This is a genomic window from Aminobacter sp. P9b, assembly GCF_045345995.1.
GTDB classification, from domain to species: domain Bacteria; phylum Pseudomonadota; class Alphaproteobacteria; order Rhizobiales; family Rhizobiaceae; genus Aminobacter; species Aminobacter niigataensis.
The window spans coordinates 1,935,031-2,045,569 of sequence record NZ_CP150082.1; the positions used below are offsets into that span (position 1 = coordinate 1,935,031).

Annotated in this window: 114 protein-coding genes and 1 tRNA gene (2 of these 115 running past the window's edge); 65 read left to right on the top strand and 50 right to left on the bottom strand. The window is 63.6% G+C overall.

What is annotated here, in order from left to right; translation table 11 throughout:
• A protein-coding gene (locus tag WHT83_RS09540; RefSeq protein ID WP_406873638.1) for a sulfite exporter TauE/SafE family protein crosses the window boundary here: on the bottom strand, positions 1-244 show its 5' portion. The gene continues 608 nt to the left of window position 1, outside the view; only the first 244 of its 852 coding nucleotides appear in the window; it begins with the start codon at positions 242-244; its stop codon lies beyond the left edge, outside the window.
• 275 nt (positions 245-519) lie between these two features.
• Here WHT83_RS09540 and modA point away from each other — a divergent pair, with 275 nt between their 5' ends.
• The 4 genes from modA (at position 520) to WHT83_RS09560 (ending at position 3,590) form a co-directional block, all read left to right on the top strand.
• Positions 520-1,326 (top strand): molybdate ABC transporter substrate-binding protein, encoded by an 807-nt coding sequence (gene modA, locus WHT83_RS09545; RefSeq protein WP_406873639.1) that lies wholly within the window; start codon positions 520-522, stop codon positions 1,324-1,326.
• A 102-nt stretch (positions 1,327-1,428) separates the two neighbouring features.
• Complete coding sequence (gene modB, locus WHT83_RS09550; RefSeq protein WP_406873640.1) at positions 1,429-2,124, top strand: molybdate ABC transporter permease subunit; 696 nt, start codon at positions 1,429-1,431, stop codon at positions 2,122-2,124.
• A complete protein-coding gene (gene modC, locus WHT83_RS09555; protein WP_183264597.1) occupies positions 2,121-3,233 on the top strand; it encodes a molybdenum ABC transporter ATP-binding protein in 1,113 nt (370 codons plus the stop codon). Before modB ends, modC begins: the two co-directional genes overlap by 4 nt.
• Positions 3,234-3,248: 15 nt before the next feature.
• Positions 3,249-3,590 carry a winged helix-turn-helix domain-containing protein gene (locus tag WHT83_RS09560; protein WP_183264596.1) on the top strand — a complete coding sequence of 114 codons (342 nt, stop codon included), beginning with the start codon at positions 3,249-3,251 and terminating at the stop codon, positions 3,588-3,590.
• Here the strand turns inward: WHT83_RS09560 and proC are convergent, their stop codons facing one another.
• The 4 genes from proC to WHT83_RS09580 form a co-directional block, all read right to left on the bottom strand.
• Complete coding sequence (proC, locus tag WHT83_RS09565) at positions 3,591-4,406, bottom strand: pyrroline-5-carboxylate reductase (RefSeq protein ID WP_318762396.1); 816 nt, start codon at positions 4,404-4,406, stop codon at positions 3,591-3,593.
• Between the two features lie 66 nt (positions 4,407-4,472).
• Positions 4,473-5,588 carry a metallophosphoesterase gene (locus WHT83_RS09570; protein ID WP_406873641.1) on the bottom strand — a complete coding sequence of 372 codons (1,116 nt, stop codon included), beginning with the start codon at positions 5,586-5,588 and terminating at the stop codon, positions 4,473-4,475.
• A gap of 45 nt (positions 5,589-5,633) precedes the next feature.
• The gene (locus WHT83_RS09575; RefSeq protein WP_406873642.1) at positions 5,634-6,941 is read right to left on the bottom strand and encodes an O-antigen ligase family protein; all 1,308 of its coding nucleotides are present in this window, start codon (positions 6,939-6,941) and stop codon (positions 5,634-5,636) included.
• Entirely contained in the window at positions 6,910-7,908 is a 999-nt protein-coding gene (locus WHT83_RS09580; RefSeq protein ID WP_108609168.1) for a glycosyltransferase family 2 protein, read from the bottom strand. Before WHT83_RS09580 ends, WHT83_RS09575 begins: the two co-directional genes overlap by 32 nt.
• 170 nt (positions 7,909-8,078) lie before the next feature.
• Between WHT83_RS09580 and WHT83_RS09585 the strand changes: the two genes are divergently transcribed.
• From WHT83_RS09585 to WHT83_RS09595, 3 genes are read left to right on the top strand one after another with little or no spacing between them, the layout of a single operon-like run.
• Complete coding sequence (locus WHT83_RS09585) at positions 8,079-9,254, top strand: glycosyltransferase (protein ID WP_406873643.1); 1,176 nt, start codon at positions 8,079-8,081, stop codon at positions 9,252-9,254.
• Positions 9,251-10,018, top strand: a complete 768-nt coding sequence (locus WHT83_RS09590; protein ID WP_406873644.1) for a WecB/TagA/CpsF family glycosyltransferase — start codon at positions 9,251-9,253, stop codon at positions 10,016-10,018. The genes WHT83_RS09585 and WHT83_RS09590 overlap by 4 nt, the downstream gene beginning before the upstream one ends.
• An 11-nt stretch (positions 10,019-10,029) precedes the next feature.
• Positions 10,030-10,905, top strand: a complete 876-nt coding sequence (locus tag WHT83_RS09595; RefSeq protein ID WP_406873951.1) for a DUF6492 family protein — start codon at positions 10,030-10,032, stop codon at positions 10,903-10,905.
• A 1-nt stretch (position 10,906) separates the two neighbouring features.
• Here the strand turns inward: WHT83_RS09595 and WHT83_RS09600 are convergent, their stop codons facing one another.
• Positions 10,907-12,202: a lipopolysaccharide biosynthesis protein gene (locus WHT83_RS09600; RefSeq protein WP_406873645.1), complete on the bottom strand. Its 1,296-nt coding sequence runs from the start codon at positions 12,200-12,202 to the stop codon at positions 10,907-10,909.
• Positions 12,203-12,364: 162 nt separating this feature from the next.
• Between WHT83_RS09600 and WHT83_RS09605 the strand changes: the two genes are divergently transcribed.
• The 6 genes from WHT83_RS09605 (at position 12,365) to WHT83_RS09630 (ending at position 20,718) form a co-directional block, all read left to right on the top strand.
• Positions 12,365-14,677 (top strand): GumC family protein, encoded by a 2,313-nt coding sequence (locus WHT83_RS09605; protein ID WP_406873646.1) that lies wholly within the window; start codon positions 12,365-12,367, stop codon positions 14,675-14,677.
• Between the two features lie 112 nt (positions 14,678-14,789).
• Complete coding sequence (gene folD / locus WHT83_RS09610) at positions 14,790-15,686, top strand: bifunctional methylenetetrahydrofolate dehydrogenase/methenyltetrahydrofolate cyclohydrolase FolD (RefSeq protein ID WP_406873647.1); 897 nt, start codon at positions 14,790-14,792, stop codon at positions 15,684-15,686.
• Positions 15,687-15,753: 67 nt separating this feature from the next.
• The gene (locus tag WHT83_RS09615) at positions 15,754-16,716 is read left to right on the top strand and encodes a GlxA family transcriptional regulator (protein ID WP_108609163.1); all 963 of its coding nucleotides are present in this window, start codon (positions 15,754-15,756) and stop codon (positions 16,714-16,716) included.
• Between the two features lie 75 nt (positions 16,717-16,791).
• Positions 16,792-18,441: a vWA domain-containing protein gene (locus WHT83_RS09620; RefSeq protein WP_406873648.1), complete on the top strand. Its 1,650-nt coding sequence runs from the start codon at positions 16,792-16,794 to the stop codon at positions 18,439-18,441.
• 304 nt (positions 18,442-18,745) lie between these two features.
• On the top strand, positions 18,746-20,275 hold the full coding sequence (locus WHT83_RS09625) for an ABC-F family ATP-binding cassette domain-containing protein (RefSeq protein ID WP_406873649.1): 1,530 nt from the start codon (positions 18,746-18,748) through the stop codon (positions 20,273-20,275).
• Between the two features lie 92 nt (positions 20,276-20,367).
• The gene (locus WHT83_RS09630; protein ID WP_406873650.1) at positions 20,368-20,718 is read left to right on the top strand and encodes an MliC family protein; all 351 of its coding nucleotides are present in this window, start codon (positions 20,368-20,370) and stop codon (positions 20,716-20,718) included.
• A gap of 25 nt (positions 20,719-20,743) precedes the next feature.
• On the opposite strand, the gene WHT83_RS09635 is transcribed toward WHT83_RS09630, so the two are convergent.
• The 5 genes from WHT83_RS09635 to zwf all read right to left on the bottom strand — a co-directional run bounded on the left by WHT83_RS09635 (position 20,744) and on the right by zwf (position 25,587).
• Complete coding sequence (locus WHT83_RS09635) at positions 20,744-21,151, bottom strand: type II toxin-antitoxin system VapC family toxin (RefSeq protein WP_406873651.1); 408 nt, start codon at positions 21,149-21,151, stop codon at positions 20,744-20,746.
• Positions 21,148-21,402: an AbrB/MazE/SpoVT family DNA-binding domain-containing protein gene (locus WHT83_RS09640; protein WP_108609159.1), complete on the bottom strand. Its 255-nt coding sequence runs from the start codon at positions 21,400-21,402 to the stop codon at positions 21,148-21,150. Before WHT83_RS09640 ends, WHT83_RS09635 begins: the two co-directional genes overlap by 4 nt.
• A 56-nt stretch (positions 21,403-21,458) precedes the next feature.
• Positions 21,459-23,282: a phosphogluconate dehydratase gene (gene edd / locus WHT83_RS09645; protein ID WP_406873652.1), complete on the bottom strand. Its 1,824-nt coding sequence runs from the start codon at positions 23,280-23,282 to the stop codon at positions 21,459-21,461.
• A 128-nt stretch (positions 23,283-23,410) separates the two neighbouring features.
• Positions 23,411-24,112 carry a 6-phosphogluconolactonase gene (pgl, locus tag WHT83_RS09650; protein WP_406873952.1) on the bottom strand — a complete coding sequence of 234 codons (702 nt, stop codon included), beginning with the start codon at positions 24,110-24,112 and terminating at the stop codon, positions 23,411-23,413.
• A 5-nt stretch (positions 24,113-24,117) separates the two neighbouring features.
• Positions 24,118-25,587 (bottom strand): glucose-6-phosphate dehydrogenase, encoded by a 1,470-nt coding sequence (gene zwf / locus WHT83_RS09655; RefSeq protein WP_108609156.1) that lies wholly within the window; start codon positions 25,585-25,587, stop codon positions 24,118-24,120.
• A gap of 259 nt (positions 25,588-25,846) precedes the next feature.
• On the opposite strand from zwf, the gene WHT83_RS09660 reads away from it, so the two are divergent.
• Positions 25,847-26,593, top strand: coding sequence for an SDR family oxidoreductase (locus tag WHT83_RS09660; protein ID WP_183264582.1), 747 nt, complete (start codon positions 25,847-25,849; stop codon positions 26,591-26,593).
• Positions 26,594-26,701: 108 nt separating this feature from the next.
• Positions 26,702-27,826, top strand: coding sequence for a beta-ketoacyl-ACP synthase III (locus tag WHT83_RS09665; protein WP_406873653.1), 1,125 nt, complete (start codon positions 26,702-26,704; stop codon positions 27,824-27,826).
• Here the strand turns inward: WHT83_RS09665 and WHT83_RS09670 are convergent.
• The 4 genes from WHT83_RS09670 to WHT83_RS09685 all read right to left on the bottom strand — a co-directional run bounded on the left by WHT83_RS09670 (position 27,823) and on the right by WHT83_RS09685 (position 31,990).
• Positions 27,823-28,524, bottom strand: coding sequence for an RNA polymerase sigma factor (locus WHT83_RS09670; protein ID WP_318762381.1), 702 nt, complete (start codon positions 28,522-28,524; stop codon positions 27,823-27,825). The two genes, WHT83_RS09665 and WHT83_RS09670, sit on opposite strands and share 4 nt — an antisense overlap.
• Positions 28,525-28,749: 225 nt before the next feature.
• Positions 28,750-30,036, bottom strand: a complete 1,287-nt coding sequence (locus tag WHT83_RS09675) for an NAD(P)/FAD-dependent oxidoreductase (protein ID WP_406873654.1) — start codon at positions 30,034-30,036, stop codon at positions 28,750-28,752.
• Between the two features lie 79 nt (positions 30,037-30,115).
• The gene (locus WHT83_RS09680) at positions 30,116-30,433 is read right to left on the bottom strand and encodes a four helix bundle protein (RefSeq protein WP_406873953.1); all 318 of its coding nucleotides are present in this window, start codon (positions 30,431-30,433) and stop codon (positions 30,116-30,118) included.
• A 123-nt stretch (positions 30,434-30,556) separates the two neighbouring features.
• Positions 30,557-31,990: a glutamine synthetase family protein gene (locus tag WHT83_RS09685; RefSeq protein WP_108609150.1), complete on the bottom strand. Its 1,434-nt coding sequence runs from the start codon at positions 31,988-31,990 to the stop codon at positions 30,557-30,559.
• A 149-nt stretch (positions 31,991-32,139) separates the two neighbouring features.
• Between WHT83_RS09685 and WHT83_RS09690 the strand changes: the two genes are divergently transcribed.
• Positions 32,140-32,841: an HAD family hydrolase gene (locus tag WHT83_RS09690; protein ID WP_108610030.1), complete on the top strand. Its 702-nt coding sequence runs from the start codon at positions 32,140-32,142 to the stop codon at positions 32,839-32,841.
• Between the two features lie 3 nt (positions 32,842-32,844).
• Here WHT83_RS09690 and WHT83_RS09695 read toward each other — a convergent pair whose 3' ends face one another.
• From WHT83_RS09695 to aceA, 3 genes are all read right to left on the bottom strand, one after another.
• Entirely contained in the window at positions 32,845-33,285 is a 441-nt protein-coding gene (locus WHT83_RS09695) for a response regulator (protein WP_108609149.1), read from the bottom strand.
• 235 nt (positions 33,286-33,520) lie between these two features.
• Positions 33,521-33,763, bottom strand: coding sequence for a hypothetical protein (locus tag WHT83_RS09700; RefSeq protein WP_018426579.1), 243 nt, complete (start codon positions 33,761-33,763; stop codon positions 33,521-33,523).
• Between the two features lie 95 nt (positions 33,764-33,858).
• The gene (gene aceA / locus WHT83_RS09705) at positions 33,859-35,148 is read right to left on the bottom strand and encodes an isocitrate lyase (protein ID WP_018426580.1); all 1,290 of its coding nucleotides are present in this window, start codon (positions 35,146-35,148) and stop codon (positions 33,859-33,861) included.
• A 244-nt stretch (positions 35,149-35,392) separates the two neighbouring features.
• Here aceA and WHT83_RS09710 point away from each other — a divergent pair, with 244 nt between their 5' ends.
• A complete protein-coding gene (locus WHT83_RS09710; RefSeq protein ID WP_108609148.1) occupies positions 35,393-36,835 on the top strand; it encodes a short-chain fatty acyl-CoA regulator family protein in 1,443 nt (480 codons plus the stop codon).
• Positions 36,836-36,838: 3 nt separating this feature from the next.
• On the opposite strand, the gene WHT83_RS09715 is transcribed toward WHT83_RS09710, so the two are convergent.
• A complete protein-coding gene (locus WHT83_RS09715) occupies positions 36,839-38,068 on the bottom strand; it encodes an MFS transporter (RefSeq protein ID WP_406873655.1) in 1,230 nt (409 codons plus the stop codon).
• The gene (locus tag WHT83_RS09720; protein ID WP_183264577.1) at positions 38,065-38,613 is read right to left on the bottom strand and encodes an NADPH-dependent FMN reductase; all 549 of its coding nucleotides are present in this window, start codon (positions 38,611-38,613) and stop codon (positions 38,065-38,067) included. Before WHT83_RS09720 ends, WHT83_RS09715 begins: the two co-directional genes overlap by 4 nt.
• 237 nt (positions 38,614-38,850) lie before the next feature.
• On the opposite strand from WHT83_RS09720, the gene WHT83_RS09725 reads away from it, so the two are divergent.
• The 5 genes from WHT83_RS09725 (at position 38,851) to WHT83_RS09745 (ending at position 44,090) form a co-directional block, all read left to right on the top strand.
• On the top strand, positions 38,851-39,801 hold the full coding sequence (locus tag WHT83_RS09725; protein ID WP_406873954.1) for a DMT family transporter: 951 nt from the start codon (positions 38,851-38,853) through the stop codon (positions 39,799-39,801).
• A gap of 241 nt (positions 39,802-40,042) precedes the next feature.
• Entirely contained in the window at positions 40,043-41,143 is a 1,101-nt protein-coding gene (locus WHT83_RS09730; RefSeq protein ID WP_183264576.1) for a polyamine ABC transporter substrate-binding protein, read from the top strand.
• A 67-nt stretch (positions 41,144-41,210) separates the two neighbouring features.
• Complete coding sequence (locus WHT83_RS09735; RefSeq protein ID WP_183264575.1) at positions 41,211-42,350, top strand: ABC transporter ATP-binding protein; 1,140 nt, start codon at positions 41,211-41,213, stop codon at positions 42,348-42,350.
• A gap of 8 nt (positions 42,351-42,358) precedes the next feature.
• A complete protein-coding gene (locus tag WHT83_RS09740) occupies positions 42,359-43,270 on the top strand; it encodes an ABC transporter permease subunit (RefSeq protein ID WP_183264574.1) in 912 nt (303 codons plus the stop codon).
• A 1-nt stretch (position 43,271) separates the two neighbouring features.
• Positions 43,272-44,090, top strand: coding sequence for an ABC transporter permease (locus WHT83_RS09745; RefSeq protein ID WP_183264573.1), 819 nt, complete (start codon positions 43,272-43,274; stop codon positions 44,088-44,090).
• A gap of 33 nt (positions 44,091-44,123) precedes the next feature.
• On the opposite strand, the gene WHT83_RS09750 is transcribed toward WHT83_RS09745, so the two are convergent.
• Positions 44,124-44,498 carry a hypothetical protein gene (locus tag WHT83_RS09750; RefSeq protein ID WP_406873656.1) on the bottom strand — a complete coding sequence of 125 codons (375 nt, stop codon included), beginning with the start codon at positions 44,496-44,498 and terminating at the stop codon, positions 44,124-44,126.
• A gap of 342 nt (positions 44,499-44,840) precedes the next feature.
• On the opposite strand from WHT83_RS09750, the gene WHT83_RS09755 reads away from it, so the two are divergent.
• Positions 44,841-45,152, top strand: coding sequence for a hypothetical protein (locus WHT83_RS09755; RefSeq protein WP_183264571.1), 312 nt, complete (start codon positions 44,841-44,843; stop codon positions 45,150-45,152).
• A 235-nt stretch (positions 45,153-45,387) separates the two neighbouring features.
• On the opposite strand, the gene WHT83_RS09760 is transcribed toward WHT83_RS09755, so the two are convergent.
• Both WHT83_RS09760 and WHT83_RS09765 read right to left on the bottom strand, forming a co-directional pair.
• Positions 45,388-45,464: transfer RNA gene (locus tag WHT83_RS09760), tRNA-His, on the bottom strand.
• A 259-nt stretch (positions 45,465-45,723) separates the two neighbouring features.
• Positions 45,724-46,182, bottom strand: a complete 459-nt coding sequence (locus WHT83_RS09765; protein ID WP_108609133.1) for a phasin — start codon at positions 46,180-46,182, stop codon at positions 45,724-45,726.
• Between the two features lie 242 nt (positions 46,183-46,424).
• Between WHT83_RS09765 and WHT83_RS09770 the strand changes: the two genes are divergently transcribed.
• The 3 genes from WHT83_RS09770 (at position 46,425) to WHT83_RS09780 (ending at position 53,015) form a co-directional block, all read left to right on the top strand.
• Positions 46,425-49,922 (top strand): PAS domain S-box protein, encoded by a 3,498-nt coding sequence (locus WHT83_RS09770; protein ID WP_406873657.1) that lies wholly within the window; start codon positions 46,425-46,427, stop codon positions 49,920-49,922.
• Between the two features lie 249 nt (positions 49,923-50,171).
• Positions 50,172-51,218 carry a Fe(3+) ABC transporter substrate-binding protein gene (locus WHT83_RS09775; protein ID WP_183264569.1) on the top strand — a complete coding sequence of 349 codons (1,047 nt, stop codon included), beginning with the start codon at positions 50,172-50,174 and terminating at the stop codon, positions 51,216-51,218.
• 81 nt (positions 51,219-51,299) lie between these two features.
• On the top strand, positions 51,300-53,015 hold the full coding sequence (locus WHT83_RS09780; protein WP_406873658.1) for an ABC transporter permease: 1,716 nt from the start codon (positions 51,300-51,302) through the stop codon (positions 53,013-53,015).
• Positions 53,016-53,265: 250 nt separating this feature from the next.
• Here the strand turns inward: WHT83_RS09780 and WHT83_RS09785 are convergent, their stop codons facing one another.
• On the bottom strand, positions 53,266-55,224 hold the full coding sequence (locus WHT83_RS09785) for an acetoacetate--CoA ligase (RefSeq protein WP_406873659.1): 1,959 nt from the start codon (positions 55,222-55,224) through the stop codon (positions 53,266-53,268).
• Positions 55,225-55,406: 182 nt separating this feature from the next.
• Here WHT83_RS09785 and WHT83_RS09790 point away from each other — a divergent pair, with 182 nt between their 5' ends.
• Positions 55,407-57,269, top strand: coding sequence for an AsmA-like C-terminal region-containing protein (locus tag WHT83_RS09790; RefSeq protein ID WP_406873660.1), 1,863 nt, complete (start codon positions 55,407-55,409; stop codon positions 57,267-57,269).
• Here the strand turns inward: WHT83_RS09790 and xseA are convergent.
• Together xseA and WHT83_RS09800 are read right to left on the bottom strand one after the other, a co-directional pair.
• A complete protein-coding gene (xseA, locus tag WHT83_RS09795) occupies positions 57,266-58,831 on the bottom strand; it encodes an exodeoxyribonuclease VII large subunit (protein WP_406873955.1) in 1,566 nt (521 codons plus the stop codon). The genes WHT83_RS09790 and xseA overlap by 4 nt on opposite strands.
• Positions 58,832-58,886: 55 nt before the next feature.
• A complete protein-coding gene (locus tag WHT83_RS09800) occupies positions 58,887-59,843 on the bottom strand; it encodes a LysR substrate-binding domain-containing protein (RefSeq protein ID WP_108610025.1) in 957 nt (318 codons plus the stop codon).
• 169 nt (positions 59,844-60,012) lie between these two features.
• Between WHT83_RS09800 and WHT83_RS09805 the strand changes: the two genes are divergently transcribed.
• The gene (locus WHT83_RS09805; protein WP_406873661.1) at positions 60,013-60,303 is read left to right on the top strand and encodes a DUF1127 domain-containing protein; all 291 of its coding nucleotides are present in this window, start codon (positions 60,013-60,015) and stop codon (positions 60,301-60,303) included.
• Positions 60,304-60,453: 150 nt separating this feature from the next.
• Here WHT83_RS09805 and WHT83_RS09810 read toward each other — a convergent pair whose 3' ends face one another.
• The 3 genes from WHT83_RS09810 to WHT83_RS09820 form a co-directional block, all read right to left on the bottom strand.
• On the bottom strand, positions 60,454-61,356 hold the full coding sequence (locus WHT83_RS09810) for a DUF937 domain-containing protein (RefSeq protein WP_406873662.1): 903 nt from the start codon (positions 61,354-61,356) through the stop codon (positions 60,454-60,456).
• Positions 61,357-61,432: 76 nt separating this feature from the next.
• Positions 61,433-62,806, bottom strand: a complete 1,374-nt coding sequence (locus tag WHT83_RS09815; protein ID WP_108610024.1) for a glutamate--cysteine ligase — start codon at positions 62,804-62,806, stop codon at positions 61,433-61,435.
• A gap of 145 nt (positions 62,807-62,951) precedes the next feature.
• Positions 62,952-63,533, bottom strand: a complete 582-nt coding sequence (locus WHT83_RS09820) for a TetR/AcrR family transcriptional regulator (RefSeq protein ID WP_406873663.1) — start codon at positions 63,531-63,533, stop codon at positions 62,952-62,954.
• Positions 63,534-63,617: 84 nt separating this feature from the next.
• Here WHT83_RS09820 and WHT83_RS09825 point away from each other — a divergent pair, with 84 nt between their 5' ends.
• Positions 63,618-64,529 (top strand): alpha/beta fold hydrolase, encoded by a 912-nt coding sequence (locus WHT83_RS09825; protein ID WP_406873664.1) that lies wholly within the window; start codon positions 63,618-63,620, stop codon positions 64,527-64,529.
• On the opposite strand, the gene WHT83_RS09830 is transcribed toward WHT83_RS09825, so the two are convergent.
• Positions 64,530-65,264: a 16S rRNA (uracil(1498)-N(3))-methyltransferase gene (locus WHT83_RS09830; protein WP_406873665.1), complete on the bottom strand. Its 735-nt coding sequence runs from the start codon at positions 65,262-65,264 to the stop codon at positions 64,530-64,532.
• A 9-nt stretch (positions 65,265-65,273) separates the two neighbouring features.
• Here WHT83_RS09830 and WHT83_RS09835 point away from each other — a divergent pair, with 9 nt between their 5' ends.
• Entirely contained in the window at positions 65,274-66,008 is a 735-nt protein-coding gene (locus WHT83_RS09835; RefSeq protein ID WP_406873666.1) for a hypothetical protein, read from the top strand.
• Here WHT83_RS09835 and WHT83_RS09840 read toward each other — a convergent pair.
• Positions 65,920-66,582, bottom strand: a complete 663-nt coding sequence (locus tag WHT83_RS09840; RefSeq protein ID WP_406873667.1) for a hypothetical protein — start codon at positions 66,580-66,582, stop codon at positions 65,920-65,922. The genes WHT83_RS09835 and WHT83_RS09840 overlap by 89 nt on opposite strands.
• Before the next feature lie 80 nt (positions 66,583-66,662).
• Here WHT83_RS09840 and WHT83_RS09845 point away from each other — a divergent pair, with 80 nt between their 5' ends.
• A complete protein-coding gene (locus WHT83_RS09845; protein WP_406873668.1) occupies positions 66,663-67,361 on the top strand; it encodes a type 1 glutamine amidotransferase in 699 nt (232 codons plus the stop codon).
• Between the two features lie 287 nt (positions 67,362-67,648).
• On the top strand, positions 67,649-67,786 hold the full coding sequence (locus WHT83_RS09850) for a hypothetical protein (RefSeq protein WP_162244938.1): 138 nt from the start codon (positions 67,649-67,651) through the stop codon (positions 67,784-67,786).
• Here the strand turns inward: WHT83_RS09850 and WHT83_RS09855 are convergent.
• Both WHT83_RS09855 and WHT83_RS09860 read right to left on the bottom strand, forming a co-directional pair.
• On the bottom strand, positions 67,770-68,528 hold the full coding sequence (locus WHT83_RS09855; RefSeq protein WP_108609122.1) for a metallophosphoesterase family protein: 759 nt from the start codon (positions 68,526-68,528) through the stop codon (positions 67,770-67,772). The genes WHT83_RS09850 and WHT83_RS09855 overlap by 17 nt on opposite strands.
• Positions 68,525-69,319: an FCD domain-containing protein gene (locus WHT83_RS09860; RefSeq protein ID WP_108609121.1), complete on the bottom strand. Its 795-nt coding sequence runs from the start codon at positions 69,317-69,319 to the stop codon at positions 68,525-68,527. The genes WHT83_RS09855 and WHT83_RS09860 overlap by 4 nt, the downstream gene beginning before the upstream one ends.
• Positions 69,320-69,513: 194 nt before the next feature.
• Here WHT83_RS09860 and WHT83_RS09865 point away from each other — a divergent pair, with 194 nt between their 5' ends.
• The 7 genes from WHT83_RS09865 to WHT83_RS09895 all read left to right on the top strand — a co-directional run bounded on the left by WHT83_RS09865 (position 69,514) and on the right by WHT83_RS09895 (position 77,256).
• On the top strand, positions 69,514-70,836 hold the full coding sequence (locus WHT83_RS09865) for a DUF3422 family protein (RefSeq protein ID WP_108609120.1): 1,323 nt from the start codon (positions 69,514-69,516) through the stop codon (positions 70,834-70,836).
• Positions 70,837-71,002: 166 nt separating this feature from the next.
• Positions 71,003-72,499 carry an FAD-linked oxidase C-terminal domain-containing protein gene (locus WHT83_RS09870; RefSeq protein ID WP_108609119.1) on the top strand — a complete coding sequence of 499 codons (1,497 nt, stop codon included), beginning with the start codon at positions 71,003-71,005 and terminating at the stop codon, positions 72,497-72,499.
• Positions 72,499-73,083 carry an ASCH domain-containing protein gene (locus tag WHT83_RS09875; RefSeq protein WP_406873669.1) on the top strand — a complete coding sequence of 195 codons (585 nt, stop codon included), beginning with the start codon at positions 72,499-72,501 and terminating at the stop codon, positions 73,081-73,083. Before WHT83_RS09870 ends, WHT83_RS09875 begins: the two co-directional genes overlap by 1 nt.
• A gap of 304 nt (positions 73,084-73,387) precedes the next feature.
• Positions 73,388-74,641, top strand: coding sequence for a glycolate oxidase subunit GlcE (gene glcE / locus WHT83_RS09880; protein ID WP_406873670.1), 1,254 nt, complete (start codon positions 73,388-73,390; stop codon positions 74,639-74,641).
• The gene (locus WHT83_RS09885; RefSeq protein ID WP_108609116.1) at positions 74,638-75,015 is read left to right on the top strand and encodes a DUF4870 domain-containing protein; all 378 of its coding nucleotides are present in this window, start codon (positions 74,638-74,640) and stop codon (positions 75,013-75,015) included. The genes glcE and WHT83_RS09885 overlap by 4 nt, the downstream gene beginning before the upstream one ends.
• A gap of 16 nt (positions 75,016-75,031) precedes the next feature.
• The gene (gene glcF, locus WHT83_RS09890; RefSeq protein ID WP_406873671.1) at positions 75,032-76,333 is read left to right on the top strand and encodes a glycolate oxidase subunit GlcF; all 1,302 of its coding nucleotides are present in this window, start codon (positions 75,032-75,034) and stop codon (positions 76,331-76,333) included.
• A gap of 128 nt (positions 76,334-76,461) precedes the next feature.
• A complete protein-coding gene (locus WHT83_RS09895) occupies positions 76,462-77,256 on the top strand; it encodes a L,D-transpeptidase (protein WP_406873672.1) in 795 nt (264 codons plus the stop codon).
• Positions 77,257-77,279: 23 nt separating this feature from the next.
• On the opposite strand, the gene WHT83_RS09900 is transcribed toward WHT83_RS09895, so the two are convergent.
• Together WHT83_RS09900 and WHT83_RS09905 are read right to left on the bottom strand one after the other, a co-directional pair.
• Positions 77,280-78,203: a bifunctional 5,10-methylenetetrahydrofolate dehydrogenase/5,10-methenyltetrahydrofolate cyclohydrolase gene (locus WHT83_RS09900; protein ID WP_318762358.1), complete on the bottom strand. Its 924-nt coding sequence runs from the start codon at positions 78,201-78,203 to the stop codon at positions 77,280-77,282.
• Positions 78,204-78,437: 234 nt separating this feature from the next.
• Positions 78,438-79,232 (bottom strand): L,D-transpeptidase, encoded by a 795-nt coding sequence (locus tag WHT83_RS09905; RefSeq protein WP_183263731.1) that lies wholly within the window; start codon positions 79,230-79,232, stop codon positions 78,438-78,440.
• Between the two features lie 212 nt (positions 79,233-79,444).
• Here WHT83_RS09905 and WHT83_RS09910 point away from each other — a divergent pair, with 212 nt between their 5' ends.
• Positions 79,445-80,083 carry a DNA-3-methyladenine glycosylase I gene (locus WHT83_RS09910; RefSeq protein WP_183263730.1) on the top strand — a complete coding sequence of 213 codons (639 nt, stop codon included), beginning with the start codon at positions 79,445-79,447 and terminating at the stop codon, positions 80,081-80,083.
• A 39-nt stretch (positions 80,084-80,122) separates the two neighbouring features.
• Here WHT83_RS09910 and WHT83_RS09915 read toward each other — a convergent pair whose 3' ends face one another.
• Both WHT83_RS09915 and WHT83_RS09920 read right to left on the bottom strand, forming a co-directional pair.
• Complete coding sequence (locus tag WHT83_RS09915; RefSeq protein WP_246389656.1) at positions 80,123-80,557, bottom strand: hypothetical protein; 435 nt, start codon at positions 80,555-80,557, stop codon at positions 80,123-80,125.
• Positions 80,557-80,946 carry a hypothetical protein gene (locus WHT83_RS09920; protein WP_406873673.1) on the bottom strand — a complete coding sequence of 130 codons (390 nt, stop codon included), beginning with the start codon at positions 80,944-80,946 and terminating at the stop codon, positions 80,557-80,559. Before WHT83_RS09920 ends, WHT83_RS09915 begins: the two co-directional genes overlap by 1 nt.
• Here WHT83_RS09920 and hisS point away from each other — a divergent pair.
• From hisS to hisG, 3 genes are read left to right on the top strand one after another with little or no spacing between them, the layout of a single operon-like run.
• On the top strand, positions 80,945-82,462 hold the full coding sequence (gene hisS / locus WHT83_RS09925) for a histidine--tRNA ligase (RefSeq protein ID WP_406873674.1): 1,518 nt from the start codon (positions 80,945-80,947) through the stop codon (positions 82,460-82,462). The genes WHT83_RS09920 and hisS overlap by 2 nt on opposite strands.
• Positions 82,463-82,466: 4 nt before the next feature.
• Positions 82,467-83,585: an ATP phosphoribosyltransferase regulatory subunit gene (locus WHT83_RS09930; RefSeq protein WP_406873675.1), complete on the top strand. Its 1,119-nt coding sequence runs from the start codon at positions 82,467-82,469 to the stop codon at positions 83,583-83,585.
• Positions 83,585-84,289, top strand: a complete 705-nt coding sequence (gene hisG, locus WHT83_RS09935; protein ID WP_406873676.1) for an ATP phosphoribosyltransferase — start codon at positions 83,585-83,587, stop codon at positions 84,287-84,289. Before WHT83_RS09930 ends, hisG begins: the two co-directional genes overlap by 1 nt.
• Here hisG and WHT83_RS09940 read toward each other — a convergent pair.
• A complete protein-coding gene (locus tag WHT83_RS09940) occupies positions 84,255-85,160 on the bottom strand; it encodes a hydrogen peroxide-inducible genes activator (RefSeq protein ID WP_108609107.1) in 906 nt (301 codons plus the stop codon). The genes hisG and WHT83_RS09940 overlap by 35 nt on opposite strands.
• Before the next feature lie 147 nt (positions 85,161-85,307).
• On the opposite strand from WHT83_RS09940, the gene WHT83_RS09945 reads away from it, so the two are divergent.
• The 7 genes from WHT83_RS09945 to WHT83_RS09975 all read left to right on the top strand — a co-directional run bounded on the left by WHT83_RS09945 (position 85,308) and on the right by WHT83_RS09975 (position 91,553).
• Entirely contained in the window at positions 85,308-85,403 is a 96-nt protein-coding gene (locus WHT83_RS09945; protein ID WP_245439504.1) for a catalase, read from the top strand.
• A gap of 69 nt (positions 85,404-85,472) precedes the next feature.
• On the top strand, positions 85,473-87,668 hold the full coding sequence (katG, locus tag WHT83_RS09950) for a catalase/peroxidase HPI (protein WP_406873677.1): 2,196 nt from the start codon (positions 85,473-85,475) through the stop codon (positions 87,666-87,668).
• 193 nt (positions 87,669-87,861) lie between these two features.
• Positions 87,862-89,148, top strand: a complete 1,287-nt coding sequence (locus tag WHT83_RS09955; RefSeq protein ID WP_406873678.1) for an RsmB/NOP family class I SAM-dependent RNA methyltransferase — start codon at positions 87,862-87,864, stop codon at positions 89,146-89,148.
• Between the two features lie 99 nt (positions 89,149-89,247).
• On the top strand, positions 89,248-89,700 hold the full coding sequence (locus WHT83_RS09960; protein WP_406873679.1) for a TspO/MBR family protein: 453 nt from the start codon (positions 89,248-89,250) through the stop codon (positions 89,698-89,700).
• A 74-nt stretch (positions 89,701-89,774) separates the two neighbouring features.
• Entirely contained in the window at positions 89,775-90,233 is a 459-nt protein-coding gene (locus WHT83_RS09965; RefSeq protein WP_108609103.1) for a PaaI family thioesterase, read from the top strand.
• A gap of 3 nt (positions 90,234-90,236) precedes the next feature.
• Positions 90,237-90,872, top strand: coding sequence for a 5'-methylthioadenosine/S-adenosylhomocysteine nucleosidase (locus WHT83_RS09970; protein ID WP_406873680.1), 636 nt, complete (start codon positions 90,237-90,239; stop codon positions 90,870-90,872).
• Positions 90,873-91,055: 183 nt separating this feature from the next.
• On the top strand, positions 91,056-91,553 hold the full coding sequence (locus WHT83_RS09975; RefSeq protein ID WP_108609101.1) for a DUF2165 family protein: 498 nt from the start codon (positions 91,056-91,058) through the stop codon (positions 91,551-91,553).
• Positions 91,554-91,592: 39 nt separating this feature from the next.
• Here WHT83_RS09975 and WHT83_RS09980 read toward each other — a convergent pair whose 3' ends face one another.
• Entirely contained in the window at positions 91,593-91,919 is a 327-nt protein-coding gene (locus WHT83_RS09980; RefSeq protein ID WP_183263723.1) for a hypothetical protein, read from the bottom strand.
• A gap of 60 nt (positions 91,920-91,979) precedes the next feature.
• On the opposite strand from WHT83_RS09980, the gene WHT83_RS09985 reads away from it, so the two are divergent.
• The 3 genes from WHT83_RS09985 to WHT83_RS09995 all read left to right on the top strand — a co-directional run bounded on the left by WHT83_RS09985 (position 91,980) and on the right by WHT83_RS09995 (position 95,646).
• A complete protein-coding gene (locus WHT83_RS09985) occupies positions 91,980-92,438 on the top strand; it encodes a MarR family winged helix-turn-helix transcriptional regulator (RefSeq protein WP_406873681.1) in 459 nt (152 codons plus the stop codon).
• Positions 92,439-92,534: 96 nt separating this feature from the next.
• Positions 92,535-94,097: a glutamine-hydrolyzing GMP synthase gene (guaA, locus tag WHT83_RS09990; protein ID WP_318762343.1), complete on the top strand. Its 1,563-nt coding sequence runs from the start codon at positions 92,535-92,537 to the stop codon at positions 94,095-94,097.
• A gap of 292 nt (positions 94,098-94,389) precedes the next feature.
• Complete coding sequence (locus WHT83_RS09995) at positions 94,390-95,646, top strand: tyrosine-type recombinase/integrase (RefSeq protein WP_406873682.1); 1,257 nt, start codon at positions 94,390-94,392, stop codon at positions 95,644-95,646.
• A 174-nt stretch (positions 95,647-95,820) separates the two neighbouring features.
• On the opposite strand, the gene WHT83_RS10000 is transcribed toward WHT83_RS09995, so the two are convergent.
• A complete protein-coding gene (locus tag WHT83_RS10000) occupies positions 95,821-96,072 on the bottom strand; it encodes a helix-turn-helix transcriptional regulator (protein WP_406873683.1) in 252 nt (83 codons plus the stop codon).
• 221 nt (positions 96,073-96,293) lie between these two features.
• On the opposite strand from WHT83_RS10000, the gene WHT83_RS10005 reads away from it, so the two are divergent.
• The 4 genes from WHT83_RS10005 (at position 96,294) to WHT83_RS10020 (ending at position 99,122) form a co-directional block, all read left to right on the top strand.
• Positions 96,294-97,358: a GSU2403 family nucleotidyltransferase fold protein gene (locus tag WHT83_RS10005; RefSeq protein ID WP_406873684.1), complete on the top strand. Its 1,065-nt coding sequence runs from the start codon at positions 96,294-96,296 to the stop codon at positions 97,356-97,358.
• Positions 97,359-97,388: 30 nt separating this feature from the next.
• Complete coding sequence (locus WHT83_RS10010; RefSeq protein WP_406873685.1) at positions 97,389-97,772, top strand: thermonuclease family protein; 384 nt, start codon at positions 97,389-97,391, stop codon at positions 97,770-97,772.
• Positions 97,773-98,258: 486 nt separating this feature from the next.
• On the top strand, positions 98,259-98,732 hold the full coding sequence (locus WHT83_RS10015; RefSeq protein WP_406873686.1) for a hypothetical protein: 474 nt from the start codon (positions 98,259-98,261) through the stop codon (positions 98,730-98,732).
• Between the two features lie 60 nt (positions 98,733-98,792).
• Positions 98,793-99,122 (top strand): hypothetical protein, encoded by a 330-nt coding sequence (locus WHT83_RS10020; protein WP_406873687.1) that lies wholly within the window; start codon positions 98,793-98,795, stop codon positions 99,120-99,122.
• A gap of 758 nt (positions 99,123-99,880) precedes the next feature.
• Here WHT83_RS10020 and WHT83_RS10025 read toward each other — a convergent pair.
• Both WHT83_RS10025 and WHT83_RS10030 read right to left on the bottom strand, forming a co-directional pair.
• Complete coding sequence (locus WHT83_RS10025) at positions 99,881-100,273, bottom strand: hypothetical protein (protein ID WP_406873688.1); 393 nt, start codon at positions 100,271-100,273, stop codon at positions 99,881-99,883.
• Positions 100,270-100,578: a hypothetical protein gene (locus WHT83_RS10030; protein ID WP_406873689.1), complete on the bottom strand. Its 309-nt coding sequence runs from the start codon at positions 100,576-100,578 to the stop codon at positions 100,270-100,272. Before WHT83_RS10030 ends, WHT83_RS10025 begins: the two co-directional genes overlap by 4 nt.
• A gap of 60 nt (positions 100,579-100,638) precedes the next feature.
• Between WHT83_RS10030 and WHT83_RS10035 the strand changes: the two genes are divergently transcribed.
• The 8 genes from WHT83_RS10035 (at position 100,639) to WHT83_RS10070 (ending at position 104,053) form a co-directional block, all read left to right on the top strand.
• Positions 100,639-100,842, top strand: coding sequence for a hypothetical protein (locus tag WHT83_RS10035; RefSeq protein ID WP_406873690.1), 204 nt, complete (start codon positions 100,639-100,641; stop codon positions 100,840-100,842).
• Positions 100,826-101,137 carry a hypothetical protein gene (locus WHT83_RS10040; protein WP_406873691.1) on the top strand — a complete coding sequence of 104 codons (312 nt, stop codon included), beginning with the start codon at positions 100,826-100,828 and terminating at the stop codon, positions 101,135-101,137. Before WHT83_RS10035 ends, WHT83_RS10040 begins: the two co-directional genes overlap by 17 nt.
• Positions 101,138-101,290: 153 nt before the next feature.
• Positions 101,291-101,932, top strand: a complete 642-nt coding sequence (locus tag WHT83_RS10045; protein ID WP_406873692.1) for an SOS response-associated peptidase family protein — start codon at positions 101,291-101,293, stop codon at positions 101,930-101,932.
• A gap of 11 nt (positions 101,933-101,943) precedes the next feature.
• The gene (locus WHT83_RS10050) at positions 101,944-102,213 is read left to right on the top strand and encodes a hypothetical protein (RefSeq protein ID WP_406873693.1); all 270 of its coding nucleotides are present in this window, start codon (positions 101,944-101,946) and stop codon (positions 102,211-102,213) included.
• 46 nt (positions 102,214-102,259) lie between these two features.
• A complete protein-coding gene (locus WHT83_RS10055; protein WP_406873694.1) occupies positions 102,260-102,502 on the top strand; it encodes a hypothetical protein in 243 nt (80 codons plus the stop codon).
• 30 nt (positions 102,503-102,532) lie between these two features.
• Complete coding sequence (locus WHT83_RS10060) at positions 102,533-102,823, top strand: CopG family transcriptional regulator (RefSeq protein WP_406873695.1); 291 nt, start codon at positions 102,533-102,535, stop codon at positions 102,821-102,823.
• Positions 102,824-102,989: 166 nt separating this feature from the next.
• Entirely contained in the window at positions 102,990-103,838 is an 849-nt protein-coding gene (locus WHT83_RS10065; RefSeq protein ID WP_406873696.1) for a hypothetical protein, read from the top strand.
• 11 nt (positions 103,839-103,849) lie between these two features.
• Positions 103,850-104,053 (top strand): hypothetical protein, encoded by a 204-nt coding sequence (locus tag WHT83_RS10070; RefSeq protein ID WP_406873697.1) that lies wholly within the window; start codon positions 103,850-103,852, stop codon positions 104,051-104,053.
• A gap of 161 nt (positions 104,054-104,214) precedes the next feature.
• On the opposite strand, the gene WHT83_RS10075 is transcribed toward WHT83_RS10070, so the two are convergent.
• The 8 genes in view from WHT83_RS10075 to trbE are tightly spaced (at most 18 nt apart) and all read right to left on the bottom strand, a layout consistent with a single transcriptional unit that may run on beyond the window.
• The gene (locus WHT83_RS10075; RefSeq protein WP_406873698.1) at positions 104,215-104,445 is read right to left on the bottom strand and encodes a DUF2274 domain-containing protein; all 231 of its coding nucleotides are present in this window, start codon (positions 104,443-104,445) and stop codon (positions 104,215-104,217) included.
• Complete coding sequence (locus tag WHT83_RS10080) at positions 104,442-105,590, bottom strand: TrbI/VirB10 family protein (RefSeq protein ID WP_406873699.1); 1,149 nt, start codon at positions 105,588-105,590, stop codon at positions 104,442-104,444. The genes WHT83_RS10075 and WHT83_RS10080 overlap by 4 nt, the downstream gene beginning before the upstream one ends.
• The gene (trbG, locus tag WHT83_RS10085) at positions 105,587-106,567 is read right to left on the bottom strand and encodes a P-type conjugative transfer protein TrbG (RefSeq protein ID WP_406873700.1); all 981 of its coding nucleotides are present in this window, start codon (positions 106,565-106,567) and stop codon (positions 105,587-105,589) included. Before trbG ends, WHT83_RS10080 begins: the two co-directional genes overlap by 4 nt.
• Positions 106,564-107,253: a conjugal transfer protein TrbF gene (gene trbF / locus WHT83_RS10090; RefSeq protein WP_406873701.1), complete on the bottom strand. Its 690-nt coding sequence runs from the start codon at positions 107,251-107,253 to the stop codon at positions 106,564-106,566. Before trbF ends, trbG begins: the two co-directional genes overlap by 4 nt.
• A complete protein-coding gene (gene trbL / locus WHT83_RS10095; protein ID WP_406873702.1) occupies positions 107,250-108,599 on the bottom strand; it encodes a P-type conjugative transfer protein TrbL in 1,350 nt (449 codons plus the stop codon). Before trbL ends, trbF begins: the two co-directional genes overlap by 4 nt.
• 3 nt (positions 108,600-108,602) lie before the next feature.
• Entirely contained in the window at positions 108,603-108,890 is a 288-nt protein-coding gene (trbK-alt, locus tag WHT83_RS10100) for a putative entry exclusion protein TrbK-alt (RefSeq protein ID WP_406873703.1), read from the bottom strand.
• 18 nt (positions 108,891-108,908) lie between these two features.
• Positions 108,909-109,682 (bottom strand): P-type conjugative transfer protein TrbJ, encoded by a 774-nt coding sequence (gene trbJ / locus WHT83_RS10105; RefSeq protein ID WP_406873704.1) that lies wholly within the window; start codon positions 109,680-109,682, stop codon positions 108,909-108,911.
• Positions 109,679-110,539, bottom strand: partial view of a conjugal transfer protein TrbE gene (gene trbE / locus WHT83_RS10110; protein WP_406873705.1) — the 3' end only. The gene runs 1,596 nt beyond the window's last position; only the last 861 of its 2,457 coding nucleotides appear in the window; the start codon falls outside the window, past its right edge — the gene reads right to left on this strand; its stop codon occupies positions 109,679-109,681. The genes trbJ and trbE overlap by 4 nt, the downstream gene beginning before the upstream one ends.

Sequence of the window (110,539 nt, forward strand, 5' to 3'; positions counted from 1 at the left end):
TGGCCTTGTGGGCGCTGAACGAGCGGATCGACGTCGGGATGATGATGGCGAGCGAGGTGCCGACGCACAGCGGCATGCGCACCTCTTCCGGCACGCCGACCGTTCGGAACAGTTCGTAGAGCACCGGCACGATGACGGCACCGCCGCCGACGCCGAACACACCGGCCAGAAGGCCCGTGACGGCGCCCGCTCCGAGCAGCGCGATGGCTAGCCAGATGATTTCGAACATGGTGATGCCGGACATTTCGGGGAACTCGTGTTGGCGTGGCTGGATGGACAGGGTGTCGCCGGACACAAGGTGCCACGTCTGCATGCCCCAAGATGAGAGCGAGACATATGCCATGAACGGACGGGCCAGTCTCCCCCGGACTGCAAGTCCAATCACGCAACCTCGAAACATCCGGCAACAGTTTTGCCGAAAACCACCCGGATGGGTGGTTGTGCGGCGAGTGCTATATTCGTATGAATATAACGAATCCGCAGCCGGGCTGCGGCTTGGTCAATCATGGAGGAATGACGATGTTCACGCGTAGGGGATTAGGGTTGCGGCTTGTGGCCGCTGCAGGCGGCCTGGCGGCCATGCTGTCATTCGGCCTGCCTTCGGCGCGCGCCGATGGCGACGTGGTCGTGTTCGCCGCTGCCAGCCTCAAGAACGCGCTCGATGCCGTCGACGCCGCCTGGAAGGCCGAGAGCGGCAAATCCGCGACCGCGTCCTACGCCGCGAGCTCGGCCCTCTCCAAGCAGATCGAGGAAGGCGCACCCGCCGACGTGTTCATCTCGGCCGATCTCGACTGGATGAAGTATCTCGCCGACAAGAAGCTGATCAAGGACGGCTCGGACGTCAAGCTGCTCGGCAACCGCATCGTGCTGGTCGCACCGAAGGATTCCGGCGCTAAGGCCGAGATCGCCCCGAATTTCGACCTTGCCGCTCTACTTGGCGACGGCCGCCTCGCCATGGGCGACGTCAAGGCAGTGCCCGCCGGCAAATATGGCAAGGCCGCGCTCGAGAAGCTCGGCGTCTGGTCGTCGGTCGAGGGCAAGATCGCCCAGGCCGAAAACGTGCGTGCCGCCCTCAAGCTCGTGTCGACGGGTGAAGCCCCGCTCGGCATCGTCTACCAGACCGACGCGACTGCAGAGCCCGGCGTCAAGGTCGTTGGTGTGTTCCCGGAAGACTCGCATCCTCCCATCGTCTATCCGGTCGGCGTGACGGCGGACTCGAAGAGCGCGGACGCTGCTGCGTACGTGAAATATCTTCAGTCCGCCAAGGCCAAGGAACTGTTCGAGGCCCAGGGCTTCACCATGCTTGCGCCGGTGGCGTCCAACTAGGGAGTGGTTTACCGCTCTCCGGTATTCTTGCCGCAACGACAATCTGTGTCCCATCCCGCACGGCGGGGTGGGACAGGCTTTTTGAGGGAATGCGACTAGGCAATGTTGGACCTCACTCCTGACGAATGGAATGCGGTCCGCCTGTCGATCAAGGTCGGGCTGTGGGCGATGGCTGCCAGCCTGCCTTTCGGCATCGCCATTGCTTTGTTGCTGGCGCGTGGGAAATTCTGGGGCAAGTCGCTGCTTAACGGCGTCGTCCATTTGCCGCTGATCCTGCCGCCTGTCGTCACCGGCTACCTGCTGCTGCTGAGCTTCGGTCGCCGCGGCCCGATCGGCTCGTTTCTCGAAGAGTATTTCGGCATCGTCTTCTCGTTCCGCTGGACGGGTGCCGCCCTTGCCTGCGCGGTCATGGGCTTTCCGCTGATGGTACGCGCCATAAGGCTCTCCATCGAGGCGGTCGACCGGCGGCTCGAAGCGGCTGCCGGCACGCTCGGGGCAAGCCCCTTGTGGGTGTTTCTGACCGTGACGCTGCCGCTGATCCTACCCGGCATCGTTGCCGGCATGATCCTCTCCTTCGCCAAGGCGATGGGCGAGTTCGGCGCCACCATCACCTTCGTCTCGAACATTCCCGGAGAAACCCAGACATTGCCGTCGGCGATCTACACCTTCACCCAGGTGCCGGGCGGCGATGCCGGAGCCATGCGGCTGACGCTGATCTCCATCGCCATCTCGATGGCAGCGCTTGTGGTGTCCGAGATGTTTGCTCGCCGCATTGGCCAACGCTTGGATATCGGATGACGCTCTCCGTCGCTGTCCACCACCGCCTCGGCGCGCTCGACCTCGAAACCAGCTTCGAGAGCGCCGGTCACCTGACGGCACTGTTTGGACCGTCGGGTTCGGGCAAGACCTCGCTCATCAACATCATCGCCGGGCTGATCCGCCCCGACGCCGGCCGCATCGTCATCGGCGACCGGACGCTGGTCGACACCGCAAACCGCCGTTTCGTGCCCGCGTACAGGCGCCGCGTCGGTTTCGTCTTCCAGGATGCCAGGCTGTTCCCGCATCTGACGGTACGCTCGAACCTGCGCTATGGCCGCTGGTTCACGCCGCAAGGCGAGCGCTACGCCGAATTCGACCGCGTGGTCGAGATGCTCGGCATCGGCCACCTGCTGGGCCGGCGTCCAGCTTTGTTGTCCGGTGGAGAAAAGCAGCGTGTCGCCATCGGCCGGGCGCTGCTGGCAAGCCCCCGGCTGCTGCTCATGGATGAGCCGCTGGCCTCGCTTGACGATGCCCGCAAGGCCGAGATCATGCCCTATCTCGAGCGGCTGCGCGACGAGACCAGGATCCCGATCGTCTATGTCAGCCATTCGATTGCCGAAGTCGCCCGCCTCGCCACCGACGTCGTCGTCATGGCCGAGGGCAAGGTCGCAGCTTCGGGTCCGACGACCGAGATCATGCAAAGGCTCGACCTGTTGCCACCGGAGGAAGTGGGCGAGGGCGGTGCCGTGCTCGACATGAAGGTGCTGCGTCACGACGAAGGCTTCGGCATGACCGTGCTTGGCGCGGCCGCCGGCGAAATGCGCGTGCCTCGTGTCGCCCTGCCTGAAGGCGCTGTCGTGCGTGTCCGGGTCCGGGCGCGCGACGTCATGATCGCCACCGAGCGACCCCAGGGCCTCAGTGCGCTCAACATCCTGCCGAGCAGGATCGTTGATATCGGCAAAGTCAACGGCGCGCAGGTCGACCTCCGCCTCGACTGCCATGGCGACATGCTCGTCTCGCGTATCACGCGCCAGTCGCTCGAAACGCTGCAGCTGACTGTCGGGCGCGACGTGTTCGCGGTCATCAAGACTGTTGCCTTCGATCGCGCCAATCTTTCTCCGGGGGCGCCGCTTGTGCTAACCAGCTGAAGACTGGAGTAGCCGATGCCGTCCCTGACCCTGCGCCTCTATCTCGATCCGAAGGGCCGTCTCGGTCCGGGCAAGATCGAACTTCTCGAACAGATAGCAGCCACCGGCTCGATCTCGGCGGCGGCGCGGGCCATGGAAATGTCCTACAAGCGCGCCTGGGATCTTGTCGAAGAGATGAAGGACATGTTCGGCAAACCGCTGGTCGCGGCCAAGACCGGCGGCAAGCACGGCGGCGGCGCCGAGCTCACGGAGGTCGGCGAGCAGGTCATCCGCCAGTTCCGCGACATGGAGCGCGCCGTCTACGAGGCGGCGGCGCCCCATATCAAGGCGCTGCAGGCCGAGGCCGACACGAAGTAGTTATTTCCCGAGTTCGACCGAACGCAGCCGGGCCGCCTCGACGGCTTCGGTGAGCAGGTTCTTGAGACGATCCTCGCCCATCAGCACACCGAGCGCTGCCGCCGTCGTACCGTTGGGGCTGGTCACCTGGCGCCGCAGCACGGCCGGATCCTCGCGGCTTTCGGCGGCAAGGCTGGCAGCGCCATAGACCGTCTGCATCGCCAGAAGCGACGCCGTCTTCGGCGCCAGCCCGGCATTCTCGGCCGCTGCCGTCAGGCATTCGATGAAGTGGAAGATGTAGGCCGGTCCGGAGCCGGAGACGGCGGTGACCGCGTCCATCAGGCCTTCGTCGGCGATCGTCGCGACTTCGCCGCTGGCCGACAGCAGGTCGGCGACCCGCGCCTTGGTGGCTTCCGTGACGTGGTCGTTGGAATAGACCACCATCATGCCCTTGCCGATGGCGGCGGGCGTGTTGGGCATGCAGCGCGCGATCGGCGTCCGTACACCGAGGATGTTGCTGAAGGTGGCGACCGACGTGCCTGCAGCGACACTGACGAAGGTCGCACGGCCGTTGCCGAAGCGGCGGTAGCCGGCAGTGACCTCGCGAATGACCTGCGGCTTGACCGCAATGACGATGATTTCGGGATCGGCATCGGCCGGGATGCCGCCGACTTCCGAGGCGACGCGGCTGCCGAGTTCGGCGGCGCGAGCGCGCAGTTCGGCGTTTGGTTCGACGACGAATGTCTCAGCCGGTGCGAGCTTGCCCGATTTCAACCAGCCCGTGAGCATGGCGTAGCCCATGTTGCCGCAACCTGCGAGGATCAGTCTGATGGTCATTCAAAGCCCTCCGAACATCCTGACATAGACCGTCTTGCAGCCATGCGGAAGGGCGGAAACGCCACTTCAGCGTGTGTCGTCCAGTCTCTTGCCGAAGGCGTTGGTGAAGGTGACGCTGCCGCGCGCCCCGGCTTCCGCCAGCACAACATCCATGAAGCCGTCGGTCACCCGGACGACCGCGAAGCCACCCATGAAACCGGCTTTCGGCTTGAAAAGGTCCAGCCCGTCGCGCCTGTAGATCATTGGCGTCTCATGCTGATGGCCATGGAAGACGGCGATCACGTTCGCTCCATTGATCGCATCCAGCAGCGCGCGCCGGTCGTCGTCGCTCCACCAGTGCGGCTTGCCGCTGCCGGTGTCGTCGAACTGGCGGGCACCGGGGTCCCATCTTTCGATCGAGAACGGATCCCAGCCATAGTGCTGGAACAGGATCACCGGCCTGCCGTCGCCGGCAAAGGTCTTGAGGTCCTGCTTCAGCCAGTCGAGCGCGCTCGGTGCACCCTTGGCCGTGTCGCCGGCAAACCTGTGCGTCTGGACGAGATGCAGCCCGCCCCAGTCCCAGGAATAGCAGTCCGACGGCGCGTCATAGTTGGTGGCCGGTACCGGTGGCTTGAAGAACACGCTCGGCCGGTGGTTGATCTCGACATAGTCGCGTAGTTCGCGCCGGTACCAGTCGACATGCGGCGGCGGCCCATCCTGGTCGAGGTCGTGATTGCCGAGCCCGACATAGACCGGCACATGCACGCGGTCGGGGCCGTTTCCTTCCTGGTAGCGATGGCTGAACTGCAAGAGCTGGGTGCCCTCGTGCGGCAGCGTCACCTGCCCACCGCCGTCGTCGGTCATGTCGCCGCCGATGACCAGGCCGAGCGGACGGCCGATCCGTGTGCCGGCGCTGGCAAGGCCCGACGACACGCCACTGATTTCGCTGGGCCACTCCAGTTTTGCGATCTCGTTCAAGGCCGCGATGTGCCGGCGCAGGTTCTCGTCCGTCTTGCCTTCGGCCTGGCAGTTCGGACTGAGCCCGCTTGCCATGCGGCAGGCATGGATGTCGGCAGCAAACAGGAAGGTCGCGTCGGTCTTCGGCAAGGCGGCACTTCGCACCGGCAAGGTCCGCAGCAGCGGCAAGATACCGATGCCGAGCGACCCGGCGAGCAGCTGGCGTCTGGAAACAGCGGTGGCCATGGCGTCAGAATGTCGTGGGTGCCTGGCGGGATCAAGAGCTCAGGATCAGGCTTTGCGGATCATCACGCGCGACACCAGCCGCAGCCCCAGCACGCCGAAGACGAAGAACAGCCACACCGGGTCGGCGCGGCGGAAGAAGAAGCTTTCGAGGAAGGCGTTGAGCGCGGTGAACAGCACCACCATCATGAACATGTCCCCCAGGAAGACATTCTCCTTGGTCAGCGGAATGCGCATGTAGTCGCGCAGCGGTGCGATCAGGAAAGCGTAGACCGCCGTGACAAGCGCTGGGATGCCCATCAGCACCGCGAGGTCGAGATAGCCGTTATGGCCGTGCACGATGGCGCGGATGTCCCAGTCCTGGTCGAAGGCGCGCTCGCTTTCGGTGAGCAGCGGCGTGCCCCAGAAGCTTTCGTAGCCGTAGCCGAACCAAGGGTGCCTGGCCAGCATCTCGCCGGCATAGGCCCACAGCGTGGTGCGGCCGGTGTAGGTGAGGTCGGGGACGAGGTAGGCGGCAAGGTCCTTGAGCGGATCGATGAAGACGATGCCCAGCGTGGCGAGCGCGGTGCCGATGATGGCCATTGCAAACAGCACCGGCGCACCGAGCCGCATGCCGATCAGGCCCGGCAGGATGACCACCATGATCGACAGCGGCACCAGGCCGGCCGTGGTCTTGGAGCCGGTATGGAACATGAAGAACATGGCGGCGGCGAACAAAATGGCGCCCGACCATTGCCAGCCGCGCCGGAAGAGATAGATGCCGGCGAAGCTGTAGCAGGCCATGACCGGGGCGGCGATGTTCTTGTGCGAGAACGCGCCGCGCCACAGCCCGGCATGCTGGGGCTCGACGCCGTCGGCGCCGTGGATCGCCACGCCGGGGTTGAGCACCACGCCGGCATAGCAGAGCCCGACGACGACCAGTCCCGATACGGCGAGCACCGTCGAGTAGGCATCGGCGTTGCGCGGCAGCGCCAGCACGGTCGCCATGGCCAGGATGCCGATCAGGGTGAAGGACGCAGCACGGAACGCAGATCCGGGATCGGTCGCGGTCACCACCGAAATCATGAAGAAGCAGAGCAGGATCGCCCAAGGCAGGCTCGCCAGCGCACGCAGCCGGTCGGGAGCGGCCAATGTCAGCAGGGCGAAGATCGACAGTCCGCCGAGCGAGCCGAAGCCAAGCTGGTTGACGATGTCGCCGCCGCCGGCGACATCGGCGCCTGCTGGCTGGAACGGGCGGAACGAGACGATCACCACGGTCAGCAGCACCGTCGCGATGGCGGTGGCGACACCCGAACGGGTGAACGCCACCGCCAGCGGCGCCGCCTCAGTTCTTCTCAGGCTGCCGATATTGCTCATTGGCATAACCGAAATCGGCGAGCACGCGGCCCAGCGCCACATGGATCGGATAGGCGGCGACCGATGGCGAACCGGTCCAGATCAGCCGCAACAGCGCGCGCAGGGGCGAGAAGATCAGCAGCGTCAGGCTCTTCAGGAACACCCGCGTATTGGCGAGCGGCGCCCCGGAGTATCGCTTCTTGGCGACCAGCGTCGAGATGACGCCGTTGCGCAGGCCGCGCGCCCGGATCCAGTCGGCCTCGACGCGCCGCGCCGGCACGTTCTCGAACAGCTTGGCCTCGGCACACCAGGCGAGCCTGAAGCCCCGCCGCGCGGCCCGGCTGAGGAAATCCGAATCGCCGCCGCCCATGAAGTTGAAGCGCAAATCGAGGAACGGAGGACCCATCGCCAGCAGCACGTTGCGGGTGAGGAGCAGATTGCCAGAGGAAAACAGCGCCCGGACGGGTCCGGTGGTGGAGTAGGGCGGCGCAAACACCGGGTGCGTTGCCCATGCCTGGTGAGCCGGGTCGGCAAACACCGGAAGCTGCGGCCCGCCGACGATGTCGGCGTCGAGGCGCAACTGCGCGCTGCATATCGTTTCCAGCCACAAGGGGTCGGCCAGTTCGTCGTCGTCGATCACCAGCAACTGGGTGAAATTCGGAAAGTGCAGAAGTGCGGTGTGCCAGCCGGCATTGTAGGCGCTGCAATTGCCACGTTCATGGGCGATGATCACCATGCCGGCCATCTTGCCGCTCTCAAACAGCGGCAGTGCCGCGTTCAAGCCCTCGCGGCCCTCGTCGTCATTCTCCATGACGATGATCGCAAAGCGGCGCGCCGTCTGTTGCCTGGCGAGCGAATCGAGCGTTGCCAGCAATTGCTGCGGCCTGCGGAAGGTCGGCAGCGTCACAACCACGTCCACGACGTCATTGGCCAGCGCAGGCGACTGGCCGGCGATGGTCACGGACTTAAGGGGTGGCAGGACGGTCATGGAAAAACGCCGATTCTTACGATGTCCTTGCCTAGCATCGGCACGATAACGGTGAGTTAAATAATGGCGCCTCGGAGGCTTCCCGCCAGTTGCGTTTGCACAACAACGGCCAGATTGCTTAATGAAGACTTCACCGCAGCCTGTTAGCCGTGGGTCAGGAATCTGTTGTGATGCATCTGCTGTTTGCTACATCGATCGTGCCCGACGGAGCACTTTCCTCGGGCTACGAGATCGCCAACCAGGCGATCATCGACGCGTTGCGCCGCAACGGCGTGCGCGTGACCGTGCTTGGTTTCGGCTGGCCGGGCAAGGCACCGTCCGATCCAGAAAATACCGTCCTGCTCGGTTCGCTCGACGTCCGCACCGACACTGCACCCTTGCCGCGCAAGCTTGCATGGCTGGCGAGCGCTGTTGCCTCCGGCCTGACATTCGCGTCGGCCAAGCTGCGCGTGGTCTCGGAGCAAGCGGTGCGCGATGCGATCCAGGCTGCAGGGCCGTTCGACGGCTATGTCCTCAATTCCGTTCAAATGGCGGCGGCTTTCGAAAAAGCCTTTCAGGACAAGCCGTCGATCTTCGTGGCGCACAATGTCGAGTTCCGTTCGGCGGCGGAGAATTCGCTGGCCGCCAAGGGCGCCTTCCAGCGCACCCTGTTCCGCCGCGAGGCGAGGCTTCTCGAGGTCATCGAGAAGCGGTTGTGCCGCAATGCGCGCTTCGTCTTCACGCTGGCCGAAGAGGACCGTGCCGAACTCGGCGTCGCCTCCGACAAACGCTCGGTGGCGCTGCCGTTGGTCACCCGTTCCGAACTTCCGTCCGCACCCGGCACGCGCCGAATTGATTGCGACGCAGCTCTCATCGGCACCTGGACCTGGGAGCCAAACCGCATCGGCCTCGACTGGTTCCTGGGCAAGGTGGTGCCGCATCTGCGCCCGGATTTCCGCATCCACATCGCCGGCAGCGTTCCGGCCGGCGTGTCTTCGCTGCATCCGGGCGTCAAGTTCGTTGGCCGCGTGCCCGATGCCCAGGCCTTTGTGGGCAGTGCCGCCGTCATCCCGCTGGTCAGCACCTCAGGCAGCGGCGTCCAGCTCAAAACCATCGAGACTTTTGAACTCGGCCTGCCGTCGGTGGCGACGGCGCATTCGTTGCGCGGCATTGCCCATAAGCCTCGGAACTGCATCATGACTGATGATCCCGCAGCCTTCGCCAGGGCGCTCGAACAAACTGTCGATCAGCGCGTGGCCGACGTCGACGGCACCGACTTCCACCGTCGCCAGATCGCGGCGCTGGATCGTGCGGTTGCGCTCGGTCTCGCCAGGCTTGGTGCCGGCACGCGCGAGGTTGTCGCTTGAGCCTGACGATCTCCAACCCGACCGCAACCTTCCGGCGCATCCTCGGGATTCGAGTTGCCAGCCTGGGGCGCGACGAGGCGGTCTCGCTGTTGTCCGATTTCATCCGGGAAAAGACCTTTACCAAGGTCGGGTTCCTCAATGCCCACAATGCCAACGTGGCCTGTTCCAACAAGGAATTTGCTGCCGCACTGGACGATTTCCTGGTCTTGGCCGACGGCATCGGCGTCGACATTGCCGCGCGCTGGCTTTACGGGGCACCGTTTCCAGCCAATCTCAACGGCACCGATTTCGTGCCGGCCCTGCTCCTGGCGGCCGACAAGCCGCTGACCGTCGGCCTGCTCGGCGCCACGCGCGAAAATGCCGAACGGGCAGCCCAGCGCCTGGGCGAGATTGCGCCGCAGCACCGGTTTGTGGTCGTCCACGACGGGTTCTTCACTGCACAGGAAGAGCCCGCGGTCATCGCCTCTCTGGCCGCCTTGCGGCCGGACATATTGCTCGTCGCCATGGGCGTGCCGCGCCAGGAATTCTGGATCGCACGCAACCTGGGATCGGAGCACTGCACCTTGCCGATCGCCGTTGGAGCGCTGCTCGACTTCCTCAGCGGTTCGGTGCCGCGCGCGCCGGAATGGATGCGCCGGCTACGCCTCGAATGGTTGTTCCGGCTGGTCATCGAGCCTGGGCGGCTGTGGCGGCGCTATATCGTCGGCAATCCGCTTTTCCTCTTGCGCGTGCTGCGCCAAAAGCTGGCTGGGGATCGTTCTTGAACGCAAGCAGCATGCCTGCTGTTGCCGACGCGGCTCTGGTGACGGCCAGCTACGCTGCCGATTTCGAGCGCTGCCGCCTGTTGTGCGAGACAGTCGACCGCCATGTCACTGGTGCGTCGCACCACTATCTGCTGGTCGAGCATCGCGATGTGGCGCTGTTCCGCCAACTGGAGAGCAGACAGCGTACCGTCATAGACGAGCGCGACCTGCTGCCGTCCTGGCTGCGTGACCTGCCGGACCCGACAAGCCTGTTCAAGCGCCGTATCTGGCTGAGCCTCAAGGCGCCGCCGCTGCGTGGCTGGCATGTGCAGCAACTGCGCCGCATCGCTATCGCCGAGCGGATCAAGCAGCAAACCCTCGTCTATGTTGATTCCGACGTCGCTTTCCTCAGGCCGTTCGACTGCGCCCGGTTCTGGCGCGACGGCAAGTTGCGGCTGTTCATCCGCGAAAACGCCTTGCTTCGCCCGGGTCACGAAAATCACCATGTCTGGTCGCGCAACGCCGCCGCCGTGCTTGGCATCGAGGCGCCGGAGGTCTCGCCGCACGACTACATCTCGACTCTGATCGCCTGGCGCCGTTCGAGCGTGCGCGACATGCTTGCCCGCATCGAGCAGGTGAGCGGCCGGCACTGGGTCGAGGCGGTGTGTGCGCGGCGCAGATTTTCCGAATGCATGATCTACGGCCGCTTCGTCGACGAAGTCGCCGGCGGGGCCGGGCATTTCCACGGCTCCGAGGAATTCTGCCGCGTCCACTGGACCGGCACGCCGCTGTCGGATGCGCAGTTCGAGGCATTCGTGGCCGGCATGTCGCCGGAGCAGGTGGCGATCGGCATGCAATCCTTCATCGGCACCGATCTGGGCCGTATCAGGAAGCTTGTCGGCGCCTGACCTAGATCGCCTTGGCGGGCCGGCGCAGTGCCGTATAGGTCACCGCCGCTGACGCCATGTAGAGCAGTGCGAACATCCCGTTGAGCGACCACACCAAGGTTTCCGTGTCGGCGACCTGAATCAGCAGGGTCGACAGCAATGCGGCCTTGAGGCCGGCGAGCAAGGCCAGATTGCCGGCGCGGATCAGCGTCTGCCCGCGCGCGAACAGCAGCTCGGCGTGATATTCGACGAGGTTGCGCAAGGCCGGCACGAACAGGGCCAGGCCGACGAGCGGCGCGGCCTCGGAAACATTCCGGCCGAGGAAATTGGGATAGAAATGCAGCACCACGGCGAGGAACAGCAGCGCCGAGGTCGAGACGAGCAGGATTCCGGCTTCGATGCCGAGCTTGACCTTGAGCCGCTCCAGCATCTGCGGCGCGCGCATCATGCGCTGCACCAGCATCATCGAGAATGTCCGGATCGGGATGGCGGTGAGGTCGACCAGCCGCATGACGATGGCATAGATGCCGGCGAGGTGCGGCCCGCCCATGGCCAGGACCAGAAGCTTGTCGAACTCCATCTGGAGATAGAACAGCACTTCCGCGCCGGCGACATAGATCGAGTCTGAAAGCCGGCGCCAATAGAGATCTGGCGTCAGCCGGAGCCTCTGGCGCGGGTAGAAGACGCCGAAGGCAATGGCAAGCGAAACGACATTGCAGGCGACGTAGAACCAGGCCCAGGCTTCGATCGTGGATGTCGGCCAGAAGATGAACAGCACAGCGGCGGCAGATTTGATCGCCGAAGTCAGGATAGCCAGCACTGCGGCGCGGCCGAAGCGGCCGAGGCCGTTGTTGACGATCATCGCCACCTCGACCGGTCGCCACAGCAGCGCTTCGGCGAAGATGACGGTGGCAAAGATGCCAGCCGACAAGGTGCTCGAAAAGAACAGGAGCCAGGTCAGCGCCGAGGCAGCGGCGAGCACTGGCAGCGACAGCAGCGACAGCATCAGGAAGCCGGCGGTGTAGCTTCCGATCAGCCGCGGCCTGATCGTGGCGGTGCGGTAGAGCGCCGAGATGAAACCGAAGGCGAGCGTGCGCGACAGCATCACGCCGGCAGCAGACGCCGTGGCAAACAGGCCGAAATCGGCGATGGACAACGTGTTGGCCAGCGCCACGAAATAGATCAGCGAGAACACCAGCCGGCCCGCCGAACCGCTGACTGCCGAGAAATAGTCGCGCAGCATTGCGCGCCGTTCCAACAGGAAACTGCCGATACGTTCGCGCAGCGGCATGCGCGGTATGTCGTTGGCCTGGGTCATGATCCGGCTGCAGGATAGGACGCAAAGCTTAATGTGCCGTTTTGCAAGCGCGGCAAGGGAGCGTTGAAGTGACAAAATTAACCATTTGTTTCCCATGCCTGTTTAGCTTGGGTTAAGAACCGGACGCCTGATCCGTCCCAGTGCATGGAAGCAACCCAAGACATGGCCGATTCTGGGAACCGCGAGGATGGCAGGCGCAAGGGGTCGCTGCTCGCGCTTGCCCAGGACGATGCGGCTCCGAAGCGGCAAGGCGCCTCGCTGCTGTCATTAGGCACGGAAGAGCATCCTGAGCCGGATGCGCAGGATGCGGCCACGCGCCATCGCATGGCTCGTATTCGCCGCGAGGCGGAGATAGCCGCGCGCAGCTCCGAGGCGGAGCGGGCCACCGAAATGGCGGCGGACACGCACAGGCGAACTGACTCTGTAGTTCAAGCTGCCGACGATCCGCACCAGCCGGCCCCGTCCTCACTGATCAGCGGCTGGCGCGAAAGGCTGGTGGGGCCGTCCCAGCCGACCGTTGCGCCGGCAGTCGTCAGCACGCCAGCTCAGCCGCAAGCGGCCCAGTCGTTCGACGAACAGGACGACCCGGACGATGTGCGCTGGAAACCTTTGATCGACCCGATGAAGGTCATCGGCGGCATTGGCCGCTCCAAGCTGTTGATTGCTTCGACCACGCTTCTCGGCGCGCTTGCGGGCGTGGCGATCGCCCTTTCCATGCCGAAGATGTATCAGGCCTGGACCGAGATGATCGTCGATCCGCGCAACCTGAAGCTCACGGACCGGGAACTGACCGAGGGCGGCCTGTCGTCGGAGGCGACGCTGGCCATCGTCGAGAACCAGGTGCGGGTGCTGACATCGGGCACAGTCCTGACCAAGGTGGTCGACAAGCTCAATCTTGACGAAGATCCGGAATTCAACGGCACGGCCGGCAGCGGCCTCGATGTTCGTTCCTTCGTCCGTTCGCTGATCTCGCCTGACGACAAGGCGACAGGCGCCGTCGATAACAGGCACGCTCTGGCGACGACCCATCTCGCCGAGGCATTGACCGTCGAGCGTGGCGGCAAGACTTTCGTCATCTCGGTGGGTGCCAAGACGGAGAGCGCGGAAAAGTCGGCGCTCATCGCCAACACCATGACCGAGGTCTTCATGCAGACCTATGGCGAGCTGCAGTCAGGCAGTGCGGGCCGTGCGACCGACGAACTCAATGCCCGGCTCGACGAGATGCGCAAGTCCGTCGAAGCCGCCGAGCGCAAGGTCGAGACCTTCAAGGCCGAAAACGAACTCATTGATCCGCAGGGGCGGCTGATCACCGACGACGAGATCCAGCGCGTCAACGACCAGTTGACCGCTGCCCGCTCGCGTACCCTGGAGCTGAATGCGCGGGCCGCCTCGACCCGTAGCCTCGGCATCGATTCGGTGCTGAGCGGCACCTTGCCCGAGGCGATCAATTCGCCGGCGATCACCGAATTGCGCGCGCAGTATGCGGCCCTCACCCAGGAGGCCGACCGGGCAGCGGTCAGGCTAGGCCCGCGTCATCCCGAGCGCCTCGCAGTCGAGGCCCAGCTGAGCGGCGCCCGCGAGCGCATCGCGACCGAATTGCGCCGGGTCGCGGCCTCCATCCAGGTCGAGCTCAAGCGGGCCGTGCAGCTCGAGCAGGAACTCGCCGCCCGGCTTGCCCAGCTCAAGGTGCGCCAGGGCGAAGTCGCTGACGAACTGGTTACGCTGCGCGAGCTCGAACGCGACGTCACCGCCAAGCGCGCCGTCTATGAACAGTACCTGCTTCGGGCGCGCGAGACCGGTGAGCAGAAAGATATCAACTCGGCCAATGTCAGCGTCATTTCGGTTGCCTCGCCGCCGTTGGAATCGACAGGGCCGTCGCGCGCCATGATCTCTCTGGCCGGCATGCTGGCCGGCTTCGCCGTCGGGGTCGGCCTCGGCGGCCTGCGCGGGGTGCTCGAAAGCCTGCGCGACACCGCCAATCGGCGCGCTCGGGCTCGGCCCACGCCGCGCCGCTCCGCGCCTGTGGAGGACAATGAGGGCGGCCGACCGGACGACCGCGTTGAAGTGCCTTCGTCAAGGCTGGAAGCGGAGCCGGCTTTGTCTGCGGAGGTCCGGGCGCAAGAGCCGTCCCCTGCCACTGCGGCCGCGCCTGCCTGGCTGTCGTTGCCCGCCGAGACGGCGCCGCAGGCCCACGATGGCTTCCCGCGGCCCTATCCGCCTTATTCGCAGCCTGGCTATGGTCCTCCGCCTCCGGGTTACGCGACACCCTATACCTATCCGCCGGCTTCCTCCGGATATCATCCCTGGCCGCCCATGCCGCCACAGGCTCCATCAGCGCCTGAGCCCGCGAGCGCCATGCCGCAAGCCGAGGCCCCGTTGCCGCGCAACCAGATCGACGAGATCAGCGAAAGCCTGCGCGAGGTCCGCAAGGAGCTAAACCAGTTGCGCGAGCGCCGTTCGCGCCGCTACTTCTGAATATTCCGCACTGCGGTTTCGAGTTTACGGCACCGGACGCCGCAATGGCGGGGTTGCGGGTCGAAATTTTAATGACAATGCCGCGCCAGCAGTGCCTGCATATGGAGTGAACATGGCTGAGATCATTGACGGAAAGATTGTCGCGGCAGAGGTCGTCGAAGGCGTCAAGAAATCAGCGGCGGCGCTTGCCGCGCACGGTGTGAAACCTGGCCTGGCCGTGGTCATTGTCGGCGAGGATCCGGCAAGCCAGGTCTATGTCGCCAACAAATCGCGTACCGCCAAGGAGTGCGGCTTCCTGTCGGTCCAGCACACGCTCGCCGCCGAAACGTCCGAAGCCGATGTGGTCGCGCTGGTCGAAAAGCTGAATGTCGATCCTTCGATCCACGGCATCCTCGTTCAGCTGCCGCTGCCGGCCCATATCGACGCCGGCAAGATCATCCAGACCATTGCGCCCGACAAGGATGTCGACGGCTTCCATTTCATCAATGTCGGCAAGCTTGCCACCGGCGAGGTCGACACTGCGCTCGTGCCGTGCACGCCGTTTGGCTCGATGCTGCTGATCGAGCGCAAGCACGGCAAGGATCTTTCGGGCCTCAGCGCCGTCGTCGTCGGCCGCTCCAATATCGTCGGCAAGCCGATGGCCCATCTTCTGCTCTCGGCCAACGCCACCGTCACCATCGCCCACAGCCGCACCAAGGACTTGCCGGCGCTCTGCCGCACGGCAGACATCCTGGTTGCAGCCGTCGGCAGGCCGGAGATGGTCAAGGGCGATTGGGTCAAGCCGGGCGCCACCGTCATCGATGTCGGCATCAATCGCATACCGGCGCCCGACAAGGGCGAGGGCAAGTCGCGCCTCGTCGGCGACGTCGAGTTGGCGTCCGCGGCAAAGGTTGCCGGCGCCATAACGCCGGTGCCGGGCGGCGTCGGCCCGATGACCATTGCCATGCTGATGGCCAACACGCTGGTGTCGGCCCATCGCCACGCCGGCCTCGAATACAAGGGCCTTTGAAAATGCGGGCGGCGTTGTTGATCGCGGCGCCGCTTCCAAGTCGGCGTAATCTGTAGGTCTGGCCGTCATGTCAGAACCTCATCCCGAAGGCCGCCAGTTCGCTTTCCTGCTGGTCGACAAGTTCTCGATGTTCTCGCTGGTTGCCGCGATCGACACATGTCGCACCGCCAACCGCCTGCTCGGCCGCGACGTCTATGGTTGGACAACGGTTTCGGCCGATGGCGAAGCGGTCATCGCTTCCAACGGCCTGCCGCTCAAGGTCGATTATTCTGTCGCCGACGTCCCGGCGGTCGAGATCATGTTCGTCTGCGTCGGCGTCTCCACCGAATTCCCCGGCAAGAGCAAGGTGCTCGGCGCGCTTCGTTCATGGGGTCGCCGCGGCGCAGCCCTGGGTGCGCTATCGGTCGGCTCCTACCTTCTCGCCGAGGCCGGCCAGCTCGACGGCTACCGCTGCACCATCCACTGGGAAAACCGCGCCGGCTTCATGGAGAAGTTTCCCGATATCGAATGCACCAACAACGTCTTCGAGATCGACCGCAAGCGCTACACATGTGCCGGCGTCACCACCTCGATCGACCTGATGCTCGAGATCATCAAGCGCGATTTCGGCGCCAACCTTGCCAACGAGGTCGCCAACCAGTTCCAGCACGAGCGCATCCGCAATGCCGGCGACCGCCAACGGGTCGGCCCCGAACGCGACCTCACCGGCAAGTCGGACAAGCTCAAGCGCATTGTCGAGCTGATGGCCGACAATCTCGATGAACCCTTGTCTGCGGTGCAGCTTGCCAAGACGGCGGGCCTGTCGGTTCGTCAGGTCGAGCGGCTGTTCCTGCGCCATCTCAATGTGACGCCCGGCCGCTATTACATGCGGCTCCGGCTCGAGCGTGCCCGCGAGCTGCTGCGCCAGACCAACATGCCGATCCTCGACGTGGCGATCGCCACCGGCTTCACCTCGCATTCCTATTTCGCCCAGAGCTACCGGCTGCAGTTCGGCCGCCCACCGAGCGAAGAGCGCCGGACCACCTATTGAGTGCTCCAGGGTTGTCAGCGGCAGGCCCCAAGTTTAGCTTCCTCGAACAAACGGTCTGAATCGGCGAGGGGCAGCATGAAGGCGTTCACACGAGGCATCCTGACGTCTGTCCTCATGCTGGCGGGAGTGGCGGGCGCGAGTGCCGCCGACCGTGCCATCATCGTGCTCGACGCCTCGGGTTCGATGTGGGGCCAGATCGACGGCAAGCCCAAGCTGGAGATCGCCCGCCAGGCGCTCCGTTCGGTGCTCACCACCATTCCCGCCGACACCGAACTTGGCCTGATGGCCTATGGCCATCGCGAAAAGGGCAGCTGTTCGGACATTGAGCTGGTGGTGCCGCCGGCGTCGGGCTCGGCAAGCGCCATCACCGCCGCCGTCGACAGCATGAAGTTCCTTGGCAAGACGCCGCTTTCTGCCGCGGTCAAGCAGGCTGCCGAAGACCTCAGATACACCGAGGATAAGGCGACGGTCATCCTCATCACCGACGGGCTGGAGACCTGCAACGCCGACCCTTGCGCACTGGGCAAGGAGCTTGAGCAGTCGGGAGTCGATTTCACCGCCCATGTCGTCGGCTTCGGCCTGACGGCGGAGGAGGGCAGGCAGGTCGCCTGCCTCGCCGAAAACACTGGTGGCAAGTACATCCAGGCGACTGACGCCAAGGGCCTGGAAGACGCCCTGGTGCAGACAGTTGCCGCGCCTGCGCCGGCCCCTGAACCCGCGCCTGCGCCTGAACCGGCCAAGCCCGAATTCAACTTCGTGCCTGAACTGGCGCTGGCCGAGGACGGAGCGCCGCTGAAGGATGCGGGCAACGCCTGGGAAATCTACAAGGCCAACGCCGACGGCACCAAGGGCGAACGTATCACCACCGAGTACAGCAACTACAAGGGATCGCTGGAAGCCGGCGACTACGTCATCCGCGCGACGCTCGGCGAGGCGGCGGTCGAGCAGCCGCTGAAGGTGGAAGCCGGCCAGGCCTACAAGCCGCTCTTTGTGCTCAACGCCGGCACGCTGATCGTCAGGCCCCGCCCCAGCGAAGGTGGCGACATCAACACCGGTGCGGCCGTCGTCCTCGACTTCCCCGGTGGCGACCACCCGGCGACCTACTACGGCGAGACCAAGGTGGTGCTGCCGGCCGGCGAGACCAAGGTGAAGGTCACCATCGGCCAGGGCGAGGCCAATGAGACGATCCAGCTCGCCGCCGGCCAGACCGTTGAGAAGGACATCGTCGCAGGCGTCGGCCGCGTGGTGGTCAATGCGCTTTATGCCCAGGGTGGCGACAAGGTCGACGCCGGTGGCCTCGATGTCAGGATCTACAAGGCGAAGAAGAAGATCGACGGCACGCGCGATCAAGTCACCTATGGCTACGGACCGGACAACAAGTTCGACCTGCCGGCCGGCGACTATGTCGTCGTTGCACGCATGGACCAGGCCGAGGCCGAGCAGCCCTTCAACGTTCGTGTCGGCGAGGCGGGCGACGTGACCGCCGTGCTCGGCGCCGGCGTGCTGGCGATCGAGGCTCCGGGTGCCAAGGAGATCCGGGTCTACGCGGCCAAGAAGGACATCCAGGGCAACCGCAAGGATTTTGGCTACGCCTACGACCAGAAGCACCAGGCCACGCTGCCTGAGGGCGATTATGTCGTCGAGGCCGACCTGGGCGATGCCGGCAAGAAGGAAGGTTCTGCCAGCGTCAAGGCGGGCGAGCGCACCGAGCTCACCGTGCAGTAGCATTGTCTCGCGCCGCTATTGCAGATATGAAAGCGGCGCAACTCGAACGACAAAGGAGGGCTGCGTGATCGAGCATTTCTATCTCCACCGCCAGCGCGGCCCTGTCCACGCCCTGCAAATGCGTTTGCAGGGCTGACCTCGGACGACGCGCCAAAGCGCAACTCTCTCCCGGTCTGCCCTCAGTGGTGATGCGGCATCGAGCCTTGTGCTCGATCGCATCTGGACAACTCACCGGACTTGGCTCCCCAAAAGCATCTCGTAAGATCGGATGCGGGCGAAGGTCCGGACAGACCAGAGAACGAACATGGCTTTGATCAATCTGAGGTCGCTTGGCGTAACGCTCGGTGCTCCGCTCTTTTCCAATCTCAACCTTTCCATCGAACCGGGCGACCGGCTCGGCATCGTCGCTGCCAACGGCCGCGGCAAGTCCACGCTGCTGCGCTCGATCACAGGCGCATTCGAACCGACGGCAGGCGATATCACCCGGGCGCGCGGTTTGCGCGTCGGCCATGTCGAGCAGGACGTGCCGGCCAGCCTGCGCGATGTGGCCTTCTTCGAGGCGGTGCTGCAGGCGCTGCCGGCCGATCAGGCCGAAAGCGAAAGCTGGCGTGTCGACATCGTGCTCGACGACCTCGATGTGCCCGAAGACCTGCGCCAGCGCCCACTGTCGAAGCTGAGCGGTGGTTGGCAGCGGCTGGCCATGCTAGCCCGCGTCTGGGTGACCGAACCCGACATGCTTTTGCTCGACGAACCGACCAATCACCTGGACCTCGCTCGTATAGCCCAGCTCGAAAACTGGCTGAATGCGCTGCCGCGCGATGTGCCTGTGGTGATCTGCAGCCACGACCGCGCCTTCCTCGACGCTGTGACCAACCGGACGCTGTTCCTGCGCCCCGAGAACTCGCAAGTGTTCTCGCTGCCTTATTCCAGGGCACGGGAAGCGCTCGACGAGATCGACGCGTCGGATGCACGCCGCTTCGAGAAAGATATGAAGACGGCGCAGCAACTGCGCCGACAAGCCGCCAAGCTCAACAATATCGGCATCAACTCGGGCAGCGACCTGCTGGTGGTGAAGACCAAGCAGCTGAAGGAGCGGGCGGACAAGCTGGAGGACGCCGCACGCCCCGCCCATCTGGAGCGGTCGGCCGGTGCGATAAAGCTCGCCAATCGCGGCACACATGCCAAGGTGCTGGTGACGCTCGATGATGCGCCTGTCACCACGCCCGACGGCACGCTGTTGTTCAGGACCGGCAAGTTGTGGATCCGCCAGGGCGACCGCGTCGTACTGCTCGGCCGCAACGGCACCGGCAAGACGCGGCTGGTCAATATGCTCAAGCGCGCCATCGCCCAGCCTGACGTTGCCGTCGACGGCATCAAAGCGACGCCGTCGCTGGTGCTGGGCTATGGCGACCAGGGCCTGTCCGATCTCAGGGACAGCGATGCGCCACTGGCCGTCCTGACGCGCCGGTTCGCGCTCGGCGAGCAGCGCGCCCGCACCTTGCTGGCTGGTGCAGGCATGACTGTCGAGATGCAGGCCAATCCGATCGGTCGCTTGTCCGGCGGCCAGAAGGCGCGGCTCGGCATGCTGGTGCTGAGGCTCACCAATCCGAACTTCTACCTGCTCGACGAGCCGACCAACCACCTCGACATTGACGGGCAGGAGGCATTGGAGGACGAACTGCTCAAGCACGAGGCGAGCTGCCTGCTGGTGTCGCACGACCGCAGCTTCGTCCGCGCCGTCGGCAATCGCTTCTGGCAGATCGAGCGGAAGCGGCTGGTCGAAGTTGAGAGCCCGGAAGGCTTCTTCGCCGACGTAGCAAAAAACGGCGCTTAGCCTTCGGTGCGAGAAAGGCCTGTTGGGGCTTTGGCTTCGGCAGGCCTTTTCGCCGTGCTATCGTCCGCATACGAGCAATTCAGGAGACTGTCATGCGCTTGAGCTTCACCGCGATCATCCTCGCTGCCGCGACCAGTGCGGCAACGGCTTCGACCGTGACGCTGGAGCTGCCGGGCGATGCACCCGTTGAACGCAACTCGGTCGACTATAAGTGCGGCGACCAGGCTGTGAAGGCCGAGTATGTCAACGTGGGCGCCAATTCGCTCGTCGTTCTGACGCTCGGTGACCAGACGGTCGTGGCAGTCACCGTGCTGAGTGGCTCCGGCGCCAAATATGCCGGCCAGCAATATGTCTGGTGGACCAAGGGTAATATCGCCGACCTCTACGACCTGACGAAGGGCGAGGATGCGCCGCCGGTCTTCTCCTGCACGGCGGAGAAGTAGCGCTGAAGGTCGGGGCGCTGCAGAGCTATTCCGCCCGGCTTTCGAGCAGGGTCACCGGCTTGCCTTCGGCGGCCAACAGCCGAGCGGCTTTCCTGTCGAATGTCGCGAACTGCTCGGCGCCAGCTTTGTAGCCCTCGTAAGCCATGGCTGCATCCGCGAAGTCACCGCCAGCCCGCAAGTGAGCAAGGCCGGCAGCCACTGCGGCGTGATCGACGACGACATGCCGTGAACTAAGCGTGTCTTCGATCCCTCGCGCTATCGCTTTTCGCTCTATCCCGAGGCTGCTGAGAACCCAGACCAGCTCGCAGAGGGTGACCACGGGGATGACGATTAGGTCCGCTTCCGCGAGCAAGGCCTGGGCGACCTCGGCTTGGCCAGGGTCGTCCGCCAGCATCGCGCGAGCGAGAACATTGGTATCGACAGCGACCTTCACCGCTTGCCGGCCCAGGCGTCTGCTATGACCTTGTTCATGTCCTCAACGGAAACCGGTGCGCGGCCGGGATCATGAAAGATGCCAAATATGGCTTCGATCCCGTGTCGTTCGTGCGGCGCTGCCTTGAGCACGACGTTGCCGTCAGGGGCCAGATCCAGAAGGATCTTGTCGCCTGGTTTGACACCGAGGTGCCTCAGCACCTCTTTCTTCACCGTGATCTGGCCCTTCGACGTTACCGTCAGCGTTTGCATGGCATGGCTCCTGATCCCAGAAAGTAAGGCAGAACTGCCTTACTTTCAAGCTGAGGTCACGCCGTCCCGAACGCGCTCGCGCCATGGTCGGCGCGGCCGGCCATCTGGCGGAAGCCGGCGAACAGCTCGCGGCCCATGCCATGTTCGTTGCCCGAGAGGTCGCAGACCGGGGCCGGGCGCAGCGCAAGATCGCCGGCCGGCACCAGCACTTCAAGCGTGCCGACCTCGGCGTCGAGCCTGACGATGTCGCCATCATGGACGCGGCCGATCGGCCCGCCTTCCAGCGCTTCCGGCGTGACGTGGATCGCCGCCGGCACCTTGCCCGAGGCGCCCGACATGCGGCCGTCGGTGACGAGCGCAACCTTGTGGCCCCGATCCTGCAGGATGCCCAGCACGGTGGTCAGCTTGTGCAGTTCCGGCATGCCGTTGGCCTTGGGGCCCTGGAAGCGGATGACGGCAACGAAGTCGCGGTCGAGCAATCCGGCCTTGAAGGCGTCGTTGAGGCCCTGCTGGCTGTCGAACACCAGCGCCGGCGCCTCGATGATGCGACGTTCGGGCTTTACGGCGGAAGTCTTGATGATGGCATGGCCGAGATTGCCGCCGAGCACCTTGAGGCCGCCGCTCGGCTGGAACGCCTTGGATGCCGGTGCCAGCACCTTTTCGTCGCCGCTTTGCTTGGGGGCGGGTTCGCGCACGACGGAGCCGTCGGCACCGAGCTTGGCTTCGACCGCATAAGGGCGCAGCCCTTCGCCCCAGACGGTCTGGACGTCTTCGTGCAGCAGTCCGGCGTCGAGCAGTTCGCGGATGAGGAAGCCCATGCCGCCTGCCGCCTGGAAATGGTTCACGTCGGAAAGCCCGTTCGGATAGACGCGGGCAAGCAGCGGCACGGCATCCGACAGGTCGGAAATATCCTGCCAGGTCAGGCGGATGCCGGCGGCCGCCGCCATGGCGATCAGGTGGATGGTGTGGTTGGTCGAGCCACCAGTGGCATGCAGGCCGACGACGCCGTTGACCACCGAGCGCTCGTCGATCATGCGACCAGCGGGGATGTATTCGTTGCCGAGCGCGGTGATCGCCAGCGCGCGCTTGGCGGCCTCGCGCGTAAGCGCATCGCGCAGCGGCGTGCCCGGATTGACGAAGGAGGCGCCCGGCGTGTGCAGGCCCATGATCTCCATCAGCATCTGGTTGGAATTGGCGGTGCCGTAGAAGGTGCAGGTGCCCGGGCCGTGGTAGGACTTCGATTCCGCTTCGAGCAGTTCTGGGCGGCCGACCTTGCCCTCGGCGTAGAGCTGGCGGATCTTGGCCTTCTCGTCATTGGGCAGGCCCGAGGTCATCGGTCCCGCGGGCACGAAGATCGCCGGCAGGTGGCCGAAGGTAAGTGCTGCGATCACCAGACCCGGCACGATCTTGTCGCAGACGCCGAGATAGACGGCGGCATCGAACATGTTGTGGCTGAGGCCGATGGCCGCCGACATGGCGATCACGTCGCGCGAGAACAGCGACAGCTCCATGCCGGGTTGGCCTTGCGTGACGCCGTCGCACATTGCCGGCACGCCGCCTGCCACCTGGGCGATGCCACCGGCTTCGCGCGCTGCGTCCTTGATCAGCTGCGGATAGGTCTCGAACGGCTGATGCGCCGACAGCATGTCGTTGTAAGAGGTGATGATGCCGATATTGGCGACCTTGTCGCCGCCGAGCGCCACCTTTTCCGAAGGGCTGCACACGGCAAAGCCATGGGCGAGGTTGCCGCAGGAGAGCACGCCTCGGTTGGCAGTCTTGCCGGCGGCGTCATCAACGCGGCCGAGGTAAATCTCGCGGCTGACCCGCGAGCGCTCGCGGATGCGTTCGGTGATGGCTTGGATGTCGTTCCTGGCGGTCATGACCTCAGTCCTTTCAACTCGGTGCCCGAACCGGGGGAGCTTCGGGCCTGCGGCATGGTCCGTGAGGGGGCATGCCTTGTTCAACGCGCCACGGCGCCATTCGGACGCCGGTGACGCGAGCGCCCGTCTCAGGGCGCCCAGTAGATCTCGGCGGCGCGGGGAGCCCGGTCGAGCACGGTGCGGATCGGCAAGGCCGGTTCCGACGCGAGCGCCGCCTCGATGACGTTGCGCTTTTCCACGCCTTCGATGTGGACGACGACAAGCCCGGCCCCGACCAATGCGGGCAGCGTCAGCGTCAGCCGGGGTTCGCCGGCGCTGCCGGCATGAACCGGCATGACGATGCGCGCCGAAGCCGTATCGAGCAGGGCGTCGAGCCCGTCCGCATCCGGGAAGAACGAAGCGGTGTGGCCGTCGCCGCCCATGCCCAAAATCGTCGCATCGAGCGGCCAGGGCAGGGCGCGGATTTCCGCATCCGCAAGATCGGCGCCCGATTCGACCGTTGATGCCTCATGGAACAGTGGTGCGAAGCGTGCTGCTGAAGCCTCGTTTTGAAGCAGGTTGGCCTTTGCTAGTGCCGCATTCGAACGCGGCGAACTCTCGGGCACGAAGCGCTCGTCGACGAGCGTCACGATAACCTTGCTCCAGTCGAGCGCTTCCTTCGATAGTGCGGCAAAGAAGCGGCCAGGCGTCGAGCCGCCCGAAACGGCCAGGAACGCTTCTCCGCGGCGCCTGATCGCAGCCCGCAACGCGTCGGCCACAGCGCTTGCCAGCGAAGCCGCCAGCTCTTCGCGCGTCGCAAATTCGTTCCACTGGGGCGCAATGCCGTTCATGGCGCTCAATTGCTCTCGTGCCAGGTGCGGCCGTCGCGCTCGATCAGCGCGATCGAGGCCGACGGGCCCCAGGTGCCGGCGGTGTAGCCCTGGGCTTCCTGGCGGCTGCCTTCCCAGGCATGCTGGATCGGGTCGATCCATTTCCACGCGGCCTCGACCTCGTCGCGGCGCATGAACAGCGTTTGGTTGCCGCGCACCACGTCCATGATCAGGCGTTCATAGGCGTCCGGCGCGCGCCCGTCGAACGACTGGGCAAAGCTCATGTCGAGCGGGATCTGGCGCAGGCGCATGCCGCCCGGACCCGGGTCCTTGATCATGATGAACTGCTTGACGCCTTCGTCCGGCTGCAGGCGGATGACCAACTGGTTGTTGAAGATTGGCCCGGCACTTTCGCCGAAGATCGAATGCGGGATCGGCTTGAACTCGATGACGATTTCGGAGACGCGCGACGCCAGCCGCTTGCCGGTGCGCAGGTAGAACGGCACCCCGGCCCAGCGCCAGTTGGCGATCTCGGCCTTGATCGCGACAAAGGTCTCGGTGGTGCTGTCGGCGCCGAGTTCCTCGATGTAGCCTTTCACCGGGCCGCCGGCGGAAGCGCCGGCGCGGTACTGGCCGCGTACCGTTTGCTTGGGCGCCTCGTTGCCGTTGACCCGCTTCAGCGCGTTGAGAACCTTCAACTTTTCGTCGCGAACTGCATTCGCGTCCATCGAGGCGGGCGCTTCCATGGCGACGAGGCAGAGCAGCTGCAGTATGTGGTTCTGCACCATGTCGCGCAGCGCGCCTGCCTTGTCGTAGTAGGTGACGCGGTCTTCCAGGCCGACGGTCTCGGCCACCGTGATCTGCACATGGTCGATATGGGCGGAGTTCCACAGCGGCTCGTAGAGCGCGTTGGCAAAGCGCAGCGCCATCAGGTTCTGCACCGTCTCCTTGCCGAGATAGTGGTCGATGCGGAAGATCTGGTGTTCGCCGAAATCGTCGCCGATGATGTCGTTCAGCGCCTTGGCTGACTCCAGATCGCGGCCGATCGGCTTCTCGACGACGATGCGCGAGTCGGCCGTAACCAGCTTGTGCGCCTTGAGGTGGTCGGAAATGTCGCCGAACAGGCTTGGTGCCACGGCGAGGTAGAAGACGCGGATGCGCTTGCTGTCGCCAACCGACTTCTTCAGCTCGGCAAAGCCGTCGCCGGACTTGGCGTCGACGGTGACGTAGCTCAGCCGGTCGAGGAAGGTCTTGAGCTCGGCCTCTTCGATGTATTCCGGCTTGACGTGATCCGAGATCGCCTTCTTTGCGAAGGCCCGGAACTCCTTGTCGTCCATCTTGGTGCGCGACGCCCCGATGATCCGCGTCGGCTCGGAAAACTGGTGGTCGCGCTGGCGGTGATAGAGCGCCGGCAGCAGCTTGCGCTCCGACAAATCGCCGGTGCCCCCGAAAATGATGAAGTCGAAAGGATCGACGGGGATGATCTGGCTTGTCATGTTCTATCCGTTTCCAGGACGGCCGTGATGTCGCCGACCGATATATGCTAATCGATTTAAAAACGCCAGTGCCTCGGTGTCACAGTTTCGTTTTCGATGCTGCGATCATGTCCACCGAGCATAGGGCCTCAGCGCTCCCGTTTCCAAGAATAAGCCTCCGGCGCCGGTGCAGTGGGCGCACTACCTCGCGCCCAGCATTGCGATGAACTGTGACGACCGCTAGACCGGACATGCAGAAAATCTACGGGGCGGCAGGACGATGCGACTCAAGGACAAGGTAGCGATCATAACAGGGGCGGCAGCCGGCTTCGGCGAGGGCATGGCGAGGCGTTTTGCCGAGGAAGGCGCGAAAGTGGTCGTCGCCGACCTGAATGCCAGGGAAGCCGAGCGCGTCGCGGCCGAAATCGGCAATGATGCGATTGCAGTCACCACCGACGTGTCGCAGCGTTCGGAATTCGACGAACTGGTCTATGCCACCAAGAGCGCCTTCGGCCGCATCGACATCATGGTCAACAATGCCGGCTACACCCATCGCAACGGCGACCTGGTCGACGTCGAGGAAGACGTTTTCGACCTTATCACCGCCGTCAACATGAAGGCGATCTATCATTCCGCCCGCGCCATCGTGCCCATCATGGAGCGCCAGGGCGGCGGCGCGATCCTCAACACGGCCTCGACGGCAGGGCTCAGGCCGCGCCCGGGGCTGACTTGGTACAATGCGTCGAAGGGCTGGGCGATCACCGCCACCAAGTCGATGGCGGTCGAACTGGCGCCCAGGAACATCCGCGTCAATTGTCTCTGCCCGGTTGCCGGCGAAACCGGAATGCTGGAAAAATTCATGGGCAAGGATACACCGGAGATTCGCGAAAAGTTCAAAGCTTCGATCCCGCTCGGCCGCTTCTCGACGCCGCTCGACATCGCCAACGCCGCGCTGTTCCTCGTCTCGGACGAGGCATCACTGATTACCGGTGTGGCCATGGAGGTCGACGGCGGGCGCTGCATTTAAGCGTTTCTGCCGCGAGGTAACCGCGTCTCGGCCTGAAATCGGGTCCGCAAAGCTTGACCGGCGACGCCGGAACCCTATTCCAATGGTTGAAAACCAGCAGGAAACGCCATGCACAGGGTTGCGATCAGCGGTACCGGCATTTTCACGCCGGAGGAAGTCATCACCAACGCCGAGCTGGTGGCCTCCTACAACGAATATGCCCACCGCCAGAACAGGCTCCATGCCGACGCCATCGAGGCCGGCGAGCGCGAGCCGATGGCGATGTCGTCGGAAGAGTTCATCGTCAAGGCCTCCGGCATCGAGCGCCGCCACGTCGTCTCGAAGTTCGGCATCCTCGATCCCGGCATCATGCATCCGGTGCTGCCCGAACGCGAAGAGGACGAACTGTCGCTGATGGCCGAGATTTCGGTCAAGGCGGCCGACAAGACGATGAAGAAGGCCGGGCTCACCGCTGCCGATATAGACGCCGTCATCTGCGCTGCTTCCAATCACGAGCGTGCTTATCCGGCGATTGCCATCGAGGTGCAGCAGGCGCTCGGCATCAAGGGCTTTGCCTTCGACATGAACGTCGCCTGTTCCTCGGCGACCTTCGGCATCCAGCTTGCAGCCGACATGATCCGCACCGGCTCGGCCCGCGCCATCCTGATGGTCAATCCGGAGATCACCTCCGGCCACCAGGAATGGCGCGACCGCGACTGCCATTTCATCTTCGGCGATGTCTGCACCGCAGTAGTGCTCCAGCGCGCCGACGATGTGAAGACGGACAACGCCTATGAGGTGCTGGCCACCCGCTGCCTGACCGAATTCTCCAACAACATCCGCAACAACAACGGCTTCTTGCGCCGTACGCGCGAAGGCCACATGGCCGACCGCCGCGACATGCAGTTCCATCAAGAGGGCCGCAAGGTCTTCAAGCAGGTGGTGCCGATGGTCGCAGAATTGATGCTCGGCCATCTCGCCGACCAGGGCATCGAACCGGCCAGCCTGTCGCGGCTGTGGCTGCACCAGGCCAACAAGGGAATGAACGACCTGATCGGCTCGAAGGTGCTGGGCCGCGAGCCGAGCCGTGAGGAGCAGCCCAACGTGCTGCAGGACTACGCCAACACCTCCTCGGCCGGCTCGATCATCGCGTTTTCGAAGTTCTCCGACGACCTGCCGTCGGGCAGCCTCGGCGTGATCTGCTCGTTCGGCGCCGGCTATTCTGCCGGCAGCGTCATCGTCAGGAAGATCTAGGCTTCTCCGCGAAGCCGCTCGACCACCCGGTCGGCCATGCGTTCGCAGCGCCAGCCATTGAACGGGAACAATTCGGCAAAGCCCGTCGAGAGCCTTCTTTCGATGGCTGTCCGCATCAGACGGCGCGCCCGAAACAGGCGCGTCTTGACGGTTTCGGGCTTGATCGAAAGCTGGGCCGCCGTCTCGTCGATGCTCATTTCCTCGACATCGCGCAGGATGAAGACGAGGCGGAAGATCTCAGGCAATTCGTCGATTGCCTGTTCGAGCAGTTCGCGCGCTTGCCCGCGAGCCAGTTCGGCGTCGGCGCCAGGCGGGGTCAGCGATGTCGGAAACATGATTACCTGGCCTCCGTTGGCTGCGGCAGCGACATCCAGTTCCTCCAACTCGGCGACAGGCCGTCGCTTGCGGATGCGGGTGAGCGCTTCGTTGAGCGCGATCCGCGTGAGCCATGTCGAAAACAGCGCGTCGCCCTTGAAGCTGTCGAGCCTGGTGAAGGCCTTGACGTAGGTTTCTTGCACCACGTCCTCGGCCTCCGCGTCGTCGCGGGTGACGGTTCGGGCGACGCGGAAGAGCCGCTGGTTGTTGCGCTTGATGAGCGCGCGGATGGCATTTTCGCCGCCTTGGCGCGCGAGTGCCACCAGTTCCTCGTCGCGGTGTCCGTCGAGATCGACCTGTTGCCGCAAGATTGCCAGGTGCATGTTGTCGCCTCCATTTTTCGGTCCGGCGCTGCCATCGTCGCAACTTGTGCAGGCGGCACGCAGACGACGATCCGCCCCAACATGCCGGCGTGTGCATGCGGCACCTGACAATACCCTGTTGGTAGCCCCTGCGCCATGCAGCGGCTTCCGAACCATTGGATGTGGACTGTCGGAAAAGGTTCCCGGGCAAGGGCGCTCCTGGCGCGGGATGTGCGTTTTGCCGGGCTAGATCCTGTCCCGCAGCGCGAACCAGTTGAGCGCCAGAAACAGCAGCGGCGCGCGGAAGCGCCGGCCGCCGGGGAAGGGCGGTATCTTCAGGTCCTCGATCAGCTTGAGCCGGTCGCGGTTGCCGGTGACGGTCTCGGCGTAAAGCTTGCCGAAGAAGTTGGACAGCATCACGCCGTGGCCGGAATAGCCGCCGACGGAGATGACGTTGGGCATCACCTCGCGCACGAAGGGCTTGCGCGGCACCGTGATGCCGACATAGCCGCCCCAGCCATGGGTGATCTCGACATTCTTCAGCTCAGGATAGATCTCGGCGATCTGCTTGCGGATGTGGATGTGGATGTCCTTGGGGTCGTTGACGGCGTAGATCTCGCGCCCGCCGAACAGCAGCCTGCCATCCCTGGACTTGCGGAAATAGCGCACCACGAAGCGGGAATCGTCGACCGACTCGCCACCGGGAATCACCTTGGAGTCCGCGCCTAGCGGCACGGTCGCGCCGATGAACGAGCCGATCGGCATGATATGCGAGGCGCTGATCGGCTCAAGCTTGCCGCCATAGGCGTTGACCGCGATCAGGCATTTCTGTGCCGTAATGGTGCCGCGCTCCGTCGTCACGCGCACCTTGCCGCCTTGCGAGGTGATGCCGGTCGATTGCGTCTTCTCGAACAGCTGTGCGCCGGCTGCCGCCGCGACCCTTGCGGTGCCGATCACCAGCTTGAGCGGGTGGATGTGGCCCGTGCCTGTGTCGCGCGTGCCGCCGTAATAATGCGTCGAACCCAGCCGCTCCGCCGTTTCCCGCGCGTCCATGAAGGTGATGTGCGGATAGTTGAAGCGGTTCGCCATGATCTCGGCATGGGCCTTGTAGTCGTCGACGTAGCGCGGTTTGTGCGCCACCGACATCTGCCCGGGCATGTAGTCGATGTCGATGTCGTTGGTGGCCGAGAATTCCAGCAGATGCGCCTTGGCGTCTTCCGCGAGGTCGAACAGCGCCTTGGCGCGGGTGAAGCCGTATTCGCCCTCCAACTCCTCCGCCCAGGCACGCTGGCCGGTGCCGAGCTGGCCACCATTGCGCCCCGATGCACCGTCGCCGAAGCGATGCGCCTCGATCAGCACGACATTGGTGCCTGCCTTGGCAAGATGCGCTGCTGCCGAAAGCCCGGTGAAACCGCCGCCGATGATGACGACGTCGGCCTGCCTGTCGCCATCGAGCACAGGGTACTCGGGCCGCGGGCCGGCGGTGTCTTCGTACCAGGAAAGGCCGGGCGAGATGGGGGAGAGGTAGGGCATGGTGGCTTTCGGAACGGAGCGGGCGGTAGGGGAGTAAGGGGGTAGCGGGTAGGGGAGTAGGGGAGTAGGGGAAGAGGCGCTAATCGCTGGGCAGCTTTCGGATCAGCAGACGTAGTAGTTTCCCCACACTCTCTGCGCCCGAGAGCAGCGGGTCTGTCGTAGCCTTTGGGGCAATGCCGGTTCGCTGGGCGATTATCAGTTGGGTTTCCAACTCTTTCAGCGATCCTTGCGCGATGCGGAGAAACTGTTGATAGGAGCCGCGGACCTCTCTCCCATAGCCCTCGGCTATGTTGGAGGGAACGGAAGCAGCGGCACGTCGCACCTGGCTTGTCAGGCCGTAGAGCTCTTCCCTCGGCCAGGTTTTCGTCGCGCCGTAGACCGCTACGGCAAGGTCCATCGCCTGCTGCCAGACAATCAAGTCCTTGTAGGAGCCGGATTTCTCGGTCACTTCTTCCCCTACTCCCCTACTCCCCTACTCCCCTACTCCCCTACTCCCCTACTCCCCTACTCCCCTACTCCCCTAGACGTTCAGCAACAAATACTCCCGCTCCCACGGACTGATCACTTCCATGAAGGTCTCGAACTCGGCCCGCTTGATCGCCGCATAGGTGGTGGCGAACGACCGTCCCAGGAGCGAGGTCAGTTCCTCGTCGGCCTCGAACAGGTCGACAGCTTCGAGCAGGCCGCGCGGCAGGTCGATCTCGTCCTCGTTGGCGGTGGTCAGCACCGGCGCTTCGGACGGCAGCTTGTTGGTCAGTCCGATCAGCCCGCAGGCCAGCGATGCGGCGAGCGCCAGGTAGGGGTTGGCGTCCGAAGACGGGATGCGGTTTTCGACGCGCCGCCCGCCCGGGTCGGAACGCGGCACGCGGAAGGCGGTGGTACGGTTGTCGTAGCCCCACTTGTTGTTGACCGGGGCGGAAGCCGCCTGCGTCAGCCGACGGTACGAGTTGACGTAAGGCGCAAACATCACCAGCGCATTGGGCACATGCTTCTGCATGCCGCCGATGAAGTGGAAGAAATCCTCGGTCTCCGAGCCGTCCTCGGCGGAAAAGATGTTCTTCCCGGTCTTCTTGTCGATGATCGACTGGTGGATATGCATCGCCGAACCCGGCTGGCCCTGGATCGGCTTGGCCATGAAGGTGGCGTAGGTATCGTGCTTCAGCGCTGCTTCGCGGATCGTGCGCTTGAACAGGAATACCTGGTCGGCAAGTTCGATCGGGTCGCCGTGACGCAGGTTGATCTCGAGCTGGCCCGCACCTTCCTCGTGGATCAGCGTGTCGATCTCCAGGCCCTGGGCCTCGGAGAAATGGTAGATGTCGTCGATCAGTTCGTCGAACTCGTTGACGCCGGCGATGGAGTAGCCCGCGCCGCCGCCGATGGGGCGGCCGGAGCGGCCGACGGGCGGGGTCAGCGGATAGTCCGGGTCGGGGTTCTTGCGAACCAGGTAGAACTCGATCTCGGGTGCGACGACCGGCTTCAGCCCGCGCTTTTCATAGGCGGCGAGCACGCGCTTGAGCACGTTGCGCGGCGTGAACTCGACGTGGCGCCCGTCCTGGTGGACGAGGTCACAGATCACCTGCGCGGTGGGGTCGTCCTCCCACGGAACCACACTCAGCGTCGACAGATCGGGCACCAGCTTCAGGTCGCCGTCATCTTCGGGATATTCGAAGCCGTTGCCGTCTTCGGGATAGCCGCCGGAAATGGTCATCATGAACACTGCGGAAGGCAGCGCCAGCGAGGTGTTGGAGGTGAACTTGCTCGACGGCATCATCTTGCCGCGGGCGACCCCTGCCTGGTCGGGGGTGATGCACTCTATGTCCTCGATGCCGCGCCATTCCAGCCATTCGGAGGCTTCTTTCCAGTTGCGTACACCGCGCGTGTTCTTGACGAAAGCAGGCGTGCGGGCGCGAGCCCTCCGAGCGGTCGGACGGACTTCCTTCTTTGCAGGCGGCATCAATCACCAGGTTGTGGTTGCAGGTTACCGAGTATAGCCGGGCCTGATGACGGAAGAAAAGGGGGGCAAATCAGCGATTCTAGCGAGTTGTGAGGTCCGGAATGCTGGTTTTCGGGCGATTCTTGACCTAGATGATCGCCATGACCTCCATTTCGACCCGCCTTTCCACCATCGGATTCGATGCCGACGACACGCTGTGGCAGAACGAACAGTTCTTCCGCATGACCGAGCGGCATTTCGCCGAACTTCTGGCCGATCATGGCGAGCAGGAACAGCTCATGTCGCGGTTGCTCGAAGCCGAGAAGCGCAATCTCGGCACCTATGGTTTCGGCATCAAGGGCTTCACGCTGTCGATGATCGAGACGGCGATCGAGGTGACCGAGGGCCGCGTGCCGGCTTCGGTGATCGAAAAGATCCTTGCCGCAGGCCGCGAGATGCTGAGCCACCCGATCGAGACGCTGCCGCATGTCCACGACACGCTTGAAGCGCTCGCCGGCCGCTACCGCCTGGTGCTGATCACCAAGGGCGACCTGTTCGACCAGGAGCGCAAGCTGGCGCAGTCGGGCCTTGGCGATTTCTTCGACGCCGTCGAGATCGTCAGCGACAAGTCGCGCCCGACCTACGAGCGCATCTTTGCCCGCCACGGCGATGGTCCCGACAGGGCGATGATGGTTGGAAATTCGCTGAAATCCGACGTAGTGCCGGCCATCGAGGCCGGCAGCTGGGGCGTCTACATCCCTCACGACCTGACCTGGGCCTACGAGCATGTCGACGAGCCGACCGCCGCGGAGCGCTTCCGCAAGCTGCCGCATCTCGGTGAGCTGTCGGAGCTTCTGAAAGGTCTCGGCTAGGCCTCAGCCGCGGCCGACGAGCTTTTCGACGACGGGCTGGAGCCGCTCCGGCGTGATCGGCTTGGCGACCACGATATCGACGGCGCTGGGCAGCGACAGGCTCTCAGGCGTGCCTGCCCGGTTGGAAAGCAGGATCACCGAAGGCAGCTTGTTGCCCGACGCGAGCCTCAGCGACATGATCGATGGCATCAGCGCATCGCAATCCTTGTTGTCGCTTCCACCGTCCAGGATGATCGTGCCCGGCGCCATCCTGCGCAGCACCGACAGGGCGCTGTCGGGCTCCTCCGAGATCGTCTTGAGGCCCGAGCGTTCGACGATCTTGGCGACCACGACGCGATTGATCGGCGAGCGACTGACGACCAGCACCTTCGACAGGTCGGCAATCTGGTGATCGCGCGCATTCGTACCCGGGGCGTGGCCCGGATTCAGGTCATTTCGCTTCATTGGCTTGGCCGACAGCTGGGGGGGCGATTGTTCAATGCGAGGTTGCGTTCGGTCCCATACGTTTCGCGTCATGTATGAGAAGTGTCAAGTAATACACTCAAAATGAGGTGTAACTTTAGTCGTAAGTTTCAGCATTCCCGCATGTTCGCCACAGACCAGCTTGCAGTACCTTAAAAGCAAGTCCCGCCCACGGCATGGCCGCGGACAGGACCCGGGGGGCAAGGGGGAAGTGAGTTTAGCCGTGCGGCTGCTGGGTGACGATGACCGGGATCAGCAGGTCGCCCCAGTTTCCGTTGCCGCCATGGTGGCGGGCCGAGCGGACCAATTCCACCGACACGCCGGCCTCGACTGCCTTCATGACCGACTGGTTGAGCCGGTGCAGGTCGTTGGCGACGATACGGATCACGGCCTGCTGGTCGGCGCTCATCGTGGTCGCCTGTTCTTCGGCTCGTTCCTTGACACGGGTACGCGGTGCCATCGTGGTTCTCCTCGGTGTTGCCTTTGCCCTGTTGGGCGTTGCCTCTGGCAGGTGCCCGGAGGCAATTGCCTCCGGGGCTTTTTCTGTCGTCAGGCCTATTCGGCGGCCGGACGGAACTGTTCGTGTTCGGTCGACTCGTGCATCGCGGTCGTCGACGACTTGCCGCCGGTGATCGCCATCGACACGGCGTCGAAGTAGCCGGTGCCGACCTCGCGCTGGTGCTTGGTCGCGGTGTAGCCGTTCACTTCGGCTGCGAATTCCGCTTCCTGCAGCTCCGAATAGGCCGCCATCTGGCGGTCCTTGTAGCCGCGGGCCAGTTCGAACATGCCGAAGTTGAGCTGGTGGAAGCCAGCCAGCGTGATGAACTGGAACTTGTAGCCCATCGCACCCAGCTCGCGCTGGAACTTGGCGATCGTCGCGTCGTCGAGGTTCTTCTTCCAGTTGAACGATGGCGAGCAGTTGTAGGCCAGCTTCTTGCCCGGATGCGCCTTGTGCACGGCTTCGGCGAACTTTTTCGCCTGGGCGAGGTCCGGCTTGCCGGTTTCCATCCAGATCAGGTCGCAGAACGGAGCGTAGGCGATGGCACGGGCGATGCAGGGCTCGATGCCGTTCTTCACCTGGTAGAAGCCTTCCACGGTGCGGCCGGCATCCTTGTCGACGAAGGGCTGGTCGCGCTCGTCGATATCGGAGGTCAGCAGCTTGGCAGCTTCGGCGTCGGTGCGGGCGACGATCAGCGTCGACGTGCCCATCACGTCGGCGGCGAGACGAGCCGCATTGAGGTTGCGGATGTGCGCAGCGGTCGGGATCAGCACCTTGCCGCCGAGATGGCCGCACTTCTTTTCCGAAGCGAGCTGGTCTTCGAAGTGCACGCCGGCAGCGCCCGCCTCGATGAAGGCCTTCATGATCTCGAATGCGTTGAGCGGGCCGCCGAAGCCGGCTTCCGCGTCTGCCACGATCGGGGCGAACCAGGTGTCGACCGACAGGCCCTTGCCTTCCGAGGTCTCGATCTGGTCGGCGCGCTGCAGCGTGCGGTTGATGCGCTTGACCAGCTCAGGCGCGGCATTGGCCGGGTAGAGCGACTGGTCGGGATACATCGCCGAAGCGGTGTTGGCGTCGGCAGCGACCTGCCAGCCCGAGAGGTAGATCGCCTTCAGGCCGGCGCGGACCTGCTGCATGGCCTGGTTGCCCGACATGGCGCCGAGTGCGTTGACGAAGTCTTCCTCATGGATGAGCTTCCACAGGCGATTGGCGCCCATCTCGGCCAGGGTCTGCTTGATCTGGACGGAGCCGCGCAGCCGCTTCACGTCCTCCGGCGAGTAGGGGCGCTCGATGCCGTCGAAACGGCCTTCCGGGGCTGAAGGGACGAGGTTGTAAAAATCGGTCATTGTCGACTCCGTCTGGTCACTTGGTTCTAGGGGCGGCCACCGCGTCTTGGGTTTTTGCGGCGATTTCTATGTGACTTGTTTTACATCCCGGCGCCAAACCAGCCAGAAAATTCAACAATTTGCGGCCGACTTTAGGGAAAACCTGTATTGTGTTTGACAGATAGCGACTGTAAAATTGTAAAGAATGTAAAAGGATGGGTAGGGTGAAACCCCTACTTTCGTTGTAAAAATGGTGTAAAAGCCGATGGCCGAGCAAAAAATCTTTGCCGGACCGCGCATCAGGCGCATCCGCAACCAGAAGGGGCTGACCCAGACGGCGATGGCCGAGGGGCTCGGCATTTCGCCGTCCTATCTCAATCTCATCGAACGTAACCAGCGGCCGCTGACGGTCCAGCTCATCCTTAAACTCGCCTCGGTCTACAAGGTCGACCCAGACGAGTTGCAAGGCGAGGCGCGCGGTTCAATCGCGGCACTACGCGAGGTCTTCGCCGACCCGCTGTTGTCTGGCGAGTTGCCGGGCGACCAGGAGCTGGTGGAGATCGCCGAGGCTGCGCCCAATGCGGCGGCGGCGGTCATCAAGCTGTTCCGCGCCTATCGCGAGCAGGCCGAACGCCTGTCCGATCTCACCGAATTGCTCGCACGCGAGGGGCACACAACTGCGTTGTCAGGTGCGCGCCTGCCGATCGACGAGGTGCATGAGGTCTTCGAGCGCCGGCCCAATCATTTCACCTCGCTGGAGGAGGAAGCCGAGGCGTTCACGACGCTGCTCGACCCCGGCGATGATCTGTTCGGCGCATTGAAGGCCTGGCTCCGGCGCGAGCACGGCATCGTCGTCAAGGTGTTGCCGGTCGCCACCATGCCCAACTGGCGCCGCCGTTACGACCGCCATTCGCAGCGTCTTTTCCTGTCGGAGCGGCTGTCACCGTTCGACCAGTTGCGTGAAGTCGCGATGGAAGCGAGCCTGATCCGCATGCAGGTGGCGGTTGCCGCCGAGCTTCAGGCGCTGAAACTCACCTCGGACGAGGCACGGCGGCTTGCCCGTTTCGAACTCGGCCGATACGCAGCACACGCGCTGATGATGCCTTATCAGGCGTTCCACGCAGCCGCCCAGCGCGCCCGCTACGATGTCGATGTGCTGCGTTCGCGTTTCGGCGTGTCGTTCGAGCAGGCGGCCAATCGGCTGACCATGCTTCAGCGGCAGGGTACGTCGTCGGTGCCGTTCTTCATGCTCGAGGTCGACAATGCCGGCAACCGCTTCCGCAAGGCCGGCGCGCAAGGGTTCCCGCAAAGCCGATTCGGAGGCGGGTGCCCCAAACTGCCGGTCCATGCCGCCTTCACCCAGCCCGGCCAGATCTTCGTCGAAGCCGTCGAGATGCCTGATGGTGCCGAGTTCCTTTGCGTCGCCCGCACGCTGGAAGGGCCGCAGGGCGCCTTCAGCGAGCGGCCGCGCCGTACGGCCATCCTGCTGGGTTGCGACATCGCCTTTCGCGACGAGATCGTCTATGGCGCGGCCTTGCCCGCCCAGGCCGTCGGCGCCAAGCCGGGTGTCGTGGCGGCGACGCCGATCGGGCCCGCATGCCGGCTTTGCGAACGTTCCGGATGCTTGTCGCGCGCCGAGCCGCCGATCACCAGGCCGCTCGGCCTCGACGAGATGGTGACCGGCCTGTCGGCCTTCGATTTCCAATAGGCTTCAGGCGACTGAAGCCGGAGCGCGCCGCGCATATGTGATTGCTATTGCCCCAGCGAGCATGGCGATAACGCCGACACCTGCGCCCACGTAGACGTAGGTGTTGGCAAATCCGAATGCCGCAATCATTGGCTGGCTGACGAAGGGCGAGATGAAATGGCCGGCAAAGACGCTTGCCGTCATGCCGCCGGCAATACGCCCGCGCATGTCGGGAGATGCCGCTGCCATGGCGGCGGCGGCGATGTTGGGCATCATCATGCCGAGCCCCAGGCCAACCACGCCTGCCGCTGCCAGCACCGGCGCGAACGTTTCCGCCAACCCGAGGAGTACATAGCCGATGGCTGTCAGGCCGAAGGCGAGACCGAACACGCCGGTCGTTCCGAGCCTTGCTCGCAACCGGTCATAGGAAAGGGCGACAACTGCCCCTACCATGTTGCCCACGCCGATCGCCAGCCCGGCCACGGCAGGTGAACCAATGCCCATGGCGTTGAGGTGGAACGGCAGCTGCGTCGGCAGCAGGTAGAATGCGACGCTGTTGATCACCGCCGCGGCATAGACTGCCATGACGGCCAGCCACAAGGTACCGCTGCCGCTTGGTGCGGACGCTGCGTGGGTGGAGCGTTGTGTGCGAACCGGCTCGTTGATGAAGGCCATCACCGCCGGGATCAGCAGTAGCGACAGCCCGTAGACGGCAAACGGCGCGCGCCAGTGCATTTCGGCGAGCATGCCGCCACCGGTCAGGAAGATGAGGCCACCAACGCCGACGAATGCCGACTGATAGCCCATGAAGCGGTCGCGTGCAGGTCCGCTGAAGTAGTCGCCGACAAGCGCGGTTGCGGTGGTCATGACGCCGGCCACCGCCACGCCGAGCAACGCCCTGCCGATCAGCAACCCTACCAGAGAATTGCCGAAGATGCCCGACATGCCGCTCAGGCCATAGAGCAGTGCGGCAGCGATCAGCAACGGCCGACGGCCAAAGCGGTCGGCCAGCCCGCCGGCGAAGGGCGCGCAGATCACGATGAACAGCGCTGGCAGGGTGAGCACCAGCCTGGTCAGGATCTCGACATTGGCGCTGCCTGCGAAATGGGCTTCGATCGCCGGCAGCGACGGTGCAATGGTCGCGCCCGACATGATGGTCAGCGAACTGATCAGCAGCAGCGTCGTATTGCGCGCGGCATGGCGCTCGGGGGCAGGCGTCGCATTCGCGACCTGGACTTGCTGGGCGATGTTCATGCTGCCACCTCGAAATAGGGCGCGTTGGCGCGGGCTTCGCGCAGGTTGACTGCCCACCACCGCAGGCGCGCCAGCAAGACGGCCAGCGCCCGATGTGGTTCCCCGGGTTCGATCAGCGCGCCGCTGGCATCGAACTTCTTCGAAGCGAAGGCAAAACTCACCGTGTCGCGAATCGCCACGACGTGAAGTTCGGCAAAGACCAGCCGTAGCTGCTCGATCGCGCGCAGGCCACCGGAGATGCCGCCATAGGATACGAAGGCAAGTGGCTTGGCCTGCCATTGAATGCTGTGCGCGTCGATCAGCGCTTTCAGGTCGGCGGTGTAGCCGTGATTGTATTCGGGCGTTACGATGATGAACGCATCCGCCTCGTCGAGGCGGCGCGCGATGTCGTGGCGGTCGTGGCTGAGGTCTCGCGGATCGACCAGCTCGAGCGCGAACTGGTCATGCCCGCGGATCTGGGAGGCGACCCAATTGACCACGACGTCGCAGAAACGGCCCTGGCGGGCGCTGCCATAGATCACAGCGAGCTTGGTTTTCGGCGGCATTTCGGCATGGCTCCAATTCAATGCGGGCGTCGGAGCCGTGTCTTTAGAACCTCAAGGTAAGTTGAGGTCAAGCGCATAAATGACAGGATCTGAAAGTTCTGGAGTGCACATATGCGGCTTATGCAAGTGCCCTAACGGGATAGGGGCACTGGACCTCGCCAACGCGCGGCTGCTCGGCTATCGGAGGCAAGGCGTGTGCGGTCCAACCACGCCAAGGGGGAGGCGACGGACGCACGCATGGGCGAACAGGCATCAACTTCGCAGTTGGGCTCGACCGGCAGCACGGGCGAGCAGCGCATTGGCGTGGTGTTGGTCTTCCTGTCGGCGCTGATGTGGAGCCTGGGCGGCGCCATTGCCCGCTTCATCGAGGCTCCCGACAGCTGGACAATCGTGTTCTGGCGCTCGTTCTGGGCGGCCGCTTTCCTGCTGGCCTTTATGGCCTGGCGCGACGGCATGCGCGGCACGCTGCGCTTGTTCCGTGAGATGGGGGTCCCGGGCTTGCTCGTGGCGATCTGTTTTGCCACCGCCTCGACCTCGTTTGTCGTGGCGCTTGCCTACACCACCGTCGCCAACATCCTGCTCATGCAGGCCGGCGTGCCGCTGCTGGCGGCGCTGTTTGCCTGGGTCCTGTTTCGCGAACGCGTTGCCACGGCGACATGGGTAGCGATCTTCGTGGTCATCCTTGGCGTCGCCATCATGGTCTCCGAATCGCTCGACGGCGCCGTGTCGCCCATTGGCGACGGCCTCGCTCTGCTGATCGCCGTGGCGTTCTCCATCGCCACCGTCATCACCCGTCGATTCTCCCATGTCCGGATGACGCCGGCCACATGCCTGGGCACCTTGATCGCCGCGACCTTTGCCGCTTCACAAGCGTCGATGTTTGTGGTGACGCCGCACGACATGGGTTTCCTGTTCGCCTTCGGCGCGCTCAATCTTGGCCTCGGCCTTGCCTGCTTTGCCACCGGCGCGCGGCTCATTCCGGCGGCCATTGCCGCGCTGATCGGAACTTTCGAGACGTTGCTCGGCCCGATCTGGGTCTGGCTCGTCCACGCCGAGGTGCCGTCGACGCGCACCATCGTCGGCGGAGCCGTCATCTTCTCGGCCTTGCTGGTGCATCTGACCTTGGAATTCAAACGCCAGGCACGGCCCCAAAGGCCGGGTATCACGGGCGTTCCCATGCCTGATTGAGCGATGTCTTGTTTACCATTGACAATGCTACCGTCCGGCGGGCAGGCTGACCTCCGAGGGTAACAACAACACAGGCGTATCTTGCCAGGTTCCACTGCCGGGGCTTCGGTGTCCGCAGCTGTAAATCGCCATCACGTTTGCGCCGAACTGCGAGCCGGCGGGAGCGCGCTACCCTCATCACTCGATTTTTGTAAGGGATCAGGATGTGCCGGGACGGGCGCGTCCGGAAAAGGAGACTGCCATGAACCGTAGAGCGCTTTGGCTGACCGCCGCGTCAGCCCTTATCGCTGTTTTTGCGACCACCGCCAGCGCCCAGGAGCGGGTCGTCAACGTCTACAACTGGTCGGACTACATCGATTCTTCCATCATCGAAGACTTCACCAAGGAGACCGGCATCAAGGTCGTCTATGACGTCTACGATTCCAACGAGATACTCGAAACCAAGCTGCTTGCCGGCGGCAGCGGCTACGACGTGGTCGTCCCCACGGCCAGCCCCTTCCTGGCGCGCCAGATCCAGGCCGGCGTCTATCAGAAGCTCGACAAATCCAAGCTGCCCAACCTGGCGAATGTATGGGACGTCGTGAGTTCGCGTACCGCCGCCTACGATCCGGGCAACGAATACTCGGTCAACTACATGTGGGGCACGGTCGGCATCGGCTACAACCAGAAGAAGATCAAGGAGGCCCTCGGCATCGACAAGATCGACAGCTGGGATGTCGTCTTCAAGCCGGAACAGTTGGCCAAGCTTGCCGATTGCGGCGTCTATCTGCTGGATTCGCCGACCGACATCTTCCCGACGACGCTGAATTATCTCGGCCTCAAGCCCCAGTCGACCGAGCTGGGCGACCTGTCCAAGGCGGAAGAGACACTGCTCCAGGTCCGTCCGTCGATCCGCAAGTTCCATTCGTCAGAGTACATCAACGCGCTCGCCAACGGCGACATCTGCCTGGCGGTTGGCTGGTCGGGCGACGTCTTCCAGGCACGTGACCGAGCCGCCGAAGCGGACCAGGGTGTTGTCGTCGACTACGTCATCCCGAAGGAAGGCGCGGAGATGTGGTTTGACCAGATGGCGATTCCGGCCGATGCCCAGCACGTCGCCGAGGCGCACGAGTTCATCAACTACATGATGAAGCCGGAAGTGGCGGCCAAGGCCTCCAACTACATCTTCTATGCCAACGGCAACAAGGCGTCTCAGCAGTTCATCGACAAGGAGATTTCAGGCGATCCGGCGATCTATCCGGATGAGGCAACGCTCGCCAAGCTCTTTACCGTGCCGCCTTATGATCCCAAGACCCAGCGCGCCGTCACCCGCAGCTGGACCAAGATCGTCACGGGACAATAGCGTCAGGTAACCCGATCCCGGCGCCACGGGCGCCGGGATTTCGCATCAGGGCAGGTGGGAGAGGGAAATGAAATCGCTCGGCAATATCCGCAGGGAGTTTGCGCCCTGGAACAAGCCAGACGCCAAGCCCTACATTCAATTCAAGAACGTCACCAAGCGTTTCGGTGACTTCACCGCCGTCAACAACCTGTCGCTGTCGATCTACGAGCGCGAATTCTTCGCGCTGCTCGGCGCTTCGGGCTGCGGCAAGTCGACCTTGTTGCGCATGCTGGCCGGTTTCGAGGAGCCGACCTCCGGCCAAATTCTCCTCGACGGCCAGGACCTGCGCGGCATCCCGCCCTACCGGCGGCCGGTCAACATGATGTTCCAGTCCTATGCCCTGTTCCCGCACATGACGGTCGAGCAGAACATCGGCTTCGGCCTCAAGCAGGACGGCATGGCAAGGGCCGATATCGACACGCGTGTTGCCGAGATGCTCAAGCTGGTCAAGCTCAGCCAGTTCGCCAAGCGCAAGCCGCATCAGCTTTCGGGTGGCCAGCGCCAGCGCGTCGCGCTCGCCCGCGCAGTCGCCAAGCAGCCCAAGGTGCTGCTGCTCGACGAGCCGCTTGGCGCGCTCGACAAGAAGCTGCGCGAGGAAACCCAGTTCGAACTGATGGACCTGCAGCAGACGCTCGGCCTGACCTTCGTCGTCGTCACCCATGACCAGGAAGAAGCCATGACCATGGCCGACCGCATCGCCATCCTCGACAAGGGCGAGGTGATGCAGGTGGCGACGCCGGCCGAGGTCTATGAAGCGCCGGGCTCGCGCTTCGTCGCCGACTTCGTCGGCAACATCAACATGTTCGAAGGCAAGGTCGCCGACCGTGACGGCGCGGGCGCCACCATCGCCAGCGCCAATGGCGTCACCATACGCACCGCCAATGCCGGCGATGCGGCGGCCGGCAGTGAGGTCGCCTTCGCCATCCGGCCCGAGAAGATCAAGGTCTCGTCGAAAAAGCCGGAAAGCGGCGACAATGTCATGGAAGGCGAGATCTACGACATCGCCTATCTTGGCGACATGACCATCTTCCACGTCCAGCTCGGCAATGGCCAGGTGGTCAAGGCAAGCTCGCTCAATGCGACGCGCGCCACCGAGGACCCGCTGAGCTGGGACGACAAGGCATGGATCTCCTTCCGCAACGACGCCGGCGTCGTTCTGACGCGATAGGTGGAGAGATGAAAAGCCCCCTCTCGGCCATCACCAACCGCCTGGTCATCCTCGTTCCGTATCTCTGGCTGCTGTTTTTCTTTCTCATTCCGTTCGTCATCGTCTTCAAGATATCGCTTTCGACGACGGCCATTGCCATGCCGCCCTATACGCCCGTCCTTGGCCTTGCCGACGGCTTTTCCGGCCTGATGTCGCAGATCGGCGAATTCAGCTTCGACAACTACCTTTGGCTGACCCAGGACGCGCTCTATTTCAACGCCTACGTATCGAGCGTGGTCATCGCCGGCATCTCGACATTCCTGGCGCTGCTGGTCGGCTATCCCATTGCCTACGGCATGGCGCGCGCGCCGGCGACGATCAGGCCGACGCTGCTGATGCTGGTGATCCTGCCGTTCTGGACCAGCTTCCTGATCCGCGTCTACGCCTGGATTGGCATCCTCAAGCCCGAGGGGCTGCTCAACCAACTGCTGCTCGGCACCGGTATCATCGACCAGCCGCTGGTGATCCTGAACACCCATACGGCGATCTTCATCGGCATTGTCTATTCCTACCTGCCGTTCATGATCCTGCCGCTCTATTCGGCGCTTGAGAAGATGGACTATTCGCTGATCGAGGCGGCGCAGGACCTTGGTTGCCCGCCGATCGCCGCCTTCTGGAAAATCACGTTTCCGCTGTCGCTGCCCGGCGTCATCGCCGGCTGCCTGCTGGTCTTCATCCCGGCCGTCGGCGAGTTCGTCATCCCCGACCTGCTCGGCGGTTCGCAGACGCTGATGATCGGCAAGACGCTGTGGAACGAGTTCTTCGCCAATCGCGACTGGCCGGTCTCCTCTGCGGTGGCCGTCATCCTGCTGCTCTTGCTGGTCGTCCCGATCATGTTCTTCCAGCAGGCGCAGGCCCGCGCCCAGGAAGAGGGGCGCTGAGATGAACGCGAGCTGGAGTCGCTTCAACATCACGTCGATCGTGCTGGGCTTTGCCTTCCTCTATTTGCCCATTGTGCTTCTGGTTATCTTCTCCTTCAACGAATCCAAGCTCGTCACCGTCTGGGGCGGCTTCTCGACCAAGTGGTACGTCTCGCTGTTCCACAATCAGGGCCTGATGGATGCCGCCTGGGTGACCATCCGCGTCGGCCTGGTGTCTGCGACATTGGCCACCGTGCTCGGCACGCTCGCCGCCCTGGCACTCACCCGCTACACCCGCTTTCGCGGCAGGGTGCTGTTTTCGGGCATGGTGTTCGCCCCGCTGGTCATGCCCGAGGTCATCACAGGCCTGTCGTTGCTTCTGCTGTTCGTTGCCGTCGGGCTCGACCGCGGCTTCTTCACCCTGACGCTCGCCCACATCACCTTCTCGATGTGTTTCGTGGCGGTGGTGGTGCAGTCGCGGCTGGTCACCTTCGATCGCTCGCTCGAGGAAGCGGCGATGGATCTCGGCGCGCCGCCGGTCAAGACCTTCTTCCAGATCACGCTGCCGGTCATCCTGCCGGCGATCGTCTCCGGCTGGATGCTCGCCTTCACCCTGTCGATCGACGACCTGGTGATTTCGAGCTTCACCTCCGGTCCGGGCGCAACGACCTTGCCGATGAAGATCTACAGCCAGGTCCGGCTTGGCGTGACGCCCGAAATCAACGCCGCCTGCACCATCCTGATCGGCATCGTCGCCGTCGGCGTCATCGCCGCCTCGCTGGTCAACAAGCGGCGCGAGGTTCAGCGCCTGCGCGACGAACAGGCGGCGCAGCGCGGCTAGGCTGCGGCATTCACGATCTGGCGATTTCGCCGCTCACGGATTGGGAGCGGCGACCGCTCTTGGCTTCGCAACCATCTGCACCTGGCCGCTGACCGTCACGGACATTTCGCGGTCGTTTCGGTTGCTCATGTTGACGTTGCTGCTGACGCCGGTGATTTCGCAGCTCTCGGCAAACGCGTCGACGACGAGCTCGCAACTGTTCTTGATCATCCGGTAGACGGATTCCATTGCCGCCTTCTGCTGCGCTTCGATGTCTTGCGATTTGTCGAATGGCATGGAAATGGTGATGTTTGAAGACAGGGAGATGTATCCGTCAGGCGCGCGACCGCCTCTCAGCGGCATCGTTTGCGACCAGGCAGCTGCATTTGCAGTTAGAATGATGATGGCGGCGAGGTAAAGTCTTGTCATTGCTCTGTCCTGAAAGTCGCCATGAAATCACATGACGCCAGAAGGAGAGATGAAAGCTTTATGGCAGATTTTATGTATTGCAGATCCATGTTGTAGTTACAGATCTCGATGCGAAGCCATGTCTTGCCGGATAAGCGCGTAAGGTTCAGCGCCTGCGCGACGAACAAGCCGCGCATCGGTTGAGCGCCATCGTTACATCGGCAACCGCGGAGATCGCTCGTCCGCAAGAATAGGCTGATCTTGGAGCGGCGCAAAAAGGCTAACCTTTCCAAGGATGTGCCGCTGGATAAGCCAATGTCGCCATGATAGCGTCATGGCGATCAACTTTGAGGAGTAGGGGTAATGACGCGTTTTCTCGCCACAGCTGCAGTTTTGTCTTTCGTCGCATTGGCCGCTACGGCCTGTAACACCCCGCAGGAACGCGCTGTCGGCGGCGGTGCCGTCGGCGCGGTGGGCGGCGCCCTGGTCGGCCAGGCCATCGGCGGCAATACGGGCTCGACCGTTGCTGGCGCCGTCATTGGCGGCCTCGCCGGCGCAATGATCGGCGCGGGCACCGCACCTGGCGAATGCCGTTACCACCAGTACGACAACCGCGGTCGGCCGATGTATGATCGCAATGGCAGGCCGGTGACCTACCTGGCCCCCTGCCAGTAACAATCGCCGGGACGACACCTTCGTCCCTAGAGACCGCAGAACGGCGCGCTTCAAGCGAGGCGCGCCGTTTTGCGTTGTGCGCTGCTGCCGACTGCCGAGCCGCGAATCGCGGAACGGTGTGCTCAGTCCGAATCGCCATGTTGGTGGCAAGCATTGCGATAGGGATGTGACGACGCACAACGCCATCAGGAAAACCAGGCCTTGCCGTGCATATCAGTCTGTCGGGGGAAGGTGTTGGTACGGTTGGGTGGGCTCGAACCACCGACCTCCGGATCCACAATCCGGCGCTCTAACCAACTGAGCTACAACCGCGTGCCTTGCTCTGGCGCAGCGTCCTTACGGACAATTCCAACACATTTCAAGAGCTTTGCGAACCATCCACTGCGGCGATTTGTGCCCATAGCGCGAAGTCGCTGAATTCAGCGGGGTATCAGCCCCGGAAAAAGAAAAAGGCCGGCGGGAGGAGGTGCCGGCCTTTTCCTTTGTGTGACCAGCGGGAGGAGGTGCTGGCCGCTTCGCCCGGCAGGCAGAGGGAGGAGGAACCGCCCGCCGGGTATCGTGTCGGACGCTGTTAAGCGGCCTTGAGGTCTTTCAGCGCCTTTTCGAAAGCGGTCTTGACCGGCTTCGAAACGTCTTCGGCGGCCTTCGAGGCAACGGCCTGGAAGTCCTTGGCCTGCTCGACGGTCTGCTCGACGCGGCTGCGCAGATAAGAGGTCTGCAGTTCGACGATTTCCGACAGCGACTTGGCGCCGGCGAGAGCTTCGAGATGCGAGAAACCGGCTTCGGCATTGGTGCGGAGTGCGGCAATCGCCTTGAGCGACAGCTCGTTGGTCACGCTGCGGGCGGTCTCATAGCTGGTCTCGATCGTCTTCTGCGCCTCTTCGGCGCCGGTCTTGAGCTTGGTGTAGGCTTCCTTGGACTGCTCGACGCCCTTTTCTGCGAAGACGCGGAATTGGTCGGTGGCCTTGGAAACGTCGAAGCTCGGCATTTCGATGGTGTCTGCGAATTCTGCGGTTTTGGTCTTGGACATTGTCTCACCCTGTGACTGGACGGGGTGTTGTCACCCGTCTCGTTTATTCGCATATCTCATATAGGGCATTTTATGGTGCAATGCAATATCTATGTTGCAGTGCACCATTTCTGGCTTCTGCGGGGTTAACCACGTGGCGAGAATAATCTCGCTCTATGACACCTGTTTGCTAGACCTTGGCGATGACGGCTTTTATTAACAAAGCGTTAATTACGAGAATGCGTGCCTTGCGGGTTATGTGAATGCCGTCAGCAGCCTATTCCTTCATCGACGTCGCGGTGGTCGACCGTGTCAGGCAGCATTTTGCTGCTGGCGACGCTATCGTCGTGTTGACTGCCGACCTCGAGGACGTTGTTTGGGCCAATGGTCCGGGTGCTGCCGTGCTCGGTTATGACGACATCGATGCGGTGATCGGCGCCCCGGCGCGCCTGGGCCTGGCGGCGCGTCGGCAGATCGCCGCGACTTCGGGCTTTCCCGAAATCGGCAGCGACCGCGCCATCATGGTGCGGGTGGCATCGGGCATGACCAGCAGCGCCGTGGCCTTCATGGCCAGTTCGGTCCGGCTGCCTGATGGCGAAACCGCAATCATGCTTGCCGTTCCCGTAACCCAGGCGAGCGCCCGCGGCGTCAGGGACATTGCCGCCAACGCCATCCGTGGCTTCACCGAGCCGGGGCATTTTCTCGCCTTTGTCGATGGCCGAGGCGAAATAGAAGCGGCGACCGAGGGATTTGCCGACCTTGGCATCGCCACCTCGACCCTTGCCGGTCTGGTCTCTGCCGTCAGCCGCGAACGCGACCGCATCATCAAGCGGGCCATCCCCGCCGCCGGTGGCTACCTGCCTGCCGGACTGGCGCGGCTTGTCGACGATCCGGCGCGGCATCTGCTTGTCGTCGTCGATGAACGCATCGAAGCCTTCGAAGGCAGCCCCCCCGAGGAGGCTCCGGCCGGACCTGCGCTGGAGCCTGCCCGGGATGCCGATCCCCAGCGGACGCAGGCGACCGCCCCAGCGCAGCCACAAGTCTCTCCGCATTCAGACCACGATCATTGGTATTTCAGCCCGGAAGAACGCGAAAGCAGAGGCGGGGCCGCGGTCCGCGAGATGGCTGCCGCGCAGCATTCGCCCAAGCTGCCTGAGCCGGGATCTGTCGCCGAACTCGTGGAAAGGCCGGCTGTCGTGGCTGGCGAGGCCGCCGAGCCGCCGGCGAAACGCCCCGAGCCGGTGACGGAACGATCGGCGGCACCGGTCCGCTTTGTCTGGCGCACCGATGCCGAGGGACGTTTCAGCGCGATTTCGCCTGAATTCGCCGCCGTGGTCGGCGAGCATGCAGCCGATGTCATCGGCCGGCGCTTCCAGGATGTCTCGAACACGTTCGAGCTCGATCCCTCCGGCGAGATCGCCGGACTGCTCCAGCGCCGCGACACCTGGTCGGGCCGTTCGGTGCTATGGCCGGTGGCCGGCTCGGAACAGCGTATCCCGGTCGATCTCGCCGCATTGCCGGTCTATGGGCGCGACCGCAGTTTCGAGGGTTTTCGAGGGTTTGGCGTGGCGCGCCCGGCTGAGGCCGTGATCGACCACGAGCGCATCGGCCTGGCGCTGGTGCCCAACGGCACGCCACCGCCGGAAGCTACGCCTGAGGTTGCCACCGAGGAACTGCCGGAACCTGCGCCTTCGGCCACCGAACCGGAGGGCATCGAGCCTGCTGAGCAAGCGGAAGCCGGACCACCGGACGGGCCCGCAGCCGAAGCAGCCGCTCCCGCCGACCCGTTCTCCGGCGAGGTGCCGGCGCTGGAAATCGAGCCGACGCACGATCGCCGCTATTCGGACAAGGTGATCCGGCTTGCCGAGCATCGGCCGACCGCGCCGGAGGAGCCCGCCAACGGCAAGGGGCTTTCGTCCGTCGAGCGCAACGCCTTCCGCGAGATCGGCGAAAAGCTCAAGCGGGCGGGCGAGATTGTCGCCGCTCGGCAGCAGCCAGGATCGGGCGCACCAGAAGCGGACGTGGCGGCTGCCGAGAACAACGGCGAAGCGGCGTCGGCCGAAATTGCCGGCTATTCCGAAGCCGCCGCCGCCGAACTTGCCGAACAGGATGCCCCTGGTGCCACTCAGGCGGCGCCGGAGGATCAGCCGGCGGGCGAGGGTGCAGAGGTCGTGGCTCTGTCGTCCGTGCGAGCAAGCGAACCGGCAGCCGAACAGGCCGAACCTCCGCGCGACGAGCCCGCAAGGCCTCCGCTGCGCACCGAGGACGTCATCCCGTCGTTCTCGGGGGGACGCGACACGCCCGTCGATGCCCCGATCCTCGAGGAATTGCCGGTACCGGTGCTCATCCATGCCGGCGACGTGCTGCACTATGCCAATGCCGAGTTTCTCGACCTGACCGGCTACGGTTCGGTTGATGAACTGGCGCAGGCCGGCGGCCTCGACGCGCTGTTTGCCGAAAGCTACGGCGACGAACCGGGCTCGGACCATGAGCTGAAACTGAAGACCCGCGACGGCGAGGAGTTTCCGATCGAGGCGGTGCTGCGCTCGGTGCCCTGGCAGGACGGCAAGGCGCTGATGCTGGTGGTACGTCGCATCAGCGGCGATGACGACCTCGACGACGCCTCAGGCCAGATAGCCGAGCTTGAAGAGCGTCTCGCCGAGATGCGCACCATCATCGACACCGCCACCGACGGCGTCGTGCTCATCGACCGCGACGGCGCCATTCGCTCGATCAGCCGCCCGGCCGAAGCTTTGTTCGGTTTCGACAGCGACGAGGTCACCGGCAAGCAGTTCCATTCGCTGTTTGCCATCGAGAGCCAGCGCGCCGCGCGCGACTATCTGGTCGGCCTGTCCGAGCATGGCGTGGCGAGCGTGCTCAACGATGGCCGCGAGGTCATCGGCCGCGAATCGCAGGGCCGCTTCATACCGCTGTTCATGACCATCGGCCGCCTGCCCAACGACAGCGGCTTTTGCGCCGTCGTCCGCGACATCACCCAATGGAAGCGTGCCGAGGAGGAACTGACCCAGGCGCGCGCTGTGGCCGAGCGGTCGTCGTCGCAGAAGACCGATTTCCTCGCCCGCATCAGCCACGAGATCCGCACGCCGCTCAATGCCATCATCGGCTTCTCCGAATTGATGGTCGACGAGAAGTTCGGCCCGGTCGCCAACGACCGCTACCGCGACTATCTCCGCGACATCAACCGCTCCGGCAATCATGTGCTCGATCTGGTCAACGACCTGCTCGACATCTCCAAGATCGAGGCCGGCCAGCAGGAGATGGACTACGAGGCGGTGTCGCTCAACGATACGCTCGCCGAGACGGTGGCCATGATGCAGCCTCAGGCCAATCGCGAGCGAGTCATCATCCGCTCCAGCTTTGCCTCGCGCCTGCCGGAAATCGTCGCCGACCGGCGCAGCATCCGTCAGATCGCGCTCAACATCCTGTCCAATGCCGTGCGCTACACCCAGGCTGGCGGCCAGGTCATCGTTTCCACCGCCTACGAAACCTCGGGCGACATCGTCATGCGGGTGCGCGACACCGGCATCGGCATGAGCCAGTCCGAGATCGAGCAGGCGCTGAAACCGTTCAAGCAGATCAATTCGCTGAAGCGCGGCAGGGGCGACGGAACCGGCCTCGGCCTGCCGCTGACCAAGGCGATGGTCGAGGCAAATCGCGCCCGTTTCACCATTGCGTCGACCCCGGGCGAAGGCACTCTGATAGAGGTGACCTTCCCCTCGACGAGGGTTCTCGCAGAGTAGTGGGCGCCCGCCGGGTGCGACATTTTGTGCACATCTGCGTGATCCTCGCTGGCTGTTGTTAGAATTTGTCGAACAAGCCATTGAATCCGGTGCAAAACAGTCCAGTTTAGAATAGTTCTAAACTATTGAATTTGTTGGCCTTTAAACTTGACCGCAAGTGTCACAATGGCCATAGGGAAGGGGGTCTCGCAAGCGAGGCTGCCATATGTTCCTCAAGGGACTTTGCCCCCTTTGGCCAGGAGAGAAAAAATGAAGTTTGGAAACGCCAGGTCGGCAATTGCCGGCGGCGCCCTCGCGATTGCGGCGCTCTTCACCACCTCGGCGCTCGCCGATGGCGTGGTCAATATCTACACCTATCGCCAGCCCGATCTGATCAAGCCGGTGCTCGATGCCTTCACCGCCGAGACCGGCATCAAGACCGAAGTGCTGTTCCTCGACAAGGGTCTTGAGGAGCGCATCCAGGCGGAAGGCCAGAATTCGCCTGCCGACGTCATCATGACCGTCGACATCGCCCGTCTCACCTCGGCCAAGGAAAAGGGCGTCACCCAGCCGCTGGTCGACGAGGAAATCAACAAGCTGCTGCCGGCCGAATATCGCGATCCGGAAGGCAACTGGTTCGGCGTCACCAAGCGCGCCCGCGTGATCTACGCCTCCAAGGAGCGCGTCAAGGACACGGCGATCACCTATGCCGAGCTCGCCGATCCCAAGTGGAAGGGCAAGATCTGCATGCGTTCGGGCCAGCACGACTACAATCTGGCCCTGTTCTCGGCAGCAATAGCCCATTGGGGGCCCGAGAAGACCGAAGAGTGGATGAAGGGCCTGAAGGCCAACCTCGCCAAGAAGCCCGACGGCGGCGACCGTCCGCAGGCTGGCGCCATCGCTGCCGGCGAGTGCGACATCGCCATCGGCAACACCTACTATGTCGGCCTGATGCGCAACAACGAGAAGGACCCGAAGGAAAAGGAATGGGGCAACGCCATCAACGTCCTCTTCCCGACCTTCGAGAACGGCCTGACCCACGTCAACATCTCGGGTGCGGCGCTCGCCAAGAACGCGCCCAACCGCGACAATGCCGTCAAGCTGATCCGCTTCCTGGCCAGCCACGAGGCCCAGCAGGTCTACGCCGAGAAGAACTACGAATATCCGGTCGAGCCCGGCCTCGAGCCGTCCGAGACCGTCAAGGCTTTCGGCGAGTTGAAGGCTGACACGCTGCCGCTGGTCGACATCGCCAAGGGCCGCAAGGCTGCCTCCGAGATGGTCGACCGCGTCGGCCTCGACGACGGCCCGAGCAGCTGATAGGCGGGTACATGAACTGAAGAAGAGCCGGGCCGGGCAATCGGTCCGGCTTTTCTGCATTGCCGGGGAGCGGCCTTGCCGATGACAAGCGGAGCAGGTCAGGGGATTTCGGGCGAGGCGATTGCCGCGGACGCCCGAGCTTTGCCCGTCAAGCGCTCGCGCCACCCGTTGCTCGGCACGCTGGCGCTCGCCATCGCCGTCATCGTCGTCCTGCCGGTGTTTTCGCTTGTCTTCGTCGCCCTTTCCGGCACCGGCGAGGATTGGCCGCATTTGATCGAAAACGTCTTGCCGGGCGCCACGCGCACCACGCTTGCGTTGCTGGTCATGGTGGCAGCGCTGACATCGGTTGCCGGCGTCGCCTGCGCCTGGGCGGTCGTCGCTTATGATTTTCCGTTCCGCCGCATGCTGTCCTGGGCGCTGGTGCTGCCGCTTGCCGTGCCGCCCTATCTCGCAGCCTATGCCTTCGGCGAGTTCTTCCACTATCAGGGGCCGGTGCAGAGCCTGGTCCGCGCCGTCTTCGGCTTCCAGACCATCCGCGACTACTGGTTTCCCGACATACGCTCGACCTGGGGCACGGCCTTCGTGCTTGCCTCTGTGCTCTATCCCTATGTCTATCTGACCACCCGCATCGTCTTCCTCATGCAGGGACGCAATATCGCCGATGTCGCGCGCACGCTCGGCGCCTCGCCGGCGCGGGTGTTCTGGCGCGTGCTGCTGCCCGTCGCGCGGCCGGCCATCGTCGCCGGCGTGGCGCTGGTGCTGATGGAGAGCATCAACGACATCGGTGCGGCCGAATATTTCGGCGTCCGCACGCTCACAGTCGCCGTCTACACCACCTGGCTCAACCGCGGCAGCCTCGAAGGCGGGGCGCAGATCGCCATCCTGATGCTGGTGCTGGTCGTGCTGCTTCTGGTTGCCGAGCAATGGGCGCGCCGCCGCCAACGCTTCCATGCCGGCCGTGGCACCCACCTCAAGGTCCACCCGCCGCGCCTTGCGCTCAAGGGCTGGACACGCTTTGCCATGCCCGCGGCCCTGCTGCTGCCCATCCTCAGCGGATTCGGCGTGCCGATCACCATCTTCGGCCAGTATGCATCGCGCCGCCTTGAACAGTTCGCCTCGCCCGACGTCGCACGCGCCTTCGTCAACAGTCTGATGACTGCCTCGGTCACCGCTGTCGTCACCGTTGGCATCGCGTTGTTCCTGCTCAACGCCCAGCGCCTGTCGAAGACACGCAGCATGGCGGCGATGGTGCGGCTCGCGTCGGTTGGCTACGCCCTGCCAGGCGGTATCCTCGGCCTCGGCCTGCTCTTCGTGCTTGCCCGCTTCGACAATTCGGTCGACGCCTTCGCACGCGCCTATCTCGGCGTCTCCACCGGGCTGCTGCTCACCGGCTCGGCCGCCGCCGTCATCCTCGCCTGCACCATCCGCTTCGTCGCGCTTGCCGAGGGCGCGATCCGCTCCGGCATGGAAAAGCTGCCCGGCAGCCTCGACGAGGCCGCCCGCAGCCTCGGCAAGACGCCGGCGCAGAGCGCCACGAGCGTGCTCCTGCCGCTGCTCAAGCCGGCCATCCTGACGGCAGCGGTGCTGGTCTTTGTCGACACCGTCAAGGAACTGTCGGCGACCATCCTGCTGCGCCCCTTCGGTTTCAGCACCCTCGCCACCCATGTCTATGAGAACGCCTCGCGCGGCGTGCCGGAGGAGGGTGCTGTCGCAGCGATCGTCATCATCATCACCGCCATGGTGCCGGTGGTACTGCTTTCCGGCGCTCTGGTGCGCGACGCCGAGGCGTCGCTCTAGCTTCTCCAACAAACGCCAAAGAAAAAGGCGCCAGATTGGCGCCTTGAAAGGAGATGCTGTTTACAACGGGGACTTGAGCTAACGTGCCATCCTCGAAGACGAGGAAAGGGATTTCTCCCTTCAAGTTAGGCATGACTATCGGGGTCGAACCTTAACAGCTCCTTACCGGGATAATGATAAGTTTACGAAAGTGTACCACTCCTGAAGTCTAGGTAAATTTGGTGGTTACCCTTCGTTAAGCATGAGGTCCTCAGCTCCTGAGGATTTCGATGTCCTTGTAGAGCTCGAGCGCTTCGGGATTTGCCAGGGCTTCCTGGTTCTTGACGGGTCGGCCATGGACGATGTCGCGGACGGCGAGTTCGGTGTTCTTGCCCGACTTGGTGCGCGGGATGTCGGCGACGGCGACGATCTTCGCCGGCACATGGCGCGGGCTGGCACCGGTGCGGATTTTGGTGCGGATGCGCTTTTCCAGCTCCGCGTCCAGCGAAACGCCCGGGGCGAGGCGGACGAACAGCACCACGCGCACGTCGTCCTGCCAGTCCTGGCCGATGCAGATCGCCTCGGCGATCTCGGGCATCTGCTCGACCTGGTTGTAGATCTCGGCGGTGCCGATGCGCACCCCGCCCGGATTGAGCGTCGCATCCGAGCGGCCATGGATGATCATGCCGCCATGGGCTGTCCATTCGGCGAAGTCGCCATGGCACCAGACATTGTCGAAGCGCTCGAAATAGGCGGCGTGGTATTTGGCGCCGTCGGGATCGTTCCAGAAGCCGATCGGCATCGCCGGGAATGCCCTGGCGCAGACCAGCTCGCCCTTTTCCTGGCGCACCGGCTGGCCGTCGTCGTCCCAGACCTCGACGGCAAGGCCGAGGCCCGCACCCTGGATCTCGCCGCTCCACACCGGCTCGGTCGGCACGCCAAGCACGAAGCACGAGACGATGTCGGTGCCGCCGGAGATCGAGGCGAGGTGCACATCCTTCTTGATGCCGTCATAGACGAAGGCAAAGCACTCCGGCGACAAAGGCGAGCCGGTCGACGAGATGGTGCGCACGGAGGTGAGGTCGTGGCTGTCGATCGGTCTCAGGCCGGCCTTGCGCACCGAATCGATGAATTTCGCCGAGGTGCCGAAATAGGTCATCTTCTCGGCTTGGGCGAAGTCGAACAGCACGTTGCCGTCGGGATGGAACGGCGAGCCGTCATAGAGCAGCAGCGTCGCCTCCGCGGCCAGCCCCGAGACCAGCCAGTTCCACATCATCCAGCCGCAGGTGGTGAAGTAGAACAGGCGGTCGCCGGCTTTCAGCCCCGCATGCAGGCGCAATTCCTTGACATGCTGGATCAGCGTGCCCCCGGCGGAATGGACGATGCATTTGGGAATGCCGGTCGTGCCCGAGGAAAACAGGATGTAGAGCGGGTGCGAAAACGGCAGCGGCTCAAACGTCACCGGCCTGGCTACGAACGGCGCCAGGGCATCCTCCAGCGCCTCGGCCTTGGCGATGGACGAGGCCACGTCGCTGGCCGTGCCGAGATAGTCGACCACCAGCACCTTGCTTACGGTCGTCAGCTTTGCGGCGACCGCTGCGACCTTCTCGCCGACTTCGATGTGCTTGCCGGCATACCAGTAGCCGTCGGGCACGATGAAGATTTTCGGTTCGATCTGGCCGAAACGGTCGAGCACGCCCTGTGCGCCGAAGTCGGGCGAGCATGACGACCACACCGCCCCGAGCGAGGCGGCTGCCAGCATCGCGGCAATCGTCTCGGGCATGTTCGGCATCATCGCAGCGATCCGGTCGCCTTTTGTGACGCCGAGCGAAACGAACAGCTGCTGCAGCTTCGACACCAGGGCCGCCAGCTCGTCCCAGGACAGCCGCCGCTCGACCTTGCCTTCGCCGCGAAAGACGATCGCCTCGCCGGAGCCCGATCCGCGCAACAGGTTCTCGGCGAAGTTCAGCCTGGCATCGGGAAAGAAGGCAGCGCCCGGCATCTTGTCGCCGTCGACCAGCACGCGGCTGCCCTTGTCGCCGACGATGCCGCAGAAGTCCCAGACCAGGTCCCAGAAGCCCTCGCGCTCGTCCACCGACCAGGCGTGCAGTTCGGCATAGCTGGAGAATGCACGCCCCGCGCGGGCCGACGCCTCGGCCATGAACGCCGTCAACGGCGCCTCCGCGACCTGCTTGGCGGAAGGCACCCACAGCGGCGTTTCAACGGACATCGGCATCTCTCCCAGCACGGCATCTGGTTATGCATGTCGCACTGCAGCAGATCAAGGAGATGTCGAATAGCGCCATTGCGCTGTGCGCAAACGTCATCGCAAGGCCACAAAGACTTGAAATGCCGCGAGTCTCCGTTACACCCGTTGCCACAACCGCGCAGCACGGGCAGCACAAGGGCAACATGCCATCACCACTGTTCAGGCGCAGCATTTGGGCGATCGTCGGCATTGCCGTCCTGATCGCCGTGGCTGTTGCTGCCGTGCCGTTCGTCGCCTCTACCCAGATCGTCAAGGACCGCATCGCCTTTGAGATGAGCGCGTGGAGCGGCTTCCGCGTCTCGATCAACGGCACGCCCGACATCGAGATATGGCCGGTCTTCCGCGCCACGCTCACCGACGTGACACTCACAGATTGGGAAGATGAGCAGGGATCGCCGGTCATCGAGGCCGAACGGGTCGAGATCGAGCTGTCGGCATTTTCTGCCCTCAGCGGCAATGTCGACTTCTCCGATGCCCATTTCCTGCGGCCGACGGTGCGTCTGCGGCGCCTGGCGGATGGCGGCCTGGAGCTGCCCGAATCGCGCGGGGGCAGGCTGACGCGGGCGATCGAGCTTGCACGCGCCACGGTTTCTGCCAGTCCCGCTGAACCGGACCTCAGCCAGATGCCCTCGGATGAATTCGGCTCTGTCGAATTTGTCGATGGCCGAGTCGTCGCCGTTTCGGACGAGGGCGAAGACGAGCTTTTGACCGACCTCACTGGCAAGGCCAGCCTGCCGGCGCTCAACAAGGCTGGAAGCCTGACCGCCACCGCTATCTGGCGTGGCGAGCAGGCTGCACTCGAACTGTCGTCACCCCGCCCGCTGGTGCTCTTTGCCGGCGGCACCGCGCCCATCGTCGCGTCACTGAAGTCGGCGCCGGTGGAGGCGTCCTTTGACGGCACCGCCAGCCTGTCCGGCGATGTCCATGTCGACGGCCAGGTCAAGCTCGCCGCATCCTCGCTCAGGCGGGTGCTCGAATGGTCACGCTCCGGCGTATTGCCCGCGAGCCCGGTCGGCTCGATCTCCATTGCTTCCGGCATCACGGGCGATCTCGATCGTCTCAAGCTCGACAGCGCCAAGGTGACGATCGATGGCAATCCCGGCATGGGGATTCTCGATTTGTCGCTGAACGGACCCGTGCCAGCGATCTCCGGCACCCTTGCATTCGACTCGCTCGACTTGATGACCTTTGCCTCGGCCTTCGCGCCGATGGCGTCGTCCAATGCCGGGACGGCCGAGATCGATACCAGCTTCGCAGAGCGTATCAACCTCGATCTCAGGCTTTCAACCAGCAAGGCGACTGCCGGTTCGATTGCGCTGTCCGAGGTCGCCGCCACGGCGCAGGTCAAGGGCGGCCTGATGGCTTTTGACATCTCTGACGCCGAAGCCTTTGGCGGTAATGTCCAGGCCGGCATTCGCTTCGATCGCAAGCCAGGCGGCACCCAGGCCGAACTGCGGCTTCTGGCATCGGACATCGATGGCGGCGCGTTCGGTACCGCCGCCGGCATGAGCCGAATCGTGCCGATCGGCCGGGGCACGGTGTCGGTCATCCTCAAGGGCCCGGGCTTCAGCTGGAACACCCTGTTGCAGAATGCCAACGGCTCGATTGCCGCCACATTCGGCGCCGGCGCCATCGTCGGCCTCGACCTGCAGGCATTCCTCAAGCGTTCGTCGGAACGCGGCTTCTTCTCGCTTGACGAAGTCTCTGGCGGCACGCTGCCGGTCGATGGCGTCGAGTTGAAGGCGACGGTTGCCAACGGTGTCGCCAGGATCGACAAGGCCGAGGCGCGCACCGCTTCCAACCGCATCTGGCTGACGGGAATCGTGCCTTACGTCGGCCGCGGCTTGGCCTTGTCCGGGGCGATCGAAGCCAAGGACGCCACGGCCACCACCCCGCCGGCCATCCCGCCTGCGGCTTTCTTCGTCGGCGGATCGTGGAGCGCGCCGTTCATTTCCCCGCTCGTCGCTCCAGTGCTTGCGACGCCGTCCGGAACGACCTCGGACTAAAACAGGCTACCCTGGTTGCCGGGTTCCTTGACCTTGCTCACCGGCTTGGCTGCCGGCCGTGGCTTGGCGTCGCCGCTGGTGGCGACGGCATTGGCCGTGCCGTCGGCAAACTCGATCGACAGCGCGGCCCCTGCCGAAATCTCGGCTGCACGCTTCAGCACCGCACCGTCGGCATCGCGCACCAGCGCAAAACCGCGCGCCAGCACCGCCTTGTGCGAAAGCGTCGCCATCAGCCGGTCTGCCTGCGAGAGCTGCGTCCGCGCGCGTTCGAGCCTGCGGCCAACGGCCAATGCGCCACGCCGTTCCAGGCTGGCAACCTGCAGGCGGCAAGCCTCCTGCCGCCTGGCCAGCGGTTCGGGCGACAGCCGTGCCCTGGTACGGTCGAAGCGGATATGCCGCTCGCGCACCAGGGAGCGCAGGGCCGCGTTGGCCCGCAGCATGTCGCGGTCGAGGTGGCGGCGGGTCTCGGCGATGCGCCGCGACAGGGTCGCCGGCGACAGCCGCACCGCTGAAAGCCGCGCGCGCTTGCGTTCGGTGGTGACCGTCAGCGCCCTGCCAAGCCGGCTGGTGGCCTCGTCGAAGCGCCTGCGGGGCAGCGCCAGCAGCTGGTCGGGCGTGGGCAGGGCGCGTGCCGCTGCGCGTACCGCCTGGCTGCGCCGGTCGATCATGCGCGAGACGGCGCCGCGCAGCCGCGCGCCAAGATTGGCCAGTGTCGCCTCGAGTTCGGCCTTCACCGGTACCGCGAGCTCGGCGGCACCTGTCGGGGTCGGTGCCCGCCTGTCTGCGGCAAGGTCGATCAGCGTCCAGTCGGTCTCGTGGCCGACGGCGGAAATGACGGGAATATGCGAGGCCGCCACCGCGCGGATCAGCGCCTCGTCGTTGAAGCCCCAGAGGTCTTCGAGGCTGCCGCCGCCACGCGCTACGATCAGAAGGTCAGGGCGACGGAAGCTGCCTTCTTCGGGCAGTTCGTTGAATCCGTTGACGGCCGCCGCTACCTCGGCGCCTGACGTCTCGCCCTGGACGCGCACCGGCCAGACCAGCACATGCAGCGGAAAGCGATCCTTGATGCGGTGGATGATGTCGCGGATGACAGCGCCGGTCGGAGAAGTGACGACGCCGATGACCAGCGGCATGAACGGCAGCAACTGCTTGCGGTGGTCGTCGAACAGTCCTTCGGCGGCAAGCCTGCGCTTGCGTTCCTCCAGCAGCGCCATTAGCGCGCCGGCGCCCGCCGGTTCGAGATTATCGATGACGATCTGATACTTCGACGAACCGGGATATGTGGTCAGCTTGCCGGTGGCGATCACCTCCATCCCTTCCTCGGGACGGAATTTCAGCCGGCTCATCGTGCCTTTCCATACCACGGCCTCGATGCGGGCGCGGTCGTCCTTCAGCGAGAAATAGGCATGGCCCGACGAATGCGGCCCGCGATAGCCGGAGATTTCGCCGCGCACGCGCACATTGCCGAAGGTGTCCTCGACCGTGCGCTTCAGCGCGCCGGAAATTTCGCTGACGGTATATTCCGCAGCGTTGGTTCGTGATTCGGTGGCAACTTCGCTCATGGCACGATTGAGGGCCGGCATGGCCCCCCCGTCAAGCACGCGGCTCAGCCTTTGCCTACCATCCCGGCATGATTTGGTTCGGCTTCAGCCGCCGGCTGCGCGTCGCCATCATCGCGGCGAAATCGAAGGAGCCCGTTTCTTCCGGTGACGGTATCGAGATGTTGTCGAGACTTTCCGAGATGTGGCGGGCAAGCGCATCGATGATCTGCGGCCGGCTGGAGTGGCCGCGCAGGATTCCTATCTTGCAGTCGGGCAGGGAGCCGAAACCGTCGGCCTCGCCCAGCACCCGCATGCCGGGCCGCAGTGCACACTCGGGCAAGACCGACACCGCAAGCCCGGCCAGCACGGCAGCCGTGATGACGGTCGCCGACCAGCTGGTGAAAAGGATGCGATACCTGCGGTCGCGCGCGTCGAGCATCTCGCAGGCGGTTCGCCGCCACTGGCAGTTCGGCCGGCCGAAGGCCATCGGCAGGGTCTCTTCCTCATGCACCATGTGGCTGGCCGAAGAAACCCACAGCAGCGGCTCGTTGCGCACGATCTCGGTCGGGTTGGTGCCTTCGCACTGGGTCACCAGGGCGATGTCGAGATTGCCGCGGCGGATCATGTCGGCGAGGTTGACCGTCGGCTCGCAGATGACCGACAGTTCGACGCGCGGGTTGGAGCGCGAGAAGCGCGCCATGATCTCGGGCAGGAAACGGTCGGCATAGTCGTCGGGCACGCCGATGCGGATCGTGCCCTCGAGCGCGCGGTCGTCGAAGGCGGCAAGCGTTTCCCGGTTCAGGTGCAGCAGCCGCCGCGCATAGGAGAGCAGGCGCTCGCCTTCCTCGGTCAGCTTGTTCATGCGCCCTTCCTTTTCGAACAGCGCCTTGCCGATGCGCTCTTCGAGACGGCGCATCTGCATAGACACTGCCGACTGGGTGCGGTGGACCTCGTCGGCGGCGCGGGTGAAGCTGCCGGTGTCGACGATGGTGACGAAGGTCTGGAGCTGGTCAAGATCGAGCGGAGCGGCCATCGACGTTTCCATCATGAACTTTGATGATAAAGATTAGAAACATTCGTTGGATTAATCAATCCACCGATGGCAGCGTTTGATCGTCCACATGAGGCATGTGTATCGGAACCGGTGCGGCGGCAAGGAGCGTCGACCGGAAGGGACCCGTTTGTCCCTCAGGGAGATGACTATGACCACGCTTGACCATTGCACTGAGACGACGCATTCCGCGGCTCGGCCGGTGAATGCGATGCGTATTGTCACCTATGCCGCCGATCTCATGCGCGCCTGGAAAAATCGCCGTGCGTTCTACCGCCTCGGCGAAATGACCGACACCGAACTCGCCGATGTCGGGCTCACCCGTGGCGACCTGCATGTCGCCGTCGACCTGCCGTTTGCCAGCGATCCGACCGCGCGTCTGCGCACGATCCGGCAAGCCCGCGCCGACAACATCGAGGCCATGGCCCGGCGCGTCGCCTGATCGATTTCTGCTTTCGCAGGCTCCCCACTCCCAGCCGGTCCCCGCCGGCCTTGCCTGCAGTTGCCCGGTCCTCCCAAGGACCGGGCTTTTTCTTGGGCAGGCAGCAAGGCAGCCTTCACTGTTGCCCTAGTTCCCTAGTTCCCTAGTTCCCTACCGATACCGATCCATGCCCTTGCTGAACTGCTCGAAGATCGACTCGACGCCCTTCTGGTAGTCGTCGCGCTGCTGGCTGCCGGTTTCGAACATCTTGCCGAACAGGTCGTCGTATGGGTTTTTTGGCCTGCCGCTCGGGTTTGCCTGCTCTTGAGGGCGCTGGCGTGCTTGCGGCTGCGGAGCCGGTTGGGCGCCGCCGCCTCCAAGCATTTCCTCGAAGATCTTGCCCAGTGGATTGTCGCTGTAGGGGCTCTGCTGCGGTGCTTGCTGGCGCGGCGCCGATTGCGGCTGTGCCTGGCCGCCGCCGAACATGTCCTTCAGCACTTTGCCGAACGGGTTGTCGAACGGGTCGGGCGCCTGCGTCTGCTGGGGCGCCTGCTGCTGCCCGCCGCCCATCATGCCGCCACCCTGGCGCATCATCTGCTCTATGATCTCGCCCAGCGGGTTGTTGCCGCCCATGCCGCTGGCCGCCTGCATCTGCCCGGTCGACTGCTTGAACAGCCCGCCCATGATCATCGAGGCGATTACTGGCAGCATCTGCTTGAGCACGTCCTGGCCGATACCGGTCGCCTGCGCTGCCTGCCCGGCGACGGCTCGCGACAGGTCCTTGGAGCCGAACAGGTGGCCGAGGATGCCGTTGCCTTCCTGCACCCCCTGGGGCGAGAAGGCGCGCGTGGCGTCTTCGAAATATTTGGCGTGCTGGCCGCTCGCCATGGCTTGCAGGAAGGAGCCGACGCCATACGGATCGGAGGCATTGCGCTTCAGCCCCTGGCTGAAGGCGGGCATCAGCGCCTCGAGCGCCGATTGCGTTTGTTGCTGGCTGAGCCCGAATTGGCGCGCCAGTGCCTCCATGCCGTTGCCGTTCTGGGCATTGGCCAGCATTTCGAACAGTGGCAGCATGCTTTCCTCCTCAGGTCATTCGCCGGAGGAGGAGCGTAGTGCCTTTTAGCTGGAGGTTGAAGGGGCTTTCGCTGCCCTAGTAGGCATACTCCAGGAACGCCGGCTCGATCGATCCGCCCCAGCGCGTGTTGTAGGCGTTGAGCATTTCCTCGGCGCTCGTCGTGCCGCGTGCGACGACCTCGTCGAGCGTGTTGAGGAAGCCGGCCTCGTCGAAGCCGTCGCGGTTCTTGCGGCCACGGTTGACCAGCCCCTGGCGCGACAGGGCAAGCACTTCGCGGCCGACTTCGCGCAACGTGGCGTTGCGGAACGGTGCCGAAATGCCCTGCTCGGGCACCGCATCGCGCATCGCCCGCACGTCCTGGTAGCTCCAGTCTCGGGTGAACTCTTCCGCTGCATCGAGCGTTTCCGCATCATAGAGCAGCCCGACCCAGAAGGCCGGCAGCGCGCAGATGCGGCGCCATGGGCCGCCGTCGGCGCCGCGCATTTCGAGGAAGCGCTTCAGTCGCACGTCCGGGAACAGGGTCGACAGGTGGTTGGCCCAGTCGCCCATGGTCGGCATGCCGTCGGTGATTTCGTTGCGCGCGTCACCGGCCATGAACTGGCGGAAGGTCATGTGCGTCATGTCGTGGTAGCGGCCGTCGCGGATCACGAAATACATCGGCACGTCGAGCGCCCATTCGGCATAGTCGGCAAAGCCGAACTCGGGCGAGAAGCAGAATTCCAGCAGGCCCGAGCGCTGGTTGTCGGTGTCGCGCCAGATGTCGCCGCGCCAGCTCTGCATGCCGTTGGGCTTGCCGTCGGTGAAGGGCGAGTTGGCGAACAGCGCAGTGGAAAGCGGCTGCAGCTTCAGCGACACCTGCATCTTGCGGCGCATGTCGGCTTCGCTCTCGAAGTCGAGATTCACCTGGATGGTGCAGGTGCGGTACATCATGTCGAGGCCCTTGGTGCCGACTTTGGGCATGTAGGCGGTCATGATGTCGTAGCGCGACTTCGGCATGCGCGGCGTTTCTGCCAGCGTCCATTTCGGGCTGCCGCCGAGGCCGAGGAAGCGGATGCCCATCGGCTCGGCGATTTCGTGAACCTGCGCCAGATGTGCGTTGCCCTCGCGGCAGGTCTGGTGGATCGTCTCCAGCGGCGCGCCCGAAAGCTCGAACTGCCCGCCCGGCTCCAGCGAGATCGCGCCCTGGCCGGTCGGCTCGACAAGGCCGATGATGCGGCCGGCATCGATGATCGGGTCCCAGCCGAGCTTGGTCTGCATTCCCTCCAGGATGGCGCGGATGCCGCGGTCGCCGCCATAGGGAACCGGCGCGTTGCCGTCGACATAGAAAGGAAATTTCTCGTGTTCGGTACCGATTCGCCATTTGTCGCGCGGCTTGTTGCCGGCTGCGAGATAGTCGACGAGTTCGTCCATCCCTTCGATAGGCCGGAAATCAGTGGTGTCGCGCGCCATGTATGCTTCTCCTGAAGGCGGAAGGACCGCGGGCGCTTGATGGACGATCGAGCGCTTGCCGATCAAGCGAAAAATCCTGAGCCTTCGTCAATAGATATTGAATGATTTCGCTGCACCCGCTGCGTCAAGCAAGTCCTTGTCTTGACTATCGCGCCGAAAGTGCCGCCTTGACCAGCGTCGATGCCGCTGCGCCTGCCGTTTCCATGTAGCTCGCATCGCGATTGAGCAGCACCACCGCGAAGGCACCGTCGAGCAGCAGCACGATCTGGCGGGCGAGCACCTCGGGCGACGCCGCGCCTGCTTCTGCCAGCACATCGCGCAGCCAGCCTTCGACGCGTTTCTTGTGGGCGATGCCGGTCTTGATCGCAGGATGGCCGGGCATGTCGGCAAGTTCGGCAGCCGTGCGCAGGAAACCGCAGCCTTTCCATTTCGGCTGGCGCGCGGCCCGGGCAAGATTGGTGAATATGGTAGCCACCTTCTCCGCCGGCCCGCCTTCCGCTTCTGCAAACCAGCGCTGGAACAGAGCTAGATTTGGCTGGTCGCGGCCGTCGAGATAGGCGGCGATCAACTCGTCTTTGCTGGCAAAATGGTAGTAGAGCGTGCGCTTGGTCAGGCCCGCCTTTTCGGCCACGGCATCGACGCTGACAGCCCTGATGCCGGCGCTGTAGAACAGTTTCGAGGCGGCGGTGACGATGCGTTCGCGCGTCGGAATGTCTGTCGGTTTCATCGTCTATGTATACCGGCTAGTGAGTGTATCCAATAGGCAATTTCGCATATCCGTGCAGCAACTTGCACGCATGCGAGGTTTGCCATGTCCATTGCCGTATCGGTCGCCGCCCCCAGCTCTGTCGAGATCGTCTGCGACGATGGCGTCGTGCTGCACGGCCATCTCTGGCCGCGGCCCTTCGGTTCCGGCTTCGGCACGGTCATCCTCAATCCTGCCACCGGCGTGCTGGCACGATATTATCACCGCTACGCCGCCTTTCTTGCCGGGCACGGCTTCGATGTCCTGACCTACGAGTACCGAGGCATTGGCGCCTCGCGGCCGGCCGACTTGCGCCGCTGCGGCTACCGATGGCGTGACTGGGGCGAACGTGATTTCGATGCCGCCCTGCGGTTCGTTTTCGCCCGCGATCCTGGCGCGCCGGTAATGGTCGTCGGCCACAGCATAGGCGGTTTCCTGCCCGGCCTCGCCAAATCCGCACCGGTCATCACGCGCATGCTCACGGTCGGCGCCCAATATGCCTGGTGGCGCGACTATGCCGGGGACCGGCGTCTGCGGCTGTTCCTGAAATGGCATGTCGCGATGCCTGCGCTCACGGCCTTGCTCGGCTATTTTCCCGGCAAGCGCCTCGGCTGGCTCGAGGATCTTCCCTCAGGTGTGGCCAACGAATGGAGTTTTCGCCGCGCCCGCATGGAGCAGAGCCATCCCGAAGATGAGCGCGACGCTGTCCTTCGTCGCCTTGCCGCCGTTTCAGCGCCCATCCTTGCGATCGGCGTTTCCGACGATGAACTCGGCACGCCGCAGGCCATCAAGCGGGCGCTGGCCTACTACTCGGGCGCGAACGCGACGCAGGTCCTGCTTTCGCCCAGTGATTTCGACCGGCAGGAGATCGGCCATTTCGGCCTCTTCCACAGTCGTCACGCAGCCGATTTCTGGCTCGACACGCTGCTCTGGCTGCGCGACGGCATCAATCCCTGGCCGGGCAGGGTGCTTGCCTGATTACCAGTCGCCGATTGCTGCCTGGATGACGGCCAGTGCTGCCACCGCCGCCGTGTCGGCACGCAGGATGCGCGGCCCCAGCGGAATGGCGGTCACGAAGGGCAGGGCGCGCAGCATGCGGCGCTCCTCGTCGGAAAAGCCGCCTTCAGGCCCGACCAGGAGGGCGAGCTTGCGTTCCTTGATGCCCTGCAGCGCTGCCATCGGATTGTTGGTCGAGGCATCCTCGTCGCAGAAGATCAGCCGCCGGTCCTTGTCCCAGCTGCCGAGCAACTGCTCCAGCTTCACCGCCTCGCGCACTTCGGGAATGGCCAGGATGCCGCATTGTTCGGCGGCCTCGACGGCATTGGCGCGCAGCCTCTCGATGCTCGGTTTTGCCAGTTGCGTGTGCTGGGTGATGACGGGCGCCAGCGTGCCGGCACCCATCTCCACCGCCTTCTGCACGAGATAGTCGAGCCGGCCCACCTTCAGCGGTGCAAAGCAGTAGACGAGATCGGGGTGATCAGGCTGCGGCCGCTGCAATTCCAGCACCTCGAGCCGCACCGCCTTCTTGGTCCTGCCCGCGATCCGCGCGGACCATTCGCCGTCACGGCCATTGAAAAGCAGCACTTCCGCGCCTTCGCCGAGGCGAAGCACATGGGCGAGGTAGTGGCTCTGCTGCGGATCGGCATCGAAAGCCGCGCCGGAGGAGAGGTCATCAGGCACGAATAGCCGTTGCATCTTGTAGTTTGCGCGCATGGCCGAGCAATGCGGCAGGCCGCGGCGGCGGTCAAGGGGCACTCTTGCGGCCTCTTTTCAGGCATGGATGTTCATGTTATGTTCATTCTTTGCCGGGGGGCGGAGATGGCGATCTTTCGTGTCGTTGCTGCATGCCTTTTGTTGGCGGGTTGCGGTGCGCAGCTCGCCGCCGCCTATGGCATTCCAATCGTGCCGGCAGGGCAGAAGGAGCAGGTGTCCAAGAACATTTCGGTTGAACAGGATCCGCACACGGGCTTGATCAAAGTCTCGGGGCCGCTGATTTTTCATGACCGGAACCTGCTTGGAAACACCTACCTGATCCGCAGCTGGATCGATCCGAAGGGGCAGTCCGTAAACGACGACTTCCAGATCCTTGTCACCGGTCGATACCCGAAGCGCGTCTATCTCAAGCAGGCCTATGCCGATGGCGAAAAGGTAAGCACGATAGCAATCGATCGCGAGCGCGTCAGTTGCGCCGACTTCTGCATCATCAAGGAAGTAATCGGCCTCAACCTCACAGAAGACGAGATGGCGCGCCGCGCCGCGACCGGCATGTCCTTCAAGATCCTCGGTCGTCGCGCATCGCTGGTCATGACCATCCCGCCTGCCTATTTCGCGGCGCTGCTCGATGCCCATCGTGCCGCTCGCAGCGGACCTATGCCCCTGCCGAAAGCAACTCCGCGCTCGGGTGCCAGTCCGGCCGGTAGTCCTGATGCAACACGGCCAGCGTCGTCGCCGGCGTGATGATGCACATTTCGGCATCGGCCAGTTCGTGAAAGCCGAAGGCTGCGTCGTAGCCGCCGAAGCTCCAGCGCAGCGCCTTGCCGCCACGTACCGCGTAGTCGGAGGCCCCGTCCGAGAACATCGCGCCGTCGGGCAGCAGGTGCAGCCCGTGCCGGTCGACCTCGATGGGCTTGCCGCCCGACGCCAGCCTTTCCAGGTGCAGCCGCCCGTCGATCTCGCCGACCTTCGGGTCTTCGGCGCCGAAGGCACCGGCATAGGCTGCGCTAAAGGCCTGGGCGCGCGCGCGACGGCAATAGAAGCAGGGGCGGTGCCCGGCGGCCAGCGCCGTCACCTCGTCGAGGAAGAACAACTCCGTCCACCCCGTCTTGTCGCCCGGCCGGTTGCGCCCCATCGGCACGCGGCGCACGCCCTTGAACTCGAGCGCGCAGGTGATCCACGCCTTGGCCGCCCAGCGCCGGTTTTGCAGCGATCTCGTCTCGGGATCGTGGATGATGCCGCGATTGCCGGTGAACATGCCGCGCGCCGGATCGACATGGATCTCGCCGAACGGGTCGACCCGGTTCTGCAGTGGCATAGCTGTTCCTTCTTGGCTGCGTCGTGCGCCTCATGATAGGGCTCGCCGCAGCGTTGTCACTGTGCTGCTGAAGGGCCGAAATGCGCGTTCTTGTCGTCCAGAATTTTGCCAACACCGGCCTCGGCCAGGTCGGAGCCGCACTCGTGGAAGTCGGCGCCGAGATCGACCGGTGCAATGCCTATCTCGGCGACGCCCTGCCGGCCGATGCGGCCGGCCACGACGCCATGGTGATCCTCGGCGGCGGCCAGAATGCGCGCGACGACGCCCATTCCCCATATTTCCCGGCCTTGCTCGAACTCGCTCGCGAATTTGTCGAAAGGGACAAGGCGGTGCTCGGCATCTGCCTCGGCAGTCAGTTGATGGCGCGCGCCTTCGGCGGCCACAACCGCATCGGCGGCTCGACCGAATTCGGCTGGCACGGCATCACTCTGACCGAAGAGGCCCAGGACGACCTGGTCTTCAGCGATCTTCCCCAGCGATTCCCGATCTTCCAGTGGCACGACGATACCTTCACCTTGCCCGAGGATGCCGTGCGGCTTGCCGGCAGTTCGGTCACTGGCAACCAGGCTTTTCGCATTGGCCGCGCCGGCTATGGCATCCAGTTCCACTTCGAAGCCGATCGGCCGATGATTCGCGACTGGAGCGAGGCCTTTGCCGACACGATTGCTCAACGCCATCCCGATTGGCATCAGCGCCTCGACAGCGAGGCCGAGCTTCACGGCGCCGAAGCAGATGCCGTCGGCCTGGCGCTGGCGCGGTCCTGGGTCGCCGCGATCTGACCGGTCGCGCCCCCCGTTTTCGTGACATTTTTGGCACGTCGAACAAAATCCGCCGGGGATAGTCATTTGCCTGCTGGATTGTGCCCCAAAGCCTTTCTAAAGACAGCCCCGCGCCAGTTGGCGATGGTATCGCGAATGAACCATCTCTGAGTGCCGCGCGACACAAGCCCGATACAGAACCACCCTAGAAGCACGGCCGTGAAGCCGCGCCTCGACGGCTTCGCTTAAACTTTTCGGAAACTTATTCGTAACTCTGCTCATGCAGAATGCAGGAAGCTCAACCTGAGATGACTCCCTTGAAAGCAGCGCTCCTGTCCTTCGCCATGCTGTCGGCAATCGTGCTCGGCGGCTTTGGGATCTATGCCGCCGATGCCGCGGCCGACCACCACGCCGTCGACGGCTACGGCGTCACCGCCTCCCGCTGAAGCCGGGCTTTTCCACTGAAAACAGACGTTTCTCCGCGCCGTCGATGACGAGCGCGGTCAGCACGCCTGAATAGAACACGCCGGTGTCGATGTTGACCCGGTTGGCCAGCACTTCGGGCTCCGCCTGCGGTGTGTGCCCGTGCACCACCACCTTCGGGTGCAGCCCTGGATGGTTGAGGAACTGGTTGCGGATCCAGATGAGATCCTGCGGATCCTGCTGGTCGAGGGGAATGCCGGGCCGGATGCCGGCATGGCAGAAGAAAAAATCGCCGAAGGACGCCGAATAGGGCAGCGCGCGCAGGAAGCGCAGATGGCTGTCGGGCACTGCGGTTACGAGTTGGACGTGGCTTTGCCTGAGCCCCGACGCATCGCTCATGTTCAATCCGACGCCATAGGAGCGGGCCGTCTCTTGCCCGCCATGCCGGGCAAACAGCCCATCCGCATCGGGCTTGGCAAGAAAATCGAGAAATCCGGTGTCGTGGTTGCCGGTCAAGACGATGTTGCGGCTGTCGCGCGCCGTGGCCGCGAGGAGGTACTCGATCACGCCCCGGCTGTCGGGCCCGCGGTCCACCAGGTCGCCGAGGTGGACGATGCGCCAGTCGCTGGGCTTGTCGCGCTCGATCTCCGCCGCGATCCGCCCATGCATTTCGGTGAGCAGGTCCAGATGCCCGTGAATGTCGCCGATGGCGTAGACCCGGATGCCCTCGGGGCCCCGGGCATCGAGGAAATGCACGTCGGTCATGGCTTCCGGCCCGTCTCGCCGCTGTCGGTCCGCTGCCGCAGCCGCAGGCGCGAAATGCGCTGCCAGTCGCCGCTGCGCTCGGCCTCGGCCATGGCGCGCTCGAGATAGGTGATGTGGTCCATCGCCGCCTTGCGCGCGCCGGCCGGATCGCCAGCCACCACCGCGCGATGGATCGCCTTGTGCTGTTCGAGCAGCACGTCGCGCGTCCCGCTCACAGTGAACACCACAAGGCGGTTGTTGAACACGCCGTCCGACAACAGCCGGTAGCAGGAGCGCAGCGTGTGCAGCAGGATGATGTTGTGGGCGCATTCGCCCACCGCATGGTGGAACTCGACGTCGATTTCCGCTTCCTCTGTAGGGTCGGCGCGGGTATGTGCCGCCTCCATCCGCGCCATGATGCCGTCGAGCAGGGCGAGGTCCTCCGATGTCGCCCGCCGCGCCGCATATTCGGCCGCTAGTCCTTCCATCTCCCTGCGGTATTCAAGGTAGTCGGCCGCCGCCTTGCGGTGGTTGACGATCAATTCCATCACCGGCTTCGAAAACACCTGGCCGATGACATCGGCGACATGTGTGCCGCCGCCATGCCGTGTGACCATCAAGCCGCGCGCTTCGAGCGCCTTCAGCGCGTCGCGCAGGATCGGCCGTGACACGTCGAACTGCTTGGCCATCTCGCGTTCGCCGGGCAGCCGGTCGCCGGCGCGCAGCACGCCCTCGAGAATAAGGCTCTCGATCTGCTGCACCACCTCGTCGGCGGTTCGCGAATGCTCGATCCTGGAAAAGATGTCGCTCAAGGTCGTGTCCGGAGCCGTTGTCGGTCTGCAAGGATAGGTGCCCAGCCGCCAACTGGTCAAATTAATTATCCAATCCGTCGCATTCGTGCAGTCTCGATCACGCTCACCTTTATCAGCTTGGCCTAAAGTTCACGTTTGCCTGTTGCATTGAATTTCCCTAGAGGCTCGAAGCTTGGGCATCGAGGGAGCCATCTGTGACAGTCGATCCGTCGTCACTCGAATTCCTGCCGCGTTCCACCGGCAGCGTGATGGGATTCCCGGCGCATGAGGGCCGTCCCGGCGCTCTTGGCGAGGTGCATTCCAGGCCGCACCCGCTGGTCGAGAACCCGCGCGTGCTGGTCCAGCTCTCCTTCATGACCGAGGGCGGTTCGAGTGTCGACCACGCGGTGCTTTCCGAACTGTCGCGCCGGCTGGGCATCGCCTCGCCCGATCGCCAGGCTCGCCACCACGCCATGAAGTGGGGGCAGGGTTCGCTGCGCTGGGAGCGGCACACCGAATTCTCGACCTATCTCTGGGAAGGACCGCTGTCCGACAGCGGCCGGTCGCAGGAGGATTCGCCCTTCGGCAACGGCTTCAGCCCGCCCGGCACGGTCATCTCAGGCATCCGGCTGGAGATCCGCAAGTGGACGCCGGCTACCGAAAAGCTGATCGCCGGCTTCGATCCCACCAGCCTGTGCTATTCCATCGTTGAGAACGGTGCTGCCGCCATCGTCACCGACTTCCGCCAGGATGGCGACGGGCTGACACGCATCCTGATCCTCGATCGCGGTCTCACGCCGGCCCGTACCGGCGCACTGTCGCAGCGCCTGATCGACATCGAGACCTATCGCACGCTGGCCATGCTCGGCCTGCCGATGGCGCTGTCGCTGTCGAGCCGCGTCCGCCGCATCGAAGACCGGCTTGCCCAGGCGACCCGCGAGATGAAGGCGACCGAGACGCGCGACAGCCAGGCCTTGCTTGCCGATCTCACCGAGCTTGCCGCCGAGCTCGAGGCCGATGCTGCCTCCAGCCTCTATCGCTTCGGCGCCAGCCGCGCTTACGACGGCATCGTCCGCGAGCGCCTCGAGGCGCTCGAAGAGGAGGTTGTCGCCGGCTACGACACCTGGGCCGGCTTTCTCAAGCGCCGAGTCGCACCCGCCATGCGCACCTGCCGGTCGGTCGAGGAGCGCCAGGCCAACCTGTCGCGCAAGCTGACCCGTGCCACCACGCTTCTGCGTACGTGGGTCGACGTCGAGGTCGAGAGGCAGAACCGCGACCTGCTCGCCTCCATGAACAACCGCGCCCGCCTGCAACTGCGTCTGCAGCAGACGGTCGAGGGCCTGTCGGTCGCCGCAGTTTCCTATTATGTCGTCGGCCTGATCGGCTATGTCGCCAAGGGCGCCTCGACGGTGGACCATTTCTTCGCTCCGGAGGTCGTCACTGCAGCCTCGGTGCCGCTGGCGATCCTGCTTGTCTGGTGGGGTGTGCGACGTGTGCGCCGCGCCCACGAAGAGCCCAAGACAGCCCCGGGCGAGTAATTTTCCAATCGTGGCCTGCCCGAACGGGCAGCGCCTTCCCACCAGCGTCAGATTGACGCTGCGTGAGGTCGTTTGCTGGGCCGATCGGACCTCGACCTTCTTCAATTTGCATCAGTTGGGCTTCACTGGTAAAAGCTTTTTACCAGTTGACGACCGCAGGTGACCGATGTCCGGCATATCGATGCCCAAGCCCGATGCCGCAACCCTTGGCCGGCGCGACGAGATCGTCGCCGACATGCGCATCATCGTGCCGGGCGAAGGCGTGGTCGACGCGGTCAATGAGATGCGGGCGTTCGAGAGCGACGGCCTGACCGCCTACCGCCAACTGCCCATGGTCGTCGTCCTCCCCGAAACGGTGGCGCAGGTGTCGCGCCTGCTCAAATATTGCAACGATCGCAACATTCGCGTTGTGCCGCGCGGCTCGGGCACCTCCTTGTCAGGCGGTGCGTTGCCGCTCGAAGATGCCGTGCTCCTGGTCATGAGCCGGTTCAACCGCATCATCGAAATCGACTATCCCAACCGTGTCGTTGTCGCCCAGCCCGGTGTCACCAATCTCGGCATCACCACCGCAGTCGAACTGGACGGCTTTTATTATGCGCCCGACCCGTCCTCGCAGATCGCCTGTTCCATCGGCGGCAACGTCGCCGAGAATTCCGGCGGCGTGCACTGCCTGAAATACGGCCTCACCGCCAACAACGTGCTCGGCATCGAAATGGTGCTGATGAGCGGCGAGGTCGTGCGGCTCGGCGGCAAGCATCTCGACGCCGAAGGCTACGACCTGCTTGGCGTCATGACCGGCTCGGAAGGGCTGCTCGGCGTCGTCACCGAGGTCACCGTCCGCATCCTCAAGAAGCCGGAGACGGCGCGCGCGTTGCTGATCGGCTTCCCGACCAGCGAGCAGGGCGGCCAGTGCGTCGCCGACATCATCGGCGCCGGCATCATTCCCGGCGGCATGGAGATGATGGACCGGCCGGCGATCCACGCTGCCGAGGACTTTGTCCATGCCGGCTATCCGCTCGATGTCGAAGCGCTGTTGATCGTCGAGCTCGACGGGCCAGGCGTCGAGGTCGACCACCTGATCGGCCTTGTCGAGGCGATCGCCAACCGCAACGGCGCTACTACTTGCCGCATCTCGGCAAGCGAGCAGGAGCGGCTGACTTTCTGGGCCGGTCGCAAGGCGGCATTCCCGGCCGTCGGCCGCATCTCGCCCGATTATTACTGCATGGACGGCACCATCCCGCGCAAGGAACTGCCGCGCGTGCTCGCCGGCATGCGCGAGCTGTCCGAGCAATACGGCCTCGGCGTCGCCAATGTCTTCCACGCCGGCGACGGCAATCTGCACCCGCTCATCCTCTACGACGCCAACAAGCCGGGCGAACTCGAAAAGGCCGAGGCGTTTGGCGCCGACATCCTGCGCCTGTGCGTCAAGGTCGGCGGCGTCTTGACCGGCGAGCATGGCGTCGGCGTCGAAAAGCGCGACCTGATGCCGGAAATGTTCAACGAGATCGACCTCGACCAGCAGATGCGGGTCAAATGCGCCTTCGATCCCAACCACCTGCTCAATCCCGGCAAGGTTTTCCCCCAGCTGCGCCGCTGCGCCGAACTCGGCCGCATGCACGTCCACCGCGGCCAGGTGGCGTTCCCCGACATTCCGAGGTTCTGATGCTTTTGAAGCAGGCGACCCTCGAAGGTATTAGGCGCGGCGACATCACGCTCGCCTTCCGCCGCTGGCAGCGGCCCACGGTCAAGGCTGGCACCGGCCTGCGCACGGCCGTTGGCGTGGTCCGTATCGGCGTGGTCGAGGTGGTAGATGAAGCCACGTTGTCCGAGGCGGACGCCCGTGCCGCCGGCTACAATGATCTTGGCGCGCTGACCCCCGATCTGCGCGACGGCGCTGATCGTACCCTCTACCGCATCTCGTTCGATGGCATCGAGGCTGACAACAGGCTAGCGCTGCGCGAGGCGGCCGATCTCTCTGATGCCGACTGGCATGCGCTCGCCGCCTGCTTCGAAAGATGGGACAGCACCGTGCCGGGTTATTTCCTGTCGATCCTGCGTCTGATCGGGCAAAATCCCGAGGTGGCGGCCGCTGTGCTGGCTGAACGCCTCGGCGTCGAGAAACTCAAATTCAAGCAGGACGTCCGCAAGCTCAAGGAGTTCGGCCTGACCGAGAGCCTCGACGTCGGCTACCGCCTCTCGCCGCGCGGCACAGCCGCCCTCGAAAAGCTCCGGGAGCATCGGCTGTGATGGGCGCGCAGGATTTTGCGGGCTCGCCGGACTTGGGTTCCTCGCCCCCGCAAAGCGTAATGCAATTGCGTGCGCTTGCACTGAATGGTCCGGCCTGCGCTGTACCCCCACCCCTAACCCCTCCCCACAAGGAGGAGGGGGACCGCTGGGCCATTGGTTTCACCAAAACCGTCGAACGTTGGCTGAGGATGTCCGTGCCGAAAAGTTCCCCTCCCCCTTGTGGGGAGGGGTTAGGGGTGGGGGTGATTTCTTATGCGATTGCCTTGTGCCTTGCGGGGGCGAGGAACCCAAGGTTTTCCAGGTCATGACCACCTTCACGCCCACCACCTCAGCCGAAGTGCTCACCGCCGTCCAATGGGCGCTGGCGGAAGAAGCGCCGCTCGAAATTCTCGGCCATGGCTCCAAGCGAGCCATTGGACGTCCGCTGCAGTGCGAACACACGCTCGATCTGTCGCAGCTATCCGGCGTCACGCTCTACGAACCTGCCGAACTGGTGCTGTCGGCCAGATCAGGCACGCCGCTCGCCGAGATCGAAGCACTGCTTGCCGACAACGGCCAGCGGTTCGACTTCGAGCCCATGGACTACGGTCCGCTGCTCGGGCAGATGCCCGGTCGCGGCACCATCGGCGGCGCGCTCGCTGCCAACCTCGCCGGCCCGCGCCGCCTCAAGGCAGGCGCCGCCAGGGACCATATTCTGGGCATTCATGCCGTCTCAGGCCGCGGCGAAGCCTTCAAGTCGGGCGGCCGCGTCGTCAAGAACGTCACCGGATATGACCTGTCCAAGGCCATGGCCGCATCGTGGGGCACGCTGGCCGTTCTCACCGACGTCACCTTCAAGGTGCTGCCCGCAGCGGAAACCGAGACCACGCTCGCCATCCGCGGCCTGCTCGACGACAACGCCACGGCCGCGATGGCCCTCGCCATAGGGTCGAGTGCCGAGGTCTCGTCCGCAGCCCATCTGCCCGAACGCATGGCCGCGCGTGTCACAGGCGGCAGCCTCGGCGGTGATCCCGCAACGCTGCTGCGCGTCGAGGGTTTCGGTCCGTCGGTCGCCTACCGCCTCGAACAGCTGAAACAGCTGCTCGGCAATGCCGGGGCGATCGAGGAGATTTCAGGCAAAGCATCGGCAGCACTGTGGCGCGACATGCGCGATGTCAGGCCATTCGCCGATGGCTCCGACAAGCCCGTCTGGCGCGTATCGATGCCGCCGGCGGATGCCCACAACATGGTGCTGGCCCTGCGCATGCAGGCAGCAGCCGACGCCTTCTACGACTGGCAGGGCGGCCTCGTCTGGCTGCGTATGGAGGGCGAGCCCGAAGCCGATCTGTTGCGTATGCTGATCAGGAAATTCGGAGGCGGCCATGCCACGCTGGTTCGCGCTCCGGCTGCCTGGCGTGCCGCCGTTCCGGTCTTCGAGCCGCAGCCTGCAGCATTGGCGGCACTTTCGGCCCGGCTGAAGGCCGAGTTCGACCCGAAGAACATCTTCAATCCGGGCCGCATGGTGCCCGGCTCCGGACCTGCTACCCTGACGGGTGCAACAGAGGGAAAAACACCATGAGCGACACACCTCCGCCCACAACACCGCGCCAGACCGACCGCTGGCTCGACCCCGGCCAGACCAATGTCCAGGTCATCTACATCCTCTACCTCGCCGGGCTGGTGATCGGCATCAGCGGCATAGTCGGCATTGTCCTGGCCTACATGAACCGCGGCAAGGCTGGCGGTTTCGTCGAGAGCCACTACACCTGGCTCATCCGCACCTTCTGGATCGGCCTGCTCTACGCGCTGGTATCCATTGTGCTGATGATGGTCTTCATCGGCTTCATCCTGATGTTCGCCGTCGCCGTCTGGTTCATCGTCCGCTGCATCGTCGGCCTTCAGGCATTGGGACGAGGCGAGCCGATCAAGAACCCCGACAGCTGGCTGATCTGAGAAAGCTCAAAACGCCGTGCAGACCAATTTCACCGCCGCCCAGCTTGCCGATCCGCATGTCGCAGAATCGGAGAAGATCCTGCGCAAATGCGTGCATTGCGGCTTCTGCACGGCGACCTGCCCGACCTATGTCACGCTCGGCAACGAGTTGGATTCGCCGCGCGGCCGCATCTACCTGATCAAGGACATGCTGGAAAACGGCCGGCCGGCCGACAAGGAAATCGTCACCCACATCGACCGCTGCCTGTCCTGCCTCGCCTGCATGACCACCTGTCCGTCGGGCGTGAACTACATGCACCTTGTCGACCACGCCCGCGCCCATATCGAAAAGACCTATCGCCGCCCTTTGATGAACCGGCTCACGCGCGGCGTGCTGGCCGCCGTGCTGCCATATCCCGGGCGGTTCCGCGCGGCGTTGCAACTGGCCCGGCTCGGCCGGCCCTTCGCCAACGTGTTCGACAGGGTGCCGGCGCTGAAACCGTTCGCCGCGATGCTCCGGCTCGCGCCCGCCTCGGTGCCAGCCGCGTCGGCCATGGCGACACCAGGCAGCCATGCCGCGAAAGGCACGAAACTTGGCCGCGTCGCCATCCTCACCGGCTGTGCCCAGCCGGTGCTCGAGCCCGGCATCAACGAGGCGACGGTGTCGCTGCTCACCCGGCTCGGCATCGAGGTCGTGGTGCCGAAGGGCGAGGGCTGCTGCGGCGCGCTCGTTCATCACATGGGACGCGAGGAGGCGGCGCTTGCCTCGGCGCGGCAGAATGTCGACGCCTGGACGCGCGAGATCGACAGTGGCGGCCTCGACGCCATCGTCATCACCGCCTCGGGTTGCGGCACGACGATCAAGGATTACGGTTTCATGCTCCGCCTCGACCCGGCCTATGCCGAAAAGGCAGCGCGGGTATCGGCGCTGGCCAAGGACGTTACCGAATATCTGGCGACCCTCGATTTGCCCGAGCCCCAGCGCAAGCCGGGCCTGACCGTCGCTTATCACTCGGCCTGCTCGATGCAGCACGGCCAGAAGATCACCCGCCAGCCCAAGGACCTGCTGTCGCGCGCCGGCTTTGTCGTCAGCGAGCCGCGCGAGGGGCATCTGTGTTGCGGTTCGGCCGGCACCTACAACATCATGCAGCCGGAAATCTCGGCGCGTCTGCGCGACCGCAAGGTCAAAAACATCGAGGCCACGGGTGCAGCGCTGGTCGCCACCGGCAATATCGGCTGCATCACCCAGATCGCCTCGGCCGCAAAACTGCCGGTGGTCCACACCGTCAAATTGCTCGACTGGGCCTATGGCGGCGACAAGCCGGCCGGGCTTGAGTGACCTGAAAGCCTCATCTCGCGCCAATCCGCTCTGCGCGCGCCGCGAGCAGGCAGGGCGCTGATTGAAACGTTGGCATGGAACATGCAAGGGTCCGGCGCATTGCAAGCCTTCAATCACATGGAATGCCGATGTCGAAATTCACCCGCCGCAATCTTCTGGCATTGGCCGCAACCGGTGTCGCATCGGCTGCCCTTTCGGCATGCTCGACGACGCGTAGCGAGCGCGTGGCCGAACCGGCGTTTCCGGTGGCGCCGCCACCGCCCACCTTGCGCAATGACCCGTCCTTCACCGAGCCGCAGATGATGTATGCGCCGGTCATCGACAATGGCTATGACATTCCGGGCGTGCCGTTCAAGAAAATCGATCCGCGCTATTATCGCCAGGTCGTGGCCGACCCGACCGGCGAGGCCCCGGGTACCGTCGTCATCGATACCGCAGCCCACTTCCTCTTTCTGGTCAGCGACAATGGCGAGGCCATCCGCTACGGCGTCGGCCTCGGCCGTGCCGGCTTCGAATGGGCCGGCCGCGGCGTCATCGAGTGGAAGCAGACCTGGCCGCGCTGGTTCCCGCCTAACGAGATGATCGACCGCCAGCCGGAACTGGAAAAGTACCGTGCCCGCCAGATTCCCGGTAAGAACGAGTGGGAAGGCGGCATGCAGCCGGGCATCCAGAATCCGCTCGGCGCGCGTGCGCTCTACATCTTCCAGGATGGCAAGGACACGCTCTACCGCCTGCACGGCTCGCCGGAATGGGCCTCGATCGGCAAGTCCGTCTCGTCGGGCTGCGTGCGGTTGATCAATCAGGACATCATGGATCTTTACGACCGCGTGCCCGACGGCACGCCGATCGTTGTCACCAGCGGCTTGCAGATGGTTGCCAACCCCGCGACGCCGCAGGTCCAGGACGGCACCTGGAGGCTCTAGCGCCCGTCGCTGGAGCCGGGCGTCTACTCCGCCGCCAGCGTCGCTTCGGCCGTGCCGAACGTAGCGCGATAGACCGCACGCTGGCGGTTCAACGCCACCATCGTGTTGCGCAGCAGGATCGCCACCGTCACCGGGCCGACGCCGCCCGGAACCGGCGTGATCCACGATGCCACTTCCTTGACGCTCTCGGTGTCGACGTCGCCGACGATGCGGCTGGTCCCGTCCGGCAGCGTTTCGGCATTGATGCCGATGTCGATGACGGCCGCACCCGGCTTGACCATGTCGGCCTTGATCAGCCGCGGCTTGCCTACCGCTACGAACAGCGCGTCGGCGCGGCGCGCATGCGCCGCCAGCGAGCGTGTCATGTGGTGGCAGACCGTCACCGTCGCGCCTTCGCTCATCAGCAGGAAGGCGATCGGCTTGCCGACGATTTCGGAATGGCCGACGACCACGACCTCCAGGCCCTTGAGGTCGAGCCCGGTGGCCTTGAGCAGTTCCACCGAGGCAGCCGCCGTGCAGGGCGCGAGTTCGAGCTGGTTGTAGACGATGTTGCCGATCGAGGCCGGGTGCATGCCCTCGACGTCCTTCAGCGGATGCACCGCAGCCTGGATCGCCTTGATCGGGATGTGCGGCGGCACCGGCCGCTGGATGATGATGCCGGTGATGCGCGGATCGGCGTTCATGCCGTGGATGGCTGCTTCGAGTTCGCCCGCCGTCAGCTCGGCCGGAAAGGGACGTTCTTCGAAGTCGATGCCGGCGAGTTCGGCCTTGGCGCGCTGGTTGCGGACATAGACATCGACCGCCGCGACGTCGCCGACGGTGATCGAAACGAGTTTCGGGCGGAAGCCTTCTTCGGTTGCCTTCTGCGCGGCGGCGCGTACTTCGGCGATGATACGGGCGGCTACGGGGCCGCCTTTCAGATAGCGGTTGTCATCGAGCGGCGGCATTCTTCTTCCTTCGGCGGTCGTCGATCCAAGATAGCCCCCGGATACGTCGGTACGCCTGGGGGAGGGTCGATCAGGTCAATTTTCATCCATGATAAACATTTTTTCCCAAGAGATCGAGCCGGAGAAGGCCAATTCGATCCCGAAAAGCGAAAAGGACAGCGCGATCTTCCGCCGCGCTGCCCTTCTGCTCGGGAGCCAGGCCTTTCGACCGGGCTCCGCCCCCGTAATCGAAAATTACCTGACGATGACCTTGGTGCCGACCGCGACCCTCTCGTAGAGGTCCATCACGTCCTCGTTGCGCATGCGGATGCAGCCTGAAGACACGGCGCCGCCGATGGTCCAGGGCTGGTTGGTGCCGTGGATACGGTAGAGCGTCGAACCGAGATAGAGCGCGCGTGCGCCGAGCGGGTTTTCTGGTCCGCCGACCATCATTGCCGGCAGCACGCGGCCCTTGGCGCGCTCGCGGGCGATCATCTCCGCCGGCGGGCGCCAGTCCGGCCATTCGCGCTTCGACGTTACCTTGTGCGTGCCCGACCATTCGAAGCCCGGCTTGCCGGTGCCGACGCCGTAGCGCCGCGCCTGGCCGTCGGCCTGCACGTGGTAGAGGAAGTTCTCATTGGTATCGATGATGATGGTGCCTGGCTTCTCGCCCCCATCATAGGCGACCATCTGCGGCAGGTAGATCGGGTTGATCTGCGGCTTGACGGTGCGCTTTTCCGGCGCGCGCAGCGCTGCGGTCTGTACCTGGGCAGCCTTGGGCTGGCGCGGCTGGGCGCTGCGCTGCTGCTGTACGGTGCGCTGCTGGACCTTGGGCGGCGCCTGCCTTGCCCGCGGTTGGACAGCCTGGCGCCGCTGCTGCCGCGGCATCGCCTCGGCCGGGCTGCGGCCGAGCTGCAGCACCCAGGGTGCCGAAAGGTCGGGGCTCACCACCACCGGTGGCCGCTCGGCGTAGCGGTCATAGGCAAGGGCCGGCGAAGCCAGCTCGGCCAGCAATGCGGCCGTTGCCAAAAGCATCAGACGTTTCTTCATGGACGCACTCTCAACACGTTCGTCGCTGCCGGACAGGGCGATCCGTTCCCGGTTCCGGGTCATGTTGTCTTCGCGCCCCCACCGAAACGTGAATCGGGTTGCTTAAAATGCGCGTTTGTCAGGAAACCTTTTGGTGTGGTTACCAGCCGGTTCAGGAGTCTGGTAAAGCACGGGTAAATCAGCGCTTCTCGCTGTTAACGAACGGATTTGAGATGGAAGAGAAAAAGACAGGCCTGATGCTGGGTGCAGACGGAGCGACCCGCTGCTTCTGGCCTGGCACGTTGCCCGACTACCTGCATTACCATGACAACGAGTGGGGTCGACCGGTCACCGACGAGATCAGGCTGTTCGAGAAGATCTGCCTGGAGGGTTTCCAGTCCGGCCTGTCGTGGCTCACTATCCTGCGCAAGCGCGACAATTTCCGCGAGGCGTTTTCCGGCTTCGACTTCGACAAGGTCGCCGAATATGGCGAGACCGACATCGAGCGCCTGCTTGGCAATCCCGGCATCGTGCGGCATCGCGGCAAGATCGTCTCGACCATCAACAATGCCCGCCGCGCCCGCGAATTGGCCGACGAGGCCGGTTCGCTTGCGGCATGGTTCTGGAAGTTCGAGCCCGGCGCGGATGAGCGCCCTGAAGTGGTCGACTATCCCACGCTGATCGCCAACCCGACGACGCCGACTTCGACGCGGATATCGAAGGAGCTGAAGAAGCGCGGCTGGAGCTTTGTCGGCCCGACCACCGTCTACGCCTTCATGCAGGCGATGGGCCTGGTCAACGACCATATCGAGGGCTGCATGTGCCGTCCGAAGATCGAGGCCGAGCGGAAGGCGTTCAAGCGGCCGGTGTGAGGCCTTCCCTTCTCCCACAAGGGGAGAAGGGAGCAACACTCACCGCTCATACCGGCCCTTGTATCCGCTGCCGGCGATATCCCAGACCAGCGCCCGGCCGGAGACCGTCAGCACCAGCCCGCCGAAACCGCGATCTTCCGGCGTGTGCCGCCGCGAGGCTGACGACCGTCCTGCGGGGATCACCTCGACGGTTCCGCCGCGCTTCACCCAGCAGCCCTTGCCGTACTGGTCGTTGGCGCCATAGGCGAGCATGAACTCGAAGCTGCCGTCCGGCCTGAGCAGCAGTTCGGAGCCGACCTCCATCACGCCGTTGAGATAATAGTGGCCGGCCAGCTTTGCATCGCCGGGCTTGCAACCGCCGCCGGCCAACGCGCCGCCGCTGGTGGTGCAGGCGGCAAGCACCAGCGCGCTCATGGCGGCGAGGGTCGCAATCGTCTTCGGCACCGGCGTCGCTTTCCAGGGGCGCATCGGCATCAGGCGCTCGTGCCCGACAACAGCAGGCTGGCCGCGATGGCGCCCACGGTCGCCAGTGCCGGGTACAGCACCAGGACACAGGTCATCAGCGCGTCGCGTGCGGTCGCAGGCTTCCTGGCTGCGGGCTTTTCCGGCCCTGCTGGACGCAGCCGGGCCGACGTCTTGTCGATTTCTCCAGTGTTGCTGGACATGGCAGTCGTTCCATCGTTCGGTTGCGGCGGCTTATCGGGCGCGGGTGTTTCGGCACGATGTCGGCGCGCGGCCGCTTTGTTTCGGCCTTGCCGGTTGCGGCGCGCGCCAAACGCTTGCCGCTCCACCCCATTTCGGTTACGAAACGCCGCGCCGTGATCGCGGCCCAAAATTTCTGGAAAAGTGCGGAATTCGACCATGGCCGACAAATCGGAAAAGATGAAAGCGCGGCTGCCGCGCGGCTTCGTCGACCGCAGCGCGGACGACATCCGGGTCGTCGAGAAGATGATGGCGAAGATCCGCGAGGTCTACGAGCTCTACGGTTTTGAGCCGGTCGATCAGCCGCTGATCGAATACACCGACGCGCTGGGTAAATTCCTGCCCGACCAGGACCGTCCCAACGAGGGCGTGTTCTCGTTCCAGGACGACGACGAGCAGTGGCTGTCGCTGCGCTACGACCTGACCGCCCCGATGGCGCGCTTCGTTGCCGAGAATTTCGAGAAGCTGCCCAAGCCCTATCGCAGCTACCGTTCCGGCTGGGTGTTCCGCAACGAGAAGCCGGGCCCCGGCCGCTTCCGCCAGTTCATGCAGTTCGATGCCGACACCGTCGGCACACCAGGCGTCGCGGCCGATGCCGAGATGACCATGATGATGGCCGACGTGATGGAAGCGCTTGGCATCAAGCGCGGCGACTACGTTATCCGCGTCAACAACCGCAAGGTGCTCGACGGCGTTCTCGAGGCCATTGGCCTCGGCGGCGACGACAACGCCAACCGCCGCCTCACCGTGCTGCGCGCCATCGACAAGCTCGACAAGTTCGGGCCCGAGGGCGTCAAGCTCTTGCTCGGCAAGGGCCGCTGGGACGGTGGCCAGGAAGGCGAGGGCGACTTCACCAAGGGCGCCGGCCTGGACGAAATACAGACATCCCGAGTACTTCAATATTTGGAGATGGCGCATATTGGCGAGCGAGGAACGCTTGCTATGATCGACAAGATTTTTCCTCAAAATGACAAGCTTGTTGAGGGATTTAGCGAGCTTGCGGAGATAAGGAGCCTGTTGTTAGCAAGCGGCTATGAGGGTTCGAGGGTGAGGATCGACTTCTCCGTCGTCCGTGGCCTCGAATATTACACTGGCCCGGTCTATGAGGCCGAACTGCTCGCCGAGATCCCCAATGACGAGGGAAAAATCGTGCGCTTCGGCTCCGTCGGCGGCGGCGGTCGTTACGACGGTCTCGTCTCGCGCTTCCGTGGCGAGCCCGTGCCGGCCACCGGCTTCTCCATCGGCGTGTCGCGCTTGATGACGGCGCTGAAGAACCTCGGCAAGCTCGATACCTCTGACGTGATCGCGCCTGTCGTCGTGCTGGTCATGGACAAGGACACCGAAAGCCTCGGCCGCTACCAGAAGATGGTCGCCGACCTCCGCCGCGCCGGCGTGCGCGCCGAGATGTATCTCGGCGGTTCGGGCATGAAGGCCCAGATCAAATATGCCGACCGCAGGGGCTCGGGCGTCGTCGTCATCCAGGGTGGCGACGAGCGCGCCAATGGCCAGGTCCAGATCAAGGACTTGATCGAGGGCGCCCGCATGTCGGCCGAAATCACCGACAATGCCGAGTGGCGCGCCGCGCGTCCGGCCCAGATCACCGTGCCGGAAGTCGACCTCGTCGCTGAGGTCAAGAAGATCCTCGCCGCGCAGGCGGAAGAGCGGGCGAAGCTGTAAGGCCATGAACGCGCGTTATCCGGCCATCGCGTCCGACATCCTCAAGCTTTTCGCCGCGCGCGGGGCCGATGCGGTTGACGTTCCGGTGCTGCAGCCGGCCGATCCGTTCCTCGACATGGCCGGCGAGGACCTGCGCCGACGCATCTTCCTGACCGAAAGCGAGACCGGCGCGTCGCTCTGCCTGCGGCCGGAATTCACCATTCCTGTCTGCCTCGACCACATCCACACCCAGTCCGGCACGCCGCGCCGCTATTCCTATCTCGGCGAGGTGTTCCGCCAGCGCCGCGAGGGCGGCAGCGAGTTTTTCCAGGCCGGTGTCGAGGATCTCGGCGACACCGACACGGCGGCAGCCGACGCGCGTTCGGTGGCAGACGCGCATGCGCTTCTGTCGCTTTGCCTGCCCGGCCATGACCTCACCGTCACGCTCGGCGACCAGGCGATCTTCGAGGCGGTTCTGGCAGCGCTTGGCCTGCCGCGCGGCTGGCGCATGCGCTTGGCCCGGGCCTTCGGCTCGGCTGAGCTTCTGGCCGCAGCCCTTGGCGATCTCGCAGCACCAACCCGTACCTCGGCGCTTGCCGAACCGGTCGCCTCGCTGGTTGCATCGGGCGACCATGATGCACTTGCGGCCTATATCGCCACTGGGATGGAGCAGGCCTGCCTGTCGCCCTCGGCCGGCCGCACGCCCAACGACATCGCCCGCCGCCTGATCGAAAGGGCCGAACTGCGCAGCGTGCGCCTGTCGAGCGACGCCTTCGAGGCGCTGGAGCGGTTCCTGGCGATCCATGTTTCGCTCGACGAGGCTCCCGCCGCTCTCAAGGAGTTCGCCGCCGGCGCCGGGCTCACGCTCGGTGCTGCCCTCGACAATTTCGCCGCCCGCGCCAAGGCTGTCGCCGGCCATGGCCTTGCTGCCGGTTCGGTGCGCTATGACGCCGCCTTTGGCCGTCCGCTCGACTATTACACCGGCCTGGTGTTCGAGATTTCCGGGCCAGATGCCGAACGCCCGCTGGCCGGTGGCGGCCGCTACGACCGGCTGCTGACGCTGCTCGGCGCCGGCAAGCCCATTCCGGGCGTCGGCTTCTCCGTCTGGCTCGACCGCATCGAAGCCTTGAGGGAGGCGCGCTGATGGCCATCTCGATCGCACTTCCCTCCAAGGGACGGCTCAAGGAGCAGGCGCTCGACGTGCTGGCCAAGGCCGGTTTTGTCGTCAACCTGCCCGATGACGACCGCCGCTACCGTGCTTCGATCGAGGGCAGGGCGGATATCGAGATCGCCTTCCTGTCGGCCTCCGAAATCTCGGGTGAGATTGGGCAGGGCAATGTCGATCTCGGCATCACCGGCGAGGATCTGATCCGCGAAAACCTCGCCGACTGGGAAAGCAAGGCCGAGATCGTCGCGCGCCTGGGCTTCGGCCACGCCGATGTCGTCGTCGCCGTGCCCGACATCTGGCTCGACGTCGACACCATGGCCGACCTCGATGATGTCGCCGCCGATTTCCGCCAGCGCCACGGCCGTCGCCTGCGCATCGCCACCAAATACTGGCGGCTGACCCAGCAGTTCTTCTCCCAGATGCACGGCATCCAGGTCTATCGCATCGTCGAAAGCCTGGGCGCCACCGAAGGCGCACCGGCAGCGGGCTCGGCCGATGTCATCGTCGACATCACCTCGACCGGCTCGACCTTGCGCGCCAACCATCTCAAGATCTTGTCGGACGGCGTCATCCTGCGATCGCAGGCCTGCCTGGTGCAGTCGCGCAAGGCGCGCGCCGCTGCCGAAGCGGCGACGCTTGCCGGGTTCAATGCTGCAATAGCGGCTGCAGTCCGCGGATAATCCGCGCAAGCTCCAGGCATTCATTGTGCCTGGGGCTGTTGCGGCGCCAGGCAAGGCAGATGCGCCGTTCCGGCACCGGTTCGGCGAAGGGCACGATCTTCAGGTCGCGCTGGTCGTGCGCCGGCCCTGCCGCCATCGCCGGGATGAGCGTCACCCCCAGCCCGTGAGCCACCATCTGCAGCAGCGTCGTCAGGCTGGTCGCGCCATAGTTGGCCATTGCCACCGGCTTGACGCTGCCGCACACCGCCAGCGCTTGTTCGCGCAGGCAGTGGCCTTCCTCCAGCAGCATCAGCCGTTCGAGTGCCGGGCTTTCCGGCGGCACCGGCGGCGAGACGAAGTCGGGGTCGTCGGCGGGCACGGCGAGATAAAAGCGGTCCGAAAACAGCTCCTGTGTCGTCAGCCCGGAATAGTCGAGCGGCAGGGCGGCAACGAAGGCGTCGATACGCCCGTTCAGCGCCTCCTCGGCAAGCGAGCCGGTGATCGCCTCGCGCAGTTCCAGCCGGAGCTTTGGATATTCGCGTTTCAGCGCCGGCAGGATGTGCGGCAAAAGATAGGGCGCGACGGTCGGGATGACGCCGAGCCGCAACCGCCCCTCCATCGCCAGCCTGCCGCGACGAGCCGTCGTCTCGACCTCGCGGATCTGGGCCAGGATGTTTTCGATGCGCGGCTGTAGCTCGAGCGCATCCTCGGTCATCCGCACCGCCTTGCCGCCGCGTTCGAACAGGATGCATCCGAGCCTTTCCTCCATCTCGGCGATCTGCGCCGAGAGCGCCGGCTGGCTGACCCCGGCGAACTCGGCTGCCCGGCCGAAATGCAGCATCTGGGCCAATGCCGCGAAATATTCCATCTGTCGGATTGTCAGGCGTATCATAATCAAAGGTTATCAAGATTGTTTGAAAAGGCAATTTGGCTTTATCAAAATCCGATCCTAGACTGGAATGGTACCAATGAGGCGGCGCACCCTGTTGCGCTGCCCAGGACCGTCTAGCGAGTTGAAGCCACGAGGGAGGCGCAAGCCATGACAAGACCGACGATGACCACCAGTGCGGGCGCGCCGGTATCGGACAATCGCAATTCCATCACTGCCGGCGAATGCCGCCCGGCCCTGCTGTAGAGCTGCCAACTCATCGAGAGGCGGACCCAGGTCCGCAAGCACCTACGCAAAGACGTTTCGGAGAGAAAAATGGACGCAAAGACCGACGAAAACAGCGCGGGCAAATGCCCCGTCGCGCACACCACTGCCGGCAGGACCAATCGTGACTGGTGGCCGAACCAACTGGATCTCAAGGTCCTCCACCAGCACTCCAGCCTGTCCGATCCGATGGGCGAGGCGTTCGATTATGCCAAGGAGTTCGAGAGCCTCGACCTCGATGCCGTGATCAAGGACCTCACTGCCCTGATGACGGATTCGCAGGACTGGTGGCCGGCCGACTTCGGACACTACGGGCCGCTGTTCATCCGCATGGCCTGGCACAGCGCCGGCACCTACCGCATCGGCGACGGTCGCGGTGGCGCGGGCGCCGGACAACAGCGCTTCGCGCCGCTCAACAGCTGGCCGGACAACGTAAATCTCGACAAGGCCCGCCGCCTTCTGTGGCCGGTCAAGCAGAAATATGGCCGCAAGATTTCCTGGGCCGACCTGATGATTCTCGCCGGCAACGTCGCGCTGGAATCGATGGGCTTCAAGACCTTCGGCTTCGCCGGCGGCCGCGCCGATGTCTGGGAACCTGAAGAGGACATCTACTGGGGCTCCGAGGGCAAGTGGCTGGCCGACGAGCGCTACAGCGGCGACCGCGATCTTTCCAACCCGCTCGCGGCCGTCCAGATGGGCCTGATCTATGTGAATCCGGAAGGGCCGAACGGCACCCCGGATCCGCTCGCATCGGCGCGCGACATCCGCGAGACCTTCGCGCGCATGGCGATGGACGACGAGGAAACGGTCGCCCTCATCGCCGGCGGCCACACCTTCGGCAAGACCCATGGCGCCGGCGATGCGGCCAATGTGGGCGCCGAACCGGAAGCGGCCGACATCGAGCAGCAGGGCCTCGGCTGGAAGAACAGCTTCGGCACCGGCAAGGGCGGCGACACCATCGGCAGCGGCCTGGAAGTCACCTGGACCACGACCCCGACGAAATGGAGCGGCAACTTCTTCTGGAACCTGCTCGGCTACGAATGGGAGCTGACCAAGAGCCCGGCCGGTGCCCATCAGTGGACCCCCAAGCACGGCATGGGCGCCGGTACGGTGCCGGATGCGCACGACAAGTCCAAGCGTCACGCGCCCTCGATGCTGACCAGCGACATCGCGCTGCGGGCTGATCCCGCCTACGAAAAGATTTCGAGGCGCTTCTTCGAGAACCCGGACCAGTTCGCCGACGCCTTCGCCCGCGCCTGGTTCAAGCTCACCCACCGCGACATGGGCCCGATCGCACGCTATCTCGGTCCGCTCGTCCCCAAGGAAGAGCTGATCTGGCAGGACCCCATTCCCGCGGTCGACCATGTCCTAGTCGATGAGCAGGACATTGCCGCCCTGAAGGACAAGATTCTCGCCGCGGTACCCTCGGTGTCGCAGCTTGTTTCGACGGCCTGGGCATCGGCCTCGACGTTCCGTGGCTCCGACAAGCGCGGCGGCGCCAACGGCGCGCGCATCCGCCTTGCGCCGCAGAAGGACTGGGAAGTCAACCAGCCGGCGCAACTGGCCTCCGTTCTGGAAAAGCTCGAGGCTATCCAGCAGGAGTTCAACGCTTCGCAATCGGGCAACAAGAAGGTGTCGCTTGCCGACCTGATCGTTCTCGGCGGCGGTGCCGCAATCGAGAAAGCCGCCAGGGATGCCGGCCAGGAGGTGAAGGTGCCCTTCGCACCGGGCCGCATGGACGCCTCGCAGGAGCAGACCGATGTCGAATCCTTCGCTCCGCTCGAACCGAGTGCCGACGGCTTCCGCAACTATCTCCAGGGCAGACAGCGCCTGACCTCCGAGGAAAACCTGATCGATCGGGCGCAACTGCTGACGCTGTCGGCACCCGAGATGACGGTGCTGGTCGGTGGCCTGCGCGTGCTCGGCGCGAATGCTGCAGAGTCCGCGCACGGCGTCTTCACTGCGCGGCCCGGAACCCTGACCAACGACTTCTTCGTCAACCTGCTCGACATGGGCACGGAGTGGAAGGCGGTTTCGGATGCCAGGGACGTGTTCGAAGGGCGCGACAGGAACACAAACGAGGTCAAGTGGTATGCCACCCGCGTCGACCTGATCTTCGGTTCGCACTCGCAGTTGCGCGCGCTGGCCGAAGTCTACGGCAGTGCGGACGCCCAGGCGAAGTTCGCCAGGGATTTCGTGGCGGCATGGACCAAGGTGATGAATGCCGACCGCTTCGACCTCGTGTAGACGCTGAAGGCGGCAGAATAGCCACCAGCAACAATCGGCAGGGCAGGCGCGGAGCGATCCGCGCCTGTTTTGTGTTGTGCAACGCCTTCCCGTTGGAAGTTTTTGCCTCGTGAGCGGTGGCCAGTGCTTGTGCAATTCGTCCCGGCTGTTTAGCTAGGCCGTATACGGGTCAACCGAAGACGGATCACCGAACATGCGACTTGGCGGAAGGCTGGCTGCAGCCATCGAAGTACTCGACGATATCGAGAGGCGGCATCGTCCCGCCGCCGATGCACTCAAAGACTGGGGACTTTCCCATCGTTTCGCCGGCGCTGGCGATCGTGCGGCCATTGGCAACATCGTTTATGACGCGCTGCGCCGCAAGCGCTCCGCCGGCTGGCTGCTTGGCGACGAGACCTCGCGCGCATTGGGCTTCGGCGCGCTCCTGCTCGAATGGGACCAGTCGGCCGAAGCGCTCAACCAGACGCTCGATGGCGACAAGTTCGCGCCCGAAGCGCTGAGCACCGCGGAGCTGGCCGCCATTGCCGAGCGCAAGCTCACCGATGCGCCCGATGCTGTCCGCGCTGACAGTCCCGACTGGTGTGCGCCGCTTCTCGAACGCGCTTTCGGCACCGACTGGGTGGAGGAGGGCGCCGCCCTTGCCGCCCGTCCGCCGCTCGACATCCGCGTCAACACGCTGAAGGCCGACCGCGACCGCGTCATCGCCGAACTCGAAGGCACCCAGGCCGCGCCGATGGCGCTAGCACCGCATGGCGTGCGCATCCCGCCGATCGACGGCAGCGGCCGCCACCCCAACGTCCAGGCCGAGCCGGCCTTCCAGAAGGGCTGGTTCGAGATCCAGGACGAGGGCTCGCAGCTAGCGGCCGAACTTGCCGGCGCAACCCCTGGCATGCAGGTGCTCGACTTCTGCGCCGGCGCCGGCGGCAAGACGCTGGCGTTGTCGGCGGCGATGGAGAACCGCGGCCAGATCTTCGCCCACGATTCGGAAAAGTCGCGCCTTGCGCCGATGTTCGATCGCCTGCGCCGCTCCGACAACCGCAACGTCCAGGTCGTCACCAAGCCGTCCGAATTGTCGGGTCTCACCGGCCATATGGATCTGGTGCTGATCGACGCGCCCTGCACCGGCAGCGGCACTTGGCGGCGCCGGCCAGATGCCAAGTGGCGTCTCACCCAGCGCCAGCTCGATGTCCGCAAGGCCGAGCAGTCGGCCATCCTCGACGCCGCAAGCGCCTATGTGAAGCCGGGCGGTCTCCTCGTCTACATCACCTGCTCGGTCTTCGACGAGGAAAACGCCGACCAGGTCGACGCCTTTTTTCAGCGCGCCAACGGCTTTGCGGCCATCGATCACCGCGCGCTGTGGCAGGCCCGTTTCCCCGGCCGCGACGATGCCGTGCGCCTTGGCGCGCAGGGCCTGTCGTTGACGCCGGCCAGGAGCGGCACCGATGGCTTCTTCTTCGCCGCCATGCGCCGCAAGGGCTGACGGCGAAGTTCAAATCGCCTCAACCATTGACGATCCGGACTTGTCCTCCAGTTGAGAGCGGGGCGGCGCATCAGGCCGTCCGCTTGTTCTGGAGGTTCGATGAGCAGACTTCTCACCTTGCTTGCATTTGTCATCGTCGTGCTCGGCGGCGGCACGCTGATAGGCTACGTGACGCTGCCGGGCGACTGGTATGCCGGACTGGCCAAGCCGTTCTTCAATCCGCCCAACTGGATTTTCGGCCCAGTCTGGTCGGTGCTTTACATCCTCGTGGCCATCGCTGGCTGGCGCGTCTGGCAGCGCGATCCCTGGGGTGGCGCCATGCGGTTGTGGATCGCTCAGCTCGTGCTCAATTTCTTGTGGTCGCCGACTTTCTTCGGCCTGCAGCAGCCCGGCCTGGCTTTGCTGGTCATCGTAGCGCTTCTCGGCGCCACCTCGGGCTTCATGGTGCTTGCGAGCAGAAAGGACGGCATTGCCGCCGGGCTGTTTGCGCCCTATGCCGCCTGGGTTGCCTTCGCCACGCTGCTCAATGCATCGATCTGGTGGCTCAACTGACGTTTGCGCTGCAGCATTTGCGATTGCCTGCATTTGCCTGCTTTGCGATAAGCAAAGCGAGAGGAACATCTGACATGGCAGCCAAGATCGTACCCACACCCGACTATGACGAGCGCGTCAGGGCCTCGTTCGCGCGTCAGAGCGCGATGCGGACCATCGGCGCCGAACTCACGCTCGTTACCCCCGGTATCATCGAGATCGAGATGCCGTTTTCGGATCAGTTGACCCAGCAGCACGGCTTTCTTCATGCCGGCATCCTCTCGACGGCGCTTGATTCTGCCTGCGGCTACGCCGCCTTTTCGCTGTTCCCGGAAAGCACCAGCGTCCTGACCATCGAGTTCAAGGTCAATCTCCTGGCCCCCGGCAAGGGCGAGCGTTTCCTGTTCCGCGGCTCGGTCACCAAGCCCGGCCGCACCATAGTCGTCGCCGACGGCCAGGCCTATGCTATCGCCGCCGATGGCGAGGCCAGGCTGATCGCCACCATGACCGGCACCATGATGGCCATTGCCGGCCGCGACGGCATCGAGGGGTAGACCATGCCGGGCATGACGCAATTTGCCGGCCGCAATGTGCTGTTCGTCATGGCGGCAGATGCCGAATACGGCCCGCACCTGCAAAAGCTGTTCACGCCGCTGATGACCGGCATTGGCCCGGTCGAGGCAGGCGTCAGGGTAGGCGCTGAACTTGCGCTGCTCGCCGCCTCCAACTATCTGCCCGATCTCGTCGTCTGCCTTGGTTCCGCAGGCAGCCGCCGGCTCGATCACACCGAGGTCTTTCAGGTGACTTCGGTCTGTTATCGCGACATGGACGCATCGGCCCTCGGTTTCGAGAAGGGGAGGACACCGTTTCTCGACCTTCCCGCGACCCTGGACCTGCCGTTGCGCATCCCCGATGTGCGGCAGGCCAGCCTGTCGACCGGCAGCACCATCATTTCAGGTGCCGCCTACGACGCCATCCCGGAAGACATGGTCGACATGGAGACTTTTGCCGTGCTGCGCGCCTGCCAGATCTTCGGCGTCCCGCTCATCGGCCTGCGCGGCATTTCGGATGGCGCCAACGACATCAGCCATGTCGACGACTGGACCGAATATCTCCATGTCGTCGATGAGAAGCTGGCCCATGCTGTCCATCTTCTCGGCCAGGCGATCCAGAGCGGCACTCTCAAGCTTTAGCCGCCGGCCATGCGGCGCTGCGCTCTTTTGTCATAAGTTTTGCCCTGACGTTTGATGTATGCGGCGCACAGTCGTGCACGCTCATCGACACTGACGCGCTTCCTCGATCCGGGTTCTTGCTCGGACCGGGCAGGCGCGACAGCGCCGAAGCGTGCGCGCGCTTTTTCAGGAGTAGCCTACGAAATGATGATCATCCGCATATCCAAGACCGCCGCTGTTGCCGCAACCGCGCTGTTTTCAACGCTTGTCGCCTTCGGCAATCTGACCGACTACGGCACCAACTTCGCTTTCGTGCAGCATGTGATGAGCATGGACACGATCTTCCCGGATGCCGCCATCAAGTACCGCGCCATCACCAATCCCGCACTTCACAACCTGTTTTACTTCCTGATCATCGCCGCTGAATCGCTGACCGCCATCCTGTGCTGGATCGGCGCCTATCGCCTCGCCACCAACCTTCGCAATGACGCACGCAGCTTCAACGCCTCCAAGACGCTGTCGATTGCCGGCCTGACGCTTGGCTTCCTGGTATGGCAGGTCGGCTTCATGTCGGTCGGCGGCGAATGGTTCGGCATGTGGATGTCGAAGACGTGGAACGGCGTTCCCGACGCCTTCCGCTTCTTCATCACCATTCTGCTGGTGCTTGTCTTTGTTGCCCAGCGCGACGAAGAACTCGCCTGACGAGATTTGGATGGTCGCCCCTTGGGCGGCCATCCTTGCCTACCGCGCCGCGCGCGGCAGCCCCTTGGCATTGCCGAACAGGATGCCGGCAAGCCTCACCCTGACATCGCGATCCTGGTTCACATAGGTGATTGATCCTGCCTCGTGGTCGAGCGTCCAGCGGCCGACAGCCCCATTGTCCCAATCGACCACGTAGCCGCCCTCGGCGAGCGCCCAGCTCCCCTTCCGCGTTTCCCCGTCGTCGAGCAGCATGTGCGCCCTGTTGCCGGTTTCGAAATAGACGTAAGCCTCCTTGCCGTTGCGGTCGAGCACATGGGTCGTGCCTGCTATCAGCACCCTCAGCGAGGCCTGGTCGAGAATTGCCATCTTCGGTTCCTTCCACTATCAGGATAGTCAAGCATCTTGACGATATGCATGATTGGAAAAATGGTCAAGCACCTTGACGAAAAAGACGCAAAGGCATTGCCCGACCATATCGGCTGGCGCCTGTGGCAGGCGAGCCGCGCCTGGCAGGCCGAGTTTGCCGAGGCGATGCGCGTGGCCGGCCATGGCTGGTTCAGCGAAGGCCGAGCCGGACTGCTCGGCCACATACCCCGCCGCGGCACCAGGCAGGCGGCGCTGATCGAACGCATGGGGATCTCCAAGCAGGCGGTGCAGCAATTGCTCGACGGCCTGGAGGCCGAAGGTGTCATCGAACGCGCGCCTGACCCGGAGGACAAGCGTGGCAAGTTTGTGCGCTACACGTCAAAGGGGCTGGCTGCACTCGACGACGGCGACCATATCAAGATCGACATCGAGAAGCGCTACCGCGAGCGTCTGGGCGAGGGGTCTTTCGAGGCGTTGATGGCGGCCCTGCGCGGGCTTGCCGAACCGCAGGCGAGCTGATTGGCAGCCGGCCTTGGCCGGCCATTGCGCTCCCTGCCTGCCAGCCATGCAATCCAGCCCATTGCACAGACTCGAATCTTTCTTTAAACGCCCGCCATGAAGAACTCCGAGCACCCCGAAACCGTCCTCATCATCGACTTCGGCAGCCAGGTGACGCAGCTCATCGCGCGTCGCGTCCGCGAGGCCGGGGTCTATTCCGAGATCGTTCCCTTCCAGTCGGCCGCCGAGGCCTTCAAGCGGATCAGCCCCAAGGCGGTGATCCTCTCGGGCAGCCCGCACTCCACGGTCGACATCGGCAGCCCGCGCGCTCCTGACGCCGTCTTCGAGGCCGGCATCCCGGTGCTCGGCATCTGCTACGGCGAGCAGACCATGTGCGCCCAGCTCGGCGGCAAGGTCGAAGCCGGCCACCATCGCGAATTCGGCCGCGCATATCTCGAGATCGAAGACGAAAGTGCTTTGTTCGACGGCGTCTGGGCCAAGGGTACTCGCCATCAGGTGTGGATGAGCCATGGCGACCGCGTCACTGCCATCCCCGCCGGCTTCCGCGTCATCGGCACCTCCAACGGCGCACCCTTTGCCGCCATCGCCGACGAGGCCCGCAAGTTCTATGCCGTGCAGTTCCACCCCGAAGTGGTACACACCCCCGACGGGGCCAAGCTGCTGCGCAATTTCGTCCACAAGATCGCCGGCATCGAGAGCGACTGGACCATGCGCGCCTACCGCGAGCATGCGGTCGAGGCGATCCGCAAGCAGGTCGGCGACAAGAAGGTCATCTGCGCGCTTTCGGGCGGCGTCGATTCCTCGGTCGCGGCACTGCTCATCCACGAGGCGGTCGGCGACCAGCTCACCTGCATCCTCGTCGACCATGGCCTGATGCGGAAGAACGAGGCGGCCGACGTCGTAGCCATGTTCCGCGAGCACTACAATTTGCCGCTGATCCTGGTCGATGCCGCCGATCGCTTCATCGATGCGCTCGAAGGCGAGGCCGACCCGGAAAAGAAGCGCAAGACCATCGGCCGCCTGTTCATCGAGGTATTCGAGGAAGAGGCCAAGAAGCTCGGCGGCGCCGATTTCCTCGCCCAGGGCACGCTCTATCCCGACGTCATCGAAAGCGTGTCCTTCACCGGCGGCCCTTCGGTTACCATCAAGTCGCATCACAATGTCGGCGGCCTGCCCGACCGCATGAACATGAAGCTGGTCGAGCCGCTGCGCGAGCTGTTCAAGGACGAGGTCCGCGTGCTTGGCAAGGAACTCGGCCTGCCCGACAGCTTCATCGGCCGCCATCCGTTCCCCGGACCTGGCCTCGCCATCCGCTGCCCCGGCGGCATCACCCGCGAAAAACTCGAAATCCTGCGCCAGGCCGACGCCATCTATCTCGACGAGATCCGCAAGGCCGGCCTCTACGATGCCATCTGGCAGGCCTTCGCCGTGCTGCTGCCGGTCCAGACCGTCGGCGTCATGGGCGACGGCCGCACCTACGAGTTCGTTTGCGCCCTGCGCGCGGTGACGTCGGTCGACGGCATGACCGCCGACTTCTACCACTACGACATGAATTTCCTCGGCGCCGCCGCCACCCGTATCATCAACGAGGTCCGCGGCATCAACCGCGTCGTCTACGACGTGACGTCGAAGCCGCCCGGCACCATCGAGTGGGAATGATTTAGGCCCATCCGGGCGTATCCAAAAATACGCCATGGCGCGAACTAACTAATTGAAATAAAAAATAAAATCTGTTGCTGCCTGTCGAGGACAATCGGCAGGCAGTAGACGGGCCTGTCGTGCGTTCTGACGGACCTCCCCCATATTGCGTTCCCCGATTTTCGAAAGTACCGTCACAAGAACTGAGGGTCGTGACGGTACTTTTTGGCGCATAACTCATTGAATTAAAATGAGTTTATTCGCCGCGAACCTCTGAAATACCCCTGACGGTACTTTCTGAGGAAATGGGCGCATGTTGACGGACGCTGCTCTTAAGTCATTGAGACCAAAAGACAAAGCGTACAAAGTGGCGGACCGCGACGGCATGTACGTTCGCGTCATGCCAAGTGGTGCGGTCTCGTTTGGCCTGGATTACAGGATCAATGGTCGGCGCGAGACGATCTATCTCGGCAAGTACGGTCGGGATGGAATTTCGCTTGCGAGAGCGCGCGAGCTTTGTCTCGATGCCCGGCGGGCGGTTCGCGAGGGGCGTTCTCCAGCGCTGGAAAAGCAGCGAGACAAGCGGCGCCTAAAGGAAGCGAAGAGCTTCGGTGAGTTCGGCTCGAAGTGGCTCGAAGGCGCGCCTATGGCGGATAGCACGCGCGCGATGCGTCGCTCAATCTTCGAGCGTGATCTATTGCCGATCTGGCGAAACCGCCTGCTCACTGAAATCACGCCCGACGATCTGCGCGCCCATTGTGCAAAGATTGTCGAGCGCGGGGCACCGGCGACCGCAATTCATGTCCGCGATATCCTCAAACAGATTTACGGTTTCGCTATCCTGCACGGGGAGAAAGTCGCCAATCCCGCGGACGAGGTTGGCCCCGCTTCAATCGCCCATTTCGTGCCACGCGATCGTTCGCTGTCGCCGGCCGAGATCCGAGTGATGTTGAAGACGCTGGAGAAGATCGCAACCCTTCCGACTATTCGGTTGGGGATGAAGCTCTTTTTGTTGACTATGGTTCGAAAGAGCGAGCTTCAGGATGCGACTTGGGATGAGGTGGATTTTGGCAACGCCGTCTGGTCGATTCCGAAGGAGCGCATGAAACGATCCAAGGCGCACAATGTGTACCTGTCGCGTCAGATGCTCGACATCTTCATCGCGCTGAAGACCTGCGCCGGCAACTCGCGTTATGTCCTGCCATCACGCTACGATGCTGACGCGCCAATGTCGCGGGCCACCTTTAACCGGGTCACCTACCTGGTCGTCGAGCAAGCGAAGAATGACGGTCTCCCTCTCGAGCCTTTCACCGTGCACGATCTGAGGCGGACGGGATCGACGCTACTCAATGAACTGGGGTTCAATAGCGACTGGATTGAAAAATGCCTCGCGCATGAGGACGGCCGTTCTTCACGAGGCGTCTACAACAAGGCCGAATACGAACTCCAGCGCCGCCATATGATGCAGGAATGGTCAGACATGGTGGATGCTTGGCTCGAAGGTCGGCGGCATATGCCCGTTCTTATTCCGCCCTCGATGCCGATTTTTGAGCCTGATCCATCTCTTTAGGCTTATGGCTGTGGGCACTTATCGAGGTCCCAGGCAGTCAGCTATGGCTTGGGCGCCTCGTTACGGCATCATGCTCCCGGTCGGTAGCAGGATGCCGTGAGTGATGTGCCCCCCCTGTTCGGGAGTGGACAGGGGGGGCCACAAGTGGTGTCAGCGAGCCTGACAGGCTTCTTTCTACGCGCGTGATCGCCGCTTGGTGAGATCCGGCGGTGGCGTACGCTGGATTGGCGTTGCCCTGCGGGCTGTCAGCCATGTCTCAACCTCAGCGAGATCCCAGACTACGCATCTCGGTGTCAGAGCGAAGCGGCGTGGAAATTGCCCTCGCTGCTCCATTTCGAAGATTGTGCTGTCGGCTAGCGGGACAATCTGACGGAGTTCTTTGCGACGGATAGTCCGCTTGATCGCAATATCCCTCTGTGGTGCCATTGATCTCTCCTTTCAATTTTGTCTGAACTGACTGAAGGCGATTGTGGCCAAGAGTAGAAGAACGAAAAAACTGTGTCGTACAGGCGGCGGGAAGCTCGCGCATTTCGGAAAGACAGGCAGCACTTCGTGGCTGGTTTCATAAGCAAATTCATGAGCATCATCAGTTTCGTGCCAATTCGGGCCAAACTGTTGCAACGCTACGAGGGACCACGTAGGGTCTCATGCAACAGTTTGAGCGAAATCGCCATCGATGTGTTGATATGATTGATTTTAATGAACTAAACAACGATCAACGACGCGAGAAGGTCAATTCAGAGCAGCGTTTTTCCGCGCTGCAGCAGGCTCAGCAGAAAGCCAAGACCTTTCGAGGCTCGTTGGTCTGGCACACTGTCGGCGGCGTCGAGCATCTGATGCGGAGCTACTATGACTCGTCTGGAGCAAGGCGTCAGAAGGTCGAAGGGCGGCGATCGGCTGAGACGGAGATACAGAAAGCAGATTGGGAAGCCGCACGGGAATCCACGCGGGAAACGCTGGCGGCTCGACAGAAGCTGATGGAACGCCAATCCGCCATCAATCGTGTTCTGCGATTAGGCCGCGTCCCGTTACTCACGGCCAGGATCATCAGGGCGCTGGACAACGCTGGTCTGCTGGGCGCGGGCATACGCATCGCCGGCACCAATGCGATCTATGCGTACGAAGCGGCAGCTGGCGTGTTTGTCGATCCCGGCATCACGACAACCGAGGATATCGATCTTCTCATGGATGCGCGCCAGTCACTAAGGATCGTGGCCGACGATCAAGTGGAAGACGGCACCCTGATTAGCCTGCTGCGGAAGGTCGACAAATCCTTTGAGCGATCACAATCTACATTCAGGGCGGTCAATCGTGACGGCTATCTCGTTGACCTGATCAAACCCGTCGCGCGCCCAGCCTGGAAGAAGGATCGCGACGCAGTTGGGAAATCGGACGACGAGTTGGTTGCCGCCGGGATCGAAGGCCTAGCGTGGTTGGAAAATGCACCACCGTTCGAGTCGATCGCAATAGACGAGAGAGGCGGGCCGCTGCGTATGGTTACACCCGACCCTCGCTTTTTTGCTGCGCATAAGCTTTGGGTGTCGCAGAGGGCAGACCGTGAACCGATCAAGCGTAGGCGAGACTTTGCTCAAGCTGAAGCAGTGGCGCAGCTAACGGCCACGTACTTCGAACATCTCTCCTTTGACGCAACTACGATGCGAGCCTTGCCGAAGGCGGCCTTCGAAGCCGCCAAACTCATGTTCGCGCGGTGAACAGCCGCACGTTTTCGCAAAGTCGTCGCCATGATTGCCCTGCTCGCAGCCACCATCCTCTCTTGTTCCACCTTGACCGTAGTCGACGGCGACACCATCCGCTGCAACGGCCAGAACATGCGCCTGATCGGCGACGGTGTTCCATTCAAGACCGGTATCGATACGCCTGAGATCGGGCGGGCAAAATGCGAGCGGGAAAGGATGCTCGGGAGAGAGGCCAAGAAGCGATTGGGTGAGCTCATCCAAGACCCAGGCTTGCGGATTGAGGACACGGGCCAGCGAGACAAGACTTCAGACCGCCGGCCGCTGGTACGCATCAGGCTCAGCGATGGGCGGCTGGCTGAAAACATGTTGCTGGCAGAGGGCTACGCAATCATCTGGAGGCCGAACGTCAGGCGGCCCTGGTGTGGGTGATCAGCGGCCAACCGCTGCCCGGCAACTGGCTAGTTGGGCGCACCGGATGCTCGCCTTAAGCGCCACTCCCCAACTCGGTATCCGATGTATGCTCCGAGACAGCCCCCAAAGAACCACCCCAAAACGCCGAAGCCACCGCCACCACGAGCAACACCGAAGTTGCCAATGACTAGCAGCCCGAGGACGGCACCAATGACTGCCCCGGCAAGCACCCCTGCTGTTCTTGGCTTTGTTTTGAAGAAATTCGCCATTCGTATCGCCTCAGTGGCAGTGGACGGAACCGGCGCTGTTATCCATATGGCAGCATTGACCCGGTGGTGAACTTTTCCGGCATCCGCCGCCGTGAGCATAAGTAGACGAGTTTAGAGCAAGAACCGTCAAAGCGGCCAGAAACACTGATTTCATAGTCCCCCCTTACTTTGCGCCCAACAGATCAGCTATCACTCGGTCTGTCGAGCTAGCCGTTGAGCATGGGCACCTAATAGAATGACCGAAGCTGAAAAGAAGGCCCTTTCGAAAATCGCCCAGGAAACGGGTCCAGAAGTACTATTGCAGATGGCTTTGAATGCCAGAGGCAAATCGCGAACGGTGGAAACTGCAGCCCTTCGCCGCCTTGCCGAAGTTTCAGCTAGGCACGCGCAGGGAACCGTAGAGAATGCATGCTGGCAAATGGTGCATGCTGTCGAGACTCTGCGCCGCCTTAGTGGGCGTAAAGTATGGCGCATGCACCGGATGCGCCCGAAGATTGACAAAGACGGAGAGATTGGCGCCCTTGAATACTGCGCTTTGAACAAGACAGACGGCTTCGACGAGGTGATGGAGTACGGCACACCGGAGCTTACTGCCGAAGCCATCGTTTTACGTCACCCCAGCCACTTTAGTCCTGCTGCACTCGCAGCTGCGCGCTATCGGCTTGAGCGGCGAGGAATCCAAGTCGACCTGAACGGGCAAATAGTTTGAGCGCAAACCAAAGGCCAACACGCAAGCCTTGCCGGTTGCGGAGGTCAGCTAGGACATTTCATGCAACGCTCTTTGGCACTCCTCCGCATCGCAAGCGCTATGATTGCGGTTGCCTTTGCATTCCCCGCTCCGGCAAAAGCCGCCAAACTCAAGATGATCTGTGAAAACCCGCGACGCGAGTATGTGCTCACCTTCGATGAGGCCGCTAACACCGTATTTGCAGACGAAACCCGGTACAGGGTTCTGGCGGTTGAGAGGACCAAGAGTCGGCTCTTGGTAACCGGTTTGACCGTGAATGACGGACCGACGTTCCGGGCACATTTTCGCCCTTACAAGAAGATCGAGTTCTTTTCCGACAATCAACTGACCCAAACTGACGGATGCCGGTAGGCACTCAACATGATGGCGGCTGTTGGCGTAGCTCGGCGATGGAATGCAAATGCCGAGCGAAAGGCGAGGCCGAAATCGAGGGCTCGCCCAAGAAACCGAGTGGATCCTCGCGCGTGGTGACTTCACCAAAACCTGCGCCCGGCCTGTTTCGGACCTGTTCTAACAGGCGCTGCATACTGAGTGACAAAAAGCGGGGAGCTGCTGTTTCCGTCCTGTATATAACAGATCGCAACGTTTTAAACGGCTAAGTGGTTGAATCCACGTCGAGCGCCCCGGCCCGGATTCTTTCCGCTAAATCGGGAACCGTCCTAGCGCGCGTTGTGATGTTGGAGAAACCTTCGCGCGCTACAGAGGCGGTAAAGCCTTGCCGTTTCCTCGCGCGAAGTGATGCCCGGACAATCTTCCGCGCTTGCCCAAGACTTAATTGTCCACCGTCAGAGGGCAGAGTTCAACCGAGCTGATAGTGATTGCGTATGTCGAGCCAAGGCAGCTGTAGTAACAAATCTTATTCATCCCGCTGACACGCTCCCCGGATTTGAAGCAAGTCACCGCAACCTGGTCATGAGCTGGCATTTGCGTCATTGGCGCCTCTGCGCTCGAAGTTGCCAATGCAATAACAGCTGTCAGCAGTGAAATCATCTCGTCCCCCCCCCCATGGAAAGTGCATTCTAATATTGCGCCTTCTCGGGAGAAATGGGAAGCGGATGACCTCTCCAACGCGTACCAGTCCTGGCGAAAAATCTTGCGGCCTCGCTGTCTTACCGCCCGTATTCTCGGAAAAACCGTGGCAACTCCAAAGGCCCGCATCGCTCAATTGGCTTCCACTCATCGGTTCGTAGCCAGGCGCCGTTGACCCGACCTTTTTCGCGGTCCTTGACCTGATCGAAATGGGCGCCCTCAAAATGGGTCGCAAACACCTCGGCATCCTCGCGGGTCGCAAAGCAGTAGAGCCGGAAATCCTCGCTTTTGCCGTTTGGCCACTTCGCCATGACGTGCTGCATCATTGGCTCCGTTTCAAAGCGGCGGCAGAAGGCGGCTATCAAGTCATAGTTCTCCATGCAGCACAGGTCGTTCGCCAGCGCTACCGCGTGCGGCAGGTTCTTGCTGATATGGGCGCGCTTGGCATTTTCGCGTTGCTTGGCGACTGTCATTCTTCCCGCCAGACCGGAACGCGCTGGACCCTGATGGCAATAAGCCGGCGGATCTTCTTTCCGACCATCTCCCTGGAACCGGAAAAGACGCGCTCAACCTTTAGAAACCCATGGCCGCCGGGGACGCTCTCACACTTCATCTGGTCGGAGAGGGAATCGACGTCGACGTCGCCGAACAGCTGCATCAGGTCGGTCGGATAATAGGTGTGTTCGCGTTTGCAATAGGCGCAGCTCACCGACGCGAGGTCGCGGGCATCGTTCAGCTTGGAAAGCGGAAAGGGCGTTGTTCGGTTCGGCGCGGGCATGAGAACGAAATAGGAACAAACTCCTTGCGGAGTCAATTCACATCACGCTAACCTATGGGCATGAGCGACGAGCAAAACACCGCGCCACGCAAGCCCAGCGGCATCTACGAACATTTTTGTGAGCATGCTGGCTGCAAGAAGGATGGCGGCTGGGGCTTCGCCACTGGCAAGCAGGAGCCGCATTGGTTCTGCTACGAACACAAGGCTGAGGGCAGGAAGTACACTACTCAGGGAGGCTCCTCTGTTGATGTCCCTTACGCTTGAAATCCCCGGCGCATCGCCAGCAGAAATCCAGCCAGGTCTCGCGGCAGCCCAAGCAATCCTCGACATGTACGGCGTGACGCCTGAACAAGGCGATTACTCGGTATGGAAGGTCGAGAATGCGCACGAGCCCCTTCATTCGCTGGACGGCGAAGACTTGGAACCCACCAAGGAAGACGAGAGGATTTCGGTCATCTGGTACAGGGCACAGGCAGCCGCGGTGAAGGCATGCGGCAGAGACCCGGCGCCATACGCACCTGGTGATCATCAGGGCCCACTAGGGTCTAGCCACGATTGACGGCACCCAGACGCAACGGCAGTCTCCCCGCATGTGCAACCTCTACAATTTCTCCTCATCACAAGATGAACTGCGCGCCCTGACCAAGGTGCTCGAAGACATCGCGGCAATCTCGAACCGTCGATCGACGTCTATCCCGGCCGCAATGGGCCGGTGGTGCGCAACTTCGAAGTGCGCCGGCAGTTGGCGATGCTCAACTGGGGCATGCCCACAGCTTCGAACGTTCAATTTCAGGCGACCAAGACCCGCGCGGCAAAGCTCGAAGCGAAGGGCCAGGCTGTCGACTTCAAGGCGCTGTTGGAAAAGGAACCCGACAAGGGTGTAACCAACATCCGACGGACGGACAGCAAGCACTGGGCGCCCCATCTCGGCGTCGAGAGCAGATGTGTGGTGCCATTCACCAGCTTCGCCGAACCGAGTCCGGTTGAAGGCGACAAAGACCCTCCCACCGGCCGGCATCGCAATTTCTGGTTCGCGCTCAACGAGAGCCAGCCGCTAGCCGTCTTTGCCGGATTATGGACGCCATGGCGCGGCGCCCGCACCATTCGTGATGGCGTCCTCGACTGGGAAGTCTATGCGTTTCTCACCACCAGCCCGAACGGTGTCGTTGCCCCGATCCATGAAAAGGCAATGCCGGTCATCCTGACGACACCGGAAGAGATTGAAACATGGCTGACGGCGCCTTGGGCAGAGGCGAGCAAGCTGCAGCGTCCGCTGCCTGACGACATGCTGACAACCGTGGATCTTCCTCCAACCCAGATCGTTTCACCTCAGTCCCAGGCGTCGTTGATCTAGGAGCTTCCTCGATGTCGAATACCGGTCACGTCGTCCCGCAGCAGAAGATGCCGAAGCTGATCGTCGTCGCCGCGTTCAGTCGCGACGACGAAGGTGACCTTAAGCCCGCATTCGACCCTCGCCAGATGCAGAGCGAGGATGCAGCCAAACGCCTGGCCAAGATGATCGAGAGCGAGCATGCCGGCGTGATTGCTTGGAGCCGGGAGGCCAACCCTGCCATTGGTGAGTATGGCGAGCCCACAATCCTCTATCGGGCCGGCGAAGTGCCTCACATAGAGTGAGGACAAACCACATTGCCAGCAGTGCCGCCCAGCGCGATGATCGGGCATGAAGCTGTTCCAGACGACGCCGATGTCCGTGCGGTCGATGTCGAATTCCGGGCTGACCGTGAACGTCAGTGTGTGCGAAGCCACCATCGAAGAGATGGACACCTGGCCGAAACGCACAGCGAAATGGCGGCAGGCCTATCAGAGATGCTATGAGGCGATCGAGGACCGTGTGCCAATCGCCGACGCGCGCAAAGGCGTTCGAAGCCGTGGCGAAGGGAAGCCGCGTGCTGCGGCCCCTTGAAATCCGCCCCCACCTGAATACGCTCCAGGAATGACCCGTATCGACTTCGCCGACGAGCTCGAAGACGCAGCCAACCGGATAGCGGATATTAATCGCGCCGATCTGCAGATTATCCTTCGCCGCGCTGCGCTCAGATTGCGCAATACTGAGGGCGTCGTTCTCGATCAGGAGGTCAACGAGACGGTCTATGCGCTGGCGGGCGTACTGAGGATGACCAAGCAAGACCTGCTGCGGACCATGATCCGCGAATGGCTGGAAAAGGGCGGTTATCTGCCGGTGCCGATGCTTGAGGAAGACGGCGAGGTCGACGGCAGCGCCTAGATGCGGGATCGACTGTCGCAATGGCATCGGCTCCAGCTTCCCGCCTTCATTCAGGATTCGACAGAAGTTTCGCTTTCTGGTTCTTTCGGCAGGGGCTGATTTATCGAATCGCATTGATCCGACACTTCTGAGTCCTTGGCTGTGCTCTTCGGGGGAAGAGAGCGACTTGTCGAAATCACCGTTTGAGCATCGCGTCGACCTTTGGCTTTCCGAAGACTTCAACGTTTGGCAGCGCTTTGGCCGGAACGCGCTTGGCCTCTATCACAACAAACTGCCACGCGAGTTTCGGCTTGTCGGCCTGACACACTGGTCGTCCAGAACCGCACTTGCTTCTTCGGCTCCGGGGTTGGCGTATTTCTATGGCTCCATCCCGGGATGGACGGCAATTGTCGCCGGCAGTGGGTTTTTCTTAGCCCATTCCTTTGTGGGTGTTTTAGACAAGCTATCCAAAGCAAAATCATCGGACGACAACGACGTCCAAAGTGAAATGATCATCCGTGTCGGTGATCTCTTGTCGAGCCTAAAAAGCCGAATTGCGAAGTCGAGTGACAAGGATGATGCGATCCGAGCCTGCCTCGGAATTATCGAAAACTACGCAAGAACAGTCACAAAGTCTAAAAAGGGAGACTTGTCGGTATCCTTGGTGCTTTTCTCGGGCAATAGCACCACCAGAATGAAGGTGCGCCATCGCAACCCAGGAAATAACCGCCCAACAAACCGCGAATTTGATGGGCGCGCACTCTTAGGTTTTCACGCGTGTGGGAGCGGACCCGCACCTCGTGTCGTCCACGATCTAAAATGGTTTGGCAAGCCTGCCTTGGCAAGCCCCACACAACAGAAGGTCGGCTATCGTTCGATCTTGATTGTGCCAGTACAAAGCAGCGGCACAGCCGGTGCCATTAGGGGTTTCATTTCCATCGATTGCGCTCGACCGTATGCATTTTACGGGAACAGATCGAATGTGATAATGGTTACCTGTGAGCCTGTGTTCAGTCATATCAACGAGCTGATTTAGAGGGCCATGCAATGAGTGCTACTGCCCAATTGAAAAAAGGCCAGGAAACACGAGCCATGAGGACGTCCCAGCGCCTCAATGCACTGAGACTTGACGCGGAGAAAATTCGCCGAAGCCATGTAAATGGTGAAATCTCCGCAGACGAAGCAGCCAAGCAGCTCAGCGCGCTGAAGATCAAGTATGTCGGCTTTTTCGAAAGAATCCTCGACCTGTAGCCCAAAGCCTTAGCAAAAAGCCCCGCCACCTTTCGGCAGCGGGGCTAGGGATGGGAGTGTATCAACACTTTCAGGCTATCATGATTCTGCTGCCCTTAGGGTAGCTTGAAGCCCCCCATGATGAAGGCGACGATGGCCAGGATGATACAATTGCGCCCGCACTACGAATCTGGCTGGGCGTTCCGCCGAGCCTTTGCAAACCCTCGATCCGTCTCGATAAAGCGCTGGAGCATCGGTACGATCAGTCGGATGGGCTCGGTAGCAGGCTGGCCGCTCTCGCGGCCAAGGATATCGGCATAAGTCTTGAGATCGCGATGCAGTGACGCTGGAAGCTCCAACGTTACTTTGACGGGCCTGTCGTCGGCGATCGGACCTAGTTTCAGCTTTGTCATTGCGTTGCTCCATAAGGCTCGAGCACGAGATCACGCGTGACGATGACACGTACCGGGAAACCCGGCCGGATAGTCAGCGTCGGCGAGACGGTTAGCTGCCTGCGGATGATCTGCTGGCCGGCGTCGTTTATCGTGTCCTGTGCTCCATCGCGGATTGCACGCAACAGCCGGTTCTCGTCGTCCATCGCCAACTCTGCGCCAGCGGCAAGCAACGTGGAGAGACCGGCGGCTTTGGCCAGATCCCACCAGTGATAATCGACCCCGTCCTCAAGCCCGGCATAGCCTTGCGCGTCGGCGCCCGGCTGACGTTCGAGAACAATGGAGCGGCCATTCGGAAAAATGAGCCGGTTCCACACAAGGAGTGCGCGGCGCTGGCCGAATTGGACGTTGTTGTCATACTGCCCGATGATCCGCGTGCCTTGGGGAACGAGCAGGGCTCGACCGGTCGGGCTGTCGTAAATGTTCTCCGTCACCTGCGCGGTGACCTGTCCGGGTAGATCGGATCTGATGCCAGTGATGAGGGCTGCCGGGATGACGGCGCCGGCCTGGAGAACGAAGGGCGATGCTGGCGGCATGACGCGGTCGCGCGCCACTGTACGTCTGTCAGCAGCGGCGTTGAGGAAAGCCAGTTGCTTGTCCTGTGCGGCCTGCTCGCCAAGCTGGCTTCCCAGGTCAGCGCCCGGAAAGCCCGACGCCGGTTCTCCCGTCCCGACCGTTGCGGCTGATCCTCCACGTGACTGGAAAAAGACGGTGCTCGTCCGTGCGGCTTCTTCCTCAGCGCGTCGGCGCTGTTCCGCCTCGTCCACAGCCGGTGCCATGATCGCGGGCGGCATTACGGGTTGCCCCCTGTTTTGGGCGTTGAGGATCGGCCGGCCAAGATCGCCCGGCAACGCCGGCCCGAGGATCGGGCCGGCATAGTCGCGCGGCAAGCCGGCGAGACCGTCGGCGGGTTGCCGATTGGCGGTCGAGTAGAGCTCCTGGTCGTCGGCGCCGGGCACGCGCGTCTGAAGCGCATAAACCAGTGCACCGCCGATGCCGAGTGAGGCGACGACGCCGACGCCGACGATGACCTTTGACGACAGGCGGGTGATCCGCGGCGGTTCGGCGCGAAGGCGCATCGGAGTCACGTTGTCCTTTTCGCTCATGACGACGGCCTTCCATCCGTGCGCACGATCCTGACGGTCTGCTGTCGATCTCCGCTGCCAAGACGCAACTCGGCCGCGCCGAACAGACGATCGACGATCAGGATGTGTTGGTAGATACGGCTATTTGCGATCTGGGCTTCGCCGTCCGGGCCGATGACCAGGAGCGGTGGCATCTCGCCCTGCACGATGCCGCGTGGAAACTCGACAAAGACGCGCCTGCCGTCGTCATAGACAGAGACCGGCTTCCATGGCGGACTGTCGCCTATGAGACCGTAGCGATAGTTGCGCGCCGCGACAGCCGGAATGAGGGGTGTTGTCGAAATGGCCTGGCGCTGTCCGGCTGGTTGCCTTGGATATGCCCAGGCGACCGCCGGCATATATGGCTTTTCTCCGGAACGCAGCTCGATCATGTAGGTACGCCGGTCCGTGGTGATGACGAGATTGGTCGAGATGTCGGCGCGCGTGGGCTTCACCAATACATGGACACGCCGGGTGATCCCGCTACCGCTCTCGGTGTCTCCGATGATCCAGCGAGCTGTGTCGCCGGCGGCGATTGGGCCTGCACCAGTCAGGGTCTCGCCGAGCTCGAGCGCGATGTTGGTGATCTGCCCGGGCGCGGCATAGACCTGATAGAGAGCGCCCTCACTCCAGGGGTAGATCTGGATGGCATTGTAATAGCCTTCGCGGCGCGGCTGGACGCGCGCGGCGGCATTGGCATTCTCGACGCGCGCTGTCGGGGTCAAGGCAGGGGTGCCGCCACGTGCAGGGGGCCAGGCTGGCGGAACATGAAGAGACTTCGGTCTGTCATCCGCCGTAGCCATGGGGATCGCAGGGAGGGGCGGCACGTCGGCGTCGTAGCTGATCACAGGCGGTTTGCTGGTGGCGCAGCCCGCAAGAATGGCGGAAAGCAAAAGGACTGGAGCTACGGATTTGCGAAGGGACAGGCTGCCGCTTCTGCGGATCGTCGGCCGGTTCATTGGCTCATCTCCTGTGACCAGTTGATGGCGTTGATGTAGATGCCGAGCGGATTGGCGCGGAGCCTTTCGGCATCGCGTGGCGGCTGGATCACGTTGGTCAGGATTGCAGTCCAGCGCTGGGTCGTGGAGAGCTTCCCGCTCTCGTAGTGGCGCTCGGTCCAGGCGACACGAAACGAGTTCGGCGAGGCGCGGATCACCGAGGAGACCTCGACCGCGATCTGTTGCTTGCCGACCTTGATGAATGGATCATTGGTGCGAGCGTAGTCGTTGAGCGCCGCAGCGCCGCGATCCGTGGTCCAGTCATAGGCACGCAGCCAGTTCTGGCGGACGATGATGGGGTCAGCCGGGATCGAGCGGACCTGTTCGATGAAGCGGGCAAGATGCCATGCGATCTGCGGATCGGTAGGCCGATAGTCGGCGCTTGCTGGTACAACAGCTTGCGCCTGACCGAGATTGTCGACTTGCACGATCCAGGGCACGACGGTGCCGCGCGTCGACTGCCAGACGAGCGCCGCGGCGAATGCGCCAGAAAGGATCAGCGATCCAAACGCCATGTAGCGCCAGTTCTTGGCCTGAACGCGGGCCGAGCCGATGCGCTCGTCCCAGATCTGCGCGGCCTTTTGATAGGGGGTCTCTGGTTGAGGTGTCTTGCCGTAATGCGCGGCGGGTCGCCTGAAGATGTTCATGAACGATCACTTGTCTGAAGGTTGACGGAAGAGGCGGAGGCATTGCTGTCGCCGGAGCGAACGGCGTGGGCGGTTGTCTGGACGGCATGGCCCATGTGGCCGGACCGGGGCATGCGCTGCGCCCAGCTGGGCGCAGCGCTGGAAGGCTGGATGGTGGATGCGGGTGCAGTTTCAGCGACGCCTCCGACCGAGCCCATGGTCGAGGAGCCGCCGGTCGAGCTGAAGCCGGCCTTGACGCCGTCGGCGAAGCTTGACTTGACGCTAGCGGCAGCCCTGCGAAGCGGCGATGTTGCTGCATTGCCGGCGGCATGTGCAACGCCCCCTAGCCCGGAGGCGCCGCCGCCCGCGCCGGACTGACCGAGGGAGGCGAGCGAATAGGCAGATGACGCCGCGCCAGAAGCGAGCGCACCGCCACGGACGGCTGCCGCGCCAGCCGAGAGGGCGGCAGCGCCGCCCTTCGCCGCAAGACCAGCAGCACCAGCAGCGGCCAGCGTCATACCACCTGCGGCAAGACCCGTGCCCACCGCCGCTCCGGCGCCAAGCTGGGGCCCACCGCTGACAAGCCCCGACGCGATGCCGGGACCGAAGATCCCGAGACCCAGCAGCGAGAGGGCAGCGAGCACGACAGCCATCGCATCGTCGATGCTCGGGGTCTGGCCGCCGAAACCTTGCGTGAACTGGCTGAACAATGTCGAGCCGATGCCGATGATCACGGCGAGCACCAGCACCTTGATGCCAGAGGAGACAACGTTTCCAAGCACACGCTCGGCCATGAACGCGGTCTTGCCGAACAGGCCGAAGGGGATCAGCACGAAGCCGGCCAGTGTGGTCAGCTTGAACTCGATCAGTGTGACGAAGAGCTGGATTGCCAGAATGAAGAAGGCGAGGATGACCAGCGCCCATGCGAAGAGCAGGCAGGCGATCTGAATGAAGTTCTCGAAGAAGGCCACCCATCCCATCAAGTCGGAGATGGACTCAAGCAACGGCCGGGCGGCATCCAGGCCGGTTTGTGCCACCTTGCCGGGACGCATCAGGTCCGCTGTCGAAAATCCTGTACCGGAGCCCTTGAGGCCGAGGCCCGCGAAACTGTCGAAGACGATGTTTGCGAGATTGTTCCAGTTAGAGATGAGATAGGCGAAGACGCCGACAAACAGTGTCTTCTTGATCAGCCGCGCGATGATGTCGTCGTCAGCGCCCCAGCTCCAGAACAGAGCTGCCAGCGTCACGTCAATGACGATCAGCGTGGTGGCGATGAAGGCGACTTCTCCCCCCAGCAGGCCAAACCCACTGTCGATGTAGCGGGCGAAGACTCCGAGAAAGTTGTCGATGACGCCGGCGCCTCCCATGCTTCACCGCCCTTCCTGAATTCGCGGCGCAGGAGGCACGGGCGTGCGACCAAGGAATCGGTCGCGGGTTTCTGCCCAAACGCGCAGGCATTCGACGTCTTCAGCCGCCTTCAGTCCAAGCTGCTGGCACCGGCGCTGTCTCTCGTGCAGTTGATCGGCCTCAGGCCGCAGATCCAGTGCCGGCCCCGCTACCGGCACTGCTTCTTTCCGGGTCAATTCGATGGCTGTCGCCGTGATGGCGACAGCGACGAACACGACTGCGCCGAGGCGCGCCAGCATCTTGCCGTCCATGATGTTCTCCTCTGGCTGTCAGTTGCCATTGTTGAACATGCGGGCATTGCCGGGCTGATAGCCGGAACCCGGGGTCAGGAAGCGGCGGCGCTGCTCGCGGCCCTGTTCGGCAGCAGCTGCACGTTCGGCGTCGGTCAGTGCTTGCGCCCGGCCATTGGCAGCGATGACAGCGGTGAGGTCGGCGAGTTGCTGAGCCTGGAGCGCCAGTAGCTGGTTACCGGCTTGTGTTGCCTGAAGTGCGCCGGCCGCATTCTGGCTCTGGCCGATCAGCGCCGACATCTGGGCGCGATTGGTCTCGATGTTTTCGACGGCGCCTGCCTGCACTCGCATGGCGTCCTGCAAGCCGCCCACGGTGTTTTTCCAGCGTGTCCGCGCGTTGGCGACGAGCTCTTGATCGGAGGCCGACAAGGACACGCTGCCATATTTCTGTTCGAACATCTGGTCGATCTGCTGCACGTCGAAGGCGATGTTCTGCGCCTGGCTGAGAAGCTGCTGTGTCTTCTCGACCGACTGCTGAAGCTGCTGGAGAGACGAGTATGGCAGGCTCGCCAGGTTCCTCGCCTGGTTGATGAGCATCTGCGCTTCATTCTGCAGACTTTTGATCTGGTTGTTGATCTGCTCAAGCGTGCGGGCAGCGGTGAGCACGTTCTGTGCGTAGTTGGTCGGATCGTAGACAATCCGACCGAAGAAGGCATGCGCTGGGCTCGTCGGCGCGGGCGAAAGCACGCCGGTCACAGAAAGAACCGTTGCCGCAATCAAGGCAGCGCGAAGGGTCGAGGGGCGGGTGGTCATGGCGTGGGCTCCTTCTCAGATTGGGGGACGAGATTGGTGAGGTTGGGGATGAGGTCGACCGCCCAATCGACGCCGCGGGTGCGCAGCCAGGCGGCGAGAAAGCCGTTGCGGCCATTTTCACCGAGGATCTGCGCAATCAGCGTCTGGTCGGTTTTTGAGGATGCGGCGCAAAGCGCGCGAGCGACCTCAGAAAGGCCGAGTTCAAAGAGCCGGTTGCCGCGCCGAGACTGGCAATAGTAGTCGCGCTTTGGCGTGGCGCGCGCCAGGATCTCGATCTGGCGATCGTTGAGGCCGAAACGACGGTAGATTGCGGTGATTTGCGGTTCGATTGCGCGTTCGTTTGGCAGCAGGAGCCGGGTCGGGCAGCTCTCGATGATAGCGGGCGCGATCGCGGAGCGGTCGATATCGGACAGCGATTGCGTGGCGAAAACGACGCTGGCGTTCTTTTTGCGCAACGTCTTCAGCCACTCCCGGATCTGGCCGGAGAAGCCGTCGTCGTCGAGTGCGAGCCAACCCTCGTCGATGATGATGAGCGTAGGCGACCCGTCGAGCCGGTCCTCGATGCGGTGAAAGAGATAAGAAAGCACCGCAGGCGCGGCAGCTGTACCAACCAGTCCTTCGGTTTCGAAGGCTTGGATAGCGGTCTCGCCGATCCGCTCGAACTCGGCGTCGAGTAGCCGGCCATAAGGACCTCCGACGCAGTAGGGGCGTAATGCCTGTTTCAGATCATTCGACTGGAGCAGGACGTTGAGGCCGGTGAGCGTGCGCTCGTGGGCCGGAGCACTGGCGAGAGAGGTCAGTGCCGACCACAGATGCTCCTTGATCTCTGGCGTGATCGTGACGCTCTCACGCACCAG

Coding starts and splice junctions, on each gene's coding strand:
- WHT83_RS10060 (WP_406873695.1), top strand. CDS start 102,533: ATGACCCGTATCGACTTCGCCGACGAGCTCGAAGACGCAGCCAACCGG.
- WHT83_RS09725 (WP_406873954.1), top strand. CDS start 38,851: ATGGGCGAACAGGCATCAACTTCGCAGTTGGGCTCGACCGGCAGCACG.
- trbF (WP_406873701.1), bottom strand. CDS start 107,253: ATGAACATCTTCAGGCGACCCGCCGCGCATTACGGCAAGACACCTCAA.
- WHT83_RS09785 (WP_406873659.1), bottom strand. CDS start 55,224: ATGTCCGTTGAAACGCCGCTGTGGGTGCCTTCCGCCAAGCAGGTCGCG.
- WHT83_RS09595 (WP_406873951.1), top strand. CDS start 10,030: ATGCCTGCTGTTGCCGACGCGGCTCTGGTGACGGCCAGCTACGCTGCC.
- WHT83_RS09800 (WP_108610025.1), bottom strand. CDS start 59,843: ATGGCCGCTCCGCTCGATCTTGACCAGCTCCAGACCTTCGTCACCATC.
- WHT83_RS09900 (WP_318762358.1), bottom strand. CDS start 78,203: ATGCCGCCGCTCGATGACAACCGCTATCTGAAAGGCGGCCCCGTAGCC.
- WHT83_RS10000 (WP_406873683.1), bottom strand. CDS start 96,072: ATGGCACCACAGAGGGATATTGCGATCAAGCGGACTATCCGTCGCAAA.
- proC (WP_318762396.1), bottom strand. CDS start 4,406: ATGACCATCAGACTGATCCTCGCAGGTTGCGGCAACATGGGCTACGCC.
- WHT83_RS10030 (WP_406873689.1), bottom strand. CDS start 100,578: ATGCCCGCGCCGAACCGAACAACGCCCTTTCCGCTTTCCAAGCTGAAC.
- WHT83_RS09855 (WP_108609122.1), bottom strand. CDS start 68,528: ATGACCGACGTGCATTTCCTCGATGCCCGGGGCCCCGAGGGCATCCGG.
- trbK-alt (WP_406873703.1), bottom strand. CDS start 108,890: ATGGACGGCAAGATGCTGGCGCGCCTCGGCGCAGTCGTGTTCGTCGCT.
- WHT83_RS10040 (WP_406873691.1), top strand. CDS start 100,826: ATGTCCCTTACGCTTGAAATCCCCGGCGCATCGCCAGCAGAAATCCAG.
- WHT83_RS09875 (WP_406873669.1), top strand. CDS start 72,499: ATGCTTTTGAAGCAGGCGACCCTCGAAGGTATTAGGCGCGGCGACATC.
- WHT83_RS09845 (WP_406873668.1), top strand. CDS start 66,663: ATGCGCGTTCTTGTCGTCCAGAATTTTGCCAACACCGGCCTCGGCCAG.
- WHT83_RS10010 (WP_406873685.1), top strand. CDS start 97,389: ATGATTGCCCTGCTCGCAGCCACCATCCTCTCTTGTTCCACCTTGACC.
- WHT83_RS09930 (WP_406873675.1), top strand. CDS start 82,467: ATGAACGCGCGTTATCCGGCCATCGCGTCCGACATCCTCAAGCTTTTC.
- WHT83_RS10050 (WP_406873693.1), top strand. CDS start 101,944: ATGTCGAATACCGGTCACGTCGTCCCGCAGCAGAAGATGCCGAAGCTG.
- WHT83_RS10025 (WP_406873688.1), bottom strand. CDS start 100,273: ATGACAGTCGCCAAGCAACGCGAAAATGCCAAGCGCGCCCATATCAGC.
- pgl (WP_406873952.1), bottom strand. CDS start 24,112: ATGAACGGCATTGCGCCCCAGTGGAACGAATTTGCGACGCGCGAAGAG.
- WHT83_RS09910 (WP_183263730.1), top strand. CDS start 79,445: ATGGAAGAGAAAAAGACAGGCCTGATGCTGGGTGCAGACGGAGCGACC.
- WHT83_RS09580 (WP_108609168.1), bottom strand. CDS start 7,908: ATGACCGTCCTGCCACCCCTTAAGTCCGTGACCATCGCCGGCCAGTCG.
- trbJ (WP_406873704.1), bottom strand. CDS start 109,682: ATGACCACCCGCCCCTCGACCCTTCGCGCTGCCTTGATTGCGGCAACG.
- modB (WP_406873640.1), top strand. CDS start 1,429: ATGTTGGACCTCACTCCTGACGAATGGAATGCGGTCCGCCTGTCGATC.
- WHT83_RS09970 (WP_406873680.1), top strand. CDS start 90,237: ATGCCGGGCATGACGCAATTTGCCGGCCGCAATGTGCTGTTCGTCATG.
- aceA (WP_018426580.1), bottom strand. CDS start 35,148: ATGACCGATTTTTACAACCTCGTCCCTTCAGCCCCGGAAGGCCGTTTC.
- WHT83_RS09940 (WP_108609107.1), bottom strand. CDS start 85,160: ATGATACGCCTGACAATCCGACAGATGGAATATTTCGCGGCATTGGCC.
- edd (WP_406873652.1), bottom strand. CDS start 23,282: ATGACCGCCAGGAACGACATCCAAGCCATCACCGAACGCATCCGCGAG.
- WHT83_RS09575 (WP_406873642.1), bottom strand. CDS start 6,941: ATGAGCAATATCGGCAGCCTGAGAAGAACTGAGGCGGCGCCGCTGGCG.
- WHT83_RS10005 (WP_406873684.1), top strand. CDS start 96,294: ATGCAACAGTTTGAGCGAAATCGCCATCGATGTGTTGATATGATTGAT.
- WHT83_RS09740 (WP_183264574.1), top strand. CDS start 42,359: ATGAAAAGCCCCCTCTCGGCCATCACCAACCGCCTGGTCATCCTCGTT.
- WHT83_RS09640 (WP_108609159.1), bottom strand. CDS start 21,402: ATGCAAACGCTGACGGTAACGTCGAAGGGCCAGATCACGGTGAAGAAA.
- WHT83_RS09995 (WP_406873682.1), top strand. CDS start 94,390: ATGTTGACGGACGCTGCTCTTAAGTCATTGAGACCAAAAGACAAAGCG.
- WHT83_RS09905 (WP_183263731.1), bottom strand. CDS start 79,232: ATGAAGAAACGTCTGATGCTTTTGGCAACGGCCGCATTGCTGGCCGAG.
- WHT83_RS09710 (WP_108609148.1), top strand. CDS start 35,393: ATGGCCGAGCAAAAAATCTTTGCCGGACCGCGCATCAGGCGCATCCGC.
- WHT83_RS09570 (WP_406873641.1), bottom strand. CDS start 5,588: ATGGCCACCGCTGTTTCCAGACGCCAGCTGCTCGCCGGGTCGCTCGGC.
- WHT83_RS10075 (WP_406873698.1), bottom strand. CDS start 104,445: ATGACAAAGCTGAAACTAGGTCCGATCGCCGACGACAGGCCCGTCAAA.
- WHT83_RS09620 (WP_406873648.1), top strand. CDS start 16,792: ATGAAGGCGTTCACACGAGGCATCCTGACGTCTGTCCTCATGCTGGCG.
- zwf (WP_108609156.1), bottom strand. CDS start 25,587: ATGACAAGCCAGATCATCCCCGTCGATCCTTTCGACTTCATCATTTTC.
- WHT83_RS09820 (WP_406873663.1), bottom strand. CDS start 63,533: ATGAAACCGACAGACATTCCGACGCGCGAACGCATCGTCACCGCCGCC.
- WHT83_RS09755 (WP_183264571.1), top strand. CDS start 44,841: ATGACGCGTTTTCTCGCCACAGCTGCAGTTTTGTCTTTCGTCGCATTG.
- WHT83_RS09770 (WP_406873657.1), top strand. CDS start 46,425: ATGCCGTCAGCAGCCTATTCCTTCATCGACGTCGCGGTGGTCGACCGT.
- WHT83_RS09805 (WP_406873661.1), top strand. CDS start 60,013: ATGACCACGCTTGACCATTGCACTGAGACGACGCATTCCGCGGCTCGG.
- WHT83_RS09835 (WP_406873666.1), top strand. CDS start 65,274: ATGCGGCAGGCCGCGGCGGCGGTCAAGGGGCACTCTTGCGGCCTCTTT.
- WHT83_RS10070 (WP_406873697.1), top strand. CDS start 103,850: ATGAGTGCTACTGCCCAATTGAAAAAAGGCCAGGAAACACGAGCCATG.
- WHT83_RS09665 (WP_406873653.1), top strand. CDS start 26,702: ATGCACAGGGTTGCGATCAGCGGTACCGGCATTTTCACGCCGGAGGAA.
- WHT83_RS09695 (WP_108609149.1), bottom strand. CDS start 33,285: ATGAAGCGAAATGACCTGAATCCGGGCCACGCCCCGGGTACGAATGCG.
- WHT83_RS09975 (WP_108609101.1), top strand. CDS start 91,056: ATGATGATCATCCGCATATCCAAGACCGCCGCTGTTGCCGCAACCGCG.
- WHT83_RS09670 (WP_318762381.1), bottom strand. CDS start 28,524: ATGCACCTGGCAATCTTGCGGCAACAGGTCGATCTCGACGGACACCGC.
- WHT83_RS09585 (WP_406873643.1), top strand. CDS start 8,079: ATGCATCTGCTGTTTGCTACATCGATCGTGCCCGACGGAGCACTTTCC.
- WHT83_RS09895 (WP_406873672.1), top strand. CDS start 76,462: ATGTCGAAATTCACCCGCCGCAATCTTCTGGCATTGGCCGCAACCGGT.
- WHT83_RS09605 (WP_406873646.1), top strand. CDS start 12,365: ATGGCCGATTCTGGGAACCGCGAGGATGGCAGGCGCAAGGGGTCGCTG.
- WHT83_RS09965 (WP_108609103.1), top strand. CDS start 89,775: ATGGCAGCCAAGATCGTACCCACACCCGACTATGACGAGCGCGTCAGG.
- katG (WP_406873677.1), top strand. CDS start 85,473: ATGGACGCAAAGACCGACGAAAACAGCGCGGGCAAATGCCCCGTCGCG.
- WHT83_RS09775 (WP_183264569.1), top strand. CDS start 50,172: ATGAAGTTTGGAAACGCCAGGTCGGCAATTGCCGGCGGCGCCCTCGCG.
- WHT83_RS09885 (WP_108609116.1), top strand. CDS start 74,638: ATGAGCGACACACCTCCGCCCACAACACCGCGCCAGACCGACCGCTGG.
- WHT83_RS10020 (WP_406873687.1), top strand. CDS start 98,793: ATGCAACGCTCTTTGGCACTCCTCCGCATCGCAAGCGCTATGATTGCG.
- WHT83_RS09765 (WP_108609133.1), bottom strand. CDS start 46,182: ATGTCCAAGACCAAAACCGCAGAATTCGCAGACACCATCGAAATGCCG.
- WHT83_RS09850 (WP_162244938.1), top strand. CDS start 67,649: ATGACTCCCTTGAAAGCAGCGCTCCTGTCCTTCGCCATGCTGTCGGCA.
- WHT83_RS09730 (WP_183264576.1), top strand. CDS start 40,043: ATGAACCGTAGAGCGCTTTGGCTGACCGCCGCGTCAGCCCTTATCGCT.
- trbG (WP_406873700.1), bottom strand. CDS start 106,567: ATGAACCGGCCGACGATCCGCAGAAGCGGCAGCCTGTCCCTTCGCAAA.
- WHT83_RS09780 (WP_406873658.1), top strand. CDS start 51,300: ATGACAAGCGGAGCAGGTCAGGGGATTTCGGGCGAGGCGATTGCCGCG.
- xseA (WP_406873955.1), bottom strand. CDS start 58,831: ATGAGCGAAGTTGCCACCGAATCACGAACCAACGCTGCGGAATATACC.
- WHT83_RS09815 (WP_108610024.1), bottom strand. CDS start 62,806: ATGGCGCGCGACACCACTGATTTCCGGCCTATCGAAGGGATGGACGAA.
- WHT83_RS10055 (WP_406873694.1), top strand. CDS start 102,260: ATGAAGCTGTTCCAGACGACGCCGATGTCCGTGCGGTCGATGTCGAAT.
- WHT83_RS09810 (WP_406873662.1), bottom strand. CDS start 61,356: ATGCTGCCACTGTTCGAAATGCTGGCCAATGCCCAGAACGGCAACGGC.
- WHT83_RS09745 (WP_183264573.1), top strand. CDS start 43,272: ATGAACGCGAGCTGGAGTCGCTTCAACATCACGTCGATCGTGCTGGGC.
- WHT83_RS09600 (WP_406873645.1), bottom strand. CDS start 12,202: ATGACCCAGGCCAACGACATACCGCGCATGCCGCTGCGCGAACGTATC.
- WHT83_RS09840 (WP_406873667.1), bottom strand. CDS start 66,582: ATGCCACTGCAGAACCGGGTCGACCCGTTCGGCGAGATCCATGTCGAT.
- WHT83_RS09750 (WP_406873656.1), bottom strand. CDS start 44,498: ATGACAAGACTTTACCTCGCCGCCATCATCATTCTAACTGCAAATGCA.
- WHT83_RS09615 (WP_108609163.1), top strand. CDS start 15,754: ATGTCAGAACCTCATCCCGAAGGCCGCCAGTTCGCTTTCCTGCTGGTC.
- WHT83_RS09960 (WP_406873679.1), top strand. CDS start 89,248: ATGAGCAGACTTCTCACCTTGCTTGCATTTGTCATCGTCGTGCTCGGC.
- WHT83_RS09870 (WP_108609119.1), top strand. CDS start 71,003: ATGTCCGGCATATCGATGCCCAAGCCCGATGCCGCAACCCTTGGCCGG.
- modC (WP_183264597.1), top strand. CDS start 2,121: ATGACGCTCTCCGTCGCTGTCCACCACCGCCTCGGCGCGCTCGACCTC.
- WHT83_RS10035 (WP_406873690.1), top strand. CDS start 100,639: ATGAGCGACGAGCAAAACACCGCGCCACGCAAGCCCAGCGGCATCTAC.
- WHT83_RS09715 (WP_406873655.1), bottom strand. CDS start 38,068: ATGAACATCGCCCAGCAAGTCCAGGTCGCGAATGCGACGCCTGCCCCC.
- WHT83_RS10015 (WP_406873686.1), top strand. CDS start 98,259: ATGACCGAAGCTGAAAAGAAGGCCCTTTCGAAAATCGCCCAGGAAACG.
- WHT83_RS09675 (WP_406873654.1), bottom strand. CDS start 30,036: ATGCCCTACCTCTCCCCCATCTCGCCCGGCCTTTCCTGGTACGAAGAC.
- glcE (WP_406873670.1), top strand. CDS start 73,388: ATGACCACCTTCACGCCCACCACCTCAGCCGAAGTGCTCACCGCCGTC.
- WHT83_RS09560 (WP_183264596.1), top strand. CDS start 3,249: ATGCCGTCCCTGACCCTGCGCCTCTATCTCGATCCGAAGGGCCGTCTC.
- WHT83_RS09720 (WP_183264577.1), bottom strand. CDS start 38,613: ATGCCGCCGAAAACCAAGCTCGCTGTGATCTATGGCAGCGCCCGCCAG.
- WHT83_RS09825 (WP_406873664.1), top strand. CDS start 63,618: ATGTCCATTGCCGTATCGGTCGCCGCCCCCAGCTCTGTCGAGATCGTC.
- WHT83_RS09735 (WP_183264575.1), top strand. CDS start 41,211: ATGAAATCGCTCGGCAATATCCGCAGGGAGTTTGCGCCCTGGAACAAG.
- WHT83_RS09955 (WP_406873678.1), top strand. CDS start 87,862: ATGCGACTTGGCGGAAGGCTGGCTGCAGCCATCGAAGTACTCGACGAT.
- WHT83_RS09685 (WP_108609150.1), bottom strand. CDS start 31,990: ATGCCGCCTGCAAAGAAGGAAGTCCGTCCGACCGCTCGGAGGGCTCGC.
- WHT83_RS09830 (WP_406873665.1), bottom strand. CDS start 65,264: ATGCGCGCAAACTACAAGATGCAACGGCTATTCGTGCCTGATGACCTC.
- WHT83_RS10080 (WP_406873699.1), bottom strand. CDS start 105,590: ATGAGCGAAAAGGACAACGTGACTCCGATGCGCCTTCGCGCCGAACCG.
- WHT83_RS09700 (WP_018426579.1), bottom strand. CDS start 33,763: ATGGCACCGCGTACCCGTGTCAAGGAACGAGCCGAAGAACAGGCGACC.
- WHT83_RS09625 (WP_406873649.1), top strand. CDS start 18,746: ATGGCTTTGATCAATCTGAGGTCGCTTGGCGTAACGCTCGGTGCTCCG.
- trbL (WP_406873702.1), bottom strand. CDS start 108,599: ATGGGAGGCGCCGGCGTCATCGACAACTTTCTCGGAGTCTTCGCCCGC.
- modA (WP_406873639.1), top strand. CDS start 520: ATGTTCACGCGTAGGGGATTAGGGTTGCGGCTTGTGGCCGCTGCAGGC.
- WHT83_RS09915 (WP_246389656.1), bottom strand. CDS start 80,557: ATGCCGATGCGCCCCTGGAAAGCGACGCCGGTGCCGAAGACGATTGCG.
- WHT83_RS09945 (WP_245439504.1), top strand. CDS start 85,308: ATGACAAGACCGACGATGACCACCAGTGCGGGCGCGCCGGTATCGGAC.
- WHT83_RS09680 (WP_406873953.1), bottom strand. CDS start 30,433: ATGGACCTTGCCGTAGCGGTCTACGGCGCGACGAAAACCTGGCCGAGG.
- guaA (WP_318762343.1), top strand. CDS start 92,535: ATGAAGAACTCCGAGCACCCCGAAACCGTCCTCATCATCGACTTCGGC.
- WHT83_RS09660 (WP_183264582.1), top strand. CDS start 25,847: ATGCGACTCAAGGACAAGGTAGCGATCATAACAGGGGCGGCAGCCGGC.
- hisG (WP_406873676.1), top strand. CDS start 83,585: ATGGCCATCTCGATCGCACTTCCCTCCAAGGGACGGCTCAAGGAGCAG.
- WHT83_RS09630 (WP_406873650.1), top strand. CDS start 20,368: ATGCGCTTGAGCTTCACCGCGATCATCCTCGCTGCCGCGACCAGTGCG.
- WHT83_RS09790 (WP_406873660.1), top strand. CDS start 55,407: ATGCCATCACCACTGTTCAGGCGCAGCATTTGGGCGATCGTCGGCATT.
- WHT83_RS09985 (WP_406873681.1), top strand. CDS start 91,980: ATGGTCAAGCACCTTGACGAAAAAGACGCAAAGGCATTGCCCGACCAT.
- folD (WP_406873647.1), top strand. CDS start 14,790: ATGGCTGAGATCATTGACGGAAAGATTGTCGCGGCAGAGGTCGTCGAA.
- WHT83_RS09920 (WP_406873673.1), bottom strand. CDS start 80,946: ATGGTCGAATTCCGCACTTTTCCAGAAATTTTGGGCCGCGATCACGGC.
- hisS (WP_406873674.1), top strand. CDS start 80,945: ATGGCCGACAAATCGGAAAAGATGAAAGCGCGGCTGCCGCGCGGCTTC.
- WHT83_RS09980 (WP_183263723.1), bottom strand. CDS start 91,919: ATGGCAATTCTCGACCAGGCCTCGCTGAGGGTGCTGATAGCAGGCACG.